Annotated in this window: 114 protein-coding genes, 2 tRNA genes and 1 pseudogene (2 of these 117 running past the window's edge); 63 read left to right on the plus strand and 54 right to left on the minus strand. The window is 67.2% G+C overall.

What is annotated here, in order from left to right; translation table 11 throughout:
* The 3 genes in view from AC4ELS_RS07025 to AC4ELS_RS07035 are tightly spaced (at most 20 nt apart) and all read left to right on the plus strand, a layout consistent with a single transcriptional unit that may run on beyond the window.
* Positions 1 to 148: the final stretch of an LLM class flavin-dependent oxidoreductase gene (locus tag AC4ELS_RS07025; RefSeq protein ID WP_499046525.1), read on the plus strand. 1037 nt of this gene lie to the left of the window's left edge; the window shows 148 of its 1185 coding nt (coding positions 1038-1185); the start codon falls outside the window, past its left edge; its stop codon occupies positions 146 to 148.
* Positions 148 to 1158: a zinc-binding dehydrogenase gene (locus AC4ELS_RS07030; protein WP_499046527.1), complete on the plus strand. Its 1011-nt coding sequence runs from the start codon at positions 148 to 150 to the stop codon at positions 1156 to 1158. Before AC4ELS_RS07025 ends, AC4ELS_RS07030 begins: the two co-directional genes overlap by 1 nt.
* A gap of 20 nt (positions 1159 to 1178) precedes the next feature.
* Entirely contained in the window at positions 1179 to 1904 is a 726-nt protein-coding gene (locus tag AC4ELS_RS07035) for an SIMPL domain-containing protein (protein ID WP_064883956.1), read from the plus strand.
* A gap of 76 nt (positions 1905 to 1980) precedes the next feature.
* Here AC4ELS_RS07035 and AC4ELS_RS07040 read toward each other — a convergent pair whose 3' ends face one another.
* The 5 genes from AC4ELS_RS07040 to dacB are packed head-to-tail and all read right to left on the minus strand — an operon-like array spanning position 1981 to position 8260.
* Positions 1981 to 4206 carry a molybdopterin oxidoreductase family protein gene (locus AC4ELS_RS07040; protein ID WP_499046530.1) on the minus strand — a complete coding sequence of 742 codons (2226 nt, stop codon included), beginning with the start codon at positions 4204 to 4206 and terminating at the stop codon, positions 1981 to 1983.
* A 45-nt stretch (positions 4207 to 4251) separates the two neighbouring features.
* The gene (hpt, locus tag AC4ELS_RS07045; RefSeq protein WP_498887497.1) at positions 4252 to 4830 is read right to left on the minus strand and encodes a hypoxanthine phosphoribosyltransferase; all 579 of its coding nucleotides are present in this window, start codon (positions 4828 to 4830) and stop codon (positions 4252 to 4254) included.
* Positions 4831 to 4875: 45 nt separating this feature from the next.
* Positions 4876 to 5835: a tRNA lysidine(34) synthetase TilS gene (gene tilS, locus AC4ELS_RS07050; protein ID WP_499046533.1), complete on the minus strand. Its 960-nt coding sequence runs from the start codon at positions 5833 to 5835 to the stop codon at positions 4876 to 4878.
* Complete coding sequence (locus AC4ELS_RS07055; protein ID WP_499046536.1) at positions 5814 to 6890, minus strand: Rv3626c family coenzyme F420 biosynthesis-associated protein; 1077 nt, start codon at positions 6888 to 6890, stop codon at positions 5814 to 5816. Before AC4ELS_RS07055 ends, tilS begins: the two co-directional genes overlap by 22 nt.
* A complete protein-coding gene (gene dacB / locus AC4ELS_RS07060) occupies positions 6878 to 8260 on the minus strand; it encodes a D-alanyl-D-alanine carboxypeptidase/D-alanyl-D-alanine endopeptidase (protein WP_064958146.1) in 1383 nt (460 codons plus the stop codon). Before dacB ends, AC4ELS_RS07055 begins: the two co-directional genes overlap by 13 nt.
* 127 nt (positions 8261 to 8387) lie before the next feature.
* On the opposite strand from dacB, the gene AC4ELS_RS07065 reads away from it, so the two are divergent.
* The 5 genes from AC4ELS_RS07065 to AC4ELS_RS07085 all read left to right on the plus strand — a co-directional run bounded on the left by AC4ELS_RS07065 (position 8388) and on the right by AC4ELS_RS07085 (position 11763).
* Positions 8388 to 8876 carry an inorganic diphosphatase gene (locus AC4ELS_RS07065; RefSeq protein WP_064883966.1) on the plus strand — a complete coding sequence of 163 codons (489 nt, stop codon included), beginning with the start codon at positions 8388 to 8390 and terminating at the stop codon, positions 8874 to 8876.
* A gap of 79 nt (positions 8877 to 8955) precedes the next feature.
* The gene (locus tag AC4ELS_RS07070) at positions 8956 to 9501 is read left to right on the plus strand and encodes a 2-oxo-4-hydroxy-4-carboxy-5-ureidoimidazoline decarboxylase (RefSeq protein ID WP_064884072.1); all 546 of its coding nucleotides are present in this window, start codon (positions 8956 to 8958) and stop codon (positions 9499 to 9501) included.
* A 198-nt stretch (positions 9502 to 9699) separates the two neighbouring features.
* The gene (locus tag AC4ELS_RS07075; RefSeq protein ID WP_448445401.1) at positions 9700 to 10839 is read left to right on the plus strand and encodes a serine hydrolase domain-containing protein; all 1140 of its coding nucleotides are present in this window, start codon (positions 9700 to 9702) and stop codon (positions 10837 to 10839) included.
* Between the two features lie 84 nt (positions 10840 to 10923).
* A complete protein-coding gene (locus AC4ELS_RS07080; protein WP_064958147.1) occupies positions 10924 to 11286 on the plus strand; it encodes an STAS domain-containing protein in 363 nt (120 codons plus the stop codon).
* A 33-nt stretch (positions 11287 to 11319) separates the two neighbouring features.
* Positions 11320 to 11763 carry an ATP-binding protein gene (locus AC4ELS_RS07085; RefSeq protein WP_064883969.1) on the plus strand — a complete coding sequence of 148 codons (444 nt, stop codon included), beginning with the start codon at positions 11320 to 11322 and terminating at the stop codon, positions 11761 to 11763.
* Here the strand turns inward: AC4ELS_RS07085 and AC4ELS_RS07090 are convergent.
* The 5 genes from AC4ELS_RS07090 to AC4ELS_RS07110 all read right to left on the minus strand — a co-directional run bounded on the left by AC4ELS_RS07090 (position 11736) and on the right by AC4ELS_RS07110 (position 16531).
* Positions 11736 to 12179, minus strand: a complete 444-nt coding sequence (locus AC4ELS_RS07090; RefSeq protein WP_036442566.1) for a response regulator — start codon at positions 12177 to 12179, stop codon at positions 11736 to 11738. The two genes, AC4ELS_RS07085 and AC4ELS_RS07090, sit on opposite strands and share 28 nt — an antisense overlap.
* Complete coding sequence (locus tag AC4ELS_RS07095) at positions 12176 to 13753, minus strand: sensor histidine kinase (protein ID WP_498887505.1); 1578 nt, start codon at positions 13751 to 13753, stop codon at positions 12176 to 12178. The genes AC4ELS_RS07090 and AC4ELS_RS07095 overlap by 4 nt, the downstream gene beginning before the upstream one ends.
* Positions 13750 to 14961 (minus strand): PP2C family protein-serine/threonine phosphatase, encoded by a 1212-nt coding sequence (locus tag AC4ELS_RS07100; RefSeq protein WP_499046636.1) that lies wholly within the window; start codon positions 14959 to 14961, stop codon positions 13750 to 13752. The genes AC4ELS_RS07095 and AC4ELS_RS07100 overlap by 4 nt, the downstream gene beginning before the upstream one ends.
* 126 nt (positions 14962 to 15087) lie before the next feature.
* A complete protein-coding gene (locus AC4ELS_RS07105) occupies positions 15088 to 15507 on the minus strand; it encodes a hypothetical protein (RefSeq protein WP_448445396.1) in 420 nt (139 codons plus the stop codon).
* A gap of 55 nt (positions 15508 to 15562) precedes the next feature.
* Positions 15563 to 16531: a TerC family protein gene (locus tag AC4ELS_RS07110; RefSeq protein WP_499046539.1), complete on the minus strand. Its 969-nt coding sequence runs from the start codon at positions 16529 to 16531 to the stop codon at positions 15563 to 15565.
* A 227-nt stretch (positions 16532 to 16758) separates the two neighbouring features.
* Here AC4ELS_RS07110 and AC4ELS_RS07115 point away from each other — a divergent pair, with 227 nt between their 5' ends.
* The 6 genes from AC4ELS_RS07115 to AC4ELS_RS07140 are packed head-to-tail and all read left to right on the plus strand — an operon-like array spanning position 16759 to position 25662.
* Positions 16759 to 20703: a Pls/PosA family non-ribosomal peptide synthetase gene (locus AC4ELS_RS07115; RefSeq protein ID WP_499046541.1), complete on the plus strand. Its 3945-nt coding sequence runs from the start codon at positions 16759 to 16761 to the stop codon at positions 20701 to 20703.
* Positions 20700 to 22037 carry a M1 family metallopeptidase gene (locus tag AC4ELS_RS07120; protein WP_064883981.1) on the plus strand — a complete coding sequence of 446 codons (1338 nt, stop codon included), beginning with the start codon at positions 20700 to 20702 and terminating at the stop codon, positions 22035 to 22037. Before AC4ELS_RS07115 ends, AC4ELS_RS07120 begins: the two co-directional genes overlap by 4 nt.
* On the plus strand, positions 22034 to 23311 hold the full coding sequence (locus tag AC4ELS_RS07125; protein WP_448445392.1) for a lipopolysaccharide biosynthesis protein: 1278 nt from the start codon (positions 22034 to 22036) through the stop codon (positions 23309 to 23311). Before AC4ELS_RS07120 ends, AC4ELS_RS07125 begins: the two co-directional genes overlap by 4 nt.
* Before the next feature lie 29 nt (positions 23312 to 23340).
* A complete protein-coding gene (ppgS, locus tag AC4ELS_RS07130) occupies positions 23341 to 24039 on the plus strand; it encodes a polyprenyl-phospho-N-acetylgalactosaminyl synthase PpgS (protein ID WP_448445649.1) in 699 nt (232 codons plus the stop codon).
* Positions 24036 to 24386 carry a DUF2304 domain-containing protein gene (locus AC4ELS_RS07135; protein ID WP_064958155.1) on the plus strand — a complete coding sequence of 117 codons (351 nt, stop codon included), beginning with the start codon at positions 24036 to 24038 and terminating at the stop codon, positions 24384 to 24386. Before ppgS ends, AC4ELS_RS07135 begins: the two co-directional genes overlap by 4 nt.
* Positions 24379 to 25662 (plus strand): tetratricopeptide repeat-containing protein, encoded by a 1284-nt coding sequence (locus AC4ELS_RS07140; RefSeq protein WP_499046544.1) that lies wholly within the window; start codon positions 24379 to 24381, stop codon positions 25660 to 25662. The genes AC4ELS_RS07135 and AC4ELS_RS07140 overlap by 8 nt, the downstream gene beginning before the upstream one ends.
* On the opposite strand, the gene AC4ELS_RS07145 is transcribed toward AC4ELS_RS07140, so the two are convergent.
* From AC4ELS_RS07145 to AC4ELS_RS07155, 3 genes are read right to left on the minus strand one after another with little or no spacing between them, the layout of a single operon-like run.
* Positions 25615 to 26241 (minus strand): TetR/AcrR family transcriptional regulator, encoded by a 627-nt coding sequence (locus AC4ELS_RS07145; RefSeq protein ID WP_448445387.1) that lies wholly within the window; start codon positions 26239 to 26241, stop codon positions 25615 to 25617. The genes AC4ELS_RS07140 and AC4ELS_RS07145 overlap by 48 nt on opposite strands.
* A 2-nt stretch (positions 26242 to 26243) precedes the next feature.
* Entirely contained in the window at positions 26244 to 28025 is a 1782-nt protein-coding gene (locus tag AC4ELS_RS07150) for an N-acyl-D-amino-acid deacylase family protein (RefSeq protein ID WP_448445385.1), read from the minus strand.
* Positions 28026 to 28064: 39 nt separating this feature from the next.
* Positions 28065 to 29006, minus strand: a complete 942-nt coding sequence (locus AC4ELS_RS07155) for a GDP-mannose 4,6-dehydratase (protein ID WP_064883989.1) — start codon at positions 29004 to 29006, stop codon at positions 28065 to 28067.
* Positions 29007 to 29062: 56 nt separating this feature from the next.
* On the opposite strand from AC4ELS_RS07155, the gene AC4ELS_RS07160 reads away from it, so the two are divergent.
* From AC4ELS_RS07160 to AC4ELS_RS07175, 4 genes are all read left to right on the plus strand, one after another.
* Complete coding sequence (locus tag AC4ELS_RS07160) at positions 29063 to 30820, plus strand: hypothetical protein (RefSeq protein WP_499046547.1); 1758 nt, start codon at positions 29063 to 29065, stop codon at positions 30818 to 30820.
* Between the two features lie 225 nt (positions 30821 to 31045).
* Positions 31046 to 31525, plus strand: a complete 480-nt coding sequence (locus tag AC4ELS_RS07165; RefSeq protein ID WP_463806215.1) for a hypothetical protein — start codon at positions 31046 to 31048, stop codon at positions 31523 to 31525.
* 84 nt (positions 31526 to 31609) lie between these two features.
* Complete coding sequence (locus AC4ELS_RS07170; protein WP_082963397.1) at positions 31610 to 32071, plus strand: hypothetical protein; 462 nt, start codon at positions 31610 to 31612, stop codon at positions 32069 to 32071.
* Between the two features lie 27 nt (positions 32072 to 32098).
* Complete coding sequence (locus tag AC4ELS_RS07175) at positions 32099 to 32464, plus strand: carboxymuconolactone decarboxylase family protein (protein ID WP_064958159.1); 366 nt, start codon at positions 32099 to 32101, stop codon at positions 32462 to 32464.
* On the opposite strand, the gene AC4ELS_RS07180 is transcribed toward AC4ELS_RS07175, so the two are convergent.
* A complete protein-coding gene (locus tag AC4ELS_RS07180) occupies positions 32461 to 32991 on the minus strand; it encodes a hypothetical protein (protein WP_448445377.1) in 531 nt (176 codons plus the stop codon). The two genes, AC4ELS_RS07175 and AC4ELS_RS07180, sit on opposite strands and share 4 nt — an antisense overlap.
* Positions 32992 to 33000: 9 nt before the next feature.
* Complete coding sequence (locus tag AC4ELS_RS07185) at positions 33001 to 33648, minus strand: winged helix-turn-helix transcriptional regulator (protein WP_448445375.1); 648 nt, start codon at positions 33646 to 33648, stop codon at positions 33001 to 33003.
* Positions 33649 to 33703: 55 nt separating this feature from the next.
* Between AC4ELS_RS07185 and AC4ELS_RS07190 the strand changes: the two genes are divergently transcribed.
* Positions 33704 to 34123: a DUF1761 domain-containing protein gene (locus AC4ELS_RS07190; RefSeq protein ID WP_448445373.1), complete on the plus strand. Its 420-nt coding sequence runs from the start codon at positions 33704 to 33706 to the stop codon at positions 34121 to 34123.
* Positions 34124 to 34131: 8 nt separating this feature from the next.
* On the opposite strand, the gene AC4ELS_RS07195 is transcribed toward AC4ELS_RS07190, so the two are convergent.
* From AC4ELS_RS07195 to AC4ELS_RS07205, 3 genes are all read right to left on the minus strand, one after another.
* On the minus strand, positions 34132 to 35397 hold the full coding sequence (locus tag AC4ELS_RS07195) for an ATP-binding protein (protein ID WP_064883998.1): 1266 nt from the start codon (positions 35395 to 35397) through the stop codon (positions 34132 to 34134).
* Positions 35398 to 35589: 192 nt separating this feature from the next.
* Positions 35590 to 35665: transfer RNA gene (locus AC4ELS_RS07200), tRNA-Thr, on the minus strand.
* A gap of 56 nt (positions 35666 to 35721) precedes the next feature.
* On the minus strand, positions 35722 to 36930 hold the full coding sequence (locus AC4ELS_RS07205) for a DNA polymerase III subunit delta' (protein ID WP_064937350.1): 1209 nt from the start codon (positions 36928 to 36930) through the stop codon (positions 35722 to 35724).
* Between the two features lie 103 nt (positions 36931 to 37033).
* Here AC4ELS_RS07205 and AC4ELS_RS07210 point away from each other — a divergent pair, with 103 nt between their 5' ends.
* Entirely contained in the window at positions 37034 to 38638 is a 1605-nt protein-coding gene (locus AC4ELS_RS07210; protein ID WP_498887528.1) for an adenylate/guanylate cyclase domain-containing protein, read from the plus strand.
* A 96-nt stretch (positions 38639 to 38734) separates the two neighbouring features.
* Here the strand turns inward: AC4ELS_RS07210 and topA are convergent, their stop codons facing one another.
* The 3 genes from topA to AC4ELS_RS07225 form a co-directional block, all read right to left on the minus strand.
* The gene (gene topA, locus AC4ELS_RS07215) at positions 38735 to 41587 is read right to left on the minus strand and encodes a type I DNA topoisomerase (protein ID WP_448445366.1); all 2853 of its coding nucleotides are present in this window, start codon (positions 41585 to 41587) and stop codon (positions 38735 to 38737) included.
* A gap of 102 nt (positions 41588 to 41689) precedes the next feature.
* On the minus strand, positions 41690 to 42283 hold the full coding sequence (locus AC4ELS_RS07220) for a hypothetical protein (RefSeq protein WP_448445364.1): 594 nt from the start codon (positions 42281 to 42283) through the stop codon (positions 41690 to 41692).
* Positions 42284 to 42381: 98 nt separating this feature from the next.
* Complete coding sequence (locus AC4ELS_RS07225) at positions 42382 to 42585, minus strand: cold-shock protein (protein ID WP_003882601.1); 204 nt, start codon at positions 42583 to 42585, stop codon at positions 42382 to 42384.
* Between the two features lie 297 nt (positions 42586 to 42882).
* Here AC4ELS_RS07225 and sftH point away from each other — a divergent pair, with 297 nt between their 5' ends.
* Together sftH and AC4ELS_RS07235 are read left to right on the plus strand one after the other, a co-directional pair.
* Complete coding sequence (gene sftH / locus AC4ELS_RS07230) at positions 42883 to 45246, plus strand: DNA 3'-5' helicase SftH (RefSeq protein ID WP_499046554.1); 2364 nt, start codon at positions 42883 to 42885, stop codon at positions 45244 to 45246.
* A 278-nt stretch (positions 45247 to 45524) separates the two neighbouring features.
* Positions 45525 to 46550, plus strand: coding sequence for a PAS domain-containing protein (locus tag AC4ELS_RS07235; RefSeq protein ID WP_064884080.1), 1026 nt, complete (start codon positions 45525 to 45527; stop codon positions 46548 to 46550).
* On the opposite strand, the gene AC4ELS_RS07240 is transcribed toward AC4ELS_RS07235, so the two are convergent.
* From AC4ELS_RS07240 to ssd, 7 genes are read right to left on the minus strand one after another with little or no spacing between them, the layout of a single operon-like run.
* Positions 46547 to 46873, minus strand: coding sequence for an Rv3654c family TadE-like protein (locus AC4ELS_RS07240; RefSeq protein ID WP_499046557.1), 327 nt, complete (start codon positions 46871 to 46873; stop codon positions 46547 to 46549). The genes AC4ELS_RS07235 and AC4ELS_RS07240 overlap by 4 nt on opposite strands.
* 16 nt (positions 46874 to 46889) lie before the next feature.
* The gene (locus AC4ELS_RS07245) at positions 46890 to 47216 is read right to left on the minus strand and encodes a TadE family type IV pilus minor pilin (RefSeq protein WP_499046638.1); all 327 of its coding nucleotides are present in this window, start codon (positions 47214 to 47216) and stop codon (positions 46890 to 46892) included.
* An 8-nt stretch (positions 47217 to 47224) separates the two neighbouring features.
* Complete coding sequence (locus AC4ELS_RS07250; RefSeq protein WP_055118101.1) at positions 47225 to 47428, minus strand: DUF4244 domain-containing protein; 204 nt, start codon at positions 47426 to 47428, stop codon at positions 47225 to 47227.
* A gap of 27 nt (positions 47429 to 47455) precedes the next feature.
* A complete protein-coding gene (locus AC4ELS_RS07255) occupies positions 47456 to 48037 on the minus strand; it encodes a type II secretion system F family protein (RefSeq protein WP_499046559.1) in 582 nt (193 codons plus the stop codon).
* A complete protein-coding gene (locus AC4ELS_RS07260; RefSeq protein WP_499046561.1) occupies positions 48034 to 48816 on the minus strand; it encodes a type II secretion system F family protein in 783 nt (260 codons plus the stop codon). The genes AC4ELS_RS07255 and AC4ELS_RS07260 overlap by 4 nt, the downstream gene beginning before the upstream one ends.
* Positions 48813 to 49973, minus strand: a complete 1161-nt coding sequence (locus AC4ELS_RS07265; RefSeq protein ID WP_499046563.1) for a TadA family conjugal transfer-associated ATPase — start codon at positions 49971 to 49973, stop codon at positions 48813 to 48815. The genes AC4ELS_RS07260 and AC4ELS_RS07265 overlap by 4 nt, the downstream gene beginning before the upstream one ends.
* Positions 49970 to 51049, minus strand: a complete 1080-nt coding sequence (gene ssd, locus AC4ELS_RS07270) for a septum site-determining protein Ssd (RefSeq protein WP_448445351.1) — start codon at positions 51047 to 51049, stop codon at positions 49970 to 49972. The genes AC4ELS_RS07265 and ssd overlap by 4 nt, the downstream gene beginning before the upstream one ends.
* 420 nt (positions 51050 to 51469) lie before the next feature.
* On the opposite strand from ssd, the gene AC4ELS_RS07275 reads away from it, so the two are divergent.
* Entirely contained in the window at positions 51470 to 52327 is an 858-nt protein-coding gene (locus tag AC4ELS_RS07275; protein WP_413784902.1) for an HAD-IB family hydrolase, read from the plus strand.
* Positions 52328 to 52755: 428 nt separating this feature from the next.
* Here the strand turns inward: AC4ELS_RS07275 and AC4ELS_RS07280 are convergent, their stop codons facing one another.
* A complete protein-coding gene (locus tag AC4ELS_RS07280; protein ID WP_064881173.1) occupies positions 52756 to 53496 on the minus strand; it encodes a Fic family protein in 741 nt (246 codons plus the stop codon).
* A gap of 126 nt (positions 53497 to 53622) precedes the next feature.
* On the opposite strand from AC4ELS_RS07280, the gene acs reads away from it, so the two are divergent.
* Positions 53623 to 55584, plus strand: coding sequence for an acetate--CoA ligase (gene acs, locus AC4ELS_RS07285; RefSeq protein WP_498887543.1), 1962 nt, complete (start codon positions 53623 to 53625; stop codon positions 55582 to 55584).
* Between the two features lie 72 nt (positions 55585 to 55656).
* On the opposite strand, the gene AC4ELS_RS07290 is transcribed toward acs, so the two are convergent.
* Entirely contained in the window at positions 55657 to 56292 is a 636-nt protein-coding gene (locus tag AC4ELS_RS07290) for a S1 family peptidase (protein WP_448445645.1), read from the minus strand.
* A 174-nt stretch (positions 56293 to 56466) separates the two neighbouring features.
* Between AC4ELS_RS07290 and AC4ELS_RS07295 the strand changes: the two genes are divergently transcribed.
* Positions 56467 to 56973, plus strand: a complete 507-nt coding sequence (locus tag AC4ELS_RS07295) for a phage holin family protein (RefSeq protein ID WP_064881223.1) — start codon at positions 56467 to 56469, stop codon at positions 56971 to 56973.
* On the plus strand, positions 56973 to 57932 hold the full coding sequence (locus tag AC4ELS_RS07300; RefSeq protein WP_448445347.1) for an alpha/beta fold hydrolase: 960 nt from the start codon (positions 56973 to 56975) through the stop codon (positions 57930 to 57932). The genes AC4ELS_RS07295 and AC4ELS_RS07300 overlap by 1 nt, the downstream gene beginning before the upstream one ends.
* On the opposite strand, the gene marP is transcribed toward AC4ELS_RS07300, so the two are convergent.
* The 4 genes from marP to nth are packed head-to-tail and all read right to left on the minus strand — an operon-like array spanning position 57933 to position 61261.
* Positions 57933 to 59123 (minus strand): acid resistance serine protease MarP, encoded by a 1191-nt coding sequence (gene marP, locus AC4ELS_RS07305; protein WP_064881179.1) that lies wholly within the window; start codon positions 59121 to 59123, stop codon positions 57933 to 57935.
* Positions 59124 to 59134: 11 nt separating this feature from the next.
* Entirely contained in the window at positions 59135 to 59911 is a 777-nt protein-coding gene (locus AC4ELS_RS07310) for an NUDIX hydrolase (RefSeq protein WP_064881181.1), read from the minus strand.
* Positions 59912 to 59922: 11 nt separating this feature from the next.
* Positions 59923 to 60573 (minus strand): TlpA family protein disulfide reductase, encoded by a 651-nt coding sequence (locus AC4ELS_RS07315; protein ID WP_499046566.1) that lies wholly within the window; start codon positions 60571 to 60573, stop codon positions 59923 to 59925.
* 7 nt (positions 60574 to 60580) lie between these two features.
* A complete protein-coding gene (nth, locus tag AC4ELS_RS07320) occupies positions 60581 to 61261 on the minus strand; it encodes an endonuclease III (protein WP_064881186.1) in 681 nt (226 codons plus the stop codon).
* Positions 61262 to 61765: 504 nt separating this feature from the next.
* On the opposite strand from nth, the gene crp reads away from it, so the two are divergent.
* A complete protein-coding gene (crp, locus tag AC4ELS_RS07325; protein WP_003883807.1) occupies positions 61766 to 62440 on the plus strand; it encodes a cAMP-activated global transcriptional regulator CRP in 675 nt (224 codons plus the stop codon).
* A gap of 82 nt (positions 62441 to 62522) precedes the next feature.
* Here crp and AC4ELS_RS07330 read toward each other — a convergent pair whose 3' ends face one another.
* Genes AC4ELS_RS07330 through sp36 form a run of 3 tightly spaced genes read right to left on the minus strand, consistent with a single transcriptional unit; the run spans position 62523 to position 63927 of the window.
* Complete coding sequence (locus AC4ELS_RS07330) at positions 62523 to 63317, minus strand: MBL fold metallo-hydrolase (protein WP_448445340.1); 795 nt, start codon at positions 63315 to 63317, stop codon at positions 62523 to 62525.
* Positions 63314 to 63769, minus strand: coding sequence for a RidA family protein (locus tag AC4ELS_RS07335; protein ID WP_498887550.1), 456 nt, complete (start codon positions 63767 to 63769; stop codon positions 63314 to 63316). Before AC4ELS_RS07335 ends, AC4ELS_RS07330 begins: the two co-directional genes overlap by 4 nt.
* Positions 63766 to 63927 (minus strand): Sp36 family protein, encoded by a 162-nt coding sequence (gene sp36, locus AC4ELS_RS07340; RefSeq protein ID WP_088305483.1) that lies wholly within the window; start codon positions 63925 to 63927, stop codon positions 63766 to 63768. Before sp36 ends, AC4ELS_RS07335 begins: the two co-directional genes overlap by 4 nt.
* Positions 63928 to 63997: 70 nt before the next feature.
* On the opposite strand from sp36, the gene bagA reads away from it, so the two are divergent.
* Entirely contained in the window at positions 63998 to 65029 is a 1032-nt protein-coding gene (gene bagA, locus AC4ELS_RS07345; RefSeq protein ID WP_448445643.1) for an ATPase BagA, read from the plus strand.
* Positions 65029 to 66162, plus strand: coding sequence for an ATPase BagB (bagB, locus tag AC4ELS_RS07350; RefSeq protein WP_448445336.1), 1134 nt, complete (start codon positions 65029 to 65031; stop codon positions 66160 to 66162). Before bagA ends, bagB begins: the two co-directional genes overlap by 1 nt.
* Here bagB and AC4ELS_RS07355 read toward each other — a convergent pair.
* The 5 genes from AC4ELS_RS07355 to AC4ELS_RS07375 all read right to left on the minus strand — a co-directional run bounded on the left by AC4ELS_RS07355 (position 66129) and on the right by AC4ELS_RS07375 (position 71927).
* A complete protein-coding gene (locus tag AC4ELS_RS07355) occupies positions 66129 to 66989 on the minus strand; it encodes a serine hydrolase (protein ID WP_499046568.1) in 861 nt (286 codons plus the stop codon). The genes bagB and AC4ELS_RS07355 overlap by 34 nt on opposite strands.
* On the minus strand, positions 66986 to 68398 hold the full coding sequence (locus AC4ELS_RS07360; RefSeq protein WP_064958179.1) for an amino acid permease: 1413 nt from the start codon (positions 68396 to 68398) through the stop codon (positions 66986 to 66988). The genes AC4ELS_RS07355 and AC4ELS_RS07360 overlap by 4 nt, the downstream gene beginning before the upstream one ends.
* A 13-nt stretch (positions 68399 to 68411) precedes the next feature.
* Entirely contained in the window at positions 68412 to 69779 is a 1368-nt protein-coding gene (locus AC4ELS_RS07365; protein WP_499046571.1) for a type III PLP-dependent enzyme domain-containing protein, read from the minus strand.
* A gap of 122 nt (positions 69780 to 69901) precedes the next feature.
* On the minus strand, positions 69902 to 71503 hold the full coding sequence (locus tag AC4ELS_RS07370) for a PucR family transcriptional regulator (RefSeq protein WP_498887557.1): 1602 nt from the start codon (positions 71501 to 71503) through the stop codon (positions 69902 to 69904).
* A gap of 94 nt (positions 71504 to 71597) precedes the next feature.
* The gene (locus tag AC4ELS_RS07375; RefSeq protein ID WP_019347376.1) at positions 71598 to 71927 is read right to left on the minus strand and encodes a WhiB family transcriptional regulator; all 330 of its coding nucleotides are present in this window, start codon (positions 71925 to 71927) and stop codon (positions 71598 to 71600) included.
* 326 nt (positions 71928 to 72253) lie between these two features.
* Here AC4ELS_RS07375 and ponA2 point away from each other — a divergent pair, with 326 nt between their 5' ends.
* The 4 genes from ponA2 (at position 72254) to AC4ELS_RS07395 (ending at position 77144) form a co-directional block, all read left to right on the plus strand.
* On the plus strand, positions 72254 to 74704 hold the full coding sequence (gene ponA2, locus AC4ELS_RS07380) for a transglycosylase/D,D-transpeptidase PonA2 (RefSeq protein WP_064881206.1): 2451 nt from the start codon (positions 72254 to 72256) through the stop codon (positions 74702 to 74704).
* A 27-nt stretch (positions 74705 to 74731) separates the two neighbouring features.
* The gene (locus AC4ELS_RS07385) at positions 74732 to 75676 is read left to right on the plus strand and encodes a metallophosphoesterase (protein WP_064881207.1); all 945 of its coding nucleotides are present in this window, start codon (positions 74732 to 74734) and stop codon (positions 75674 to 75676) included.
* On the plus strand, positions 75673 to 76779 hold the full coding sequence (gene cds1, locus AC4ELS_RS07390; protein ID WP_463791843.1) for an L-cysteine desulfhydrase Cds1: 1107 nt from the start codon (positions 75673 to 75675) through the stop codon (positions 76777 to 76779). Before AC4ELS_RS07385 ends, cds1 begins: the two co-directional genes overlap by 4 nt.
* A 291-nt stretch (positions 76780 to 77070) precedes the next feature.
* Positions 77071 to 77144 (plus strand) — tRNA-Pro (locus AC4ELS_RS07395).
* Positions 77145 to 77212: 68 nt separating this feature from the next.
* Here the strand turns inward: AC4ELS_RS07395 and AC4ELS_RS07400 are convergent.
* On the minus strand, positions 77213 to 77482 hold the full coding sequence (locus tag AC4ELS_RS07400; protein ID WP_498887561.1) for a hypothetical protein: 270 nt from the start codon (positions 77480 to 77482) through the stop codon (positions 77213 to 77215).
* 103 nt (positions 77483 to 77585) lie between these two features.
* The gene (locus AC4ELS_RS07405; RefSeq protein ID WP_499046573.1) at positions 77586 to 78740 is read right to left on the minus strand and encodes a serine/threonine-protein kinase; all 1155 of its coding nucleotides are present in this window, start codon (positions 78738 to 78740) and stop codon (positions 77586 to 77588) included.
* Between the two features lie 68 nt (positions 78741 to 78808).
* Between AC4ELS_RS07405 and AC4ELS_RS07410 the strand changes: the two genes are divergently transcribed.
* The 3 genes from AC4ELS_RS07410 to AC4ELS_RS07420 are packed head-to-tail and all read left to right on the plus strand — an operon-like array spanning position 78809 to position 80838.
* Entirely contained in the window at positions 78809 to 79303 is a 495-nt protein-coding gene (locus tag AC4ELS_RS07410) for an SRPBCC family protein (RefSeq protein WP_499046575.1), read from the plus strand.
* 36 nt (positions 79304 to 79339) lie between these two features.
* Positions 79340 to 80134 (plus strand): acyl-CoA thioesterase, encoded by a 795-nt coding sequence (locus AC4ELS_RS07415; protein WP_463791846.1) that lies wholly within the window; start codon positions 79340 to 79342, stop codon positions 80132 to 80134.
* Positions 80135 to 80175: 41 nt separating this feature from the next.
* Complete coding sequence (locus tag AC4ELS_RS07420) at positions 80176 to 80838, plus strand: phosphodiesterase (RefSeq protein WP_463791847.1); 663 nt, start codon at positions 80176 to 80178, stop codon at positions 80836 to 80838.
* Between the two features lie 3 nt (positions 80839 to 80841).
* On the opposite strand, the gene AC4ELS_RS07425 is transcribed toward AC4ELS_RS07420, so the two are convergent.
* Genes AC4ELS_RS07425 through AC4ELS_RS07435 form a run of 3 tightly spaced genes read right to left on the minus strand, consistent with a single transcriptional unit; the run spans position 80842 to position 82189 of the window.
* Positions 80842 to 80988 (minus strand): hypothetical protein, encoded by a 147-nt coding sequence (locus AC4ELS_RS07425; protein ID WP_165609148.1) that lies wholly within the window; start codon positions 80986 to 80988, stop codon positions 80842 to 80844.
* 45 nt (positions 80989 to 81033) lie between these two features.
* Complete coding sequence (locus tag AC4ELS_RS07430; protein WP_003883826.1) at positions 81034 to 81498, minus strand: GatB/YqeY domain-containing protein; 465 nt, start codon at positions 81496 to 81498, stop codon at positions 81034 to 81036.
* Between the two features lie 19 nt (positions 81499 to 81517).
* Positions 81518 to 82189 (minus strand): SIMPL domain-containing protein, encoded by a 672-nt coding sequence (locus tag AC4ELS_RS07435; RefSeq protein WP_499046577.1) that lies wholly within the window; start codon positions 82187 to 82189, stop codon positions 81518 to 81520.
* A gap of 39 nt (positions 82190 to 82228) precedes the next feature.
* Here AC4ELS_RS07435 and AC4ELS_RS07440 point away from each other — a divergent pair, with 39 nt between their 5' ends.
* The 5 genes from AC4ELS_RS07440 to AC4ELS_RS07460 are packed head-to-tail and all read left to right on the plus strand — an operon-like array spanning position 82229 to position 87206.
* A complete protein-coding gene (locus AC4ELS_RS07440) occupies positions 82229 to 83200 on the plus strand; it encodes a DUF7847 domain-containing protein (protein ID WP_499046580.1) in 972 nt (323 codons plus the stop codon).
* 1 nt (position 83201) lies between these two features.
* A complete protein-coding gene (locus AC4ELS_RS07445; RefSeq protein WP_463791851.1) occupies positions 83202 to 83789 on the plus strand; it encodes a DUF4129 domain-containing protein in 588 nt (195 codons plus the stop codon).
* Positions 83786 to 84913, plus strand: a complete 1128-nt coding sequence (locus AC4ELS_RS07450) for a DUF4350 domain-containing protein (RefSeq protein WP_499046582.1) — start codon at positions 83786 to 83788, stop codon at positions 84911 to 84913. The genes AC4ELS_RS07445 and AC4ELS_RS07450 overlap by 4 nt, the downstream gene beginning before the upstream one ends.
* On the plus strand, positions 84910 to 85884 hold the full coding sequence (locus AC4ELS_RS07455; protein WP_499046584.1) for an AAA family ATPase: 975 nt from the start codon (positions 84910 to 84912) through the stop codon (positions 85882 to 85884). Before AC4ELS_RS07450 ends, AC4ELS_RS07455 begins: the two co-directional genes overlap by 4 nt.
* Positions 85884 to 87206, plus strand: coding sequence for a DUF58 domain-containing protein (locus AC4ELS_RS07460; RefSeq protein ID WP_499046586.1), 1323 nt, complete (start codon positions 85884 to 85886; stop codon positions 87204 to 87206). Before AC4ELS_RS07455 ends, AC4ELS_RS07460 begins: the two co-directional genes overlap by 1 nt.
* Positions 87207 to 87237: 31 nt before the next feature.
* Here the strand turns inward: AC4ELS_RS07460 and AC4ELS_RS07465 are convergent, their stop codons facing one another.
* Positions 87238 to 88230 (minus strand): stage II sporulation protein M, encoded by a 993-nt coding sequence (locus AC4ELS_RS07465; RefSeq protein WP_499046588.1) that lies wholly within the window; start codon positions 88228 to 88230, stop codon positions 87238 to 87240.
* A gap of 32 nt (positions 88231 to 88262) precedes the next feature.
* Here AC4ELS_RS07465 and AC4ELS_RS07470 point away from each other — a divergent pair, with 32 nt between their 5' ends.
* The 3 genes from AC4ELS_RS07470 to lfrA are packed head-to-tail and all read left to right on the plus strand — an operon-like array spanning position 88263 to position 91347.
* Complete coding sequence (locus AC4ELS_RS07470) at positions 88263 to 89108, plus strand: RDD family protein (protein ID WP_448445304.1); 846 nt, start codon at positions 88263 to 88265, stop codon at positions 89106 to 89108.
* 52 nt (positions 89109 to 89160) lie between these two features.
* Positions 89161 to 89736: a TetR/AcrR family transcriptional regulator gene (locus tag AC4ELS_RS07475; protein ID WP_064888141.1), complete on the plus strand. Its 576-nt coding sequence runs from the start codon at positions 89161 to 89163 to the stop codon at positions 89734 to 89736.
* Between the two features lie 33 nt (positions 89737 to 89769).
* Positions 89770 to 91347 carry an efflux MFS transporter LfrA gene (gene lfrA / locus AC4ELS_RS07480; protein WP_499046591.1) on the plus strand — a complete coding sequence of 526 codons (1578 nt, stop codon included), beginning with the start codon at positions 89770 to 89772 and terminating at the stop codon, positions 91345 to 91347.
* Between the two features lie 75 nt (positions 91348 to 91422).
* Here lfrA and AC4ELS_RS07485 read toward each other — a convergent pair whose 3' ends face one another.
* Positions 91423 to 91902, minus strand: coding sequence for an anthrone oxygenase family protein (locus AC4ELS_RS07485; protein ID WP_499046593.1), 480 nt, complete (start codon positions 91900 to 91902; stop codon positions 91423 to 91425).
* A gap of 98 nt (positions 91903 to 92000) precedes the next feature.
* Between AC4ELS_RS07485 and AC4ELS_RS07490 the strand changes: the two genes are divergently transcribed.
* Entirely contained in the window at positions 92001 to 92759 is a 759-nt protein-coding gene (locus AC4ELS_RS07490) for a methyltransferase domain-containing protein (protein WP_499046594.1), read from the plus strand.
* A 16-nt stretch (positions 92760 to 92775) separates the two neighbouring features.
* Positions 92776 to 93708 carry an AraC family transcriptional regulator gene (locus AC4ELS_RS07495; protein WP_499046595.1) on the plus strand — a complete coding sequence of 311 codons (933 nt, stop codon included), beginning with the start codon at positions 92776 to 92778 and terminating at the stop codon, positions 93706 to 93708.
* On the opposite strand, the gene AC4ELS_RS07500 is transcribed toward AC4ELS_RS07495, so the two are convergent.
* A complete protein-coding gene (locus AC4ELS_RS07500) occupies positions 93674 to 94834 on the minus strand; it encodes a cation:proton antiporter (protein ID WP_499046597.1) in 1161 nt (386 codons plus the stop codon). The two genes, AC4ELS_RS07495 and AC4ELS_RS07500, sit on opposite strands and share 35 nt — an antisense overlap.
* A 9-nt stretch (positions 94835 to 94843) precedes the next feature.
* Positions 94844 to 96154, minus strand: a complete 1311-nt coding sequence (locus tag AC4ELS_RS07505; protein ID WP_499046598.1) for a carotenoid oxygenase family protein — start codon at positions 96152 to 96154, stop codon at positions 94844 to 94846.
* A gap of 58 nt (positions 96155 to 96212) precedes the next feature.
* On the opposite strand from AC4ELS_RS07505, the gene AC4ELS_RS07510 reads away from it, so the two are divergent.
* From AC4ELS_RS07510 to AC4ELS_RS07520, 3 genes are all read left to right on the plus strand, one after another.
* Positions 96213 to 96731 carry a PadR family transcriptional regulator gene (locus AC4ELS_RS07510; protein ID WP_499046599.1) on the plus strand — a complete coding sequence of 173 codons (519 nt, stop codon included), beginning with the start codon at positions 96213 to 96215 and terminating at the stop codon, positions 96729 to 96731.
* A 68-nt stretch (positions 96732 to 96799) separates the two neighbouring features.
* Complete coding sequence (locus AC4ELS_RS07515; RefSeq protein WP_499046601.1) at positions 96800 to 97537, plus strand: PadR family transcriptional regulator; 738 nt, start codon at positions 96800 to 96802, stop codon at positions 97535 to 97537.
* Positions 97538 to 97556: 19 nt separating this feature from the next.
* A complete protein-coding gene (locus AC4ELS_RS07520; protein ID WP_064958213.1) occupies positions 97557 to 98234 on the plus strand; it encodes a hypothetical protein in 678 nt (225 codons plus the stop codon).
* Between the two features lie 4 nt (positions 98235 to 98238).
* On the opposite strand, the gene glpK is transcribed toward AC4ELS_RS07520, so the two are convergent.
* Positions 98239 to 99759, minus strand: a complete 1521-nt coding sequence (gene glpK, locus AC4ELS_RS07525; RefSeq protein ID WP_499046602.1) for a glycerol kinase GlpK — start codon at positions 99757 to 99759, stop codon at positions 98239 to 98241.
* Positions 99760 to 99768: 9 nt separating this feature from the next.
* On the opposite strand from glpK, the gene AC4ELS_RS07530 reads away from it, so the two are divergent.
* Positions 99769 to 100533, plus strand: a complete 765-nt coding sequence (locus tag AC4ELS_RS07530) for a class I SAM-dependent methyltransferase (RefSeq protein ID WP_499046640.1) — start codon at positions 99769 to 99771, stop codon at positions 100531 to 100533.
* Between the two features lie 6 nt (positions 100534 to 100539).
* Here AC4ELS_RS07530 and AC4ELS_RS07535 read toward each other — a convergent pair.
* Positions 100540 to 101529 (minus strand): annotated as a pseudogene (locus AC4ELS_RS07535) (MinD/ParA family ATP-binding protein); the annotation flags it as partial.
* 55 nt (positions 101530 to 101584) lie between these two features.
* Positions 101585 to 103393 (minus strand): type VII secretion AAA-ATPase EccA, encoded by a 1809-nt coding sequence (eccA, locus tag AC4ELS_RS07540; protein WP_064958215.1) that lies wholly within the window; start codon positions 103391 to 103393, stop codon positions 101585 to 101587.
* Positions 103394 to 103462: 69 nt separating this feature from the next.
* On the opposite strand from eccA, the gene AC4ELS_RS07545 reads away from it, so the two are divergent.
* The 13 genes from AC4ELS_RS07545 to AC4ELS_RS07605 form a co-directional block, all read left to right on the plus strand.
* Positions 103463 to 103780, plus strand: a complete 318-nt coding sequence (locus AC4ELS_RS07545) for a hypothetical protein (RefSeq protein ID WP_499046603.1) — start codon at positions 103463 to 103465, stop codon at positions 103778 to 103780.
* Complete coding sequence (locus AC4ELS_RS07550) at positions 103777 to 104130, plus strand: YbaB/EbfC family nucleoid-associated protein (protein ID WP_499046605.1); 354 nt, start codon at positions 103777 to 103779, stop codon at positions 104128 to 104130. Before AC4ELS_RS07545 ends, AC4ELS_RS07550 begins: the two co-directional genes overlap by 4 nt.
* 404 nt (positions 104131 to 104534) lie before the next feature.
* Positions 104535 to 104819 carry a hypothetical protein gene (locus AC4ELS_RS07555; RefSeq protein ID WP_064958218.1) on the plus strand — a complete coding sequence of 95 codons (285 nt, stop codon included), beginning with the start codon at positions 104535 to 104537 and terminating at the stop codon, positions 104817 to 104819.
* A gap of 249 nt (positions 104820 to 105068) precedes the next feature.
* On the plus strand, positions 105069 to 106133 hold the full coding sequence (locus tag AC4ELS_RS07560) for a hypothetical protein (RefSeq protein ID WP_499046607.1): 1065 nt from the start codon (positions 105069 to 105071) through the stop codon (positions 106131 to 106133).
* Between the two features lie 24 nt (positions 106134 to 106157).
* Positions 106158 to 106451, plus strand: a complete 294-nt coding sequence (locus AC4ELS_RS07565) for a PE family protein (RefSeq protein WP_498887590.1) — start codon at positions 106158 to 106160, stop codon at positions 106449 to 106451.
* A gap of 48 nt (positions 106452 to 106499) precedes the next feature.
* Positions 106500 to 107582, plus strand: coding sequence for a PPE domain-containing protein (locus tag AC4ELS_RS07570; protein WP_499046609.1), 1083 nt, complete (start codon positions 106500 to 106502; stop codon positions 107580 to 107582).
* Positions 107579 to 108385 (plus strand): ESX secretion-associated protein EspG, encoded by an 807-nt coding sequence (locus tag AC4ELS_RS07575; protein ID WP_499046610.1) that lies wholly within the window; start codon positions 107579 to 107581, stop codon positions 108383 to 108385. The genes AC4ELS_RS07570 and AC4ELS_RS07575 overlap by 4 nt, the downstream gene beginning before the upstream one ends.
* A gap of 77 nt (positions 108386 to 108462) precedes the next feature.
* The gene (locus tag AC4ELS_RS07580; protein WP_055118232.1) at positions 108463 to 108732 is read left to right on the plus strand and encodes a WXG100 family type VII secretion target; all 270 of its coding nucleotides are present in this window, start codon (positions 108463 to 108465) and stop codon (positions 108730 to 108732) included.
* Between the two features lie 29 nt (positions 108733 to 108761).
* Positions 108762 to 109052 carry a hypothetical protein gene (locus AC4ELS_RS07585; protein WP_064958223.1) on the plus strand — a complete coding sequence of 97 codons (291 nt, stop codon included), beginning with the start codon at positions 108762 to 108764 and terminating at the stop codon, positions 109050 to 109052.
* A 96-nt stretch (positions 109053 to 109148) separates the two neighbouring features.
* Positions 109149 to 109937, plus strand: coding sequence for an ESX secretion-associated protein EspG (locus AC4ELS_RS07590; RefSeq protein ID WP_498887597.1), 789 nt, complete (start codon positions 109149 to 109151; stop codon positions 109935 to 109937).
* 16 nt (positions 109938 to 109953) lie between these two features.
* Positions 109954 to 110940, plus strand: coding sequence for a beta-ketoacyl-[acyl-carrier-protein] synthase family protein (locus tag AC4ELS_RS07595; protein ID WP_499046611.1), 987 nt, complete (start codon positions 109954 to 109956; stop codon positions 110938 to 110940).
* 39 nt (positions 110941 to 110979) lie between these two features.
* Entirely contained in the window at positions 110980 to 111306 is a 327-nt protein-coding gene (locus AC4ELS_RS07600) for a hypothetical protein (protein WP_463791870.1), read from the plus strand.
* Positions 111307 to 111337: 31 nt separating this feature from the next.
* Positions 111338 to 112871, plus strand: partial view of a hypothetical protein gene (locus AC4ELS_RS07605; RefSeq protein WP_499046612.1) — the 5' portion only. It continues 215 nt past the right edge of the window; the window shows 1534 of its 1749 coding nt (coding positions 1-1534); its start codon is at positions 111338 to 111340; the stop codon falls past the right edge of the window.

Below are 112871 nucleotides of genomic sequence, written 5' to 3' on the forward strand. Positions count from 1 at the left end.
CCCGCACTTCAAAGGCCAACTCACGGCGGCACGGGCGTCGCATGACTGGGCCAAGGGCATGCGGGATCAACTGCTGGGCCGCGCCGGGCAGGCGATCGTCAACGCGATCACCGAACACACTTCCGAAAGCAACGAGGAGAAGAACTGATGCGCGCCGCGGTCCTGCGTGACGGGCGGATGATCGTCCGCGACGACGTACCCGATCCGGTGCCCGGCCCGGGGCAGGTACTGGTCGAGGTGAAGGCCTGCGGGATCTGCGGATCCGACCTGCATTTCGCCACCCACGGCGCCGACATGCTGGCTGCGAGCGCCGACCTGGAGGGGATGCCCGACATGGACATCGACCTGGCCGGCGATGTCTACATGGGCCACGAGTTCAGTGCCGAGATCCTCGACGCGGGCCCGGGAGCCGACGCCCCTGCCAGCGGGACGCTGGTGACCTCGGTGCCGGTGCTGATCTCTGCTGCCGGGATCTCACCGATCGTGTACAGCAACACCACCGTCGGCGGCTATGCCGAGAAGATGCTGCTGTCGGCGCCTCTGCTGCTGCCAGTGCCCAACGGTCTGAGCGCCGCGCACGCCGCGCTCACCGAACCGATGGCGGTCGGCCTGCATGCGGTCAACGCGTCACGCATCGAACCGGGCGAGGCGGCACTCGTCGTCGGCTGCGGCCCCGTCGGCATCGCGATCATCGCCGCCTTGAAACTCCGGGGCGTGGAAACCATTGTGGCGTCTGACTTCTCCCCCGGCCGGCGCGAACTCGCCGCCACCATGGGCGCCCACACCACGCTGGATCCGGCCGCGGATTCACCGTTTCATCAGTGCCGGCCCGCAGTGGTGTTCGAGGCGGTCGGCGCCCCCGGAATCATCGACGACGTGCTGCGTCGCGCACCCGCGGGCGTCCGGTTGGTGGTGGCCGGGGTCTGCATGCAGCCCGACACCGTGCACCCCTTCTACGCGATCACCAAACAGATCAACATCCAGTTCGTGTTCGGCTACGACCCGGCCGAGTTCGCGAACTCGCTGCGCGCCATCGCCGAGGGCGAGATCGACGTCGCACCGATGATCACCGGGACCGTCGGCCTCGACGGCGTCGCAACCGCATTCGACGAACTCGCCTCGCCGGAGCGGCACTGCAAAGTCCTGGTGACGCCGTGATGTCCCGGTAGGGTTCGGTCATGCCGATCGCCGGGAATGCGAAATTACGGGTCCTCGGCGTTGCCGCGGCGGGATTGATCGCCGTCAGCGCCAGCGCGTGCGATACGACCTCAGGCCCCGCCGGGGGCGCGCCGGACGGCGCCAGGCAGGTGACCGTCGTCGGATCCGGTCAGGTGCAGGGCGTTCCGGACACCCTGACGGCCGACGTGGCGATGGAGTTCACCGCCCCGGACGTGTCGGGCGCGCTCAACCAGTCCAGCCAACGCCAGCAGGCCGTGATCGACGCGCTGGTCGGATCGGGCATCGACCGCAAGGACATCAGCACCACTCAGGTCAGCGTGCAGCCGCAGTTCACCGACAGCAAGATCTCGGGTTACCAGGCCAGCAATGCGATCAAGGTCAAGATCCGCGACACCGCCAAGGCTTCGCAGACCTTGGCTTTGATCGCCGGCACCGGCGGCGACGCCACCCGCATCAACTCGGTCGACTACTCGATCGAGGACGACTCGGATCTCGTGCGCGACGCCCGCGCCCGGGCATTCGACGACGCCAAGAACCGCGCCGATCAGTACGCCGGGTTGTCCGGAATGCACCTCGGCAAGGTGATCTCGATATCCGAGCAGTCCGGCGGCTCCACCCCGCCCACGCCCACTCCGATGCCGCGCGCGGCGATGGAAGCGGTTCCGCTGGAACCCGGTCAGCAGACGGTGAACTTCTCGGTGACGGTGATCTGGGAGCTGACCTAGTTCCCGCCGAAACGGCATTCCAGCAGCGAAAGTGCGAGTAGGAGCCTGCTGGAATGCCGTTTCGGCGCAAAGGAGCTCAGCCCGCCGGCGCGATGTCGACCGGAATCCCGTTGAGCACCGCAGTGCCCGACAGCGGATCGAGATGGGTGCCGTCGTTGAGCTGATTGACGTTGGCCCCGGGATGACTGGCCGCGAGCCGCTGCCCGGTGCCACTGCGGTCGTGGCCCCAGCCGTGCGGTAGCGAGACCACGCCGCGCCGCATGCCGTCGTCCACCTCGATCGGGGCCAGCAGCTCACCGCCAGGGCCCTTGATCACGGCGATGTCGGTGAGCCCCAGATCGGCCGCGTCGTCGGGGTGGATCTGCAGCGTGCACCGGTTGGAGCCACCCGACAGCGCCGGGAGGTTGTGCATCCAGCTGTTGTTGGACCGCAGGTGGCGTCGGCCGATCAGCAGGAAACCGCCGGCGGAGCGGGCGAGGGCGTCGCGCAGGCGGGCCACGTCGGTGACGATCGGTTCGGGCGCGAGTTCGATCCGCCCACTTGGGGTTCGGAGGATCTCGGAAATCCGCGGTCGCAGCGGCCCCAGGTCGATGCCGTGTGGGTTGGCCTTCAACCGCTCCATGGTGAGCCCGTCGGGCTTGGCGCCGAAGGCGTCGCCGTATGGCCCGATCCGCAGCATCATGTCCAGGCGCCGTTCGTAGCCGGGCCCCTCGTACAGCATGGCGGTGAGCTCGGCGACATCGCGCCCCGCCACGGGCGAATCGGGGTTGGCGACCTCTTTCGCCAGGGTCGTCGCGATCACCTGGGCGTCGACGAGGGCGGGATCACCGTCGGCGCCGATGCCGTAGAGGATGAGGGCGAGCCGAGACAAGATCTCGGGCTCGTCCGGCCGTCCGTCGAGCGGCAGTGCCGGCGATGAGTACCGCACGTTGTTGCGTACCGCGAGATTGTTCAGCGCGACGTCGAAGTGGGCGCTCTGCGACGGCGGAGGCGGCGGCAGGATCACGTCGGCATGGCGCGTGGTCTCGTTGAGGTAGGGGTCGACGCTCAGCATGAAGTCGACGCTGTCGAGGGCCTTGTCGAGGCGGTCGCCGTCCGGCGCGGACAGCACCGGGTTGCCTGCGATGGTGATCATCGCCTTGATCTGGCCCTCGCCCGCGGTGTCGATCTCCTCGGCGAGTGCGGCGGCGGGCAGTTCGGAGAGCGCCTCGGGATAGCCCGAGACCCGACTGGCCCACCGCCCGGTCCGGAAACCGCGGCCCGGTTTCGGTGGCCGCGGCGCGGGGGCGGCGGCCCCGAGCGCGAACATCGCGCCGCCGGGGCGGTCGAGGTTGCCGGTGAGGATGTTGATGACGTCGACGAGCCAGCTGCCGATGGTCCCGAACTCGACCGTCGACGTGCCGATCCGGCCGTAGACGGCCGCGGTCGGCGCCGCCGCGAGTTCCCGGGCCAGATCCCGGATCTCCTCGGCGCCCACACCGCAGGCTGTCTCCACGGCCTCGGGCGAGAACTCGTCGGCCAGCGCGCGGACCTCCTCGATGCCGGTGACGTGCTCGGCGAGTCGACCGAGATCGACGAGATCCTCCTCGAACAGCACGTGCGCGACCGCGAACAGCAGCGCCGCATCGGTGCCGGGCCGCGGGGCGAGATGCCGGTCGGCGAGTTTGGCCGTCTGGGTGCGGGCGGGGTCGATGACGACGAGCTTGCCGCCGCGCTTGCGCAGGGCCCGCAGCTTGCCGGGGAAATCGGCCGCGGTGGCCAGGCTGCCGTTGGACACCATCGGATTCGCGCCGATGATCACGAGGTAGTCCGTGCGGTCGAGATCGGGCACGGTGAACGCGACCGGGCTGCCGAACATCAGACCGAGTGCGACGTGCTTGGGCATCTGATCCAGCGTGCTGGCGCTGAACACCTGCCGGGTGCCGAGGCCCTTGATGATCAGCGGCGCGTACAGGCTGCCGGCGACGGTATGCGCGTTCGGATTGCCCAGGTAAACCCCGACCGAGGTGCCGCCGTGCTCGGCGATCACGGCGCCGAGGCGCTCGGTGATGACGGCGTAGGCCTCGTCCCAGGTGGCCTCGGTCAGGACGCCGTCACGGCGGACCAGCGGGTGAGTCAACCGGTCCGGGTCGTTGTCGAGTTCGCCGAAGCTGGCGCCTTTCGGGCAGATGAATCCCGCGCTGAACACGTCGTCGCGGTCACCGCGGGCACCGGTCACGCGGCCGTCGGAGATCGTGAGCGTGAGGCCACAGGTGGCCTCGCAGAAGGGGCAGATCCGAAGCGCCGTGCAGGTATCAGCCATGCACCGAATTCTGCGCTGCAGCCCGGCCTTTTGTAAGCCTCCGGCTTAGTGCGCTTCGTACACCTTCGGTTCGAGAGTGCCGATGTAGGGCAGGTCGCGGTAGCGCTCGGCGAAGTCCAGACCGTAGCCGACGACGAACTCGTTGGGGATGTCGAAGCCGACGTAGGCGACGTCGAGTTCGGTCTTGACGGCCTCGGGCTTGCGCAGCAGCGTGCACACCCGCAGCGAGCGCGGGTGACGGGTCGCGAGGTTGCGGAGCAACCAGGACAGGGTCAGACCTGAGTCGATGATGTCCTCGACGATCAGCACGTCGCGGTCGTTGATGTCACGGTCGAGATCCTTGAGGATCCGGACGACGCCGGAGGACGAGGTCGACGATCCGTACGAGCTGACCGCCATGAACTCCAGCTGCGTCGGCAGCGGGATGGTCCGGGCCAGATCGGTGACGAACATGACCGCGCCCTTGAGCACCGTGACCAACAGCAGGTCGTCGTTGCCCAAATTGTCGCGGTATTGCTCGGCGATCATCTCGGCGAGTTCGACGGTGCGCGTCCGGATCTGCTCCTCGGACAACAGCACCGATTTGATGTCTCCCGCATACAGCTCGGCAGAGTCGACAGCCACTGCAACAGCGTGCCACGTGAAGGGGCCGCATTCCAACGCGGATCGCTAGACGGGTTCGGTGTGCATCACCAGCACGCCGGCCCGCCGCGCCGCGAACAACCGCTGTTTGCGCAGCCCGGAACCGACGGCCACCCCGCCCTGCCCACGCCAGGCCGCCACCAGTCGGTCCACCGCGCGGATCTGGGTGTCGGTCAGATCACACGCGCCACCGGCCAGCAACCAGGCCCGGATCACCCGGCGCCGGAGCGCGTCGGGCAACGCCGACAACCGGGCCGTGTCCAGACCGCCTGCCTCCGTTCGTGTCGCCGCCAGCGCGTCGCCGGCCAGCGCGTCGAGCGTCTCGGTGTCTTCCCGCAGCGCCGTGGCGGTGCGGGCCAGGGCTTCGGCCACTCCACCGCCGAGCACGTCCTCCAGCAGCGGCAGCGCCTCGTGCCGCAACCGCACCCGGGTGAACCGCCGGTCGGCATTGTGCGGGTCTTGCCACGGGGTGACGCCGAGTTCGTCGCACGCCGTACGGGTCAGTTCCCGCCGCACCCCCAGCAGCGGCCGGTGCCACGGCGGGTCGTGCGGGCGCATGCCGGCGATCGAGCGCGCTCCCGACCCGCGGCCGAGCCCGAGCAGCACCGTCTCGGCCTGATCGTCGAGCGTGTGCCCAAGGAGTACCGGTGCGCTGTCCCGCGCCGTTTCCAGGGCCGCATAGCGCGCCTGACGGGCAGCGGCCTCCGGGCCGCCGACACGGCCGACGTCGACCGAGAGCACCTGCGCCCCAACACAACCCAGTTTCAGCGCCTGTCGGCGGGCGGTGTCGGCGACAGCATCAGATCCGGCTTGCAACCGGTGGTCGACGATCAGCGCAGTGGTGGGCCGCAACTCCGCGGCCACCGCGGTCAGCGCCAGGGAATCCGAGCCTCCGGACAGTGCCACACACCAGCTCGCGCCGTCGATCCGCTCGCCGGCGGCGGCCACCGCCCGCCGCAGTGCGGCTACAGCACCCGATCGATCCATCGCTGCGGTTCGTCGATCTCGTCGGGCAGCGGCAGGGTGTCGGGGTTCGACCAGATCGTGTTGAACCGGGCCATCCCGACCGTCGTGACCACATGGTCGACGAAGGCCTTACCCCGCGTGTACTGGCTGATCTTGGCGTCAAAGCCCAAAAGCGCGCGCACGAGACGCTGCAGCGGCGGCTGCTTACGCTGCCTGCGTTCGTCGAAGCGACGCCGGATCGTCGAGACCGTGGGCACCACCGCCGGGCCGACGGCATCCATCACGTGATCGGCGTGCCCCTCCAGCAGCGTGCCCAGCACCAGCAGCTGATCCAGTGCCCGGCGCTGAGGCTCGGCCTGCACGGCACGCATGAGGCCCAGCACACCGGTCGAATTCGGGTCCGGCGCTTGACCATTGCGCTGGTTCCGGACAAACTCCGCGAGCCGTCCCACCATCTCGGTGACGTCCTCGCCGGCATCCTGGGTCAGCACCGCCAGGGCCTGTGACATGTGGTCGGCCAGCCAAGGGTTGGCGCGGAACTGGACCCGGTGGGTGACCTCGTGCAGGCACACCCACAACCGGAAATCGGCTGGGGTGACCCGTAACTGACGTTCCACCGCGATGACGTTCGGATACACCAGCAACAGCTCGCCGCCGTCGGGGCCGAACGGGTCGTACTGGCCCAGGATGCCCGAGGAGATGAATGCCAGCACCGCACCGGTCTGCGCCCCGGTCACCCGCCCGGTGATGAATCCCGGCTTGTGCTCGTCAGTTTCGTCGCCCGGTTGGATCCCGGTGGTCATCACCCGCATCGAACGGGTGGCCGCCCGGATCCACTCGGGACGGTCCACCACCCGGGCCTCGGGCACCTCCGCGCCCTCGATCAGACCCGTCACCTCGCGCACCGGCAGCTCGGCGGCCTTCGAACTCTCCGAGAGCTGCTCGATCACCTGGTTGCGGGTGTAGTCCGTGGCTGCCGGGGCCGGCCGGGCCAGCTTCGCCCCGACTGTCGCGGCGAAGTCCCAGTCGACCGCGCGGCCCGCGGTCACGGCGACCCGGTCGCTCACGTGCCACATCCGCACGACCGCAGCACGGCAGCCAGCTCGTCGATCGCGGTGCGTCCGGTGGGCCCGGCGTTGTTGGAGATCAGCGCGAACGTCAGCACCCGGCCGTTGTCGTCGGTGACGATGCCGGCCAGCGCGTTGGTCCCGGTCAGCGATCCGGTCTTGGCTCGCAGCCAGCCCGCGGCGTCACGGCCGGAAGCGGTGTCGAGGTAGCGGTTGGACAGCGTGCCGCTGCCCCCGGCGATGGGCAGCAGATCTACCAGCGGCCGCATGGCCGGTTCGGTGTTGCCCGCCGCGAGGTTGACCACCTCGTCGAGGATCCGGGCGGTCAGCCGGTCATCGGTCGACAGGCCGCTGGAATCGACCAGCTTGGCGGCCGACATGTCGATGCCAACGCCTTCGAGTTGGCTCGTCACCGCGTCGACACCACCGTCGAAACTCTGCGGCCGGTGCAGTTGTGCGGCGACCTCGCGGGCGATCGACTCGGCCATCACGTTGTCGGACTCGTTCATCATCTGGCGCAGGCGCTCGATCAGTGGCGCGGACTGCACCGCGGCGATCTGCCTGCCACCCGAGACCTCTGCGGGCAGCACCGTCACCGTCGCGGGGTCCACCCGCAGGGCGGTGGCCAGGGCCCGGCCCGCGTCGAGTGCCGGTGTGGTCGAACGCCTGGATTCCACCGTCGTCGGCTGGATGCGTCCGCCGTCGAGCATCACCGGCTCCATCGGTGCGATGTCACCGCCCTCGATGTCGGCGGGATCCCAGCCCGGTGCCATCGTCGGGCCGCTGTAGTCGCTGGTGTCCACCCGCACCGCGGTGACCGTGATCCCGCTGCCGCGCACCTGCTCGGCGAGGTCGCTGATGCGGGCCGCGCCCTTGTACCAGGTATCGGTGTCGTCCGGCGCCGCCGAGAGCGTGGTGTCCCCGCCGCCCTTGAGCACCACCAGACCGGGTTGCGAGTCGACGGCCAGTACCGTCGTGGCCAACCGGGCGTTGCGGTCCAGAGTGAGCAGCGCTGCGGCTGTGGTCAGCACCTTGTTGACCGACGCCGGCTGCATCGGCACCCCGGAATTCTGCTCCCACAGTTCGGCGCCGGTCTCGGCGTCGGTGATCCGGCCGGTCACCAGACCGAGATCGGGATTGGCCAGAGCCGGGGCCAGCGCGGCGGCCAGGCCGCTCACGGTCGGGCTCGGCGCCGACATGTCCACCGGGACGATCCCCGGGCTCGCAGTCGCAGGCGGAGGTGCAGGTGTGGCCGCCGCGGCATCACTGGAACGGTGCCCAGTGAGCACGGCAGCAAGCGCGACGACACCGGCGACCAGCATCAAGACCACGACGCCAACCGCCACATGGGTGGACTGCCGCCACCGAGTGGGCCGCATATTTCTCCTGCTCTGCCGGTGGTGGGGACGAGCCACCCGTTTAGGCCAGACTATCGCTCGATTAGGGTTGACCCGCGTCGTCGCCCGACGACCCAAGACTGACCGCAGATGCGAAGGAGCCACGACGGTGAAGTTCGACGTCGTCATCGAGATCCCGAAGGGTTCGCGCAACAAGTACGAGGTTGACCACGAGACCGGCCGGGTCAAGCTCGACCGCTACCTCTACACCGCATTCGGCTACCCCGCCGACTACGGGTTCTTCGAAGACACCCTCGGCGAGGACGGCGATCCGCTGGATGCGCTGGTGCTGCTGCCCGAGTCGGTGTTCCCCGGCTGCACCGTCGAGGCCCGCCCGGTCGCGATGTTCAAGATGACCGACGAGGCCGGCGGCGACGACAAGTTGCTGTGTGTGCCTGCCGGAGACCCGCGCTGGGACCACATCCAGGACCTCGGCGACGTGCCGCAGTTCGAACTCGACGCGATCAAGCACTTCTTCGTGCACTACAAGGACCTGGAGCCGGGCAAGTTCGTCAAGACCGCCGACTGGGTGGGCCGCGAAGAGGCCGAGGCCGAGTTGCAGCGTTCGGTCGAGCGGTTCAAGACCGAAGGTCACTGAGCAGCCCACTGATTTAGCCTCGCTGTAACACGGGGTAACCCCCCTGTGCTCTGCGCCGCTCATGCTTGACCAGGTGTTGATGCATCAGGGCCTGGGACTTGAGGCGTACAACGCGTTGCCGACGCGCCGTGCAGTGCACGCCGTGTACGAGTGCTGTTACAGCGTGGTGCTGGCGACCGATCTTGCCGGTGGGCGTCCGTTCGCCGACCATGCCGCACTGTTCCGGCAGGCCGATGCTCTGCTGTTCAGTCTCGGCGAGGATTCCATCGACCGGGTACTGCAGGCCTATCCACACATCGGGCGGCGTCCCCGCAGCCCGAAGTCGGTGTGCGAACAGTGCTCGGTGTGGGACGACGATCCCGCGGTGATGACACAGCTCAACGCCGAGGTCCAGCACTACGCCGAGCGGTTCGGGTTCGGCTTCGTGATGTTCGTCGAAGACGGAGCGGCCCCGGCCGCGACATCGGGCGCCGGCTGCGCGCACCGGGCCATGGCCGCGATCATCGACCGGCTGCACCATGACCGCGACACCGAACGCAAGGTGGTCCGCAACGAGTTGGCCCGCATCAACCGGGCCCGGCTGGAACGCATGCTCGGTCCCGAGGGCGGCTACTACAACTGGTAAACCGGGTCGATTTCACTGCCAGGCCTGCACCGACCGAGGACAGCCATGCCCTGCCCGACGGGGACCAGCGACAGGCATTTCTGGCCGAACACGCCGCCGAGATCACCAATCTGGACCGGTTTCTGGGGTCAGGGCAGCTGGTCACGCCCGTTCGGTGAATCGCGCCCGTGATGGGCTTGGTCCGGCGATGATGTCGCGATGGACGACCTCGTACACGGCCACTGCGATGCCCGCTTCTCTTCGATCCGCGATGCGTTGGCAGACGGGCTGGCCAGTGGAGAGGAGACCGGGGCGGCCATCGCGATCGACATCGACGGTGAACTCGTCGTCGACATGTGGGGCGGGTACGCCGACGCCGCCCGGACCCGCACGTGGGAGTCCGACACCATCGTCAACGTCTTCTCGTCCACCAAGACGGTGACCGCACTGTCCGGGCTCATGCTGATCGACCGTGGGCTGATCACCGCCGACACACCGGTGGCCGAGTACTGGCCGGAATTCGCCGCAAACGGCAAGCAGGACATCGAGTTTCGTCACCTGCTGACCCACAGCTCAGGTTTGGCCGGATGGGACCAGCCGTTCGCGATCGAGGACAGCTATGACTGGGAGAAGTCCACGGCCGCGCTGGCCGCGCAGGCACCGTGGTGGGAGCCGGGCACCGCGTCGGGATACCACGCGCTGACCCACGGCCACCTGATCGGCGAGGTGCTGCGCCGGGTGACCGGTAAGTCGCTCAAAGAGTTCGTCCGTGACGAGATCGCGGCACCGTTGGGCGCCGACTTCCAGATCGGCGCGCGTCCCGAAGACCATCACCGCGTCGCTGACATCATCGCGGCAGACGAACCCCTCGATATTCCGCTCGACCAGATATCGGAGATCGCGCTCAAGACGTTCGCGGGTACGCCGTCACCGGAGATCGCGAACACCGCGGACTGGCGCGCCGCCGACATCGGCGCGGGTAACGGACACGGCAACGCCCGGTCGCTGGCCCGGATCCTGTCGGCGATCTCGCTGGGCGGCACGGTCGAGGGGGTCAAGCTGCTCCGGCCCGAGACGGTCGAGTCGATCTTCGAGCTGCAACTCGAGAGCCCCGACCTGGTGCTGCTCGGCCACCCGCTGCGCTGGGGCCTCGGCTTCGGCCTGCCGCAGACACAGACCGTGCCCTATGTCCCGGACGGCAAGATCTGCTTCTGGGGCGGCTGGGGCGGTTCGTGGGAGACCTGCAATCCCGATCACCGCGCCACGTTCGCCTATGTGATGAACAGGATGGGTGCGGGCGTCGAAGGATCGCCCCGTACCGCGCGCTATCTCACCCTGTTCTACGAGGCCCTGGCATGAAGGTCCGACTACACCGTTAGTATTTGGCGACGCCTCCTTGGATGCCGTCGCCATGGATGCAAGAGATACGTCGGAGGTGACCAGATGACCAGCCAACCGGACCCGGCAGGCTGCTCGGTGGAGGAGAGCCGCGTCGGTGAGGTGACTGTGGTGGCAGTGGCCGGAACTGTCGACATGCTCACCGCACCCAAACTCGAAGAGGCGATCACCTCTGCCGCCAAGAGCTCACCCTCGGCCATCGTTGTCGACATGAGCGCCGTGGAATTCCTGGCATCGGCCGGGATGGGCGTGCTGGTGGCCGCCCGGGAACAGCTGGGCGACACCGCGCGGTTCTCGGTCGTCGCCGACGGACCGGCCACCAGCCGGCCGCTCAAACTGGTCGGAATCGCCGAGGTCGTCGATCTGTATGCGACGCTCGACGAGGCACTGGCCGCATTGAAGACATAACACCGGCCACAACGGGGTAGCCAGCAGGTCGACATGACAGAAGCAGGCCAGTCAGCTCAGTTCACGAAGGATGTCAGGGCCGCACCGGAAGATGCGGCGCTGATACGCCGCGAGTTCTCCAGTTGGCTGAGCACGCATCTCATGCTCGATCCCACCAAGGCCAGCGATGTGGTCCTGGCCGTGAACGAGGCGCTGGCCAACGCCGCGGAATTCGCGTATGTCGATGCCTCGGCGCCCGGGTTGATGCACGTGCGGGCCGATTACGACGGGGACAAGGCGGTACTCACCGTCACCGTCGCCGATGAGGGCGTGTGGCGGATCGCCGAGACAGACCACAAGAACCCGGCCCGCGGTCGCGGTATCCCGTTGATGCGCGCGCTCACAGATCGAGCCGTCATCGACACGAACCACGAAGGCACCGAAGTCCGCCTTCAGTGGGATCAGATCGATCAGAACTGCGGAAGCCGCACCACCTGAACGAAGAACTCGTCGATCTGACGGACCGCACTCATGAACTGGTCCAGGTCGACGGGCTTGGTGACGTAGGCGTTGGCGTGCAGCTTGTAGCTGCGGAGGATGTCCTCCTCGGCTGACGACGTGGTCAGCACCACGATCGGGATGTGGCAGAGTTCGACGTCCGACTTGATCTTCTCCAACAACTGTCTGCCGTCGTACTTCGGCAGGTTCAGGTCGAGCAGGATCAGATCCGGGCGCGGCGCACCTTCGAAGGCGCCGCGCCGATACAGAAAGTCCAGGCCTTCCTCGCCGTCGCGGGCAACGTGCAGGTTGTTCTTGATCTTGTTGTGCTCGAAGGCTTCCCGGGTGATGAGCTCGTCACCGGGATCGTCTTCGACCAACAGGATGTCAATGGCTCGGTTGACGGATGAGGTCACTTGGGACTTCCTTCCAACTGGGCTTCCGGCACGACGTCGGGCACGGTCGTGGGCGTGACGGGCAGGGTGAACATGAACCGGGTTCCGGGCGAGTACGACGTGTCGATCCAGATGGATCCGCCGTGGTGCTCGACGATCTTCTTGCACAACGCGAGCCCGATACCGGTGCCGCTGAAGGCATCACGTCCGTGCAGGCGTTGGAATATGACGAACACCTTGTCCACGAACTCCTCGCCGATGCCGATTCCATTGTCCGAAACACTGAATACCCAGTTCTCGGCCAGTTCACCGGTACCCGGCCGACAGTCGATGACGATCCGGGGCACCACCCCCTCGCAACGGAACTTCACCGCGTTTCCGATCAGGTTCTGCCACAGCATGGTCATGAGTGTGGGATCACCGTCTATCTGCGGTAACGGCTCGTCCGGTCGCTCGATCTCGGCACCCGACTCCCCGACGGAGGTGGCCAGGTTCTTCAGCGCGCTGTCGAGTGCGTCGTCGAGGTTCACCTCGGCATGAGTGGCGTTGAGCCGGCCCACCCGCGAGAACGTCAGCAGATCGTTGATCAGTACCTGCATGCGCTTGGCCCCGTCGACGGCGAAGCCGATGTACTCGGCCCCCCGCTCGTCCAGTTTGTCGCCGTAGCGCTTCTCCAGCAGCTGACAGAACGAGGCAACCTTGCGCAACGGCTCCTGGAGATCATGCGATGCCACGTACGCGAACTGCTCCAGTTCGGCATTGGACCGGCGCAGTTCATCTGCCTGCTGATCGAGGGCATCCTTGGCGGACTGCGACGCGTCGAGTTCTTCGACGACCCGCTGCCGCATGTCCTCGACATCGACGGCGATCGCCCGAATGTCCTTGGGGCCCTGCGGGACGATGCGTTGCGCGAAGTTGCCCTCGGTGATCCGCCGACACGAGGCTGCCAGCGCCGCAAGCGGTCGCGTGACCGCACTGCGCACCAGCACCGTCAACAACACCGCCATGGTGAAGAACGCCGCGATCATCGCTATCACCACGCCGTTGCGCCAGGTCCGGACGTGGTCCAGCTCGTCGACGCTGGCCTGCCTGGCCTGACTGAGGTTGGCGTTCTGCACGTCGAAAAGTTCGCGCAGTCCGTCGAATGCAGCCCTGCCGCGATCTGCGGTGCGGGGGTCGACAACCGCGGGCCGACCCACCTGGACGCCGGCGATGAGCGGCTCTGCATAGTTGGCCCGCCAGGCCGCCGCCGCAGTCTCGATCGAAGCGAGATCGGCCAGCAGGCCGTCGTGGTCGGCCAGGTAACCGCGGATATCCGCTGCCGCAGCCGATTCCGCACCCTGTCCGTCGCCGTAGGGATCGAGGAACCGAGGGTCCGCGGCAATGGCGTATCCACGCACAGCCGTCTCCTGATCCCGCAGCGCCGCCTGCAGTTGATACGCCGCAACCCGGGCGGGCTGAATGTTGTCGATGAGCTCTCGCGACACGGCGTCGGTTCGGGAGACCAGCGCGATGCCTGCGATCGCACCGGTCAGGACGATCACACACATCACCGACACCAGCAGGTTCTGCCAACCTTGCACCGTGAGCTTCATACCGACGAACGCTCCACTCTGATCATCGCGATGTCATCGCTGAGACCGCCGTGCGGCCGCGCGCGGGATTCGACCTCGGCGACCAGTGCACCGACGAAGTCGCGCCCGGGTAGCGCCGCAAGCGAATTGGCCAACTCGAGCAATCCTTCTTCGCCCAGACGGGCGCCGCCGGGGCCAGCGTGTCCCTCGAACAATCCGTCGGTGAGCAGTAGCAGACCGTGCTGTTCTGGCAGTGCCAGTCGGTTGACGGGCCACTCCCTTGCGCCGAGACCCAGCGCCGAACCCGCCTCCGGTTCGATCCACTGCACGGCGTCGGGACCATGCGCGAGCAGGCCGGGGTGACCGGCACGGACCACGTCGTATTCCCCGCTGTCGGGATCGAGCGCCACGCTGAGCAACGTTGCGAAGATCCCCGGACCTGGACGCTCGGTGGTGAGCACGCGGTCCAGTTGACGCATCCGCTCGTTTCCCCGGAGGCCCGCGAATGTCAGTGCACGCCAACCGATGCGCAGCGCCACCCCCAATGCGGCCTCATCCGGTCCATGGCCGGCGACATCGCCCATCATCACGTGCACCGTCCGGTCCGGCGTTTGGACGATGTCGTAGAAATCACCACCCAGCAAGGCGTCGCGACGGCTCGGCAGCGAGTGCGTGACGACCTCGACACCCGGTTCTTCCAACAGCAGTGGCGACGGCAACAGGCCACGCTCCAGGCGCGCGTTCTCCCGTTCCCGCAGTCGGCTCGCGTGCAGGTCCACCGCGGTCAACTCGGCGCGTTTGCGCTCGATGGAGTACACGACGGCCCGCCGCAGCATCTCCGGGTCGACACGGCCTTTCACGAGATAGTCCTGCGCTCCCGAAGCGACCGCCGAGACGCCGAAGTGTTCGTCGTTCAGGCCGGTGAGCACGATGATCGGGATCGCCGGATCAAGCTTGCCCAACCGGTGCAGCGCATCGATGCCGTCCGCGTCGGGAAGGTTCAGGTCGAGCAGCACACAGTCGGGGCGGGACTCGATCAATGACCGCTCCGCAGCCGACATGGACTGCACCCAAGCCAGGTCGATGTCGGCGGTGCCGGCCACGTCGGCGATCTGCTCTTCGACCAACAACGCATCGCCCCGGTCGTCCTCGACCAGCAACAGCGACAATCGCCGCCCTGGAGCGGGACCGGCGAGTGTGGCTGAGGGGTAGGTCTGCTCCGCGCGCATGGGATCACGTCCTTCACTCACTGAGGCCACCCGGTCGCGCTGACCTCTGCTTTAGTGACGACGTTGTTGAGAATACCTAGACGTACGCGTCAATTCCCCGGCAGTCGACCGATTGCGGGCTCGAGATCAGGAGGCTCGCGCCTGCGAGCGCAGCTCCAGCCGGCGCAGCACGTCATCGCCCAGCACCCGCGGATCCTGATCGGACCCGGCCGCGATCAGGGTGACCCCGTCGGCCACCTCGGCCGCCTCGATGTCCGCGATCAGGCCGGCCAGGCCGTCAACTGTCCCGATGTAGCGCACCTGCGCCTCGGGACCGGCCGGCTCGTGCCATCTGTGCGCCGAGCGGTAGGCGGAGCTGAACTCTCCGGCCACCGCGACCGTGACGTCGAGGATCACCGAGACGTCCTCGTCCTCCGACTTGAGACCGGACCGGATCCGGCGCGCCTGCGCCAGGTCGGGCGCGGAGATCCGCGCCGTCGGCGCCCCACCGTCGGTCAGTTCGGTCCACGCCTCGGCATCCGCCACGAATATCCGCACCCCGGCCACGCTAAGTGCAAATAACGCACCTGCACAGAGTTACGTTCAGCCGGAATCCAAGGGACTACCGCGCGTCACGCACCCGAGTCTTGTACAGACTGGCGGCGGTGGTGATGGCCAGCGTCACGATGATCACACCGAGGCTGGCCAGCGTCGGGATCTCCGGGACGTGCACCGGCTCGCCGCCGTTGATGAACGGCAGCTCGTTCTCGTGCAGCGCGTGCAGCACCAGCTTGACGCCGATGAAGGCCAGGATGAACGCCAGTCCCTGCGACAGGTAGACGAGCCGCTTGAGCAGGTCACCGAGCAGGAAGTACAGCTGCCGCAGTCCCATCAGGGCGAACACGTTGGCCGTGAACACCAGGTAGGGCTCCTGGGTGAGGCCGTAGATCGCCGGGATCGAGTCCAGCGCGAACAGCAGATCGGTGGTGCCCAGAGCGACGATCACGAGGAACATCGGCGTCATCAGCCGCTTGCCATTGTCGTGCACCCACAACTTCAAGCCGTCCCACTGGTCCGTGGTACGCAGGTGCTTGCGGGCGAACCGCACCACCCCGTTGTCGCCGTCGTCGTCGTGGTCGGTGTCCCGGACCAGGTTGATCGCGGTGTACACCAGGAACGCGCCGAAGATGTAGAACACCCAGGAGAACTCGTTGATCGCGACCGCGCCGAGCGCGATGAAGATGCCGCGGAAGATCAGCGCCAGGATGATGCCGACCAGCAGGGCCTGCTGCTGGTAGATCCTCGGCACCTTGAAGCTGGCCATGATGATCAAGAAGATGAACAGGTTGTCGACCGACAGGCTGTATTCGGTGAGCCACCCGGCGAAGAACTGCAGCCCGAACTGGTGGCCGTGGAAGTACCAGACCCACACACCGAACGCCACCGCCATGCCGATGTAGATCGACAGGTACGTCGCGGTCTCCCGCGTGGTGGGTTCGTGGGGGCGTCGCCCGATCACGACGACATCGAACAGCAGAACGGCGATCGTCACCGCCAGGGTGATGATCCATTCCAGCTGAGTTACCTGCATCGAGAATCCTCCGGTCGTCAAAACGCCGGAGGTCTCTTCCACCGGCTACCCGCACCGGCCCGCGACACCGATCGATCATTTGACGACCGACGTGATGACGACATCGCAGCGAAGGAATACTCCCCTCCGCCGACCAGTCTGCCTGACGGACCCCACGAATCGAAATCGAACCGGCACGCCGCACCGACCGGCGAGCCGTCTCGACGCGGGCTTAGTAGTTTGTACTCGTGACAGCTGCCGCCAGTGCACACGAGATTCCACCGCAGTACGTGCTATCCCCACTGGCCCCCGAGCCACGCACACTCGTCGACATCCTCAACGACACCGCCAGGCGTTTTCCCGACGCGCCGGCCCTCGATGACGGTTCCGTACAACTCACCTACTCCGAGCTCATCGCCGATGTCGCCGACAGCGTGGCCTGGTTGGCGGCACGCGGTATCGGCCGCGGCGACAAGCTCGGAATCCGGATGCCCTCGGGCAGCTATGCGCTGTATGTGGCAATCCTGTCGGTGCTGGCCTGCGGTGCCGCCTACGTCCCGGTGGACGCCGACGACCCCGACGAACGGGCCGAGCTGGTGTTCGGCGAGGCCAACGTGGTCGGGGTGATCACCGAGGCCGGCCTGGTCCGCGGGCCTGGATCGTCGCGCGGCTGGCGCGCCGCCGAGCCACTCGGGCGCGACGACGCCTGGATCATCTTCACCTCGGGCTCGACCGGTACCCCGAAAGGTGTGGCCGTCACCCACCGCAGCGCCGCCGCATTCGTCGATGCCGAAGCGCGAATGTTCCTGCAGGACAACCCGATTGGCCCTGGCGATCGGGTGTTGGCCGGGCTGTCGGTGGCCTTCGACGCCTCGTGCGAGGAGATGTGGCTGGCCTGGCGGCACGGCGCCTGCCTCGTGCCCGCCCCGCGGTCGTTGGTGCGCAGCGGCATGGATCTGGGCCCGTGGCTGGTGAGCCGCGACATCACCGTGGTGTCCACGGTGCCGACGCTGGCGGCGCTGTGGCCGGCGGAGGCGCTGGAAGCCGTCCGGTTGTTGATCTTCGGTGGCGAGGCCTGCCCACCTGAGCTGGCCGCCCGTTTGGCAGTCGACGGCCGCGAGGTGTGGAACACCTACGGCCCCACCGAGGCGACCGTGGTGGCCTGCGCCGCGCAACTCGACGGCCAGGGACCGGTCAGCATCGGCCTGCCGCTGGCGGGCTGGGACCTGGCGGTGGTGGACAAGGACAGCTTGCCGGTGGCGGTCGGTGAGGTCGGCGAACTCGTGATCGGCGGCGTCGGCCTGGCCCGCTACCTCGATCCGGAGAAGGACGCCGAAAAGTACGCCCCGATGCCGACGCTCGGCTGGAACCGGGCCTACCGCAGTGGCGACCTGGTCCGTCTGGAGAACGACGGCCTGTACTTCCAGGGCCGGGCCGATGACCAGGTGAAGGTCGGCGGCCGCCGCATCGAACTGGGTGAGGTCGACAACGCGCTGGTGCACCTGCCCGGTGTGAGCGGCGGTGCGGCCGCGGTCCGCAAGACCGCCAGCGGCACCCCGTTGCTCGTCGGCTACATCGCCAGTACCGATCCCGACTTCGACCTCGGCGCGGCCCGGGTGGCGCTGTCCGAGTCGCTGCCGGCCGCGCTGGTGCCCCGCCTGGTGCTGCTCGACGAACTCCCGACCCGCACGTCGGGCAAGGTGGACCGCAATGCACTGCCGTGGCCGCCGCCGGGCGGTGCCGATCAGGACGCCCCCGAACTCGACGGCACCATGGGCTGGCTGGCCGGGTTGTGGCGCGACGTTCTCGGTACGGCGGTCGAAGGACCGGAGGCCGACTTCATCGCCCTGGGCGGCGGCTCCCTGTCCGCCGCGCAGTTGGTCGCCGCACTACGCCAGCGCTACCCACTGGTGACCGTCGCCGACCTCTACGACCATCCCCGGCTCGGCTCACTCGCCGGCTATCTCGACGAACTCAAACCCCCGCCGACGATCCAAGCCCGCGAGGTCAAGCCGACCCCGCTGCTGACTCAGGCCGCACAGGTCGCACTGTCGCTGCCGTTGGCCACCCTCACCGGAATGCAGTGGGTGGTCTGGCTGGCACTGCTGAACAACATCGCCGCCATCTCGGGGATCGTGCCGTGGGCGCACCCGCTCAGCTGGTGGTGGGTGCTGGCCGGGTTCCTGCTGTTCGTCACACCACTGGGGCGCATGGGCATCGCGGTGCTGTTCGCCCGGATGCTGCTCGGCGGGCTTGAGCCCGGCACCTACCGCCGCGGCGGCCCGGTCCATCTACGGGTCTGGATCGCCGAGCGACTGGCCGATGCCAGCGGCGCCGAGAACCTGGCCGGGGCACCGTGGATGGTCTACTACGCCCGCGCCCTGGGCAACACCGTCGGCAAGGGCGTCGACATGCACTCGGCGCCGCCGGTCACCGGCATGCTCAAGATCGGTCATCGCGCCTCGGTCGAACCCGAGGTGGACCTCACCGGGCACTGGATCGACGGCGACCTGTTCCACGTCGGGCCCGTGACGATCGGCAACGACGCCACGATCGGCGCCCGCACCACGCTGTTACCCGGGGCCAGCATCGGCAAGAACGCCGATGTCGCGCCCGGCTCGGCAGTGACCGGCAAGGTCAAGAACGGGCAGTTCTGGAAGGGCTCACCCGCGGTGAAATCGGGCAAGGCCCGCCACCCGTGGCCCGATCACCGGCCGGGACGCGCCCCGCTGTGGGTCGGGGTGTACGGGGTGTCCTCGCTGCTGCTGGCCGGCCTGCCGCTGCTGGCCCTGGCCGCGGGCCTCGCGGTGATCGTCTGGGGCATACACGGCACCGCCTCACCGGCCGACGCGCTGCTGCCCGCACTGGCATGGACGCCGGCCGCCGCCGCGGTGGCACTGCTGACCTACGCCGCGCTGACCGTGATCGGGGTGCGCATCCTCTCGGTGCGACTGTCCGAGGGCTACCACCCCGTGCGCAGCCGCGTGGGCTGGCAGCTGTGGACCACCGAACGCCTGATGGACGCCGCCCGCAACTACCTTTTCCCGATCTACGCCAGCCTGCTCACGCCGTGGTGGCTGCGCCTGCTCGGCGCGAAAGTCGGCAAGGACACCGAGATCTCGACCGCCCTGTTCACCCCGAAGTTCACCGAGGTGCAGGACGGCGCGTTCCTCGCCGACGACACCATGGTGGCGTCCTACGAGCTGGGCGGCGGCTGGATCCACGTTGCCAAGGCGACGATCGGCAAGCGCGCCTTCCTCGGCAACTCCGGTATCACGCAGCCGGGCCGCAAGGTGCCCAATGACGGCCTGGTGGCCGTCCTGTCGGCCACTCCGCACAAGGCCAAGGCCGGCTCGTCGTGGCTGGGCAGCCCGCCGGTCCGGTTGCGCCGCAACGCCACCGCCGCCGACGCGCTCCGCACGTTCCACCCGTCTACCCGGCTCAAGATCATGCGCTCGGCAGTGGAGACCTGCCGGTTGATACCCGTGATCGTCACCTTCGCGATCGGCGTCGCGGTGCTGGGGGCGATGCAGGCCGTGACGATCCGGTTCGGTTTCCTGTGGACGGCGCTGACCGGGGGTCTGGTCCTGCTCGCCGCCGGCCTGCTGGCCGGGACCATCGCCGTGATCGCAAAGTGGTTGGTGGTCGGCCGGATTCGCGCGGTCGAGCATCCCTTGTGGTCGTCGTTCGTCTGGCGCAACGAGGTGTCGGACACCTTCGTCGAAACCGTCGCCGCACCGTGGTTCGCCCGGGCCGCCAGCGGCACCCCGGTGATGAACCTGTGGCTGCGCGGACTGGGCGCCTCGATCGGGCGCGGCGTGTGGTGCGAAACCTACTGGCTGCCCGAAGCCGATCTGGTGGCGCTGGGGACGGCGTCGACCGTCAACCGCGGCTGCGTGGTGCAGACCCACCTGTTCCACGATCGCATCATGCGATTGGACAGCGTTGTGCTCGAAAAAGGTTCGACGCTGGGACCGCACTGTGTGGCGTTGCCCGCGGCCCGCCTGGGCGCCGGCGCCACGGTCGGGCCGGGGTCGCTGGTGATGCGGGGCGACGAGGTACCACCGTCGACGCGCTGGCAGGGCAACCCGATCGCACCGTGGAACATGTTCGGTAAGAAACGCGGGGGCGACAAGGCCCCCGACAAAAACGCGGACAAGACTGCGAAGAAGACAGAAGACCCGGCCGCGTGACCCGATCGAAGAAAGCCGCAAAGAAGTTGGTACCCCAACCCGTGATCGACCCGTATCTGCCGCGCAACGGCAACTTCGGGTACCGGGTGTCGCGCTACGAACTCGACCTGGAATACAAGGTCGCGATCAACCGGCTGGCCGGGACCGTCACCATCACCGCGGTGACCTTGGCCGCGGTGCGCAACTTCACCCTCGACCTGTCCGACGCCCTTACGGTGTCGCGGGTCTCGGTGAACGGCCGCCGCCCCGCCCAGTACCGATGTTCGGGTGGGAAGCTGTCGATCACGCTGCCCACGGCACTGCCGGCCGGCGCCGCGATGACCGTCGTCATCCGCTACAACGGAACCCCGCGCCCCATCGAATCCTTCTGGGGTGACGTCGGTTTCGAGGAACTGTCGAACGGCGCCCTGGTGGCCGGCCAACCCAACGGGGCGGCCTCCTGGTTCCCGTGCGACGACCATCCGAGTTCGAAGGCCAGCTACCGGATCCAGATCAGCACCGACAGCCCCTACTACGCCCTGGCCAACGGCGAGTTGATCTCCCGAAAGGCCCGCGCCGGGCACACCGTGTGGACCTACGAGCAGGCCGAACCCACATCGACCTACCTGATCACCCTGCAGATCGGCCAGTACGAGAACCACCGGCTGACCAAGACACCGGTACCGATGCACGCAGTGCTGCCTGCCCGGTTGCGCCGCAATTTCGAGCACGACTTCCAAGACCAGCCGCAGATGATGAAGCTCTTCATCAAGATGTTCGGCCCCTATCCGCTGGCCAGCGGCTACACCGTGGTGGTCACCGAGGACGATCTCGAGATCCCGTTGGAGGCCCAGGGCATCTCGATCTTCGGCGCCAACCACTGCGACGGGCACCGCGGCGCCGAACGGCTGATCGCCCACGAACTGGCCCACCAGTGGTTCGGCAACTCGGTGACGGCGCGACGCTGGCGCGACATCTGGCTGCACGAGGGATTCGCCTGCTACGCGGAGTGGCTGTGGTCCGAACACAGCGGCGGGCATACCGCCGCGGAGTGGGCCGAGCACTATTACGAACGGCTGCGCGACAAGCCCCAGGATCTGCTGCTTTCCGATCCCGGGCCCGAGGACATGTTCGACGACCGGGTCTACAAACGCGGCGCACTGACCCTGCACGCGTTGCGCACCCTGATCGGTGACCGCAATTTCTTTGCGCTACTGAGGGATTGGACAGCCCGCTACCGTCACAGCACGGCGTTCACCGACGATTTCACCGGGCTGGCCGCCGGCTACACCGACGAGCCGCTGCAGCCGCTGTGGCAGGCGTGGCTGTATTCGAAAGAGCTGCCAGACCTGTGACCGATGGCGGCGCCGCCCCAGCAACTGGACCGATAACGCGCAGCAGCGTCGCCCGCGTCGGGCTGGCGACGGCGATCAGCGCACTGTGCGGCTATGCCGTGCTGTATCTGGCCGCCCGCGACCTCGAGCCGGCAGGCTTCTCGATCTTCAGTGTGTTCTGGGGCGCGTTCGGCCTGGTGACCGGCGCCGCCAACGGGCTGTTGCAGGAGGCCACCCGCGAAGTCCGCTCTGCACGTCACCGTGACCTCTCCGGAAGCCCCAGCACCCACCCGATGCGGATCGCGGGGCTGGTCGGCATCGTCGCGGCCATGGTGATCGCGCTCAGCTCACCGCTGTGGAGCTCGCACGTATTCGCCGAGTCCCGGGCGCTGAGTGTGGTGCTGCTCAGCGTCGGACTGGCCGGATTCTGCCTGCACGCCACCCTGCTCGGCATGCTCGCCGGAGTGAACCGCTGGACCGAGTACGGGGCCCTGATGGTCACCGACGCCGGAATCCGGGTGGCTGTCGCGGCCGCCACGTTCGTTCTCGGCTGGGGCCTGGCCGGATTCCTGTGGGCCACCGTGGCCGGCGCGGTGGCCTGGCTGATCATGCTGATCGCGGCACCGGCGGCGCGCCTGGCCGCCGGCCTGCTCACCGCGGGCAGTCCCGCGACGTTCCTGCGCGGGGCGGCCCACTCGATCGCTGCGGCCGGCGCCAGCGCGATCCTGGTGATGGGATTCCCGGTGCTGCTCAAGGCCACCTCCGGTGACCTGGGTGCGGCCGGCGGTGTGGTGATCCTGGCCGTGACGCTGACACGCGCACCGCTGCTGGTTCCGCTCACCGCGATGCAGGGCAACCTGATCGCGCACTTCGTCGACCAACGCGACAAGCGGCTGCGGGCATTGCTGGCCCCCGCCGCCGCCGTGGCCGCGCTGGGTGCCGTGGGTGTGACCGCGGCCGGACTGCTGGGGCCGTGGCTGCTGCGGGTGGGATTCGGCGACGAGTACCGGGCGGGCGGACCCCTGCTGGCCTGGCTGACCGCCGCCGCTGTCGCCATCGCCATGCTCACGCTGACCGGCGCCGCGACGGTCGCAGCCGCCCTGCACCGGGCCTACGCACTGGGCTGGATCATCGCCACTGTCGCGGCCGTGGCGCTGCTGCTGCTGCCAGTCGGGCTGGAGACCCGGACCGTCATCGCACTGCTGTGCGGACCGCTGGTGGGCATCGCGGTTCACCTGGGCGCGCTGGCGCGCGCGACGCTGGCACGAAACGGAGCGGCTCCGGCCGCGACATAAGGCCGGAGTGTAGTTTGGTGCCCATCGACATGCGCTTTCACGACATTTGGATCATCATCCCCGCCTTCAACGAGGCGAGCATCATCGGCGACGTCATCTCGGACGTGCGCTCGGTTTTCCCTAACGTGGTGTGTGTCGACGACGGGAGCCGCGACGGCACGGCCGACCTGGCCGTGCGGGCCGGCGCGCACGTCGTCCCCCATCCGGTGAACCTCGGTCAGGGCGCGGCGATCCAGACCGGCGTCGAATACGCGCGCAGCCGGCCAGGGGCCCGGGTGTTCGCCACGTTCGATGCCGATGGTCAGCACCAGGTCAAGGACGTGGTGCGAATGATCGACCGGCTCGACACCGACGGCGCCGATCTTGTGGTGGGCACCCGGTTCGCCAATCCGGACGCCCATGCGGTGACGCACACCCCGCCGTTGAAGCGGATCATCCTGCGTGCGGCGGCATTCCTGAGCCCACAGAGCCGCGCCTTCGGGCTCACCGACGCGCACAACGGACTGCGGGTGTTCAACAAGCTGGTCGCCGACGAACTCAACCTCACGATGAACGGCATGAGCCACGCCGGCGAGTTCATCTCGCTGGCCTACGAAAGCCGTTGGCGCGTAGTCGAGGAACCGGTCGAGATCCTCTACACCGACTACTCGAAGTCGAAGGGGCAACCACTGCTCAACGGGGTGAACATCGTCTTCGACGGGTTGTTACGCAGGAGGATGTCCCGGTGAACTGGATTCAGGCACTGCTGATCGTCGCGGTGCTGGTGCTGTTGGCGTACCTGCTGGGGTCACGGCGCAGCGCACGGTCCAAGGCGTGGGTGAAGGTCGGTTTCGTGTTGTTCGTGGCAGCCGGCATCTACGCGATCCTGCGCCCCGACGACACCACCGTGGTGGCGAATTGGCTTGGCGTGGACCGCGGTACGGACCTGATGGAGTACATGCTCATCATCGCGTTCGTTTTCGTCACGCTGTCAACGTATTTGCGCATCAAGGATCTCGAGCTGCGCTACGCCCGGCTGGCCCGCGCCGTAGCGCTGCAGAACGTGCGGGTGCCTGCCCCCTCAGAAGATGAGTGACGAGGCATCCGACACCACCGACGACCCAGCGTCGCTGAATGCACTGCTGGCTGTTGCGGCCGAGCGCCAAAGCGAAGGCGATCTGCGCGGGGCACTGCGCAGCGCCATCGAGGTTCACGAAGCCCGGCGCACCACCCTGGGCAACGATCATCCGGACACGCTCGCTGTGGCGTGGCTCGTGGTCAGCTGGCGATACGACCTCGGCGAAGCCGGGGCCGTCGAAGCCATCCGTGACCTGCTCCCGACCATGGAGCGCGTCCTCGGTGCCGAGCACCGCGATACGTTGTGGGCGCGGCACACCCTGGCCGCAATCGACGACGGCGCAACAGATCCGGCCGATCGCCTGCTGCGATGGGTTCACCTGTGCGGTGCCGACACTCGCGCTTTCGGTGCACGCCACCCACTGACGCTGGCCGCGGCATACGGGGCGGCGTTGGCTCGTCGCGATCTCGGCGATCCCTACGGTGCGAGCATGGAGGCGCTGGTAGTGCACCAGCACCGAGTCCGCCTCCTCGGTGAGCACCACCCCGAAACGTTGGCGGCGCGACTGGCGCAAGTGAGCTGGCACGGTGAGGCGATGGGGGTTACCGCGAAGACCCTCACCGACCTCGACGACCTGATCCCGGTGCTGGAGAAAGCGCTCGGTCACGACGATCCCACCACGTTGACCGCCCGGTATACCCGAACGCTGTGGATCCCGGAATCAGCTGACAACACGATGGAGCGCATTTCGGAATGGGAGGTCCTCGCAGAGGATCTCGCCCGCGGACGAGGCGATGCGGATCCATTGACCCTATCGGCTCTGGACAGGCGGGCCGCAGCACGCATGGAGTGGCAAGACCTGCTGGAGGCGACCCGCGATATCGCCTACAGCCTGGAGCTTCAAGAGCAGAGCGACGACCCACACTGCCCCGACGCCGAGAGCAGGGCGGCTGATGCCGCAGACGAGGAAGAGTCCGATCAAGCACACTACTTCGAATGCGTTGTGACGGCGAAAAGGGCGTTGTCGCTGTGCGTCCGGGGCGCCGGTAACGATGCACACCAGACGTTGCTGTGGCGCTACTACCTCGCATGGTGCCTGTGGGCCGGACACGAATTCGCTTCGGCCGGTCAGCGGGCCCGACGGCTGGTCGAGGACAGCACGATCATCGTCGGGGAGGACCATCCATTGACCGAGGCAGCGCGGATCTTGTTGTCCGTCAGTGACACCCAGGCATGGAATGGACTCTCACCGTTCTGGGACGGCAGCGACGCCTCTGAACTGACCGGAAGTTAGCGACTGAGCAAACTCCGCCAACATGGCGATCCGGGCGTCCTCGAGTTCCGGCATCGGCAGCACGCGGCGCACCATCGCGGCGCCGTCGAACGTGTTGATCACGATGGTCAGCAGTACGGCGAAGACATCCTCGGGGATCTGGTCCATGCCGGGCCCGTGCTTGGCGGTTTCGTAGATGTTGTGGATGTACTCGGTAAGCACCGCCTGGAGCGGGCCCCGCAGCTTTTCGTCAGTGCGCGCCGCCATCAGCAGTTCGTGCCACACGGTATTGGTTTCACTGCCGGCGATGTCGCGCAGGATCGCCAGCGCCGCCGGCAGCGCCGGCTGCTCGGCGGCGATATCCGCACCCAGCTTGCTGCCCAACTCCACCTGCCGGCGCGCCACCTCCCGCGCCGTGGCCGCCATGAAGTCGCTCATCGTCGGGAAATGCCGGAACAGCGCGCCGTCGGAAACCTTGGCCCGCTTGGCGATCACCGCCGCCGAGGCCTTGGCGTAACCGACCTCGATGATGGTGTCGATGGCGGCGTCGAGTAGCCGTGCGACGGTCTCCTCACGGCGCTGCTGCTGGGTTCTGGCCATCTCTATACGGGCGTGCGGTCCAGTTGCTCGGCACCGGCCCTCAGGTACCGGCCCGACTTAACCGATTCGCCGTAGCCGTCCCGGAACTGACCGTTGCGGAACACCACAGCACCGTTGACGGCGGTGGCGATGACGGCGTCGTCGCTGCGGTTCACCATGCGGCTCAGCCCGCCGTAGAACGGGACCGGCTCCTCGTGATACGCCTCGACCGTGTCATTGAGGCCGGCCGGGTCGATCACCACGAAGTCGGCCCGGTCGCCTTGGCGCAGAGTTCCGGCCGGGACGCCGAACCAGTCGGCCACCTCGCCGGTCAGCCGGTGGACGGCATGCTCGGTGGTCATGAACGGCCTGCCCGCCAAGTGGGCGTCGCGTACCCGCTTGAGCAGCTTCACCGGGTAGTTGTAGAACGCCATGTTGCGCAGATGCGCACCGGCATCCGAGAAACCCATGTGCACCGACGGTTCCTTGGCCAGCTTGTCCAGGAACTTCGGGCGGTTGTTGGCCACGATGGTCGTCCAGCGAACGTTGCGCTCACCGTTGTCGACCAGGACGTCGAGGAACGCATCGAGCGGGTGGATGCCGCGCTCGTCGGCGATCTGGCCGAAGCTCTTGCCGATCAGCGACCGGTCGGGGCATTCGACGATCGTGGCGTCGTGGAAGTCGCGGTGCCACAAGGTCGGTCCGAGCACACGCCGGTCGAAGGACTTGCGGAACCGGCGGCGGTATTCGGGGTCGGCGAGCAGCTTGTTGCGCTCGAACTGGTCTTTGAGATGCAGCGCGGCCGTTCCGGCGCCGAATTCCTCGAACACCGGCAGATCGATTCCGTCCGAATACAATTCGAACGGCACCGGCAGATGCTGGAACCGCACCTTGGCGCCCAGGATCCGGTTGAGCAGGCGGACGCCGGGCCCCAGCACCCGCACCGCGCCGGGCGAGGACTTGGCGTCGGCGGACACCAGCAGGCTCATCCGCACATCCCGGCGCCGGCCGAACTGGCCGCTGCTCTCCAGGAAGAAGTTCAGTGCCTCATGGACTTTCGCCACATTCGGCGCGCTCTGCAGCATCCGTCCGCGCTTGCGCAGGACCTTGATCAGGCGTCGACGCTCACGCCAGGTCGCGAACGTCGACGGCAATGCGCGGGAGCGGAACCGGTCACCGTCGAGCTTGTCGATTGCCGCGTCCATCCCGGACAGGCCGAGCATGCCCGCCTCGAGGGCCTCGTCGAGCTTGGCCGCCATGGTCTCCAGCTCGGCATCGGTCGGGGTGACACCACGGGTGGTGGCCCGATCCAGCCCGAGCACCGAGGCCCGCAGATCCGAATGTCCCAGCAGCGACGCGATATTCGGGCCCAGCGGCAACTCGTCGATGGCCTTCACATACTCGGCCGGACCTGACCAGGTCTTGTGCTGCTCCAACGCACCCAGCACGAACTGACGCGGAACCGCTTCGACGCGACTGAACAGGTCGGCGGCGTCCTCGGTGTCGGCGTACACCGTCGACAGCGAGCACATGCCGAGCAGCACGGTGGTCACCCCGTGCCGCACCGATTCCCGCAGACCCGGATCGAGCAGCACCTCGGCGTCGTAGTGCGTGTGCACGTCGACGAAGCCGGGCAGCACCCATTTACCGCCGGCGTTGATGACGTCGGGACAATCGGTCTCGTCGAGCGGGGTGGCGGACACCGTGACCACTACCCCGTCGCGAATCCCCAGCGTACGGACCTGCGGCGGGGCGCCGGTGCCGTCGAACCACAAGCCGTTGCGAACGATGACGTCGTAGGACATGACGCAACGCTAAACGAGAAAGTGAGTACTCACAATCTTTTAGCGAGAATTACTCCGGAAGTATTCGACCGTCTTGGGGATACCCGCGGCCAGATCCACCTGCGGCCGCCAGCCCAGCACATCCCTGGCCCGGCTGATGTCGAGCTGGGAACGACGCAGGTCACCGAGCCGCGGCGGGTGCATCTCCGGTTCGTCTGCGGCACCGACGGCCAGCGCGATCGCGGTGTGCATCTCGCGGGTCGAGGTCTCCACGCCCGTACCGACGTTGAACCGTTGACCGCCGCCGTCCGCCCCGGACGCCTTGACGAAGGCGTCGACCACGTCGTCGACATACACGTAATCGCGGGTGTCGGAGCCGTCGCCGAAGATCTTGGTGGGCCGCCCGGCCAGCAGGGCCTGGGCGAAGATCGCCACCACTCCGGCCTCACCGTGCGGGTCCTGACGCGGGCCGTAGACGTTGGCCGGGGCGATGTGTGAGCAGTCCAGGTTGTACAGATTGCGGAACATGTTGAAGTAGACCTCGCCGGCCACCTTGCTCGCCGCGTACGGCGAGGCCGGATTCGTCGGGGTGTCCTCGCTCGTCGGATACGACGGAGGAGTGCCGTACACCGAGCCGCCCGACGACGTATGCACCACCTTGCGCACTCCCGACTGCCGGGCCGCCTCGGCCAACCGCACCACGCCCACCACATTCACCGTGGAATCCAGCTGGGGATCGTCCACCGAACGCTTCACCGAGATCTGGGCGCCCAGGTGGAAGATCACCTCGGGCTGAGTGTCCTTGAACAGGCCCAGCAGATCCGCGTCGACGATGTCGGCTTTGACGAACTCGAAGTTGTCGCTGTTGTCGGCACTGCTCAGGTTCTCTGCCCGCCCCGAGCTCAGGTCGTCGAGCCCGACGACGCTGTGCCCGTCCGCCAGCAGTCGGTCGACCAGCGTCGATCCGATGAAACCTGCCGCTCCTGTCACCAGTGTTCGCACGGGCTCACCATACCGACGGCAGATGTACCCCCGCTGGGTCCGTACAGTCGGCAAGAGTGAACAAGGTCGCCCGCATCGCCGCTGCGCTGATCGCGCTGCATCTGGTGGTCCGGGCGATACTCGCATTCGGGGGCTATTTCTACTGGGACGATCTGATCCTGATCGGCCGGGCCGGGACCCAGAATCTGCTGTCGCCGTCCTTCCTGTTCGACGATCACGACGGCCACGTCATGCCCGCGGCGTTCCTGGTGTCGGGCGCCGTGACCCGGGTCGCGCCGTTCTCCTGGGTGCTGGCTGCCGTGAGCCTGGTCGTGATGCAGCTGCTGGCCTCGCTGGCGTTGCTGCGGGCACTGTGGGTGATCCTGGGCTGGCGGCCGGTAATGCTCATCCCGCTGACCTTTGCGTTGTTCACGCCGCTGGCGTTGCCCGGATTCGCATGGTGGGCGGCGGGGCTGAACACACTTCCCATGCAGGCCGCGCTGGCCTGGGTGGTCGGTGAGGCCGTGCTGCTCGTGCGGACCGGTAATCCCCGCCATGCCGTCACCGGGATTCTGGTGTTCCTCGGCGGACTGCTGTTCTTCGAGAAGGCCGCGGTGATCCCGTTCGTGGCGTTCGCGGTCGTCGCTCTCTTGGGGTACGTCACGGGGACCTTCGGCCTGCGCGACGTGTGGCGACGCGGTCTTCAGCTGTGGGTCGGGTGCCTGGCCCTGACCGTGGCCTGGATCGGGGTGTACCTCGTCGTCGTCGATCAGAAGCGGTGGAGCTTCGATCTGGGGATGACGTGGGACCTGCTGAGCCGCTCATTTACCCACGGCATCGTCCCCGGGATCGTGGGCGGGCCGTGGTCCTGGCAACGCTGGGCACCCGCCTCACCGTGGGCCACCCCGCCCGTCTCGGTGATGGTGCTGGGCTGGGTGGTGCTCGTTGTCGCCCTTGCGGTGGTGTTGGTGCGCAAGACCCGCATCTGGCCGGTATTGGTTGTTGCCCTCGGTTACGCCGTCGCATGCCAGATCCCGATCTATCTGATGCGCTCGTCGCGGTTCACCGCATTGGAGTTGGCGCAGACGCTGCGCTACCTGCCGGACCTCGTGGTGGTGCTGGCGCTGTTGGCGGCCGTGGGATTCTGTGCGCCGAACCGGGAATCCTCTCGTGTGCTTTCGGCGTCACCGGCGCGCACCGCCGTATGTGTCAGTGTCGCCGCGCTTTTCGTGGCGAGCAGCCTGTATTCGACCTTCACTTTCTTGAAGGTGTGGCAAGACAACCCCGTGCCCGCCTATCTGAACAATGCGCGCGCTTCGCTGGCGTCCACCTCATCGGCTGCCCCGCTGCTCGACCAAGAGGTCGATCCGCTGATCCTGCAACGCGTCGCCGCTCCGGAGAACCTGGCCAGCCACATGTTCGCACTCGCCTCGCCGCGGCCCGAGTTCTCCTCGGCGACAACCGATCTGCGGATGTTCGACCGGACCGGGAGACTGTTGCCGGCGAAAGTGACATGGGTACGCACCATTGTCGAGGGCCCCGCACCCAAGTGCGGCTTCCTGGTCCAGCCCGACGAACCCGTCGTCATGCCACTCGACGGGCCCCTGCTGCCGGCCGATTGGACCGCCGAGATCAACTACCTGGCCAACAGCGACGGTTCCCTGACCATGGCCCTGGCCGAAGGACCTGAAGTGAAGGTGCCGGTACGGCCCGGTCTCAACCGGGTGTTCGTCCGACTCCCTGGCGCCGGGCAGTCCATTTCCGTGCAGGCCAACACCGCCGCGCTGTCGGTCTGCATCTCCCCCGGACCCGTGGGATTCCTGGCACCGAAGTAGATCAGCTGCTGAGATACTGACGGTTGACTGTCGGGATTCTGCTGGGGGGACGTTCTGTGAGCAGACTGCAATGACAACGCTGCTCCGCTGGACACTCGTGCCTCGATCAACTCGGCCTCAGAGCGCGCGCATACCTACGAGGTCGCATTTGCGAAAGCCGCAGTGGCCAAACCGATATTGGCCGACCGAGCGGCACGACAGACTGACCTGCTTCGCGCCGCTGCCTTGCACAGTCTGGTTGCCACCGGGGCCCAGTCGGCGAAGAAGGTGGTCGGCACGGTGATCCGCCAACTAGCCATCTCAGCATTGGTCGCCTGCCTGCTCGCTGGTTGTGGGCTTTTCGGCGGCGGCGCGACCCGCCATGACGACCGCTTCGCGCGGCCCGATCATCCGAAGAACTCACCGTCCGGGCAATATGCGGTGGCGGTCGACATGGGACCGAATCAGAACGGTGTCGACACCTGGGTGGCAGTGATCCGGGACAACGCAACGGGCGCCGAAGTGTTCCGCGACTCGTACGCCTACAGCAGCCGCCACGGCGTCGGCATCACCTGGCTGTCCTCCGGCGACCAACTATGGTTGCTCTCCAGCGATGTCGGTACTGCCCACGTCGACCGGAAACCCGACGGGACCTGGATCAAGACCGGCATCTATCCGGAAACAGTCGGCGACATCCCCGAAGAGATCAAAGCTGCCGGTGGCTGAGGCTCGCATGCCCGCACACGAGCGATCCCCAGCTACCTCCATCGGACCCCAGAAGGGATCTGCAGTGTGACGCCACAACGAGTAGTGGCAGCAATCCTCGTATGCCTGACTTTCGTTGTCTCCGCGTGCAACCCGACCGGTGACGCTCCTAGCGGCGACACAACTTCCGACCAGATCCGCCACGATCTCGAACCCCTCACGAAACGCTTCCCGGCGATCGGCCACCCCATCTCGGCCACCTGGATGGGCGGCACCCTCGGTGTCCAACCAGATGGCCGGGCAACGGTTCCCGGGCCATCGGACTACTGGATCGAAGCGATCATCGAACTCGAACCGGCCACGGCAGATGCGCTGCGGTCGAAGTACGTCCCCACCGCAACAGCTGAGGCCCCAGAGCTCACAGAGAAGCTGCAAAAGGATGTGCCAGGCGGCCCCTTCCTCACCGGCCCAGCATTGGATACCGCACTCAGCAACGATGACTGGCGGTCGACCGCCTATCTCCACAGCGGATCGAACACACTCGTGATGCGATCGGTCGACGACTGATTCGGAGCGCGTGCCAAGCTGGCAGGCATGACTGACGTACGCGAACAGGGTCTGCGGGTCCTCCAGGAGATGGTGCCGCATCTGCCGGCAGACGTTGTGGAGCCCGACGGCAGCTTCGGCGACGAGCTGATGGGCATCGGCGTCGACAATGTCTTCGGCCGGTTGTGGAGTCGCGAGGGCCTGAGCCGGCGTGACCGCAGCCTGGTCACCATGGGCATCTTGATCGCCCTGCGGGCCACCGATGAGTTCGAGTCGCACGTCAGGATTGGGCTGCGAAACGGCCTCACCGAGGACGAGATCGCCGAAGTCATCTACCACGCCAGCGGTTATGCGGGATTCCCCGCTGCGAATACCGCCCGCAACGTGGCGCGTGAAGCGCTGGCCAAGGACTAGAAGACCCGGCTGCCCGTCTTCGACAGCTCGAAGCCGTGGTCACCGATCACGCACACCGTGCTCACGTCGGTGACGGCGCACGTCCCGGTGTCGGGGTAGACAAGCTTGCTGCCCGCGGGAAGCAGCTTGTAGTCAGCGGGGTCAACCGTGCGGTCACGCGGCTCTTTGTAGTCCGTGTACTTCTCCATGTTGGCCAGATCCCCGGTGGAGAATTTTGCCGGATCGAGTTGCATGGCCGCGAAAACGCTGACGAAGTTGCTCGTGGTACCGGGCAGCGCACCCCAGCAGGTGGCTTGCTTCATTGGTGGATTGGCACGGCCGGTGTAGGTGATCCGGCAGCGGTATCCGCCCGGGGTGACGAACTGCGCGCCGTTCGTCGTCGGATAGTTGTAATACGTGTTGTAGGGGTGAACATCCACCGCGGTGTAACCACCGAGATCCGGGATCTGCCCCGGATCGGCCCCGGCCACCGGCGATGTCAGTGAAACCGCTGCCAGGAAGGCCGCCCCCACCACGATCCGTGCCATGCGGTGAGCCTATCGGCCCGGCGGGAACACCGAACGCAGCATTTTCACGTCACCCTGGAAAGCTCCGTCGGCGAGGGCCTGGTCCACGGTGATCGCTCCGACCGCAAGTCCTACGACACTGTCGGGCGAGGCGGTGAGGACCGCACCGGGCCGATCGTTCGGGACGAAGGCACTCGGACCGGTCTCATCGATGCGCAAGGTCATCAGAAAGCCGTCGGTCTCGATCCCGAGTTCGACGGCCGGGGTGGCCGTGACGCCGAGAAGTAGGGCAGGCAGGGCGAGGGTGAGCCAGCGAGGCCGGAACTCATCTTCGCCACGCCCCGTCGCCAGCAGCGGAACGCCCCACCTTCCGAGCGCCTCCATCGGCTCGCGGAGCGCCGCACCCCAGGGCGTGAGTCCGTAGACGACCCCGGTGTCGTCGAGGCGTCGTTCGACGATTCCGTTCGTCTCCATGGTGCGAAGCCGCTCCGCCAGGAGATTGGTGGCGATCCCTGCGAGCGAGGCCTTCAACTCGCCGTACCGCATCGCACCGGGAAGCAACTCCCGCACGATCAGCAGCGTCCAGCGGTCACCCACAACATCCAGCGACCGAGCGAGACCGCAGAACTGCCCGTAGGAGCGGGAAACCTTCCCGGTTTGATTGATATTTTCAACCATACTTGATTTTATCAATCACATTGGGAGGATGTCGGACGAGGAGGGGTGATTTCGCATGGCGTTGAGCATCAGTTGGTTGGCAGTAGTCGTGGCCACCGCGGTCGGGATGGCGATCGCGTGGGTCTGGTACAGCGATTGGGGCCTGGTCGGCAGCGCCTGGCGAAAGCTGACCGGGGTGACCAAGGAGGACTCGGAGCGAGTGGGCAAGCGCCCCTTCGTCGTTCTACTGGTGTCGCTACTCGTGACGGCGATCGCGCTCACCGCCGCCTGCTCTATTACCTTCGGGTTCTTCGGCAGTGATTCCCTCTGGCTCGCCCTGGCGGTCGGAGCTGCGGCCTGGCTCGGGCTGTCGCTGTCTACGTTGGCGCAGCACAACGCTTTCGAGTTGAAGCCGGCACGGCTCACCGTGATCAACAGCGCGTATCAACTGGCGTTGTTCATCGGCATGACTCTGGTCATCGGCCTGCTGGCGTAGGCCCCGCCTCACGGCCCTAGCAGCGCCAACGGAATCACCGCCACGCCATCTGGCCGTCGGTACGCGAATTGTCCGGTGTTCACGACGATCCGCTCCACCAACCGGTCACCGATCTGCCCCTTGAGCCAGTTGAGATGGCGTACGTCCTTGTCGTCGACGGTTGGCGCCAGCTTCACTTCGATCGCGATCACTCTCATCCCCGGCCCTTCGACGATCAAATCGATCTCGTGGTCGCCGTTTTGAGTGCGAAGGTGCCCGACCGTTGCTTCGACAGCTTCCGCGTATACCCTAATCGACTGCGCGACAAGAGATTCGAACAGCGCTCCGAGCCACATGCCGGCCGGCCCCGGAGCGGTCATCCCACCGAGCAATGCATCGACGTCGACGCCGAACAACGCTGCCGCAAGTGCTGGGTCTACAAGGTGATGCTTGGGAGTCTTCGTCAGCCGCTTGAGCGGGGTGAAGGACGGAATCCATGGACTGATCGGGTCAAGAATGAACAGTCGTTGCAGGTGTTCACGGTATTGGGCGACGGTCTGCCTGGCAGGCTTATCAGACTCGCCCGGCGTAGCGGAATCGAGGATCACGCTGTAAGCCGCATCCGTCGACGTTGCCGCCCCGTACGCCGCGAGCCAAGCCCGCAACGCAGCAGGTTGACGGACTGCCATCCCGTTCTCGGGAAGTTCGCGCTCAACGATTCGGCTCAAGTATCCGTTGAGCTGCGCACGCCGGACCCGCGGAGGTAGATCCCGAATCCCCGGGAATCCAGAGCGCACAATTTCTTCGGCATAATCGGGCAAGGCAACGTCGGTCTGCCCTTCAACCAGCCTCTGGCGGCCGCCCAGTAGGGAACGAAGCGATACCGCCGTGCTGGTCAGGCCTCGCTCGGAAACGGACATCGGCCGCATGATCACGCTGAGGATGCGGCCCGCACCGGAATGGATCCTGGTGCCTGCCGCTACCTGCGCCGATCCCGTTAACAGAAATCTCCCACCTTCCGGCGACTGATCGACGCCACGGCGGACTCGGTCCCATATCGACGGGAGTAGCTGCCATTCATCGATGAGAATCGGCGGAGTCAGCCGATCGATCAGTCCGAGGTCAGCCGCCAGTGCCGATCGCTGCCCATCGTCATCCAGTTTCAGGGTCGACGTGGCTCGCTGGGCCGCGGTGGCCGTCTTCCCCACTCCCTTGGCGCCCTCCAGTGCGATGGCGGCGGTGTACGGAAACAGATCGTCGAGGAGCTGGTCAACCAACCTCGGTCGATATGCCACGAAGCGAATCTAACAAATCACAGGGTATGCATCTAACAAATCGCAGCAATTCGACCTAACAGATCGCAGCATAGTCAGCGTTCGCGGTGTGGAAAACGCCGACCGGCGACTAGATGAAAAGCCAGGTGAATGTATGCCGTCGGCCTGCCGGAGCAGAAAGGGACGGTCCACCAGAGCCGACTAAAAAAAGCGTGGAGCCACCCAGGGGAATCGAACCCCTGACCTATTCATTACGAGTGAATTGCTCTACCGACTGAGCTAGGGTGGCGCACCCGGGCGAACCGGGCGGCACCACTTTACGGCAGACGCTGCCCAGGACCCAACTCACCCACGTAGCGCCTGCCCGACGGTCGCCACCATGGCGTCGACGGCGAACTTCGGCTTGACGTTGACGGCCAGCGCTTCACGGCATTCCAGCACCGCCTCAATACAGCGCAGCAGCCGGTCGGGTGGCACGTGGGCGGCCATGGCCTCCACCTTCTCGGCCATGTCCGGGTGGTTCGCCGTGACTCCGCCGGCGCCCGACGACACCAGCAGGGCATCGCGGAAGTAGGTGGCCAGGTCGATCAGGGCCCGATCCAGCGCATCGCGGGAGGCGCGGGTCTGCCGTGACTTCTGCCGTCGCTCGAGCTCCTTGAGCGCACCGGCAGTCCCGCGGGTGGTGGCAGCGGTACCTTTTCCGGTCCCACCCGCCCCGAGTGCGGTCTTGAGCTCCTCGGTCTCGGTCTCGTTGCGCCCCGCGGTCAACGCCAGTGCCTCGGACTCGGCGACGGCCACCATCTCCTCGGCCGCCGCGAACGCCCGCGCCGGCGTCGCCGCGTCGCGGGCCAGCCCGAGCGCCCGTTTCCGGCGGTCCCTGGCCTCGGGATCGGTCGCCAGCCGCCGGGCCCGCCCCACATGGCCGCCGCTGACGGATGCCGCCCAGCGTGCGTCGGCCTCGGGCAGCCCGTCACCGGAGATCAGCACGTCGGCGATGGCATCCACCGACGGCGTGGTCAGCGCCACGTGCCGGCACCGGGAACGCAGCGTGATCGCGATGTCCTCGGGGTCCACCGACGGCGCGCAGAGCAGGAACACAGTCGACGCCGGTGGCTCCTCCACCACCTTGAGCAGCGCGTTGGCCGCGCCCTCGGTGAGCCGGTCGGCATCCTCGATCACCACGACCTGCCACCGCCCGGTCCCGGGCCGGCGCGAGGCGATCTGGACGATCTCGCGCATCTCCTTGACCGCAATCGACAGTCCCTCGGGCACGATGCGGCGCACATCGGCGTGGGTCCCGGCCATCGTCGTCGTACAGGCCCGGCATTCACCGCACCCCGGCGTCCCCTCTGACGTGCACTGCAGGGCCGCCGCGAAGCACAGTGCGGCGACCGAACGCCCCGATCCGGGCGGGCCGGTGATCAGCCAGGCATGTGTCATGGTCCCCACGGTGGTGCCACTGTGTGGCGAATCACCTCGGGCCGCCGACGCGGCCGCCACCAGCTCCTGTTCCACCGCATGCTGGCCCACCAGCCGCGAAAAGACCCCGCTCATCGTCCCCAACAGTAGTGGTCAAGCCGACACAACCACGTCACAGCAGGCGCTCAACGTCCCTGGGGCCCGATACGGTGAACGGGTGACCGCGGAGGCAATACCCATGAGGCGAATCAATGCATTCGTCCGATGGGTGGCGCGTACCCCGTGGCCGGTGTTCACGCTGGGCATGCTGCAGGCCGACATCATCGGCGCGCTGTTCGTGCTCGGCTTCCTGCGCTTCGGTCTGCCTCCCGAGGACCGCATCCAGCTCCAGGATCTGCCAGTGCTCAACCTGGCGATCTTCCTGGGGTATCTGTTCGTGTCGTTCACCGTCGGCGCCTACCTGGCCCTGCGGCTGCTGATCCCGGTGATCCGGTGGCAGCGCCGCGACACCCTGCTGACGAAGTCGGACCCCGGCATCACCGAGTTGGCCCGCGTACGGGCGCTGAAGATGCCCTTTTACCGCACCCTGATCAGCGTCACGAACTGGCTGCTGGGCTCGATCGTGTTCATCGTGGCCAGCTGGCCGGTGGCCAGTAAGTCGGCCCCCGTGGTTCTCGTCGCCACCGCACTCGGGGCGACGGCCACGGCGATCATCGGCTACCTGCAGTCCGAGCGGGTGCTGCGGCCGGTTGCGGTGGCCGCGCTGCGCGGCGGGGTTCCGGAGAACTTCCGCGCCCCAGGGGTGATTCTGCGCCAGGTGCTGACCTGGGTGCTGTCGACGGGCGTGCCGGTCCTTGCCATCGTCCTGGCGCTGGTGGCCAGCAAGTTCTCGATCCTGACCGCATCGGCGGACCGGCTGATCACCCCGCTGTTGCTGTTGGCCGTGGCCGCGCTGGTGATCGGGCTGTCCGGCACCGTCCTGGTGGCGATGTCGATCGCCGACCCGCTGCGCCAGCTGCGCTGGGCGTTGGGCGAGGTGCAGCGCGGTAACTACAACGCGCACATGCAGATCTACGACGCCAGCGAGCTGGGCCTGCTGCAGGCCGGGTTCAACGACATGGTGCGCGAGCTGGCCGAGCGGCAACGACTACGTGACCTGTTCGGCCGCTATGTGGGTGAGGACGTCGCCCGACGCGCCCTGGAGCGCGGCACCGAACTCGGCGGCCAGGAACGCGATGTGGCGGTGCTGTTCGTGGACCTGGTGGGTTCGACGCATCTGGCGTCGACGATCCCGGCCGGCGACGTGGTGAACCTGCTCAACGAGTTCTTCCGGGTCATCGTCGACACGGTCAACCGGCACGGCGGATTCGTCAACAAGTTCCAGGGTGACGCGGCCCTGGCCATTTTCGGTGCCCCGATCGAGCATCCCGACGCCTCCGGCGGTGCGCTGGCGGCGTCGCGTGAACTGCACGACGAGCTGCTCAGCGTGCTGGGCACCGACACCGAGTTCGGTATCGGTGTATCGGCCGGCCGCGCGATCGCCGGCCATATCGGCGCTCAGGCCCGGTTCGAGTACACCGTGATCGGCGATCCGGTGAACGAGGCCGCCCGCCTCACCGAGCTCGCCAAGCTGGAGGAGGGCCATGTGCTGGCCTCGGCGATCGCGGTCAGCGGCGCCCTGGACGCCGAGGCACTGAGCTGGGACGTCGGCGAGATCGTCGAACTGCGCGGACGCACCGTGCCCACTCAGCTGGCCCGCCCGATGAACCTGGTCCTGCCACGGGATCTGGAGCGCGAAGCCGAACGCGACGTCACCGACGACGATGTGCGGAGCTCGACCTAGACGCGCCTGACCGCCGAATGGCCAGTTATTGCACGCCTTTTCGCGAAGCACGTGACATGACTGGCCGCTCGGCGCACAACACGGGGCTCGAGCAGGTCAGGCCTTCTTGGCGGCGGCCTTCTTCGCCGGGGCCTTCTTGGCAGCGGTTTTCTTGGCGGCAGCCTTCTTCGCCGGAGCCTTCTTCGCGGCCTTCTTCACCGGACCACGGGCCCGACGATCGGCCAGCAGTTCCGAGGCGCGCTCGTCGGTGATCGAGGCGACGTCGTCGCCCTTGCGCAGGCTGGCATTGGTCTCACCGTCGGTGACGTACGGACCGAACCGCCCGTCCTTGATCACCATCGGCTTGCCCGAGGCCGGGTCGGTGCCAAGCTCACGCAGCGGCGGGGCCGCAGCGGCCTGACGCCCACGGCGTTTCGGCTCGGCGTAGATCTTGAGGGCCTCGTCGAGGGTGATGGTGAACATCTGTTCCTCGGTGGCCAGCGAACGAGAGTCGGTGCCGCGCTTGAGATACGGACCGTAGCGGCCGTTCTGCGCGGTGATCTCCTCGTTGTTCGACGGGTCGACACCAACCACCCGGGGCAGCGACAGCAGCTTGAGCGCGTCGTCCAGCGTCACGGTCTCCAGATCCATTGTGCGCAAGAGAGATCCGGTGCGGGGCTTGGGTCCGGTCGGCTTCTTGCCCTTCTTGGCCGTCGTGCCGGCATCCGGATCCTCGGGGGGTTCCGGGAGGATCTCGGTGACGTAGGGACCGAATCGTCCGTCCTTGGCGACGATCTCGTGCCCGGACACCGGGTCGATACCCAGCACGCGGCCCTCTTGCGGTGTGGCGAAAGCCTTCTCGGCCAACTCGAGGGTCAGCTCGTCGGGCGTCAGCTCATCCTTGAGGTTGGCGCGCTGCGGCTTGAGCTCACCGGGATTGTCCGGGTCGGCGATCATCCGCTCCAGGTACGGCCCGTTGCGGCCCACCCGGACCACCACCGCGCGACCTTCGTCGTCGTCGAAGAGCTTGATGGAGTTGACTTCTCGCGCGTCGATGCCTTCGAGGTTGCCGCCGACGAGGTGCTTGAGGCCACCGGCGCGGGCGATGGATCCCTCGACGCCGTGCTCACCGCCGAAGTAGAAGTTCGACAGCCAGTTGGTGCGTTGTTCCTGGCCGTTGGCGATCTCGTCGAGCTCGTCTTCCATGGCCGCGGTGAAGTCGTAATCCACCAGGCGGCCGAAGTGTTGCTCCAACAGTCCGATGACGGCAAAGGCGACCCACGACGGGACCAGCGCACTGCCCTTTTTGACCACGTAGCCGCGGTCCTGGATGGTCTTGATGATCGAGCTGTACGTCGACGGGCGGCCGATACCGAGTTCTTCTAGGGCCTTGATCAGCGACGCCTCGGTGTAGCGGGCCGGCGGGCTGGTGGTGTGCCCGTCGGCGGTCAGATCGGCGGCGTCGACGCGCTGGCCCTGGGTCAGGTTCGGCAGACGGCTCTCGGCGTCGTCGGCCTCACCGCCGGCCTGCTCGTCGAGGCTCTCGACGTAGGCCTTCAGGAAGCCCGCGAACGTGATGGTGCGGCCGGATGCGTTGAAGACGACCTGATGAACGCCCGCGGTGCCCCCGTCCAATGTCGCCGCCGGGGCGGCTCCGGCGATTCGCAGCGACAGCGTGGTGCCGCGGGCATCAGCCATCTGGGAGGCCACGGTGCGCTGCCAGATCAGCTCGTAGAGCCGGAACTCGTCGGTGTCCAGCTGCGCGTGCAGCTGCCCCGGGGTCTGGAACACGTCACCGGCTGGGCGGATCGCCTCGTGCGCCTCCTGGGCGTTCTTGACCTTGCGGGTGTACTGCCGCGGCGACGGATGCACGTACTCGTCACCGTAGAGCTGCCGCGCCTGATTGCGTGCGGCGTTGATGGCCGACTCCGACAACGTGGTCGAGTCGGTACGCATGTAGGTGATGTAGCCGTTCTCGTACAACCGCTGCGCGATGCTCATGGTCCGCTCCGAGGAGAACCGCAGCTTGCGGGCGGCCTCCTGCTGCAACGTGGAGGTCATGAACGGCGCGTAGGGCTTGCGCGTGTACGGCTTCTGCTCGACGGAGCTGACGGCCAACTGGGCGCCGCGCAGACCGGCGGCCAGGGCCCCGGCGCTCGCTTCGTCGAGCACGAGCACCTCGTCGGGCTTCTTCAACTGGCCCAGCGAGTCGAAATCACGGCCGGCGGCGACGCGGCGGCCGTCGACGGTGTTGAGCTTGGCGGTGAACTTGGGCGGGGTGGCCTCCGGGTCGGAGACCGACGCGTCCAACTCGGCGCTGACGTCCCAGTACCCGGCGCTGCGGAACGCCATGCGCTCCCGCTCACGCTGCACGATGATGCGGGTGGCCACCGACTGCACCCGGCCCGCCGACAGCTTCGGCGCGACCTTCTTCCACAGCACGGGCGACACTTCGTAGCCGTAGAGCCGGTCGAGGATGCGGCGGGTTTCCTGCGCGTCGACCAGCGCGATGTCCAGGTCACGGGGGTTTTCCGCGGCGGCCCGGATCGCGGGTTCGGTGATCTCGTGGAACACCATCCGCCGGACCGGCACCTTGGGCTTCAGCGTCTCCAGGAGGTGCCAGGCGATCGCCTCACCCTCGCGGTCACCGTCCGTTGCGAGGTAGAGCTCGTCGACACCCTTGAGCAGGTCTTTGAGCTCGGTGACAGTGCTCTTCTTCTCGGGGCTGACGATGTAGAGCGGTTCGAAGTTGTCGTCGACGTTGACCCCGAGGCGCGCCCACGGCTCGGATTTGTACTTGGCGGGCACGTCAGCGGCATTGCGCGGCAGGTCACGAATGTGCCCGCGGGAGGATTCGACCACGTAATTGGAGCCCAGGTAGCCGGCGATCTTGCGCGCCTTGGTCGGCGACTCGACAATCACGAGTCGCCGGACATTCCCCTTGCTACCGCTGCCGCTATCGCCAGCCAACGTGCTTACGCTCCACTTCTATAGTTGCCGCGCCACGCCCGGCAACTGACAATTTCGCATTACGCGCGAGCCTACGCAAACCGGCTCTCCGCATGTGCACCATTAAATACGTGGCCATTGCGCCAACGCGGAGGCCTCCCCGGGCGGTTCCCCGACATTCTCCACCAGGCGTGACAGGCGTCGACGCCCACTGATCCGCAGGGCCGGATGGGAGCCTCTGGTCCCGATCAGAGTCGGGGCGATTCCTACCCGCATCATGGCCGCGGCCAGCGGAGCATGGGTATCGGGCGCATGCGGGTCCAGCCCCAGCAGGTAACGGTCGTCGGCCTCGGGTGTGCCCGCCGCCAGCGTCCAGGCCCGCAACTCGCGGGCACCGGGCAGCCATCGGGGCGGCACTGTCTTGACCGCGCCCCTGGTCCATTCCCCGGCGATCAGCATCAACTGCGGATCCAGCGCCGTACGCACCAGCGGGTTGTTCTCGTCGGTCCGGGAGATCTCCGGCACCAGCCCAACCTCGGTGATCATCTCGGCCAGGCCCTTGGCCCGCCACAGCTCGGCGACGACCACCGAGATCCGGGCCGCCTGCCGACCGCCGCTGCTCGCCAGAACGATCTGTCCCGGCCCGGCAAGCACCCCGGTCAGGTCGGCCACCGCAGGCGGCACCGACTCAGCCGAGAAGAAGGACAGCTGGCTCACAAACCGACACTAGGCCAGCGCAGGCCGCAAAAACGAGAACACCCCCGCGGTGTCCGATTTTGGACTCACACGGGGGTGTCTCTTTGGGTTTGTTTGGCTCAGATGGCCCGAACACCCGTGGCCTGCGGCCCCTTGGGGCTCTGGCCAACCTCGAACTCAACCTTCTGGTTCTCCTCCAGGGTGCGGAATCCGCTGCCCTGGATTTCCGTGTAGTGGACAAACACGTCGGCAGAGCCGTCCTCCGGAGCGATGAAGCCGAAGCCCTTTTCCGCGTTGAACCACTTCACAGTTCCCTGTGGCATCTTTTGTTCTTTCCTTCTCTTTCAACCGGGTGCGGTCCACCGACTTCCGGTGCACCGGGCCCGTTCCGACCGCCATCCTTCGTGGAGTCGCCCGGAACTGACCCGACCTACAACCCTCGCAGGAACCGCGATCGCAACGACGATCCTGCGAGTGCGAGTACAAACACAGAAGCTGCGACCGTGATCAGTCAACCATGTTCGGGTCGGCTGCGACAGTCTTGTCGTGCGGCGCGTGGTGAACAATTCGTTTACAAATCCGGGCCGTTGTCGGCGGGGTAGATCGTAGGAGGACGGACAGTGCTGGATCAGGGGGCGGATTTCGGCCGTGAGCTGCTGGCTTGCGCTGTCGACGGCACCCCTTCCGGGGAAGATCCGCTACGCCATGTTGCGGATATACCGGCGCGGCCCGGCAAACCAGATCGATGGCCGCAATGGGCCCATCCGGAGGTCATTCAGGCTTTGCAGGACCGCGGCGTGACCGCACCGTGGTCGCATCAGCTCGCCGCCGCCGAATTGGCCCGCGCCGGCCGACATGTGGTGGTGTCCACGGGAACCGCATCGGGTAAGTCCCTGGCCTACCAATTACCGATCCTCTCGGCGTTGGCCGAGGACCGGCAGACCCGGGTGCTGTACCTGTCCCCGACGAAGGCGCTCGGACACGACCAGCTGCGTACCGCACAGAACCTGACAGAGACCGTCGCCGCTCTGCGGGACGTGGCGCCGGCGCCGTATGACGGTGACAGCGCCACCGAGGTCCGTCGGTTCGCCCGGGAACGGTCGAGATGGATTTTCTCCAATCCGGACATGATCCATCTGTCGCTGCTGCGCAACCATGCCCGATGGGCGGTGTTCCTGCGTCACCTCAAGTACGTCGTAGTCGACGAATGTCATTACTACCGTGGCATTTTCGGTTCCAACGTGGCGATGGTACTGAGGCGCCTGTTGCGATTGTGCGAGAGATATGCGGCCGACGGCGCTGAGCCTTCGGTACCGACGGTGATCTTCGCGAGTGCCACCACGGCGTCACCGGCCGAGACGGCCGCGGAGTTGATCGGGCAGACGGTGGCCGAGGTGACCGAGGACGGCTCACCGCAGGGCGCCCGCACGATCGCGTTGTGGGAACCGGCCCTGCTCGACGATCTCACCGGCGAGAACGGCGCGCCGGTCCGGCGTTCGGCCGGCGCCGAGGCCGCCCGGGTCATGGCCGACCTGATGTCCGAGGGCGCACGCACGTTGACCTTCGTCCGGTCCCGGCGCGGCGCCGAACTCACCGCGCTGGGAACCCGGGCCCGGTTGGAGGACACCGCACCGGAGCTGGCCGATCAGGTGGCGTCCTACCGGGCCGGTTTTCTCGCCGAGGACCGCCGCGAACTGGAGCACGCCCTGACCGACGGCCGGCTGCGTGGGCTGGCCACCACCAACGCACTCGAGCTCGGTATCGACATCGCCGGACTCGACGCTGTGGTGATGGCGGGGTTTCCCGGCACCGTCACCTCGTTCTGGCAGCAGGCCGGGCGGTCCGGCCGGCGCGGACAGGGCGCGCTGATCGTGTTGATCGCCCGCGACGATCCCCTGGACACCTACCTGGTGCACCATCCCGCGGCACTGCTGGACAAGCCGATCGAGCGGGTGGTCATCGACCCGACGAATCCACACGTGCTGGGCCCGCAGTTGCTCTGCGCCGCAGCCGAGCTGCCGCTCACCGCGGCCGAGGTCAGGTTGTGGAACGCCGAGGCGGTGGCCGAAACCCTGGTCGACGACGGACTGCTCCGGAAGCGGCCCAGCGGCTATTTCCCCGCACCCGGGGTGGATCCGCACCCGGCCGTGGACATCCGCGGCTCCAGCGGCGGTCAGATCGCGATCCTGGAGGTCGACACCGGCAGGATACTGGGCAGCACCGGCGCCGGGCAGGCGGCGTCGTCGTTGCATCCCGGCGCCGTGTATCTGCACCAGGGCGAGACCTTTCTGGTCGACTCGTTGTCCTTCGAGGACGGGGTGGCGTTCGTGCATGCCGCCGATCCGGGCTACAGCACGTTCGCCAGGGAACTCACCGACATCGCCGTCACCGGTCCCGGCGAGCGCAGGACGTTCGGCCCGGTCACCGTGGGCCTGGTTCCGGTGTCGGTGACCAACACCGTGGTGGGTTACCTGCGCCGGCGGATCGATGGCGAGGTCATCGATTTCGTGGAACTGGACATGCCGCCGAGCACCCTGGACACCATGGCCGTGATGTGCACCATCACCCCGGAAGCGTTACAGGACAACGGCATCGATCTGCTGGCCATGCCGGGAAGTCTGCATGCCGCCGAACACGCAGCGATCGGTCTGCTGCCCCTGGTGGCCAGCTGCGACCGCGGCGACATCGGCGGAGTCTCGACGGCCGTCGGACCGGTCGACGGTTTGCCGTCGATCTTCGTCTACGACGGCTATCCCGGCGGGGCGGGTTTCGCCGACCGCGGATTCCGCAATCTGAGTACGTGGTGGGGCGCCACTGCCGACGCGATCGAGGCTTGTGAGTGCCCGCAGGGGTGCCCCTCGTGCGTGCAGTCACCGAAATGCGGCAACGGGAACGACCCGCTGGACAAATCGGGCGCGATACAAGTGCTCCGCCTGGTGCTCGGCGCGCTGAGTACGTCCTCAGCGGACCCCCGACCGCGTTGACGACCGACCCCTCGACGGCCGACTACGCGGATCTACTACTGCGTGGCTGCATTCGGCCACGCCGAACACACAGACGGTGCGACGAACGGTCGGACAACGCGATCCGTTCCCAATCCCGGAGGCCGGGCGCAGTGGCAAATTACGTGAACTCACTCATGTTTGCAACCCGACAGACCCGGCTTCGGGTATCTGCGACCGTAATCCGCAGTTTTCTCCTGCGGATCACGTCGTCGTCGCAGGCGTAATACAGCTACCCACACCCCGGTAAAATGCCGCGCATGACCCACGACTGGCTGCTCGTGGAGACACTGGGTAGCGAGCCTGCCGTGGTCGCGCGAGGTCTGCAGACGAAGAACCTTGTCCCGATCAGTGTGTTTCTACGACGAAATCCGCACCTGATGGCAATTCAGAGCGCCATCAGGGAAACCGTCCAGGCCGGCCAGGGCCTCAGCACCATCACACCCAAGAATGACCGCGTAATCCGCACCGAAGTGGTGCGGATGTCCGACGGGCACATCCACGGCGTCCACGTCTGGATCGGGCCGATCGACGTCGACCCGCCCCAGCGGCCGGTTCCCGGCCCGCTGGTCTGGGACCTGACCGCAGGCGTGGCCACCGATACCCCTGAATCGCTGCGTAACAGCGGAATGAACCCCGAAACCGAAGCCACCCACGACCGGACGTTCGCAGACGATCTACCGGCCCGGGACCTCAACGGCAGCGAGGCCAAGGTGCTGGCCATGACCGTCAAGCCCGTGGTCGGCAACACCTTGTGCACCACCTGGGATGTCACCGACCATCGCGGGGAGACCATCACGGTGGGATTCGTGGCCCGGGTGACCCTGGAGCCACGCGACGACGGCGCCGACCGGATGGTCTGCCGGGCCATGAACTGGCGCAGCGAGCGCGACTCCCCGGTGACACCCGTCGACAACCTGGCGCAGCGCATCCTCAACGGACTGGCCTGCCCCGGTGTACACCGGGCCCTGGTCGGCCTCGACGACTGGAAGTTGTTGAAGTGGCTCGACGAGCCCGCACCGTTCTTCGACTGGCGTCACCGCGACGGCGGGCCCGCCCGCATCCACCCGGCCGACGCCCGGCACATGGCCCGGATGACCTCGGATTTCACCGACGGTGTCACCACCGCGGTGCTGCGGATGCGCGCTGAAGACGGCGGCTGGCAGCCGGTGCACATGACGATCAACCGGATCGAACTCGACGACGACACCTTCGCCGGTCTGATCGCGCTGCGGCTACCGACCGACGACGAGGTCGCCGCGGCGGATCTCGACCGGCTCGACTAATCGGCGGTGTCCACCGGTCCGGCGCGAGCGGCTGCGCGGGCTAGACCGACGCCCCATCGGCCGAGGCGCACCGGGACGGACACCTCGAGCACCACGTCGAGGCCGTCGATCCGGCAGGCGCCCAGGTCCGAACGCAGCCGCACCGCGATCTGGGTGGCCCGCGCGCACGCCGCGTCCGGTCCGGACACCACGGCTCCGGCGGCGCCCAAGGCCGCCAGATCCGCTGCGGCCTGGGCCCGGTGCCGGGCCGTGATGGCAGCACCGAGGTAGGCACCACCAGCCGCGAACGCGATCACCATCGCGATCATCGCCGCGGCCAACACCGTGGCCGAACCGCGCTCACCCGATTCCGGGTTCGGGCACCGCGGCCGCCTCGGCGGACACCGTGAACCCCGGCAGTGCCGTCGCGGCGCTGACCCGGGCGACCACCAGACCGCCGTCGCGGGCGAGATGCACCACCGCGCCGGACGGGGCGATACGCCGAGCGGCCGCCGTGGCCGTATCGCCCTCACCCCGGGCCGCCAGGCGGGCGGCTTCGCGCGCTGCGTCGATACACCGGATCTGCATGCCCACCGCACCAAGGCCACCGACACACAACACCAGGACAGCCACCAGAGCTGCGATGGCAAAAGCCGCCTCGACCGTGACCGCACCCCGGTCATCCAGCCGGTCATCTAGACGTTGGTGTTCAGCGCCCGACTGATGATGTTGGTCAGCGCGCTCACGATCGAATCGCCCGTGACCACGGTGTACAGGATCGCCCCGAACGCCGCAGCGGCGATCGTGCCGATCGCGTATTCGACGGTGCTCATCCCTGATTCGTCGAGCATCAGCAGTGCCGCCCTGGCATTCGCCCGCTGAATCATGTTTCCCGCCATGATATTTCCTCCCTCTGCGATGTGTACTCACAACAAACCTGAACCCAGCACGTCACCGGCCAGGCCGGCGACCACAGGAACGACTCCGAGGCACACGAACGCCGGCAGGTAACACAGCCCCAACGGTCCGGCAACCAGTACCGATGCCCGTTCTGCCACCGCGTCGGCCGCGGCAGTGGCATCGTGTCGAGCCTGGGCGGCCAACTCGGCCACCCCGTCGGCCAGAGCACTGCCCGATGCCGCCGAGCGGCGGGCCAGCCGCAACAGGGCCTCTGCGTTCTTGTCTTGCGGCACTGTGTCATTGCCACCGGACCAGGCCGTGGCCGGATCCGCTCCGAGCGCCAGCAGCTCAGCCGCGCGCCGCAACATCGGTGCCAGTGACGGTGGCGCCGACGCGGTGGCGGCTGCGGCCGCGGTCGACACCGCCATCCCGGCGGCCAGACATGCGGAGAACAGGTCGAACGTCGAGGCCGCAGCGAGCGGATCATCGGTGTGCACCCGCCGTGGGCCCGTCTGCGGCCCCGGTGCGGGCGCAACACGGGACCGCACCCGCGCCGGATCCGCACCGACCAGCAGTGCCAGAGCGAGAAGCACTGCTGGCCAACTCATCCCAGTGCCCTTTCGGTGATCCGGTCCGACCACATCAGTCCGGCGCAGGCCAGCAGTACGCCGATCACCAGCAGCCAACCACCTACCCCTGGACCGCACAGGAACACCAAGGGCTGCGCTCCGATCAACTGCCCCAGTGCAATGCCCGCCACCGGCAACCCGGCCAGCACCGCTGCCGTCGCCCGTGGGCCGGCCATCGCCGCTTCGACGTGAGAGGAAAACCGTTCGCGCTCGACGATGTCGCGCTGCGCGGTGCGCATCAGGGTGGCGATCGACAGGCCGTATGCATGAGCCAGTCGCCAGCAGACCGCAAGCCGTTGCCAGTGCATCGGCAACTGCGAAGTTGACGCGACAGCTTCCAGACCGGCCGCGACATCGGCGCCAAGACGGGCCCGGGCGGCGACGGCACCCATGCCCTGACGTACCGCTCCGGACACCTCGCCGGCCGCAGTGCCGAAGGCACTCACCGGATGGACACCGGTACGCAGCTCACCCACCAATACGTCCAAGGCGGCCTGCAGTGACGCCGATTCCTCCAGCTGCCGCCGCCGCGCACGGCGACGCCGCCGGCGTACGACGACCGTCCCCGACACCAGTGCCGTAGCCACCGAGACCGGCAGCGAAACCAGCCAGGCCAGAACAACTCCCAGGACCACCACGACGGGCACCACCCGAACACGCCGGCGAGCAGCCTCCACCCGCCGCAGCGCCGCAGCGCGCCGAGGCATTACCGGCCACAGCAGAAGTGCGGCGGCCAAGGCCAGTGCGCTCGCCGTCACGGCGATACCCGCCGGTCCACCAGAGCATCGAGAATCTCTGCACCGCAGCCCAACCCGGTGTCGGCGTCCCATACCGTCACCACCTCGAGCTCACCTCGGGCCGCACGGCGCAGCACCGCGATCTCGGAGAGCCTGCGCCGCCCGGCGCCGTCGCGCCCGACGTGAAGCAACACCTGCACGGCTGCCGCCAGTTGGCTGACCAGCGCGGCACGGTCGAGGCCGCCGAGCGCACCGAGCGCCTCCAACCGGGCCGGCACTTCCGCGGGGTTGTTGGCGTGCACGGTGCCTGCTCCACCGCCATGTCCGGTGTTGAGTGCGGCCAGGAGGTCCACCACTTCGGCCCCGCGAACCTCACCGACGACGATCCGGTCCGGGCGCATCCGCAACGCCTGCCTGACCAGGTCGCGCACGGTGACCTCACCGACGCCTTCGACGTTGGCGCCCCGAGCCACCAGCCTGACCAGATGTGGGTGCGGCGGGGCGAGTTCGGCGGCGTCCTCGACACAGACGATGCGTTCGTGAGCGGGGACGGTACCGAGCGCGGCGGCCAACAGCGTTGTCTTACCGCAACCGGTGCCCCCGGAGATGAGGAACGCCAACCGGGCCCGGATGACCGAGCGCAGCAGGTCGGCGGCCTGCTGCGGGATCGCCCCGGATTCGGTGAGAGTGTCGAGATTCTGGGTGGCCGGGCGCAACACCCGCAGCGACAGGCAGGTGCCCGCAGCCGCGACCGGAGGCAGCACCGCGTGTAGGCGCACGGTGAACGGACCGATGCCGTTGAGCTGGCCGTCCACCCAGGGCTGCGCTTCATCGAGGCGGCGACCGGCCAGCAGTGCCAACCGTTGTGCCAGCCGTCGGACCGCGCTCTCGTCGGGGAAACAGACTGCGCTGCGGTGCAATCCGTTGCCGTCGTCCACCCACACCGCGTCGGGGGCGGTGACGAGCACATCGGTGGTGGTCGGCGCGCACAGCAACGGTTCCAGAACGCCGGCACCGGTCAGTTCGGTCTCCAGCAGCCGCAGATTGCTGAGTACCTCGGTGTCCCCGAGCAGACCGCCGGACTCCGCCCGGATCGCCGCGGCCACCACGCCGGGGTTGAGCGGAGAGGCTTCGGCCACCAGCCGTTCGCGTACCCGGTCGATCAGCGAGGCGCTCACGCCGACTCCTGCACAGGGTGCCCCGCCAGGACCGACAACACCCGACGCGCGGCTGAACCCAGCGGTGAACGTGGCCGCACCCTCAGTCCGCCGCGCTCCAGCACCTCGGCGATGCCGGCTTGCGGTCGCATCGCCGCCAGCAGCGGCAGGTCCACGATGCGGGCCACCTCGGTCGCCCGCAGCCCGCCCGGTGACGGTCCCCGCACCACCACACCGGCGTTGGGGTTACAGGCCAGCACCCACGGGCGCGCAGCGGTCGCGGCAGTACACGACCGCACGTCGGCCGGTGCCACCAGGACCACCAGATCGGCTGCATTCAAGGCGGTTTCGGCGGCTTCGGTGGCGCGCCGGGGCACGTCACAGACCACCGTGACGCCGCCGCGGCAACCCGCCTCGATGACAGCCGCCACCGGCCCGGCCTCGATATCGGCGCCCGAGCGCCCGCTGGAGAGCACGCTGACCTCGTCCCGCCGCGGCAGCGCGTCGCGAAGCGCCGGATATCCCAGCCGGCCACCCTGCAGGGCCAGGTCCGGCCAGCGGAGGCCGGCCAGATCCTCACTGCCCGCCACCAGGTCGATCCCTCCGCTCCACGGGTCGGCTTCGATCAGCAGCGCAGCCGGCGCCGATTGGGCCAACGCCACCGCGAACACCGATGCCCCGGCACCGCCTCGAGCGCTGACCACCGCCACCGCCGGGCCGCGGCCGCCGGCGTCGCGACAGTCCGCTTCGGACAGAACCGCCACGAGGTCGGCGTCCTGGGCGGGCAGTGTCATCACATGCTGCGCGCCGACGGAGACCGCCGCCTGCCAGTCGTCCGGCTGCGGTTCCACGTGACCGACGAGGATCACCCGGGGGCGGCGCGGTAACCCGCGCGTGGCGCACCGCAGAGCGGCCGCGGCGTCGAGCAGCACGGCGGCGGCCGCCGCCCACGCCTTGCGCCCGGAGGGGTCGTCGACGACGACGAGGCCGACACCGGCGGCAGCCGCCACCCGCGACACGTCCTCACGCAACTGCGGATCGCCGATCAGCGCCAGCACGGTGCCGGACGGGGTGATCGTGATGCTCGGAATGGCCATGTGCCCACCCTGCGGGCAACGACAGGGCCGGCACCATCACCAATTCGCGGATTGTGGATGAACTACGCGCTGTGGATCAATCCCGGGCGGAGAACACGCCGGGCGACACGCTGAAAATACGGTTCCGCAACCACCGGGACAGGGCCGGTAAGGATTCTTCCCCCAGAAAAGGGACGACCCCCGCCAGGGGGGGAGGAGGCGGAGGTCGTCGTGTATCAGCCCCGGGGGGTCGGGCTGATACACCCTCGGCATAAGCCGAGTAATGCTCACTATACACACGGAACTGCCAAAACATGCAAGAGACACCGCTGCGGGCTACCGAGGCGATCCCGGAATCGCCGTCCGAAAGAATGTGTCTTGAACTGCCATTTTGTGTTCCCGTCCGTAATACCTGCCCCAGGTGCCTCTATGCTGACGCTTGTGACCGCATCCGATCGGGCTGCCGGGGAATTGATCGCACAGCAATCCGGGCCGCACAACGGTCGGCCGGTACGTACGGCGGCCTTCTTCGACCTCGACAAGACCGTCATCGCCAAGTCCAGCACACTCGCTTTCAGCAAACCTTTCTTCAATCAAGGCCTGCTGAACCGGCGCACCGTTCTCAAGTCGACATACGCCCAGTTTCTGTTCCTGATGTCGGGTGCCGACCACGACCAGATGGACCGGATGCGCAGCTACATCACCAACATGTGCACCGGTTGGGATGTCGAGCAGGTCAAGTCGATCGTCGGTGAGACGTTGCACGACATCGTCGACCCCCTGGTCTTCGCCGAGGCCGCCGAGCTGATCGCCGACCACAAGCTGTGCGGCCGTGACGTCGTCGTGGTGTCGGCATCGGGTGAGGAGATCGTCGCGCCGATCGCAAGGGCACTGGGCGCCACCCACGCGATGGCCACGCGGATGGTGGTGGAAGAGGGGCGCTACACCGGCGAGATCGCGTTCTACTGCTTCGGCGAGGGGAAGGTCGAGGCGATCCGCGCCCTGGCCGCACGCGAGGGCTATGTCCTCGATCACTGCTACGCCTACTCGGACTCGATCACCGACATCCCGATGCTGGAATCCGTGGGCCACCCCACCGCCGTCAACCCCGACCGGGGACTGCGCAAGGAGGCCGCTTCGCGCGGCTGGCCGGTGCTGACGTTCACCAAGCCGGTGTCGCTGCGGGACCGGCTGCCGGCGCCGTCGACGGCCGCCGTCGCCACCACTGCGGCCGTCGGAATCAGCGCCCTGGCGGCAGGCGCATTGACCTATTCATTGTTGCGCCGCTTCACTTCCTGAGCTACCGAACGTAGTAGCTGAGACGACGGCGTAACGATCAGAACTCGGGTGGCTTTCACCCTTGCTGTGACCGTGGTCACGTAGTACAAAGGAACCACGGAAGCTTGGATGAGGCCAAGGCTTAGCCGGAAGAGAAGGCTAAATCTCCCGAACCGGGCTCCCCAGCACGGGTCCCGGCACCCACGCGGAGCACATGCCGCGGAATAGGCAAAAGTGTTGCGGGCCTGCGTGATTGCGAAGAGCGGACGGCTACGACGGCCCTTTGGGTAGGGCTGCAGCCGAGGCGCATCGCAAGGACGCCGAGGCCACCCACGCAACCCACGTTGGCACGCTTGGTAACCGGTATCCGTGCTAGCGGGCGACGAGCCGAAACATCGTTTCGGACCGTCGCCCGCTTTCGTTTGCTGGAAGCACCCTGAGCGGCCGGCTCAGCCGGCCGCCGACTGGGCAATCTGCAGCGCTTCGCGCGCACCGCCCTTCAGCGCCTCGCTACTGAGCAGCAGCCACGCGGTCAGCCCGTCGGCGGTCCCCGAGGCGAATCCCCGTGCAGCAGCCCGGTACTCCCCCGTCTTCCGCATCCAGTGCACCTCGGGAACGCCGAGCCCGTGCGGATCGAGTCCGCTGGCGATGGTCACCAGGCGCGACACCGCGCGGGCCACGACCCCGTCGGCGCTGCCAAATGGAGCCAAGCTGAGCAGTTCGCCGTGGGCCACCGCGGCCAGCACCGGGGCAGGAACCTTGGAGCCGCCGGACACGATCTCCGTCAGCAGCTCAAGGCGGCGACCTACATCGGGGTCGGTGCGTGGCCGGCCCAGGTGCTCATCGTCGGTGAGGTCGGCCGCGGCCAAGGAGTGCAGCCGGGCCAGGGCCTGCATCGGGGCCCGCTGCCACACCCCGACCAGCGAGGTGGCGCCACCTTCCAGCGCTTCGGCGACGCGGATGGCGCCCGCGGTCACCGGATCGGGTTCGCCGTCGGCGGACAGCTGGAGCGCCCCGCCGTCGAGCACCGCGGAGGCCCGCGCTGCACGCAGGGCGGCCTCGGCTGCCGTCTGCGGCCAGCCGCGCAGATTGAACTTGTGTCGATGCGCCCGGCCCAGGGCCTCACGCGCCTCGTCGCTGGCCGCAGAAACACCGGGCAGGTCGATCAGCGGTGCGAGTGGATCGGTCATACGCGAAACGCTAGCCGACCGCTGAACTCCATCTCGCCGACCGTTGGGCGCATGACGACCACCGCCCGCCCGGCGTCTTGTGACGTCCCAACGCCGGTGCAACGTTTGGTGACTAGGCTCACATGCATGTCAAACGCGCCAACGACGTCGACCGAAGTTCCGTCAGCCTATCCGCCGCCTGCCGATTTCGCGGCCAATGCCAACGCGACGGGCGAGTTGTACGCCGAGGCCGAGAACGACCGGCTGGCCTTCTGGGCCGCGCAGGCCGACCGGCTGAGCTGGCAGACGCCGTTCAGCGAGGTGCTGGACTGGTCGGAGGCTCCGTTCGCGAAGTGGTTCGTCGGCGGCAAGCTCAACGTGGCCTACAACTGCGTCGACCGTCACGTCGAGGCAGGCAACGGCGACCGGGTCGCGATCCACTGGGAAGGCGAGCCCGTCGGCGACGCCCGCGACATCACCTACGCCCAACTCAAGGACGAGGTCAGCAAGGCCGCCAATGCGCTGACCGCACTCGGCCTGACCGCAGGCGACCGGGTCGCCATCTACATGCCGATGGTGCCCGAGGCAATCGTCGCGATGCTGGCGTGCGCGCGCCTGGGCGCCATGCACAGCGTCGTGTTCGCCGGGTTCTCGGCATCGGCACTCAAGGCCCGCGTCGAAGACGCCGAGGCCAAGCTCGTCATCACCACCGACGGCCAGTACCGGCGCGGCAAAGCCGCCTCGCTCAAGGACGCCGTGGACGAAGCCGTCTCGGATCAACCGTCGGTCGAGCACGTCCTGGTGGTCCGCCGCACCGGCATCGACGTGAACTGGACCGAGGGCCGCGACCTGTGGTGGCACGAGACCGTCGAGGCGGCCTCGACCGAGCACACTCCGGAGGCGTTCGACTCCGAGCAGCCGCTGTTCCTGCTGTACACCTCGGGCACCACCGGCAAGCCCAAGGGCATCGTGCACACCTCCGGCGGCTACCTCACGCAGTCGGCGTACACCCACTACAACGTGTTCGACCTCAAGCCCGAGACCGACGTGTACTGGTGCACCGCCGACATCGGCTGGGTGACCGGGCACACCTATATCGTCTACGGCCCGTTGGCCAACGGCGCGACCCAAGTGGTCTACGAGGGCACTCCGACCTCGCCGACCGAGCACCGCCACTTCGAGATCATCGAAAAGTACGGCGTCACAATCTATTACACCGCGCCCACGCTGATCCGCACCTTCATGAAGCTGGGCCGCCAGATCCCCGCCGAGCACAACCTGACCAGCCTGCGGCTGCTGGGTTCGGTGGGCGAGCCGATCAACCCCGAGGCCTGGCGCTGGTACCGGGAAGTCATCGGCGCGGGCAAGACCCCGATCGTCGACACCTGGTGGCAGACCGAGACCGGGGCGATCATGATCTCCCCGCTGCCCGGTGTCACCGCGGCCAAGCCCGGCTCGGCCATGACCCCGCTGCCCGGCATCTCGGCCAAGATCGTCGACGACGCCGGCAACGAGCTGGTCCCCGGCGCCGACGAAGCCGAACATGTCACCGGCTACCTGGTGCTGGACCAGCCGTGGCCGTCAATGCTGCGCGGCATCTGGGGCGACCCGCAGCGATTCAAGGACACCTACTGGTCGCGCTTCGCCGAGCAGGGCTGGTACTTCGCCGGTGACGGCGCCCGCTACGACGCGGACGGCAACATCTGGGTGCTGGGCCGCATCGACGACGTCATGAACATCTCCGGACACCGCATCTCGACCGCCGAGGTGGAGTCGGCACTGGTCGGGCATTCCGGGGTGGCCGAGGCCGCCGTGGTCGGCGCATCCGACGACACGACCGGTCAGGCCATCTGCGCGTTCGTGATCCTCAAGGCCTCCGCACACGGCGGGGCCGACACCATGATCGAGGAACTGCGCGCCCAGGTGGCCACCGAGATCTCGCCGATCGCCAAGCCCCGGGAAATCCACGTGGTGCCCGAGCTGCCCAAGACCCGCAGCGGCAAGATCATGCGCCGGCTGCTGCGCGACGTGGCCGAAGGCCGCGAACTCGGTGACACTTCGACGCTGGTCGACCCCAGCGTGTTCGAGGCGATCCGCGCCGGCAAGTAGGGCACAGCTCGTCGAAAGGCCAGTTATGGCACGCCTTTCCGAAGGTGGCGTGCCGCAACTGGCCACTCGGGATCAAGGAATCGGGACGAAACCCGTCCCCGGTCGGTTCTTGGCGGTGATGTCGGCCAACTGCGTGTTGAACGACATCGTCACCGCCGGCGTGTGCAGCGGCACGAACTTGACCACGCAGGTCGGCAATTCCTCGCTGTAGGCGCCGTGAATCATGCCGACGAGCTTGTTGTCGACGGTGACGGGCGCCCCCGAGTCGCCCGGCTGACCGCACACCTGGTTGACGATGGTGCCTGGGTCCTGCCCGGGCCCCCAGGTCACACCGCACGAATACCCGGTGGTGCGGCCCAGTTTGCAGGCGATCTGGCCGAACGCCGGATCCGGTCCGAGCCCATCGATCTGGAAACCGTTGACGTTGCTGGTCGGGGTGACTTTCGCGGGATCGAATTCGATCACCGCGTAATCGAGCAGGTCGTTACCGGCGACCATTTTGCCCACCACTCCGGCGCTGTCCACCCCCTCAGCCGACACCACTGCACCCGGCCCGCCACAGTGCGCCGAGGTGAAGCCGATGAGCCGGCCTGCGTTGTCGTGCCCGATCGTGGTCAGCGTGCAGAACGCGTCTCCGTTGACGACGATCCCTGAGCCGCCACCCAGTACGACCGGCGGAGCGGCATGAGCCGGGGCCGAGGCCAACATCGCAACAGCGGCGATGAGCGGTGCGCCAATCAGCAACTGCACGCGGTGTCTGCTCGTCAAGTGTCCTCCGATCGACGCGCCCGACCCGCGCAACTCAAGAATGGGATCAGTCTACTAAGACGCGGATGTCGGCCGGGATCGTTAACGGCTTCGTCGCATGGCAACATGAACGCCATGAGCACAGGCGACCGCAGGGACGGCGTTCCGACGACGGTGACCTCGATTCCGCTCGTCGACCCGCATGCCCCCAAGCCGGATCCCTCGATCGGTGACCTCGTCAAGGACGCCACCGCGCAGGTCTCCACCCTGCTGCGCGCCGAGGTGGAGTTGGCCAAGGCCGAGATCACCCGGGACGTGAAGAAGGGCCTGACCGGCAGCGTGTTCTTCATCGCCGCGCTGGTGGTGCTGTTCTACTCGACCTTCTTTTTCTTCTTCTTCCTGGCCGAGTTGCTCGACACCTGGCTGTGGCGCTGGGTGGCCTTCCTGATCGTGTTCGGCCTGATGGTGCTGACCACGGGGGCGCTTGCGCTGTTCGGCTTCCTGAAGGTGCGACGGATCAGAGGTCCGCAGCAGACGATCGAGTCGGTCAAGGAGACCCGCGAGGCTCTCACGCCCGGCCATGACAAGGGCGCACTGCCCGCTGTCCCGGCCAAGCCGGCCACCGACCCGTCAGGCTGGTAATGCCTCCACCTGCTCCGTCGATCGCCAGGATCGAGGGGCCGTGGCGGCACCTGCAGGTGCACGCCAATGGGATTCGCTTCCATGTGGTGGAGGGCGAGAGCTCGCAGCCCGACCGTGTCGTGGAGGGCGAGACCGACCGACCGCTGGTCATCTTCCTGCACGGGTTCGGCTCGTTCTGGTGGTCCTGGCGTCATCAACTCACTGCGCTGACCGGCGCGCGGGTGGTGGCAGTCGATCTGCGTGGCTACGGCGACAGTGACAAACCACCGCGCGGCTACGACGGCTGGACCCTGGCCGGAGATACCGCCGGGCTGGTGCGCGCGTTGGGGCACAAGACCGCGACGCTGGTCGGCCATGCCGATGGCGGTCTGGTCTGCTGGGCGACGGCGGTCTTACATCCGCGTGTGGTCAACGCGATCGCACTCGTCAGCTCACCGCACCCGCTGGCGTTGCGGACGTCCACATTGACCCGGCGCGACCAGGGCCGCGCGCTGTTGCCGTCGATGCTGAGCTACCAGTTGCCGGCCTGGCCCGAGCACACACTGACCCGTCACGACGGTGCGGAGCTGGAGCGCCTGGTCCGCAGCCGGGCCGGCACCAAATGGCAGACCAGCCAAGACTTCTCCCAGACCATGGGCCATCTACGTCAGGCCATCCAGATTCCGGGGGCCGCGCACTGTGCACTGGAGTATCAGCGGTGGGCGGTGCGCAGCCAACTGCGCGGTGAGGGCCGGCGGTTCATGCGCTCGATGAAACGTCCGATCGGCGTGCCGGTGTTGCACATGCGCGGCGACGCCGACCCGTATGTCCTGGCCGACCCGGTGCACCGAACCCAGCAATATGCGCCGCACGGCCGTTATGTATCCATCACGGATGCAGGGCATTTCGGCCACGAGGAACAGCCGGAGTCCGTCAACGCGCAGCTGAGCCGGTTCCTGACCCAGCTGCGCACCAACTGATCAGGAATTGATGCAGGTTCCGGTCGCGACGCGCTGAGTGTTGCCGATCTTGGCCAGCTGATGCTCGACTTCCTTGGCGGTCAGCACGAATCCGGTATCGGCGTCGTCTACGGCCGCACCGAACACCACGCCCAGCACCTTGCCGGACCGGTTGATCATCGGCCCACCTGAATTTCCTTGCCGCACCGTGCCCCTGACCGTGTAGACCTCGCGGGTGACGGTGGTGGTGCGGTAGATGTCGGGCCCGTTGAGCTCGATGATCTCGCGCACGCGAGCCGGTGTGGCCAGGAAGTCGCCGCCACCCGGGTAACCCATCACCACGGCGTCGGTGCCCTTCGGGGCCGGTTGTTCGGCGAACTGCAGCGGCGTGATCGGCAGGTTCGGGACGTCGAGGATGGAGATGTCGGCGTTGGGGTCGTAGGACACCACCCCGGCGTCGTAGGTCTTTCCGTCCGCCTCGATGGTCACGCTGTCCGCACCGGCGACCACATGGGCGTTGGACATGACCCGGTTGGGGGCAACCACGAAACCGCTGCCCTCAAGCACTTTCTGGCAACTCGGAGCGACACCGCGGATCTTGACCACGCTGGGCTGGGAGGTCGTCACCACGGGATCGGTCGCCAGTGCTGCGTCCGGGGCGTCGACGTTGACGATCGGGGTCCGCCCGAACGGTTCGAGCACATCGGGCAGCCCGGAGGTGTCCAGCAGCGCCGACAGCCGGTTCGGCACTGACCGCAGCCAGTCCGGCGCCACCTTGTCGACCTCGGTCAGTACCCGTGAATTCTTCACGGCCGCAGCAAGATTCGGCTGGTCCGAAGAGGTGAGCAGACTGCCCAGCAGCCACGACGCCACCAGAACGGCGACCAGCATCAGGCTCACCCCGACCGCCGAGTCCAACACCCGGAACACCGGGTTTCGGATGGTGCCGCGCACCGCACGCCCCAGCACCACGCCGGCGATCTCACCGATCACCACGAGCGCGAGGATCAGGAAGAGCGTGGCGAACAGCTTGGTGCGGTCACCACTGACATGCGGAATCACGTGCGGCGCCAACAGCACGCCTGCCACCGCACCGAGCACCACGCCGATGAAGGACAGCAGGGAGCCGAGCGCGCCGGAACGCCAGCCAGATATGGCCGCGACGAACCCGATGCCGAGGATGGCGAAATCGAGCCAGACCGAAGGTGTCATCTATATCCACTTCAACATTGGGCTTCACCGTAACCGTTGTCATGCCCGACGAGGGCCATTGCGTCGTCGAGTCCGCGCACGTCGTCGGTGTTCCACGGTTTGGCCCAGCCTGCGACGTCGAGGATCGCCGAGATGACCTGGCCGGTGAAGCCCCACACCAGCATCTCGTTGAGGAGGAACGCCGGGCCGGCGAATCGGCTGGTGTTGGCCTCCCGGTACACCATGAGGCGGTTCTCGGGGTTGGTGAAGGCGCGCACCGGAACCCTTGCGACGACGGCGGTCTCGGATTCGTTGACAACAGCGACGGGCCCCGGGTCGGGCGAGTAGGCCAGCACCGGGACCACGTGGAACCCGGACGGCGGGATGAACATCTTCTCCAGCGTCGCCAGCGGGTACAACCGGTCGGTGTCGATACCGGTCTCTTCCCAGGCCTCGCGAAACGCCGTGCCGACCGGACCTTGGTCGCCGGGATCGGTGGCGCCGCCGGGGAACGCGGCCTGGCCTGCGTGGTGGCGCAGTGTCGAGGCGCGGACCGTGACCAGCAGGTCGGCGTCCTCGGGAAGGTGAGGGGGCGCGCCCTCGGGTGGGCCGGAGAAGAGGACCAGGACTGCGGCGTCGCGCCGGGCGCCGGCCTGGGCGGCCTGATTGTTGGCCTCGACGATGCCCGCCAGCACCTCCGGGGGAACCCGTCGGCGATACGCGTCCGGTACCCGGTCGAGGTTGTCGACCAGCGGTTTGAGCCAGGGCGGGGCGGCATCCGGGAACAGCCCGTCGCGCGTCGATCTCACCCCGGGTGCTCCTATCGGCTAGAGCGGATCTTTTCGTCGACCGCAGCCGCGATCTCGTCGGCACTGACGAACGATCGGGGTAGGGTCCCGGCCACGCTACCGTCCGCACGCAGCACGACCGTCGCAGGCATGACGTTGGGCACCTTGAGCGCAGCCGCGACCAGCCGTCTGCCGTCCTGCAGGGTCGGAAGACGCACTCCGAGCTCGGCCAGACGCACCAGCGCCGCCGTCTCGTTCTCGTCCTGGTGCACCGTCACGACCAGCACGTCGTCGCCGACACGGCGCTGGTACTCGGCCATCGCCGGAAGCTCGTCGGCGCACGGGCCACACCAGTACGCCCAGAGGTTGAGCACCACGGTCCGGCCGGCCAGCGCCTGCGCCACGTCCACGGGCTTCCCGTCGCCGACGCACTCGAGAGTTATCCCACGCAGCGCTTCCGGTCCCGGCCCCTGCCCTGGCCCGGGGCACGGCGGCAACTGCGCACGAGCCCGGGGACCGGCGAGGGCCGCTGGAGTGTCGGCATCGCGATGATCGCGGGAGGTGGACTGTTGCCCCGTCCCGGCCTGCGGTGCGGGCTCGTCGCGCAGTTCCATCCAGAACGCGGTACCCAGCGCCACCAGGAGCACGAGGACCACCACGGTCCAGCGGGCCGATCTGCTCATCGTGCGGTCACAGCCCGGCCAGCGCCAGCAGATGCTCGGTCTCGGGACCTTTGACCAGTGCAGCAGCGGTGGGCGGATCGGTGGGCCCGAGCCCGAACGACGGGCAGTCCTTGGCCAGCACACACACCCCACACGCCGGCTTGCGGGCATGGCAGACCCGGCGGCCGTGGAAGATCACCCGGTGGCTCAGCAGGGTCCATTCCTTGCGTTCGATGAGCTCACCGATCGCGAACTCGACCTTGACCGGATCCTCTTCCTCGGTCCAGCGCCACCGCCGCACCAACCGGCCGAAGTGGGTGTCGACGGTGATGCCGGGGATGTCGAAGGCGTTACCCAGGATGACGTTGGCGGTCTTGCGCCCCACCCCGGGCAGCGTCACGAGGTCCTCGATGTTGTCGGGTACCTCGCCGTCGAACCGGGCCACCAACTCCTGGCCGAGTCGGATCAGCGAGGTGGTCTTGTTCCGGTAGAAGCCGGTAGGCCGGATCAGCTCCTCCATCTCGGTGCGATCGGCCTGGGCATAGTCCAGGGCCGTGCGGTATTTGAGGAACAACGCCGGCGTGGTCAGGTTCACCCGCTTGTCGGTGCTCTGCGCCGACAGGATGGTCGCCACGGCCAGCTCCAGCGGATTGGTGAAGTCCAGCTCGCAGTAGACATGCGGAAATGCCCGCGCCAGTTCACGGTTCATCCGTCGAGCCCTCCGAACCAGGCCCAGGTGGGTTTCGCTGTCCCACTTCTTGGACCGGCGCGTTTTCCCTGTCGGGGCGGCAGCCTCAGTCACGTCAATCAGCGTACTGACCTCGCCGGACATCCTCCTGCGCGGACCGGTGATGATTCGTGACCCCACTGAGACCTACGCCGTGTTAACTACTGCCTTGTGTCGTGGTTGCTGGTGGCGCTCATCCCGGGCTTGCTCATGCTGGCGGCGTTCGGGCTCGAGCGGCTGGAATCAGGGTTGGAACGAAAGCCCGCGTCTGCGGCGCCCGCGCCGCGGGTGAAACCGGTCCTCATCGACGTCGAGAGTGAACGTTTGCCGACGCGGTACTACGAACCGCAGGCCATAAATACCGGGTTTCCTGCGTCTCGACATGTCAATCGTGTGTAGCGTGGGCTAGTCGCGAAACCGCGTACCTCTAGACTGAGCAGGAAATATCAGTAAGAGGACAACACACCCAATAGCTTAAGGGGCAACGTGGACGAGATCCTGGCCAGGGCCGGAATCTTCCAGGGCGTCGAACCGACCGCCGTTTCGGCGCTGACGAAGCAGTTGCAGCCCGTCGACTTTCCGCGCGGGCATACCGTCTTCGCCGAGGGCGAACCCGGCGACCGCCTGTACATCATCATTTCCGGCAAGGTGAAGATCGGCCGCCGTTCACCGGACGGCCGCGAGAACCTGCTGACCATCATGGGCCCGTCGGACATGTTCGGTGAGCTGTCGATCTTCGACCCGGGGCCTCGTACCTCGAGCGCCACCACCATCACCGAGGTGCGCGCGGTGTCGATGGACCGCGACGCGCTGCGTGCGTGGATCGCCGACCGTCCCGAGATCGCCGAGCAGCTGCTGCGGGTGCTCGCGCGTCGTCTGCGCCGCACCAACAACAACCTCGCCGACCTGATCTTCACGGACGTGCCCGGCCGCGTGGCCAAGCAGCTGCTGCAGCTGGCTCAGCGGTTCGGAACCCAGGAGGGTGGGGCGCTGCGCGTCACGCACGACCTCACGCAGGAAGAGATCGCCCAGCTCGTCGGCGCGTCCCGCGAGACCGTCAACAAGGCACTGGCAGATTTCGCCCACCGCGGCTGGATCCGCCTGGAGGGCAAGAGCGTGCTGATCAGCGACAGCGAGAGGTTGGCCCGGCGAGCTCGCTAGCTTTCCTTTTCCGCGAAACGGCATTCCAGCAGCATTTGTTCGAGTAACCAGCTGCCGGAATGCCGTTTCGGCGTTTCCGGGCTCAGGCCCGCAGATAGTCCAGCTGGGCCTGCACGCTCTTCTCGGCGGCGTCCCACAGTTTCTGGTCGACGTCGGTGTAGACGTGCTCGACGACCTGGCGGACCGAGGCGTCCTCGCCGAGTTCCCGTAGTGCCGCCCGGACCTGGTCCAACCGCTCGTCGCGGTGCGCCAGGTACATCGCGGTCACCTCGTGCAGATTCGGCAGATCGGGTCCGTGGCCGGGCAGCACCGTCCGGGCGCCCAGGCCCTGCAGCCGTCGCAGGGATTCCAGGTAGTCACGCAGGCTGCCGTCCTCGGTGTCGATGACGGTGGTGCCGCGGCCCAGCACGGTGTCGGCGGTCAGTACCGCCCCTTGCCCGTTGTCGTCGTCGAGCACGAACGACAATGAGTCGACGGTGTGGCCGGGGGTGGCCATCACCTTGATCCGCAGCCCGGCCGCGTCGATCACCTCACCATCGGTCAGCGGACCGCCGAGGCCTCGCAGGAAGCCACTGCCGACCGAACGGACCGTGGCGCCGGTCAGGTCCACAAGCTTGTCGATGCCGCCGGTGTGGTCCTCGTGCTTGTGACTGATCAACACCAACGCGACGGTGCCCAGTTCGGCGATGCGGGCGATGTGCGCCGCATCGTCGGGTCCGGGGTCGACGATGACGATCTCGTCACTGCCCGGGCCGCGCAGCACCCACGTGTTGGTGCCCTCCAGGGTCATCAGCCCCGGGTTGTCGCACAGCAGCACCGAGGCCGATTCGGTCACCGGCCGTAACAGCCCGTAGGCCGGGTGCTCCGCCGCGGTCACGCGGTTTCGACGATGATCTCGACTTCGACCGGCGCGTTGCGCGGCAGTTCCGACACGCCGACGGCCGAACGCGCATGCGCGCCCGCCTCACCGAAGATCTCGCCGAACAGTTCGGAGGCACCGTTGACGACGCCCGGCTGTCCGCTGAATCCGGCTGCGGATGCGACGAACCCCGTCACCTTGATGATCCGGACGACGGAGTCGATGCCCACCAGCGCGTGCACGGCGGCCAGCGCGTTGAGGCCGCAGACCCGGGCCAGCTCGTTGCCCTGCTCGGGGCTGATCTCCGCGCCGACCTTGCCGGTGACCAGCAGCTCGCCGGCCTGGATCGGCAGCTGACCGGCGGTGTAGACGAGGTTGCCGGTCCGGACCGCGGGGACGTACGCGGCCAGCGGGGCGACGACGTCCGGCAGTTCGATGCCGAGCTCGGCCAGTCGCTGGGAGTTGGTCACTTCGGCCGCTTCAGGTAGGCGACATGCTGCTCGCCCGTCGGGCCGGGCAGCACGGAGACCAGCTCCCAGCCGTCCTGTCCCCACTGATCGAGAATCTGTTTCGTGGCGTGGGTCAACAACGGCACCGTGGCGTATTCCCATTTGGTCGCTTCGCTCACGCCGCCCACCTAGTTCCTTCGCTCATGGCCCGAGCTTATCGGTCGGACACCCAGGCTTGGTTAGCATGCACTGGTGGCAACCACAGAGAGCGGCGCCAAACACGTCGGCTGGCCGTCAAGGCTCACAAAGGCCCGGCTGCATTTCGTTTCCGGCAAGGGCGGTACCGGCAAGTCCACCGTCGCAGCCGCACTGGCGCTGGCCCTGGCGGCCGGCGGCCGCAAGGTGCTGCTGGTGGAGGTCGAGGAGCGCCAGGGCATCGCGCAGTTGTTCGACGTGCCGCCGCTGCCGTACGAGGAAGTCAAGGTGGCCACGGCCGATGGCGGCGGACAGGTCAACGCGCTCGCGATCGACATCGAGGCCGCGTTCCTGGAGTACCTCGACATGTTCTACAACCTCGGCCTGGCCGGCCGGGCCATGCGCCGCATCGGTGCCATCGAATTCGCGACCACGATCGCTCCCGGTCTGCGTGACGTGCTGCTCACCGGCAAGATCAAAGAAATCGTGACGCGCACCCCCAAGGACGCCAAGGGCAAGCGCGGCGTTTACGACGCCGTGGTGGTCGATTCCCCTCCCACCGGCCGCATCCCGCGGTTCCTGGACGTCACCAAGGCGGTCTCCGACCTCGCCAAGGGTGGGCCCGTGCACTCGCAGGCCGACGGTGTGGTCAAGCTGCTGCACTCCGAGCAGACCGCGATCCACCTGGTGACGCTGCTGGAAGCACTGCCCATCCAGGAAACGCTGGAAGCCATCGACGAACTCACCGAGATGGGCCTGCCGATCGGCAGCGTGATCGTCAACCGCAACATCCCGGCCTACCTGCCCACCGAGGATCTGGCCAAGGCCGCCGAGGGTGACATCGACGCCGACGCCGTCCGCGCGGGCCTGGATAAGGCTGGAATCACGTTGGCGGACAACGATTTCGCGGGCCTGCTGACCGAGTCCATCCAGCACGCCACCCGGATCGCGGCACGCGCCGAGAGTGCCGAACTGCTCGATGCCATCGACGTCCCCCGCCTCGAGCTGCCGTCGCTGGCCGATGGTGTCGACCTGGGCAGCCTGTATGAACTCGCCGAAGCACTGGAACAGCAGGGGGTCCGCTAGTGAGTACGAAACCGCCCGCCCTTGACATGCACGCCATCCTGTCCGACACCGCCAACCGCGTCGTAGTGTGTTGCGGCGCAGGCGGAGTCGGCAAGACCACCACCGCGGCTGCGATGGCACTGCGGGCCGCCGAGTACGGCCGCACCGTCGTGGTGCTGACCATCGACCCGGCCAAGCGACTGGCCCAGGCGCTGGGCATCAAGGATCTCGGGAACACCCCGCAGCGGGTTCCACTGGCCCCGGAGGTCACCGGGGAGCTGCACGCGATGATGCTGGACATGCGCCGCACGTTCGACGAGATGGTGGTGCAGTACTCCGGGCCGGACCGTGCCGATTCCATTCTGGAGAACCAGTTCTACCAAACCGTGGCGACCTCGCTGGCCGGCACGCAGGAGTACATGGCCATGGAGAAGCTCGGCCAGCTGCTGGCCGAGGACAAGTGGGATCTGGTGGTGGTGGACACCCCGCCGTCGCGCAACGCCCTGGACTTCCTCGATGCCCCGAAGCGGTTGGGCAGCTTCATGGACAGTCGGCTGTGGCGGATGCTGCTGGCGCCGGGACGCGGGATCGGCCGGCTGGTCACCGGCGCCGTCGGGCTGGCGATGAAGGCCCTGTCCACGGTGCTCGGCTCGCAAATGCTCTCCGATGCAGCAGGTTTCGTGCAGTCACTGGACGCCACCTTCGGCGGGTTCCGCGAGAAGGCCGACCGGACCTATGAATTGCTCAAGCGCCGCGGCACTCAGTTCGTGGTGGTGTCGGCGGCCGAGCCCGACGCACTGCGCGAGGCCTCGTTCTTCGTCGACCGGCTGTCGAACGAACACATGCCGCTGGCGGGGCTGATCCTCAACCGCACCCACCCCACGCTGTGCGATCTGCATGCCGACAAGGCAGAGGAAGCCGCCGACGCGTTGGCGGCCGAGGGTTCGGACCCGCTGGCCGAGGCCGTGCTGCGGATCCACGCCGACCGGGCCCACACCGCCAAGCGTGAGATCCGGCTGCTGTCCCGGTTCACCGGCGCCAACCCGCATGTCGCGATCGTCGGGGTGCCGTCACTGCCGTTCGATGTCTCGGATCTCGACGCGCTGCGCGCGATCGCCGATCAGATCACCGGGGAGGCGGCCGGCGCCGCCTGATCGGCGCCTTCCAGGTAGCGGCGGATCTCGGTCCCCAGCAGTCCCATCGCTTCCAACACCGGATCGCGATGGTCCTCACCCCAGGCCCAATTGGCCAGGACCGCGTAGCCCACCCGGCATCCGCTGTCCGGGTTCCCGACACATCCGATGTCGATCCGCGCGTCGGAGATGGTCCCGGTCTTGTTCCAGAGCTCGAACCCGGCGTCGGGCTCGGTGTGTGCCAGCGGGTCCAGGCCGAATGCCCGCGCCACCATGGACAGATCGGTGTTGACGCCGAGCCAGCGTCGCAACCGCTCGGACACCGCCGGGCTGTGGATGTCACCCCTCTGCAGGCGCGCCACGAACTCGCAGAGTTCCGCGGCATTCCCCGTGGAAAGGGTGAGCGGATCGTCCTGGGATCTGTTCAGCCGCACCCGGTCTCGTAACCCGCTCTCGGTGAACCCGAGGTCGCGGGTTGCGCGTTGCACCTCGTCTAGACCGAGCCGGCGAAGCAGAATGTTGGTGGCCATGTTGTCGCTGACCGCACCGATCAGCAGGCACAGGTCATCGATCCGTTGGTCCTGCTGCCGTAACAGATAGACGATGCCGGAGTCTGCCACCTGGTCCTCAGCGGTGGCGGCGAGGACTTCGCCGGGGTCCAGGGTCACGTCGTCGAACCGGCGCGCCACCTCGGCCAGTAGGAAGACCTTCCCCACACTGGCCGTCTTGAGCACGCGGTCCGGCGTGTGCTCCCACAGGGTCCGGCCGGTGCTCAGGTCGGTGATGCGGGCCGACCAGGTCGCGGCGTCGGCCAGCCAGGACGAGGCTCGGGAGAAGAACGCGCTCATGCCACTTCGGCGACGTCGGCGTCGACGGGTACCCGCCCGAACCGCTTGCGCAGGACGTAGGCCACCACGACCACACCGAGACTCAGGACGCTGGCCAACAGTTGGACGCGCTGATCGACGTCGAACAGCATGGCAACCAGGACCAGTACGAAACACGCGATCACCACGATGGTCAGATACGGGAAGAACCACATCTTCAGCGTCAGCTTGGACGGGTCGTCACGTTCGATGGCCCGGCGCACCCGCAGCTCGGAGATACCGATCATCACGTACATGAAGATGGCGACGACGCCGCACGAGTTCACGAGGAACAGGAACAGCGAGTCGGGGGCGATGTAGGCGAGCACCACGGAGATCCAGCCGATGACCGTGCTGGCCAGCACGGCCCTGGTCGGAACACCGCGGGAGTTGGTGCGCACCAACCACTCTGGTGCGTCACCGTGCGACGCGAGCACCCGCAGCATGCGCGAGGACGTGTAGATCGACGAGTTCAGCACCGAGAGCACCGCGGTGAGGATGACGAAGTTCATGATCACGCCGGCGCCGGGAATCTGCAGTTTGTCCAGGGCGGCCACGTACGGGCTGGACAGCACGGACGCGTCGTTCCACGGCAGGATGCACACGACCAGGAAGATCGACCCGACGTAGAACAGGATGATCCGCCAGATGACCCCGGTGGTGGCCCTGGCCACCGACTTGGCCGGCTCGGCGCTCTCGGCGGCGGCGATGGTGACGATCTCGGCTCCGCCGAACGCAAAGATCACCACCACGACGGCGCCCAGGATCGCCCCGACGCCGTTGGGCGCGAACCCGCCGTGGGACACCAGATTGCTCAGCCCACTGGTGTCGCCCGGCCACACTCCCGATACCCACAGCAGGCCCAGCACGATGAAGGACACGATGGCGGCGACCTTGATACCGGAGAACCAGAACTCGAATTCGCCGAACCAACGCACCGAGATCAGGTTGGTCACGGTCATCACCGCCATCAGCAGCATGGCCATGATCCACAGTGGCAAGCCGACCCAGACTGACAGGATCTTGGCCCCCGCAACGGCTTCCACCGCGATGATGATCACGTAGTAGTACCAGTACAACCAGCCGAGGGTGAAGCCGGCCCACGGGCCGATCCCCATCCTGGCGTAGTCGGCGAAGGCACCCGTCCTCGGCTTTGCGACCACCATCTCGCCCAGCATGCGCAGGGTGCACAGCACCAGAGCGCCGGCCAGAACATAGGACAGGATCGCGGCGGGCCCGGCGGTCTTGATGACTGCGCCGCTACCGACGAACAGCCCCGCACCGATGGCCCCGCCGATCGCGATCATGGTCATGTGCCGCGTTTTCAGCGATCTGGCCAGTCCGGAGCGGGGTTCATCGACGGAGGACAACTGGGGTTCCGATTCGAGCATGTGGCGGTCGCAATCAGTCGCAGGGGCGGATGGGCAGGGGCACGAGCGAGGGTTCGCCGGCCTCGGTCACGATCTGTTCGATCGTCTGGGCGCGCCGGACCAGCGACCAGCGTCGGCCGCCGTCCGGGTCGGTCTCCACCGCGTAGACCGCGGGCCGCGGTAATGCGTTGTAGGAGAAGTGGGTTGAGAAGTAGTAGCCGCCGGTGTCCGGTACGGCCACCAGGTCCCCTTGGTGGACGAGGGGTAGTTCTCGGCCGACGGCCAGCATGTCGCCGGTGAAGCACGCCGGACCTGCGATGTCCTGCAGCTGAGACTGCTCGGCGCGGCGCCGGCCCTGCGCGTCGTACACCTCGATCCGCAACGGCCATTCCCCCGGCCCGAAAATCGTGCGGGTCGCCACCTGCACACCGGCATGGGTGATGGCGATCTGCCTGCCCCCGGTGACCTTCGTGTACTCGACCCTGGCCACGATGGTGCCCGCCTTGGCCGTCAACGCCCGGCCGAACTCGGTGACCAAACCGTATGTGCCATCGAAGAGTTCCGGCACCATGCGCTCCAGGACGGCGCGGTGATCGGCGAAGGTCGGGACGATGTCGTCCGAGCTGAAGTTGACCGGCAACCCGCCACCGATGTCGATGCGGCGAACCTGCTGATGCCCGGTACGCGCCGTGATGTCGGCTGCGAGATCGGTGATCAGCCGGACCCCCTCGGCAGCGTGTTCCAGACTCAGGCCCTGCGAACCGCTGTGCACGTGTAGCTGCGTCAGCCAGGGCCGGGCCGCGAAGGCGGCGATGACAGTTTCGCGATGGTCGGCCAGACCGATTCCGAATTTGGACGTCGACGTCGCGGTGCTCATGGCGCCGATGGCCCCGGCCCCGGTCTGCGGATTCAGTCGCATGCCGATGACCGATCGGTGCCCACCCACCCGGACGACGGACTGGTCCACCCGCGCCAGTTCTTCGAAGTTGTCGATGTTGAACGAGATCCCGAGCGCCAGTGCCTGCTCGATCTCGGTCGCGGTCTTCGCCGGGGAGTCGAACACGATGTGTTCGGCGGGAAAGCCTGCGGCCAGCGCGAGTTGGAGTTCGCCCGGGCTCGCCACCTCGCAGCCGAATCCCGCCTGGGCGAACCGGGTGAGCACCGGACACAGCGTGATCGCCTTGGCCGCGATGGTGTGCAGTGCCGGCATGGATGCCGGATAAGCCTGGCTCAACGACCGCATCAGCTCATCGAGCGTGTCCAGGTCGACGACTCCGCACAGCGGGTGCAGGTCGTCGATGAACGCCTGCCGGGCAACATCGCCGACGACCTGTTCGCGGCGGCGCAGCAGGGTGTCCGGAGTCGGCAGGGTATCCCTGGTTCGCGGGGGTGCATCAATCACAGATAAACCCTATGAATGCGGCGGTTGGTGGTGAGAGCCATACGAGCTGAGGAATTTCGCGCGGATCTTCGTCGGATTCAGAGGAAGTGCCGCGACGCGGGTGGCGGTGTCTCCGAAATGCACTAACCAGATCCCGGTTTCTTGTCGATCTCGACGGGAGAGCGGCCCGCGCGGCGTTCCCACACCAGCAGGCCCAGGGCCGCGCGGAGCCTGGCCGCCGGTGACTGCAGGTCGATATCGGAGACCACGCGGATCCGGTCCAGCCGGTAGCGCAGTGAGTTGGCGTGGATGCCCAATTCGCGGGCGGCTCCGGTCAGATTGCCGGGATGGTCGAGCACCGCGGCGACGGTGTCGATGAATGCCGTGCCGTGGTCGGTGTCGTGCCGGCGCAGGGCTGACAGGGGTTCTGTCATCACGTCGGCCATCGGATCGAGCAGGTCGGCCGCCCGCACCAGGGCCAGTGCGTCGGGCACGTCGGCAGCCGTGAGAACCGGCTGCCTGACCTGCGGCGGGTGTGCGGCTCTGAGCGCGGCAGCGTCGAGAACCTGACGCGCGACGATGGCAGAGTCGCGCAGGTAGGCGATGGCCTCGACGACGGGGCCGACGGCGACCGCGCCCGCGTGGGCAGGCGAAACCCGGGCCAGGTGCCTGGACAGGCTGTCGGCCAGATCCGTCTCGGCGGATTCGTCGTCCAGCACCGGAAGCACGATGAGCAGTTCGTCCCCGACCCGTGCCGTGCGGGCGCCGGCGCGGAGCGCCTGGACATGGAACATCAGGGCGCGCGACGCAGACGTGTCGGCGCCCAGCGCCAGGACAGCGTGTCTGCTGTCTGGCTGCAGCCCGAGCAAGGCCGCCGGGACTCCAGGGTCCACCCCACGCGAGAGCAGGTCGACCAGGGCCGATTCCTGGAGGCGACGTTCGTATTGGTCGCGGTGAACTTCCCGCAACATCATCGCCGCGGCGGTCTGGCGTACCTGCAACAGCAGCTGGCGCAGTTCTTCGCGGTCGGTAGCGTCGTCCAGCGCCGCCCAGATGGTGCCCAGCGTTTCGGTGCCGGATTTCATCGACACCACCATGCGGGCCGGGTCGTCATCCTCGGCGTTGCGCACGACCACGTCATCGGATCGCCAGACCGCGGGCAGGAATCCGGTGGACATGAGCCGTTCGACCCGCCAGGCGGGTACCGCACCGCCCAGGATCGTCTGGTTCCGAATCGGGTCGACATCCGGCCCCACGACGGCATAGGCCAGCACGCGGGAATCCAGATCCTCGATGGTCACCGGGGCGCCGGTCTGGCTGCTGATCCAGCGGGCCAGGGCCTGCAGGTTGTCCACCTGCGGGGCCGGGTTGACGATGCGGCCCGCACCGAGCAGCCGGATCAGGACCCGGAACAGTTCGCTCCAGCCCACCCAGGGCGAACGCCGGAACAACCTCGTGGAGTGGACGGGCAACATCGATACGTCGGTTGCCGCGTCGGGTGGAAGCACAATGGCCGCAGCGGTTCCCACCTCGTCGAGCAACGACCCGAGTGCGAAGCGATCCTCTACGCGGGTGCTGACCAACACGATGGTGCCGGTGTAGTCCGCCGGGGTGCCGGGCTCATGCAGGACGACGTCATTCAACAACGGATCGTCGGCGGGTTCGGCGGTCGGTAGCGGCATCAACATGCCGGCGGCGCCAGAAACCATCGCCGACAACGGAAGAACGCTGGCAGGCTCACTCACTGCCGCTGATTACCATGTGCCACAACCGAATACACTACCGTCGGCTGGACTTTGGCGCGCGCGGGCCAGGTCAGCCCGCGAGAAGACACCGGCGCTAGACCGCGCTGCGGTGGTGCTTGCGCTGGGCTGCGAAGAACTCGGCCCAGGAAATGACTTCGGGATGCTGCTTGAGCAGGGCACGACGCTGACGTTCGGTCATCCCGCCCCAGACGCCGAACTCCACACGGTTGTCGAGTGCATCGGCACCACATTCGAGGATCACCGGGCAGTGGCGGCAGATCACCGCGGCTTTGCGTTGCGCGGCACCGCGGACGAACAGCTCGTCCGGATCGGCTTGACGGCATCGCGCCTGTGAGACCCAGGCGATCCGGGCTTCACCTTCGCCTCGATGGACCAGATTCGTGGCGGGGGCGGAAGCGTTCATCTTGTCTGCGACAGTTCTTGTACCTGACACCAGCGATCCCTTCGTTCCTGTCATCTCCCCAGATGACGGGCGTTGAACCTTCCGGTGTAGAACGCTATTGCGATCTACGCCACATTGCGACAGCCCGTGTTACCTGGATCGCACTGTGTGTCCAAGCTAGGTGGTCAGAGGGTATTTACGCAACAGTTTGTCGCCCACTTTTTTGGGACGGCCGTGCCGTCTGACCCGGTTCGGTGCGCACCGAGGTGTTTCTGCAGGCAAGCGCGATATGTCCGCGGGGCCCGCTCACAGGCAGCGCCGCTCGGCGACCTGGCTACTCTGTACCCATGCCGGAGCCGCCGACACGACCGCCCGCGCAGCCACCCCAAGCGGTCACCATCATCAAACTCGCCTGGTGCGTCCTGCTCGCGAGTGTGCTGGCGGCCACCTTCATGTTCCCGTTGGTGGGTGGATTCGGCCTGATGTCGAACCGGGCTTCCGACGTGGTGGCCAACGGCTCGGCCGCCCTGGTCGACGGCGAGGTTCCGCAGGTCTCGACCATGGTCGACGCCAAGGGCAACACCATCGCGTGGCTGTATTCACAGCGACGCTTCGAGGTGCCGAGCGATCAGATCGCCAACACCATGAAGCTTGCCCTGGTCTCCATCGAGGACAAGCGGTTCGCCGAACACAACGGCGTGGACTGGCAGGGCACGCTGACCGGCCTCACCGGATATATGCGCGGCGACTCCGACACCCGCGGCGGTTCGACCATCGAGCAGCAGTACGTGAAGAACTACCAGCTGCTCGTCATCGCCCAGACCGATGCCGAGCGCCGCGCCGCGATCGAGACCACACCGGCCCGCAAACTGCGTGAGATCCGGATGGCCCTCACGCTGGACAAGACCTTCACCAAGCCCGAGATCCTGACCCGCTATCTGAACCTGGTCTCGTTCGGCAACGGCGCGTTCGGTGTTCAGGACGCTGCACAGACCTATTTCGGCGTCAACGCCTCCGAGCTGAACTGGCAGCAGGCCGCGCTGTTGGCCGGCATGGTGCAGTCCACCAGTGCGCTGAACCCGTACACCAACCCCGACGGCGCCCTGGCCCGACGGAACCTGGTGCTGGACACCATGATCGACAACATCCCGCAGGAGGCCGACGCGCTGCGGGCCGCCAAGCAACAGCCGTTGGGCATCCTGCCGCAGCCCAATGAACTGCCCCGTGGCTGCATCGCAGCCGGTGACCGGGCGTTCTTCTGCGATTACGCGCTGGAGTACCTGGCCCGCGCCGGACTGTCCAAGGAGCAGGTGGCCAAGGGCGGTTACCTGATCAAGACCACGCTGGACCCCGATGTGCAGGGCTCGGTGAAGTCGGCGATCGACAGCATCGCCCGCCCGGACGCACCCGGCATCGCCAGCGTGATGAGCGTGATCAAGCCGGGCAAGGAATCCCACCCGGTGCTGGCGATGGGCAGCAACCGCACCTACGGCCTGAACACCGATGCCGGCGAGACCATGCAGCCGCAGCCGTTCTCGCTCGTCGGCGACGGCGCCGGATCGATCTTCAAGATCTTCACCACGGCCGCGGCCATGGACATGGGGATGGGCATCAACACCCAACTGGCGGTGCCCGGTTTCTTCCAGGCCAAGGGGCTGGGCAGCAGTGACACCCCGGGTTGCCCGAAGGAAACCTGGTGCGTGAAGAACGCCGGCGGCTACCGAGGTTCGATGAGCGTCACCGATGCGCTGGCCACCTCCCCGAACACCGCGTTCGCCAAGCTGATCTCGCAGATCGGCGTGCAACGGTCGGTCGACATGGCCGTCAAGCTGGGGCTGCGGTCCTACGCGCTGCCCGGCACCGCCCGCGACTACGACCCCGACAGCAACGAAAGCCTGGCCGACTTCGTCAAGCGCCAGAACATCGGCTCGTTCACCCTGGGGCCCATCGAGGTCAACGCACTCGAATTGTCGAATGTCGCGGCCACGCTGGCCTCCGGCGGCACCTGGTGCCCGCCCAATCCGATCGGCCAGGTGCTCGATCGCCACGGCCAGGAGGTGTCGGTGACGACCGAGACCTGCGATCAGGCGGTGCCCGAGGGGCTGGCCAACACCCTGGCCAACGCGATGAGCAAGGACGACCAGGCCGGCGGCACCGCCTCCGGGTCTGCCGGTTCGGTCGGCTGGGACCTGCCGATGTCGGGCAAGACCGGCACCACCGAGGCGCACCGGTCGTCGGGCTTCCTGGGCTTCACCAATCAGTACGCCGCGGCCAACTACATCTACGACGATTCCACCAGCCCCGGCGAGCTGTGCTCGTTCCCGCTGCGCCAGTGCGGCGACGGCAACCTGTTCGGCGGTAACGAACCGGCCCGTACCTGGTTCACGGCGCTGAAGCCGATCGCCAACAACTTCGGCCCGGTCGCCCTGCCGCCGACAGATCCGCGTTACGTCGACGGCGGCCCCGGCTCGGTGGTCCCGACCGTGACCGGACTGGATGAGACGGCCGCGCGCCAGCGGCTCAAGGAATCCGGATTCCAGGTGGCCGATGGCTCCGCCTCGGTCAACAGCAGCTCGCGCGCCGGCACCGTCGTCGGTACCGCGCCCAGCGGCCAGACGATTCCGGGCTCGATCATCACGATCCAGGTCAGTAACGGGATCCCGCCGGCCCCACCGCCGCCCGAGTTCCCGTTCCCGCTGCCGGGCGGCCCGCCGCCCGAGATCGGCCAGACGGTCGTCGAGATCCCGGGGTTGCCTCCGATCACCGTCCCGGTGCTCGGCCCTCCACCGCCCCCGTGACCATCGGTTCGCAGTAGGCTTGCCTGCATGTCAGTGAAGAAGGCAGCTGCCGTCACCGCCGGTTCGCTGGTTGCCGGGATCGGCTACGCAACCCTCATCGAGCGCAATGCGTTCGTGCTGCGGGAAGCGACCATGCCGGTACTGGCCCCTGGCTCGTCACCCCTTCGGGTGCTGCACCTGTCCGATCTGCACATGCGTCCCAACCAGCGCCGTAAGCAGGCCTGGCTGCGTGATCTGGCACGCCTCGAGCCCGATCTGGTGGTCAACACCGGCGACAACCTGGCCCATCCGAAGGCCGTGCCCGCCGTCGTGCAGTCCCTGAGCGATCTGCTGTCGGCGCCCGGCCTGTTCGTGTTCGGCAGCAACGACTATTTCGCGCCGCGTCTGAAGAACCCGCTGAACTACCTCACCAACCCGGATCATCGGACGCACGGTGAACCGCTGCCGTGGCAGGACCTGCGGGCAGCGTTCACCGAACGTGGCTGGCTCGACATGACCCACATCCGTCGGGACGTCGAGGTGGCCGGGCAGCACATCGCGGTGGCCGGCGTCGATGATCCGCACCTCAAGCGCGACCGCTACGACACCATCGCCGGCCGAGCCAACGGCGCGGCGAATCTGACTTTGGGGCTCACGCACTCCCCCGAACCGCGGGTGTTGGACCGCTTCGCCGCCGACGGCTATCAACTGGTGCTTGCCGGGCACACCCACGGCGGGCAGCTGTGCCTGCCGTTCTACGGAGCCATCGTGACCAACTGCGAACTGGACCGGTCGCGAGCCAAGGGCGCCTCGAAGTGGGGTTCCCACATGCAGCTGCACGTGTCCGCGGGTATCGGCACGTCGCCGTTCGCGCCGGCGCGGTTCTGCTGCCGCCCCGAGGCCACCCTGCTGACGCTCGTCGCAGCGCCGACCGGCGGCGGCCACGTCGGGATCAGGGCCGGGCAATCCAGCCCGGCCGTCTCGGCCCGGTGAGCCAACCGGGCTGCACCGCGTCGCGTCCCCGGCCACGCCGGTGGGTCGACAATGCGGTGCGGCTGATCGAGGCCGATTCCAAGCGCAGCGCCGACACCCATCTGCTGCGTTATCCGCTGCCGGCGACCTGGAGCAGTGGTGTCGACGCGCAGTTGTATCTCAAGGACGAGTCCACCCACATCACCGGCAGCCTCAAGCACCGGCTGGCTCGGTCCCTGTTCCTCTACGGGTTGTGCAACGGCTGGATCGGTGAGGGCACCACGATCATCGAGGCGTCCTCGGGGTCGACAGCGGTGTCGGAGGCCTACTTCGCCGCACTGCTGGGGTTGCCGTTCATCGCGGTGATGCCCGCCTCGACCAGTGGCTCCAAGATCGCGCTCATCGAAGCCCAAGGCGGCCGTTGCCATTTCGTCGCGGAGTCATCGCAGGTGTATGCCGAGGCGCAGCGGTTGGCCGAGGAGACCGGCGGGCACTACCTGGACCAGTTCACCAACGCCGAACGGGCCACCGACTGGCGCGGCAACAACAACATCGCCGAGTCGATCTACGAGCAGATGCGTCTGGAACCGCATCCGGTTCCGGAGTGGATCGTGGTGGGGGCCGGCACCGGTGGCACCAGTGCGACCATCGGCCGCTACATCCGCTACCGCAGGCATGCCACGCAGTTGTGTGTCGTCGACCCGGAGAATTCCGCGTTCTTCCCCGGCTACGCGCAGGGCCGCGACGACGTCGTCACGGGCGCCTCGTCACGCATCGAGGGCATCGGCAGGCCGCGAGTCGAGCCGTCGTTCCTGCCGGGTGTGGTGGATCGGATGATCACCGTCCCCGACTGCGGGTCGGTGGCCGCGGCGCATCACGCCAGCCGGGTCCTTGGCCGCCGCGTCGGCCCGTCGACCGGAACCAACCTGTGGGGGGCGTTCCAGCTGCTGGCGGAGATGATCGCGCACGGCCGCAGCGGGTCGGTGGTGACCCTGCTGGCCGACAGCGGTGACCGCTACGCGGATACCTACTTCGATGCCGACTGGCTCAGCGCCCAGGGCCTGGACCTGTCGGATTCGGCGGAGGTGCTGTCGGAGTTCGAGCGCTCGGGCAGCTGGTCCTGATCCGTCTCGGCCGTCAGGAACAGCCAAAACGCTGCCAGCGCGAAGAACCCCAGGTAAATGGTGGCGCCCAGGACGGTCATGAGTACTCCAGTCGGTTCGGATGTCGTCAGTGGGTAGAACACCACCGACACCCTCATTGCTTCCCGTCGCCGATCTTCGTCACTTCCCGTGGTCGGTTTCCACACCAGGGTTGTGATCTGCGCCGGCGCACCGCCCAGCGGCAGAAACCGGCGCAGAGGTGGCCGTTTGGCGTCCGAGGTACCCGGTGCGATACGCTGTCGGAGCTTCACACGGGGTGTGGCGCAGCTTGGTAGCGCGCTTCGTTCGGGACGAAGAGGTCGTGGGTTCGAATCCCGCCACCCCGACTCGTGTGTTCAAGGCCCAGACCAGAGAGATCCGGTCTGGGCCTTTGTCTTTCCGGTCGAAAGCTTGCCTATCCCGGTAGTCCCTGTTCTTCCGGCGGCAGCGGAGCCGGTCCCTTGATTCCCGGAGTGGCCATGGGGACCTCGGGTGCCTGCGCCGGGTTGGACGGCGTGATGGTTACCCCGGTCTGCATCGGAGATGCCGGCTCGGACCCGAGAAGCGAGACGGGATGACTCTGCAGGCCTCCGACGACCCCCAACGCACTCAGTGCAACAACCGCGCATCCACCAACCGCGGTGGAGAGTTTGATGCCGAATTTATTCATATCGAACCAATCCATTGAAAACATAGAGTTTCTATGCAATGGAAACCGTTGCGACCCCGGCATCTATTCCCAATCTCGGGCCGGTCCCCGGACGGATCGCCAGGCGGGTCAGGCGCCGTCACTCATGCGGATGGCCTTTCTTGCCGTGGCCCTTGCCGTTGCCGTTCCCATTGCCATTGCCATCGCCATCGCCCTGGTCTTGACCGTGGCCGTTCCAGTTGCCCCAATCGCCCTCGTCAGGCGGGAGCGTAGGCCGGAAGGTCGGGATGCTCGTCGCGGCAGGCACCGTCGGCTCGACAGTGGTGGTCACCGGCGTCACGGCCGGCGCGCGCTGCGGCGGCGGATCGGCGATCAGCAGGATGGCCCCGAGGACGCCGGCCGCCGCCACGGCCAGTCCGGCGAGCACCATCCGAACGCGCGACCGGCGGGCCGGTAGCGGGGAAGGCAGCATCAGGGTCGCAGGAGGAGCCGTCGGCGCGGCGTGCAATGCCGCCCGCATCTCGGCGGCGTCGGCGAAGCGATAGGCCGGGTCCCGCGCCATCGCGCGCTCCAGCACGTGGACCAGAGCGGGGTCGACGTCGGGGCGCAGCATGCCGATCGGCATCGGGGCTTCGTCGACGACTGCGCGCATGGTGGCGATCGGGTGGTCCCGAGTGAAGGGCCGCCGTCCGGTCAGCGCCTCGTAGCCGAGGACACCGACGGCGTACAGATCATCCGACACCGTCGCCGGGTGGCCCGTAATCCGTTGTGCGCTGAGGTAATCCGGTGTGCCGAACACGGTCCCGACGTGGGTGTGGGCGGTTCCGGCGGTCTTGGCGATACCGAAGTCGGCAAGCTTGGCGGTCCCCGAACTGGTGATCAGGACGTTGCCAGGTTTGATGTCGCGGTGCAGGATGCCCGCGCCGTGGGCAGCGGTCAGCGCACCCAGCAGGTCGGTCAGCACCCAACGCACCCGGTCAGCGGACAGCGGTCCGGCCGCGATCTCCTCGGCAAGGGTCGGCCCAGGCAGCCTTTCCATCACGATGAACGGCGTCCCGTGGTCGTCACCGCAGTCGTGGACCGCGACGATGTTGGGGTGGTTGAGCGCGGCAGCGGCGCGCGCTTCGTCCTCGAACCGCCGACGTGTCGCTTCGTCGGAGGCCAGGGCCGGGTAGAGCAGTTTGATCGCGACCGGACGCGACAGCCGGGTGTCCCAGCCATCGCGCACCTCGGCCATGCCGCCTCGGCCGAGCACGCCACGTAGCTCGTAGCGGCCGGCGAGCGCCGCCGTCATAGATCTCCCCTCCGCCGTGCGCTTGGCTCCAAGTATCCCGGAGTGCCGTTCTACGGCATGCTGGCACCATGCCCCGGTTCAGGCTGGAACCCGCCGACGCCGCCTTCTTCAGCACGGCGCCGCACACCTTCACCTATCAGAAGCGGTTCGCCGCGCCGCCAGAAAAGGTCTGGGAGTCGCTGGTCTCCGATGAGTCCCTGGCCGCCTGGGGACCGTCGGTCAACAAGGTCGAGTGGCTGTCGCCGCGGCCGTTCGGCGTCGGCACCTCCCGCGAGGTGACGCTGGCACCCGGGGTCGCTCGGGTGCACGAGACGTTCTTCCGGTGGGAGGAGGGCCGGCGGTACTCGTTCACCGTCGACCACGCCAACATTCCGTCGCTGCGCCGGTTCGCCGAGGACTACCTGGTAGAGCCCGCGGGCGACGGAGAGACGCAGTTCACCTGGATTGTGGCGATCGAGCCGAAGCCGTTGTTCGCGATCCCGTTCAAGGGGTTGGCGCCGGTGGTCAAAGCGGCGTTCGGGCGCCTGGCCTCTGACGGCCAGCGCTATTTCGCCCGAGTGTGACCAAGGTCCCAACCAAGCAGTTGATAGCGTCGGCCGATGGCCGCGCTGAGCTGGATCGCCGAACTGTTGCAGTTCGATCGCGATGGTGATGACTTCTGCATTCGGGAACCGCGCAGAGGGGCGACCGAGCGGCTGTTCGGCGGGCTGATCGCCGCCCAATCGTTGAGCGTGGCGGGGGCCACGGTCGATGGCGGCCAGCTTCCGCAATCGCTGCACACCTACTTCGTCCGCGGCGGTCGCTACGACGCCGACGTCGAGTTCCACGTCGACCGCACCCGCGACGGACGCGCGTTCGCGACCCGGCACGTCACGGCCAGCCAGGACGGCAAGGTGATCCTGGAGATGCTGGCGTCGTTCCATCAACCCGAGCCCGGTCTGGATTGGTCTCCCGACGCCGTGCCCGCCCTGGAGTTCGACGCGGCCGCCCCAAAGCACGACGTCATGGACTTCGGCGACAAGTTCGACCTACGCACCATGCCCAGCGACACCTCAGAGTTCGCGGTGTCGCCGTTCTGGATCCGCAGCCAGGTCGAGATCGAGGACGATCCGCTGATCCGGGCCTGCACCCTGACCTTCATGTCGGATCTCGGTCCGGTCCCCTCAGCGCTCCCGCCGACGGTCCCGCTGCGGTCCGATCTCGGCTTCGCCGCCAGCCTGGACCACTCGATCTGGTTCCATCGCCCGTTCCTTCCCCGCGGCTGGCACCGATATGAGTTGCAGTCGGCGAACCACAACGATTCCCGTGGTCTGGCCCGCGGCTCGCTGTACGACGCCGCCGGCACACTGATCGCCAGCGTCAGCCAGGAAGCGCTCTGGCGGATTCCGGTCTAGCTGCGACGTTTGTCACCGCCGCAGGGCGGGCAACCGGTGGCATGAAGATCTCCGATGTCGCGTCCTGGCCGGTCGAGCTCGGTGCCGCGATGCGGCACCGACGGCTGTTCCACCCGAACGGTGTGCTGGCGCGAGGCCATCTGGAGCGCACCACACCCGCCGGCCGAGGCCTGCCGCTCTACTCGTGCGATGTGGTCGGGAGGTTGTCGAAAGGGATCGGGACACCGGATTCGGTGCCGGACATCGCCGGCCTGGCGTGGCGGATGCCACCGCAGCTGTCGGGGACACCGTGGGATGTGCTGTTGGCCTCCACACTGGCCGGCAATCGATTTGTCTTGTGGCCGGCCAATTCCTGGGCCGGGATCACGTTCTCGAGTGTGATGCCGCTGCGATTCGAGGGCGCGCTGTGGTGGCTGCGAGCCCGCCTGACCACCGACTTCGATGGCGCCGGGCTTTCGCTCGGCAGCGTGAACCAGCAATTGGAACGCGGTGGGGTCGAGTTCGACATCGAGCAGTCCCCCGCCACCGGCGAATTCGAGCCCGTCGCCCGGCTGTCACTGCGCGAGAAGCTGCCGCACGGTCGTGACGTGTCCTTCGATCCCGCACTGCACGAGGCCGACGGCGTCCGACTGGTGCCCACGTGGCTGGCAGATATCCGGCGCAGCGCCTACCACGGCAGCCGCGTCGGGCGCGATGCCGAATAGCGTTCAGTCGGGCGGCTCCTGACTGGTGCTCTCGGTGGTGTCGACATCCGGGGTGTCTTCCGGAACTTTCTTGGCCCGATCACGCTTGTCGGTCGCTTCACCGCTGTTCTCGCGGTGCTCTTCGTCGTAGATCCCCTTACCGGTTGGCATGAGCTTGAGATACCCGTCGCCGTGGGTTTCAACGCATCGCGAGCGCTACAGCCGGGCCTTGACCGCCGCCGACAACCGCGCCCCGTCGGCCTTGCCCGCGGCAATGGCGGTGGCGGCCTTCATCACCTGGCCCATCTGACGCATGCCGGGCCGTTCCCCGATCTGCTCGGCGACCTGCGCGATGGCGGTGTCGGCGACGTCGGCCAACTCGGCATCGGTCAACGGGGTGGGCAGATACTCGTCGATGATCCTGGCCTCGGCGTGCTCGTTGGCCGCCAATTCGCCACGCCCGTTCTGGGTGTAGACCTCGGCCGCCTCGCCGCGCTTCTTCGATTCGCGGGCCAGCACCGCGATCACCTCGGTGTCGGACAGTTCCCTTGCCTGCTTACCGGAGACCTCTTCGCTCTGGATGGCGGCCAGCACCATTCGCAGGGTGGCGGTGCGCAGTTTGTCCTGCGACTTCATCGCGGCGGTCAGATCCGCACGCAGCTTGTCCTTGAGCTCGGCCATAGCGCCAACCTAGCTGCGATCAGTCGTCGCCCGCCACGAATTTCGCGTCGACCGCGACCGAGACCTCGATATCGGCGGGTGCGAACTCGATTTCGGGCGCCACGCCTCCGCGCACTGCCATGGCACGCATCATCGGCGGGGACGACGAATCGTCGGGCGGCCGGCACACCATCCCGGCGTCGCCGATCGCCACCGGCCGCACCGGCCCGAGTGCCAGGGCATCGGAGTAGCGCTGGGCCCGGGTGACGGCGTCCTGCACCGCCTGGGTGTGGACCTGGGCGACCAGCTCATCGCGATGCTCGGTGGTCAGCGCCCATTCGATCCGCGACAACGAAAAGCCGCCGGTTTCGGTGACATGACCGCCGACCCATCGCGACAACGCGGTGAAATCGCTGAACTTGACCTGGATGTCGACACTTGCGTGGTGCACGAGCGGCAGCTGCTTGCCCTCGTTGTTCCAGGGTCGGTTGGCCCAGGTGCGGACCTGGCCGGTGGACCACCAGGTGACCGGGCCGGCCTCGGGCTTGTGCAGCGGGGTGATCGAGGATTTCACCGTGTCGAGGTCGCGCACCACGCGCTCGTATACCGGTTCGATGGCCGGCCCCTCGTAACCGAGCGTGGCATGGACCGTCGCACGTTCCGGCGGCCGAAACGCGGAAAAAGACCCACGCACGATGATCTCGGTCGGCATGGGTCCACCGTAGTTGCTGACGGGAACTACGGTGAGAGGATGACGAGCGGTCGGCCATATGCGGGGAGTGCCATCCCGCTTCGCCCGTTGAGCCTGACCGACATTTTCAGCGGCTCCCTCGCCTACGTCCGCACCAATCCGAAGGCGACGCTGGGTCTGGCCACCGTGGTCGTTCTCGCGTCGCAGATCGTCACGCTCGCACTGCAGATCGGGCCGCTGTCCGCCCTCGGCGAATTCGACCCCACACTGCAGGGCGAGACCCCGTCATCCGGGACCATCGCGGTGTTCGCGACCGGGGCGTTCGTCGGCATCGTCGTCACGACTCTGGCCTCGCTTCTGCTCAGCGGCATGCTCACGGTGGTGATCGGCCGCTCGGTGTTCGGCGGCACCATCACCATCGGCGAGGCCTGGCGACGGCTGCGCGGACGGTTGCCGGCGCTGATCGGGTTGACCGTGTTGCAGGCCCTGGCCCTGGTGGTGGTCGTCGGGATCGTCGCGGTCGTGATCGTCGGAGCCGGTGCACTGGGCGGCGGGTTGGCCGCGTTCGCCGTCGGTATGCCACTCGTGCTGCTCACGTTGCTCGGTGTGCTCTACGTGTCGACGGTTCTGCTGTTCGCCCCCGCGGCGATCGTGCTGGAGCAGCTTGGCATCGTCGATGCGGTCAAGCGGTCATTCACGTTGGTGAACAAGGACTTCTGGCGTGTGTTCGGCATCTGGGTGCTGGCCACCATCGTGGCCGCGGTGATGGCCTGGGGGGTGGGTGCGCCGTTCAACGTGGCGGGGCAGATCATGACGATGGTCGCCGAGGGCCCCACGGTGCCTGCACTGATCCTCACTGCCGTCGGTGGAGCGATCGGGCAGATCGTCACCGCACCGTTCAGCGCGGGCGTGGTGGTGCTGCTCTACGCCGACCGGCGGTTCCGCGCCGAGGCGTTCGACCTGATGCTGCAGACAGGCGCGGGTGCACCGGTGGAAACTACCGACCAACTATGGCTGCCGCGGTACGTCTGAGGTGACGGGCATCGACATCGACCGTGACGCTGCGCACGACGCCGCGCAGAACGAGCTGACCAAACCGATCTATCCCAGGGCTTCACCGACTGATCAGATCGGCGACTGGATCAACGATCTGCTGTACCGGATCACCGCGGCGGGCTCGACGATCCCCGGTGGCTGGTTCACCATCTCGGTGCTGGCCATCCTGCTCGTGGTGGCCGTCGTGGTGGCGGTGCGGATCGCACGGCGCACCATGCGTACTGCGCGTCGCGCCGACCACGCCCTGTTCGGCAGTCAGGAGCTCAGCGCCGCACAGCACCGTTCGATCGCTGAACAATATGCCGCACAGGGAGATTGGTCGGCCGCGATTCGTCACCGGGTCCGCGCGCTGGCCCGCCACCTTGAGGAAACCGGGGTGCTCGACGCGGTCCCGGGCCGCACCGCGACCGAACTCGCCCGCGACGCCGCGGCGGCACTACCGGGCCTGTCGGCCGGACTGTTCAGCGCGGCAAACACGTTCAACGACGTCACCTACGGCGAGCAACCGGGTACCGAGGCGGCCTACCGGGAGATCGCGGCACTCGACGAGGCCGGGGTGCCGTGAGCGCCGATTCGATCCGACACCGTTTCCGCACGGCACGCTGGGTTCTGCTGGGGTTCGCCGTGATCGTCGCGGTTTCCGTCGTGACGGTGTATCTGACCGCACCGCGCCCCGGTGGCGCGTTGGACCCCGAGTCGACGTCGCCGGAGGGAACGCACGCGTTGGTCAGTCTGCTGCGGGACCACGGTGTCGAGGTGATCACCGCGACCGATGCCGACCAGGTGCAGCAGGCCGCCCGGCCCGGCACCCTGCTGGTGGTGGCGCAGACGATGTATCTGTCCAGCGACAAGACCGTCGACCGGCTCGCCGATACCCCCGGCGACCTCCTGTTGGTCGCGCCGTCCGGACTCGTTCGGGAGAAGCTGGCACCTCAGGTCCGGCTCGGCAAACCGACGGAGTTCGGCGGCCGCGAGCCGGATTGTGAACTGCCCGAGGCGAACCGGGCCGGTGCCGTCCAGCTGGGCACCACCGACACCTACGTCGCCGCCGACAGTTCGCCGCTGACGTCGTGCTACGACGGCGCGCTGGTCCGCTACCACGACGGGACGCGCACCGTCACGGTCGTCGGCGCCGACTCCTTCATGACCAACGCGCGCCTGCTCAAGCAGGGCAACGCGGCACTGGCGATGAATCTGGCCGGTGCCGCACCGCGGGTGATCTGGTATGCACCACAGCATTTCGAGGCCGAGTCGACTGGTGACGGCACGCTGTCGGATCTGATGCCGCCGCAGATCCGGTGGATCGTCCTGCAGCTGTGCCTGGTGGTGGCCCTGCTCGCGGTGGCGCAGGGACGGCGCCTCGGTCCGCTGGTCGCCGAAATTCTGCCCGTGGTGGTCCGCGCGTCGGAGACCGTCGAGGGGCGTGGCCGGTTGTACCGCTCCCGCCGGGCCCGCGACCGGGCCGCCGACGCCTTGCGCGCGGCCGCACTGGGCCGGATGTTGCCCAGGCTCGGCCTGAACTCGTCGGCGGCACCACAGGCGGTGGCCGCCGCTGTCGCCGCGCGGTGCGGCACCGCCTCGAACTCGGTCGGACACATCCTGTTCGGCCCACCGCCTGCGACCGACGCCGAACTCGTCCACCTCGCACACCAACTCGACGACATCGAAAGGCAGGTCGCGCAGTCGTGACTCAGCCCCATCCAGAGAATGCCGGCTCCGATTCGGCCCGTGACGCCCTGCTGGCCCTGCGCAACGAGATCGCCAAGGTGGTGGTCGGACAGGATGCAGTGATCAGCGGGCTGGTGGTAGCGCTGCTGTGTCGCGGGCACGTGCTGCTCGAAGGCGTGCCGGGGGTGGCCAAGACCCTGCTGGTGCGCACCCTGGCGGCGGCCCTGCAGTTGGAGTCCAAGCGCGTGCAGTTCACGCCGGACCTGATGCCCGGCGACGTCACCGGCTCGCTGGTGTACGACGCGCGCACCGCCGAGTTCGAGTTCCGCGCCGGCCCCGTGTTCACCAACCTGCTGCTGGCCGATGAGATCAACCGGACGCCACCGAAAACCCAGGCGGCCCTTCTGGAAGCCATGGAGGAGCGTCAGGTCAGCGTCGACGGCATGCCTCGGCCGCTGCCCGACCCGTTCATCGTGGCAGCCACCCAGAACCCGATCGAGTACGAGGGCACGTATCAGCTACCCGAGGCTCAGTTGGACCGCTTCCTGCTCAAGCTCACCGTGCCGCTGCCGCCGCGGGATCAGGAGATCGCGATCCTGAGCCGGCATGCGCAGGGCTTCGACCCGCGTGACCTGTCAGCCGTCCAGCCGGTGGCCGGCGCGGCCGAGCTTGCCGCCGGGCGCGACGCGGTGCGTCGGGTCCTGGCCGGCGACGAGGTGCTCGGTTACATCGTCGACATCGTCGGGGCCACCCGGCATTCCCCGTCCCTGCAGCTCGGTGTGTCACCGCGCGGCGCGACCGCGCTGCTGGCCACGTCGCGATCCTGGGCCTGGCTGTCCGGCCGGAACTACGTGACTCCCGACGACGTCAAGGCGATGGCCCGTTCGACGCTTCGCCACCGGGTGGCGCTGCGTCCCGAGGCCGAGTTGGAAGGCGCCACCTCTGACGGAGTACTGGACGGCATCCTGGCCGCCGTCCCGGTGCCGCGCTGATGGTTCTCACCGGCCGCGCCGGTCTGGTGGCACTGGTCTGCGTGCTGCCGATCGCGTTGGCCCCTTGGCCGGCAACGGCTTTCGCTACACTGGCGGCGTTGCTGGCGGCAGCGGTGGTCGCAGATGTCGCACTGGCCGGTCGCATCGGCAGCCTGCAGGTCACCCGCAGCGGCGAGTCCACCGCACGGCTGGGCCAGAGCGTCGAGGCCGGGCTCACCGTGCACAACACCGGACGGCGGACGGTCCGCGGCGCCGTCCGCGATGCCTGGCCACCCAGCGCGTCGGCACAACCGCGCACCCACCAGGTGAATATCGTCGCGGGACAAGCAGTTTCCCTGACCACTCGATTGCACCCGGTGCGCCGCGGCGACCAGCGCTGCGAGCTGCTCACGGTGCGGTCGGTCGGGCCACTGGGACTCGCCGGACGCCAACGCTCGCAACGGCTACCCGGACAGGTACGGGTCCTGCCGCCGTTCCTGTCACGCAAGCATCTTCCGTCCCGGCTGGCCAGGCTGCGGCAGTTGGACGGTGCGATCCCCGTGCTGATCCGCGGTCAGGGCACCGAATTCGACTCGCTGCGGGAGTATGTGGTCGGCGACGACGTCCGCTCGATCGACTGGCGCGCCACTGCCCGGCGCGCCGACGTCGTGGTGCGTACCTGGCGTCCGGAGCGCGACCGGCGCGTGGTGATCGTGCTCGACACCGGCCGCACCTCGGCGGGCCGGGTCGGGGTGGACCCGACCGCGCTGGATCCGGGCGGGTGGCCGCGACTGGACTGGTCGATGGACGCCGCACTGCTGCTGGCGGCGCTGGCTGCCCGCGCCGGAGATCACGTCGACTTCCTGGCCATCGACCGGGTGACACGTGCCGGGGTGTGGGGCGCCTCGCGCACCGAACTATTGGCCGCGCTGGTCGCGGCGATGGCGCCCCTGCAGCCCGCGCTGGTGGAATCCGATGCGACGGCGATGGTCTCGGCGGTGTCGCGGCGGGTGCGGGGCCGGGCCCTGGTGGTGCTGCTGACCGATCTCAACGCCTCGGCGCTCGACGAGGGGTTGATGACGGTGCTGCCGCTACTGTCGTCGCGACATCAGGTCCTGCTGGCCGCGGTGTCCGATCCGCGGGTGGACCAGTTGGCGGCGGGTCGGTCCGACGCCGCGCAGGTCTATGACGCGGCGGCCGCCGAACGGGCCCGAAACGACCGCCGGGCCATCGCGTCGCGGCTGCGCGGCCACGGGGTCGACGTGGTCGATGCCCGCCCCGAGGACCTGGCGCCGGCCCTGGCCGACCACTATCTGGCGATGAAGGCTGCGGGCAAGCTCTAGCCCCCCCTGCGCGTCTGCTCGCCGGAAAAGTTCAGCCCGTGGGCAGCACGTCGGGGGCGTCCTCGAGGTCTCCACTCTCGCCCGCCCGGGCGGCCTTGCGGCCGAAATGGAACACGTAGCCGAGGAAGGCGAGTTCGGCGGCCACACCGATGCCGATCCGCATCCAGGTGGGCAACGGCGACGGTGTCACCAATGCCTCGATCAGACCGGATATCAACAGCACGACGGCCAGCCCGATCGCGGCCGCAACAACAGCCCGGCCCTGTTCGGCCAGCACCTGTGCGCGGGGTCGGTCGCCGGGAGCGATCACCGTCCAACCCAGCCGCATCCCCACCGCGGCGGCCAGGAATACCGCGGTCAACTCGAGCAGTCCGTGCGGGGTGATCAGGCCGAGGAAGAGATCTCCCTTGTCTGCGCTGAACATCAGTCCGGCGATCACACCGAGGTTCGCCGCGTTCTGGAACAGCACGTACGGGATGGGCAGGCCGAGCAGGATCGCGAAGGCGATGCACTGTGCCGCCACCCAGGAGTTGTTCACCCACACCTGCAGGGCAAATGACGCGGCGGGATGCTCGCTGTAATACGACGCGAAGTCGTGGTTCACCAATTCGTCGATCTCGCTGGGGGTTCCGATGGCTGCGTGCACATCCGGGTTGCCCGACACCCACAGCGCCAGGGCGACGGTCACGATGAAGAACGCCACCGCCGATCCCAGCCACCAGCGCCAGGCCCGGTAGGCCACCACGGGGAAGGACACGGTCCAGAACCGGACGAACTCGCGCCAGAGCGGAGCGTGCGCACCTGTCACCGCGGCGCGCGCCCGGGCCACCAGCCCAGACAACCGGCCGACCAGAACGGAATCCTGCGAGGCCGAACGCACGATCGACAGGTGCGTCGAGACCCGCTGATAGAGGTCGACGAGCTCGTCCACCTCCGCACCGGTCAACCGTCGGCGTCGTTTTACCAACTGCTCCAACCGGTCCCAGGTGGGGCGATGGGCCACGACGAACGCATCGACATCCACGTGGCAAAGCGTAGTCGGTAGCGTGTGTCGGTATGGTTTGGCAGCCCGCGCCGGTGGTGACCGGGGACGCCGTCGTCCTCGACGTGGCGATCGCCCAGTTGCCGGTGCGCACGCTGGCCGCGTTGATCGACATTCTGGTGATCGCCGTCGGCTATGTGGCAGGTCTGGTGTTGTGGTCGATCACGTTGAGCCAGCTCGACGATGCACTGACGGCGGCCATTCTGATCATCTTCACGGTGCTGACCCTGGTGGGTTATCCGGTGGTGATGGAGACCGCGACCCGCGGCCGGTCGCTGGGCAAGATGGCGTTGGGTCTCCGGGTGGTGGCCGAGGACGGCGGCCCGGAACGCTTCCGGCAGGCCTTGTTCCGCGGGCTGGCGGGCTTCATCGAGATCTGGATGCTCACCGGCGGGCCTGCGGTGATCTGCAGCCTGGTGTCAGCGAAGGGCAAGCGCCTCGGTGACATCTTCGCCGGGACGGTGGTGATCAGTGAGCGCGGGCCCAAGTTGAACCCGCCACCGGTCATGCCGCCGGCGTTGGCCTGGTGGGCCGGCTCGCTGGAACTGTCCGGGCTGGGCCCCGAGCAGGCCGAGCTCGCCAGGCAGTTCGTGTCGCGCTCGGCCCAACTCGACCCGCGGATACGCCAGGAGATGGGCGGGAGGATCTTCGGCGAGGTGACCTCCCGCATCTCACCCCCGCCCCCGCCGGGCGCGCCGGTCGAGTACGTGCTGGCCGCGGTGCTGGCCGAACGGCATCGTCGCGCGTTGGCCAGGCTCATGCCGCAGGCCCCGGCTCCGGCGTTCCCAGCGCGTTATCCCCCGCCGTATCCGAACTACCCTCCACCGCCTCCGACCAGCGGGTTCACGTTGCCCAGCTGAAGTGTGGGACATCACTGTCCCATTTTGGCCCGGTCGTGCTACATTTTGATGCATGACCAGTTCGGCGTCGTCGCACAGCGGGCCGCGGGAGCGCACCCGCAAGGCGATTCTCGATGCCGCCATGACGGTCCTGGCCGACAATCCGTCGGCCTCACTGACCGATATCGCCGCTGCCGCCGACGTCGGCCGCAGCACCGTGCACCGGTACTACCCGGAACGCACCGATCTCCTGCGGGCCCTGGCCCGCCACGTCCACGAGCTCAGCAACGCCGAAATCGACCGCGCGGATCCCACCCACGGTCCGGCGGACGCGGCGCTGCGCCGCGTGGTGGAAAGCCAACTCGACCTGGGCCCCATCGTGATCTTCGTGTACAGCGAGCCGACGATCCTGGCCGATCCCGAGCTGGCCGCCTACCTCGACACCGGGGACGAGGCGATCGTCGAGGTGCTCAACCGCGCCGCTGTCGACAGGCCCGAATATCCCCCAGGATGGGCCCGGCGAGTGTTCTGGGCCCTGCTTGACGCCGGCTACGAAGCCGCCAAGCAGGACGGCACACCCCGCCACCAAATCGTCGACGCCATCATGACCAGCCTGACCGCGGGCACCATTGATCTCCCGCGCGGCTGAGCCCCTCTTCTTGAGTCCTTGGAGCCAAGCCCCATGTCCACCCGCCTCGACGGCTCGCCGTCAAACCCTCGCGACGGCTCGCCGTCAGACCCTCGCGACGGCTCGCCGTCGATGACACCGACGCCCAAACGCGCCTGGCTCGCACTCGCCGTGCTGGCCCTTCCGGTCATCCTGATCGCGGTCGACAACACCGTGCTGGCGTTCGCCCTCCCGGCGATCGCCGAGGATTTCCGGCCCGCCGCATCCACCCAGCTCTGGATCGTCGACGTCTACTCGCTGGTGCTGGCCGCACTTCTGGTCGCCATGGGCAGCCTCGGCGACCGGTTGGGCCGGCGTCGAATGCTGCTCATCGGCGCCACCGGTTTCGCGGTGGTGTCGGTCGCGGCCGCCTTCGCACCGAGCGCGCAGTACCTGGTGCTGGCCCGCGCCGTGCTGGGCGTGTTCGGTGCCATGCTGATGCCCTCGACCCTGTCGTTGATCCGCAACATCTTCACCGAGGCCTCCGCGCGCCGGCTGGCCATCGCGATCTGGGCCTCGTGCTTCACCGCAGGATCGACCCTCGGGCCGATCGTCGGCGGCGCGCTGTTGCAGCATTTCCATTGGGGGTCGGTCTTTTTGGTGGCCGTCCCGATCCTGCTGCCGCTGCTCGTCCTGGGTCCCAAGCTGATACCGGAATCCCGTGACCCGAATCCGGGCCCGCTGGATCTGACCAGCGTGGCCCTGTCCTTCACCGCCATGTTGCCCATCGTGTGGGCGATCAAGACCGCTGCCCACGACGGGCTGTCGTTGCTGGTCGGGCTGGCCTTCGTGATGGGCATCGCCTCGGGCGTGCTGTTTGTCCTTCGGCAGAAGCGCAGCGCCACCCCGATGCTCGACATCGGGCTGTTCTCCTACGCACCGTTCAGCTCGTCGATCCTGGCGAACTTCCTGTCCATCGTGGGCTTGATCGGCTTCATCTTCTTCATCTCGCAGCACCTGCAGCTGGTGCTCGGCCTGTCTCCGCTGGCGGCCGGCCTGGTGACCCTGCCGGGCGCGGTGGTGTCGATGGTCGCCGGGATCAGCGTGGTCAAGCTGGCGAAACGCTTTGCGCCGCAGACCCTGATGGTCGCCGGACTGGTACTGGTCGCCGCCGGGTTCATCATGATCCTGCTGTTCCGCCACGACCTGTCGGTGGTCGCGGTGATCGTGTCGTTCATCGTGCTCGAGCTCGGCGTCGGCGTCTCCCAGACGGTGTCGAACGACACCATCGTCGCCTCGGTACCGGCCGCCAAAGCCGGTGCGGCGTCGGCTGTCTCGGAGACCGCCTACGAGCTGGGCGCAGTGATCGGCACCGCCACACTCGGCACGATCTTCACGGCGTTCTACCGCAACAACATTGCCCTGCCGGCCGGCTTGAGCCCGACACAGGCGGCCGACGCCGGTGAGAGCATCGGCGGCGCCACCTCCGTGGCCGCCGACCTGCCGGCGAACACGGCGGCGCAACTGCTCGACTCCGCCCGCACCGCGTTCGATTCCGGGATCGCACCGACAGCGGTCATCGCGGCGATACTCGCGCTGGCCGCGGCCGGGATCGTCGCCTACGCGTTCCGCAAGCCGGCTCAGCCGATTTGACGCCCAGTGGCCAGTTATGACACATGATCCGCGAAAACGCTTGTGCCAACTGGCCACTCGGCCGCACACCGGGCCTCAGCGGTAACGCAGCCCGATCACCAGCAGGACCGCACCGATGAACCCGGAGGCGGCACGCACGTGGTTCCACGCGGTCCAGGTGGTCAGGTAGGCCTGCCATTCGGCCGCTGCGTCGGTGAGATCGACCTGATCGATGTGGTTGTTGAGCGGCACGTTGAACAGCATCGTGACGAGGACCCCGAGGACTCCGACGATCGCGCCGGCCAGCAGGAACCAACTGCCCGGCCGGCCGATCTGCGTCAGTGCGACCACGCCGAGGGCCAACGAGAGCAGCGCAGAGCCGAGCAGGAACAGCAGGAACGGCGCGTTGGTGTTGGCCGCTGAGTTCATCCCGCGCATCGCGGTGATCGCGGCGACGGGACCGGTCCGGTCGAGGCCGCGCATCACAAATGTCGAGAAGGCGTAGAAGATTCCACCGCTCGCGGCACTGCCTAGGGCGGCGGCTGCGGTGAGGACGGCGACGGGGCTGATGGTCATGGCTTCAGTCAACGGCGCCGACCCGAGACGTTCCATGGTCGAGACTCCCGATTCCATACGTGATCGTCTCGCCGGTCGGCACTGCGACGATGGAGACCATGACCCGCGAATTCGACGAGCTGATCACCGAGGCCGACGCGGCATCGGTGGACGGCTGGGACTTCTCATGGCTGGACGGGCGGGCCACCGAAGCCCGACCGTCTTGGGGGTTTCAACGCCTGATGAGCGAACGGCTGGCCGCGGCATCGTCGGCGCTCGACATCCAGACCGGCGGTGGCGAAGTGCTCGCCGGGGCGACGGTGTTCCCGCCGACCATGGCAGCCACCGAGTCCTGGCCGCCCAACCTCGACCGGGCGACCCGGCTGCTGGGACCCCGTGGGGTTGTCGTGGTCGCCGATCCCGATGAGCCGCCGTTGCCGTTCGCCGACGCGGCGTTCGAACTGGTTCTCAGCCGGCACCCGGCCTCCGTGTGGTGGGACGAAATCGCACGCGTGCTGTGTCCCGGCGGCACCTACTTCGCTCAACATGTCGGACCGGCAAGCGTTTTCGAGCTCACCGAGTTCTTCCTCGGCCCGCAGCCACAGGCCCGGCTGGCCCGAGATCCCGACATCGAGTGTGCCGCGGCGCAGAGGGCCGGCCTCGACATCGTCGGCCTGCATGCCGAGCGACTGCGGATGGAGTTCTTCGACGTCGGCGCGGTCGTGTATTTCCTGCGCAAGGTCATCTGGATCGTGCCCGGCTTCACCGTCGCGGCCTATCGCGACGAACTCGCCGCACTGCACCGGCAGATCGCGACCGACGGATCCTTCGTCGCGCACTCATCCCGGCATCTCATCGAAGCGCGCAAGCCGGGATGAGCGTTACCCTACCGAGGTGGACGCCCTGGTCGGACTGCTCGACGGCGTGCGCGCGCGGGGCGCATTCGTGTTGCGGCTCCGCATGGAGCCGCCTTGGTCACTCGCCATCCGCGACGAAGCGCCGCTGGCCCTGATCTGTCAGACGCGCGGCGAGGCCGTCATCGTCGGCGAGCACAGCGGCATCTTCCGGCTCGGGCCGGGCGACGTGGCGGTGACCCGCGGCACCGAGAACTACGTCTTCGCCGACGATCCGGCTACGCGGCCGAGCGTCATCATCAGCCCCGGACAGCAGTGCACCACGCTGTCGGGCGAGGATCTGCATTTCGAGATGTCGCTCGGGCTGCGCAGCTGGGGCAACAGCGCCGACGGGGGCGCGGAGTCGATCGTCTGCGCCTACGAGGGTCGCAGCGAGGTCAGTGCCCGCCTGCTCGACACGCTGCCTGCTGTGCTGGTGCTGCACGCCGAAGAGTGGGACACCCCGCTGATCGATCTGCTGTCGGTCGAGGCCGGCCGCGACGGGTCCGGGCAGGAGGCCTATCTGGATCGGTTGCTCGACCTCCTGCTGATCGCGGTCCTGCGTACCTGGTTCGACCGGGACGACAAGGCACCACCGTGGTGGCAGGCCGAACGGGACCCGGTCGTCGGGCCTGCCCTCAAGCTGATCTACAACAATCCGGCCCACCCCTGGACGGTCTCCAATCTGGCTACGGCAGTGGGGTGTTCGCGCGCGGTCTTTGCGCGCCGGTTCACCGATCAGGTCGGTGAACCGCCGATCGCGTTCCTCACCGGTTGGCGCCTGGCGCTGGCGGCCGACCTGCTGCGCGGCAGCGAGGCCACGATCGCTGCCGTCGCCCGGCAGGTCGGCTACTCCACGCCGTTCGCGTTGAGCAGCGCGTTCAAACGGTCCTACGGGGTCAGCCCGAATGAACATCGGGTGCAGGCTGGTTGACCCGCGCCGCGAGCACCCCGGCGACCGAGGTGGTCGCGATGGTGACCAGCGCGCCGAGCATCAGCGCAGCGGGCTCACCTGGCGCCATCAGGTGCTGCTCGGTGCCCAGCGTCGCGGCGGCAACCGGCACGCCGAGCTGGGCGGCGGAGAACACGGCCAGCGTCACAGGCTGGCCCAGCAACCGTCCTGCACTGTGGGCGAGCACCGCACCGATCCCCAAAGTCACTCCGAGCACGATGAATTCGGGCTTGTCGGCGAGTTCGCGGACTTGCAGCGAGGCGCCGAGCCAGATGAAGAACAACGGGCCGAAGAACCCGTCGGTGATACCGAACAACTGCCTGGCCAGCCGCCGCGGCTCACCGATAGCCGACACCACCAGGCCGAGGGCGAACCCGGCCAGCATGATCGAGACGTGGGTGGCGACGGCCAGCGCTGACAGTCCGAACAGCATCACCAGGCTCAGTCGCAGCTCAAGCGCGAACTTGTGATCCTCGGAGTAGCGGTGCAGGCGTTTGCGTAGCCCCCGGGCATTCGCGGCACGTAACCCGACGAACAACACCGCCGCGCAGCCGGCAATGGCCAGCGCACCGAGAGCCGCTCGCGGCGCCCGCTGGATGTCGATCACCAAGGGCAGCAACACGATCGATGCCGCATCGGCAATGGCGATCTGGGCGGTCACCGACAGCACGTTCGGCCCCTGTAGGCGCAGGCCGTCGATCACCGGCAGCGCGAGTGCAGCCGACGAGGACGCCATCACCACGGCGTAGAGCGCGGCGTGGCCCGTCTCGAACAGGTGCGCGATCACCACTCCGAGCACGGCGGCCACCGCCCCCACCAACACCGCCCGAACCAGAGCCTTGGGAAGCGCGGTGCGCAGCGTGGTGTCGCGCACCGGCACGTGGGTGCCCACGACGAACATCACCAACGCGAAACCGATGTCGGCCAGCAGGGTGAAGGTGGGATCGGTGTGATCGACGACGCCGAATCCACTTCTGCCCAGGACGATCCCGACGATCAGCTCACCGATGACCACCGGGATGCGTAACCGCGGGACGGCGGCCAGTGCCGGTCCCGTCAGGCCGATGACCGCGACCAGTGCCAGCGTGTCGAACCCGAACCCGGCCATCCGCACACATTAGGCGCTGACCCAGTTCCCGTGGAAGCCGTAGGGAACCCGCTGCGGCAGTTTGATGGTCGCGACGGGGCCCCCGGTGAAGTCGGACGCATCCAGGATCACGAGATCGCTGCCGTCCCACTCCGGGTTGTAGACGTAGCCCAGGTACCAACCGTTGCTCTCGTCGGCGGGACCCGCGCCGGGGACGAACACGGCTTCCCCCGGTCCGCCGGATCCGAGTTCGTGGCGCGCCCCGGCGCCGGTGGACAGGTCATAGCGGATCCAGGCGTTACCCGCGACCGACACCGAGTACCGGGCGGGCAGACCCGCCAACCGATCATCGATGCGGGGGAACTCCACTCCGAGGTCATCGAGTTGACGCTCGCGGACGGTCCCGGATGCCAGGTCGATCCGCCACTCCCACAACACGCCCTCGACGTCGAAACCACCGTTGCTGCGCCACAGTTCGGGGTAGCGAACTGCCTGCAGCACAATAGAATTACCGTCATCGTGCGCATTTGCAACGTGGAACACGTAGCACGAGTCGATGTCGAACCACCGGATCGGCGCGTCGGGATCGTCCCGGCGCAGCACACCGAATCGGGCGCCGTAGTCATCGCTCCAGCGGTAGGGCATGTCACCTTCGCCCTTGACCGCGATGTCGAGGTCGAACACGACGGGCAGGTCCATGAAGATGACATGGCGTGCGGTCATCGCGAAGTCGTGCATCATGGTGTGCGCCTTGACATCCACCGGGCGGTTGACGGTCAGTTCACCGTTGGCGTCCGCGCGGTGATAGGTGACATAGGGCTCGAAGATGCTGCCGTATCCGAAGAAGTGCAGCTCGCCGGTCGTCGGGCAGATCTTGGGGTGCGCGGTCATCGAGTCGACCAGTTTCCCGCCGAAGTCGTAGGCGCCCAAGGTTTCCAAGTCGTTGGTGATCTCGTAGGGCAGCGAGGATTCCACCAGCGCCAGTGTCTTGCCTGCGTGGTTCACGACGTGGGTGTTGGCGACGGCGGAGCGCAGGTTGCGCGTGCCGTCGGCGTTGTACAGCGGGAAGTCCTTGACGAAACTGTCGGTGCGGACCCAGCGGTTGCGGTACCACTTGGCTGCGCCGCCCTCGATGCGGACGCCGTGGATCATCCCGTCGCCGGTGAACCAGTGCTCGGTCGCCTGGCGTGGGTTCGGGCCGTTGCGCAGGTACCAGCCGTCGAGTTCGGCTGGGATGGCGCCGTCGACCGGCAGGTCGTATTCGGTGAGTTCGTCGGCGACGGGTGCGTAGTTGCCGCGCCGGAAGAAGTCGGTTTCGCCGATGGGCAGGGCTGAAGTCATGCACTCAACGGTGGCATTCCATTACTGACATGTCAATAGTGGACGGTAGACTGCCGGCATGAGTCTGCGCATGGCGGCACTTGGCTTGTTGGCACAGCACCCCGGCAGCGGGTACGACCTGCTCAGACGGTTCGAGAAATCGATGGCGAACGTCTGGCCGGCCACCCAGAGCCAGCTCTACGGCGAGCTCAACAAGCTGGCCGTGGCCGGCCTGATCGAGGTCTCGGCGATCGGGCCGCGCGGCCGCAAGGAGTACCGCATCACCCCTGCCGGTCGCGCCGAACTGGAGCAGTGGATCACCAATCCCGCCGGCGACCCACCCGAGCGCAGCGCCGGGCTGCTACGGGTGTTTCTGCTCGGTGAATTACCCCGCACCCAGGCACTCGAGCATCTCACCGCTCTGGCGGCCCACTCCGAATCCGAGGTGGTGCGACTCAAGGAACTAGAGACATCCATCGTCTGGGCCGATACCGACGAGGGCCGGTACGGGCATGCAGCCCTGGAATACGGCCTGCGTTTCAACGCCATGCAGGCCGAGTGGGCACATTGGCTCAAAAAGACTATCGACAACCGATAGGTTCCGATATATCGTTGACGCATCGGAAGCGCCAACAGCGCTCCTCCACGACGACGAAGGATTTACCAATGACCAACCCATTCAATGCACCAAACGGCGGCTTCGGTTTCGTACCCTTTGGCCGCGAAGAGGCCCGCCTCATGTTTCAGCAGGCCCGCGCCGCACGCCGGGACATGCGCGAGCAGATGCGCGCCCAGTCGCACGCGGCCCGCGAGCAAGCCGCCGACGCCACCTGCCAGACCGGTCTCGGTGGCCCGGGCTTCGGCCACGGACGCGGCTTCGAATTCGGCTTCGACCCGCGCGGAGGTCTCGGCTTCGGATTCGGCAACTTCGGCGGCCCACGGGGCCGGGGCGGGCGCGGCGGACGACGGGGACGACGCGGCGATGTCCGCGCCGCCATCCTGACCCTGCTGGCCGAACGACCCATGCACGGCTACGAGATGACGCAGGAGATCGCCGCCCGCAGCCACAACCTGTGGAAGCCCAGTCCGGGCTCGGTATACCCCACCCTGCAACTGCTGGTCGACGAAGACCTGATCACCCCGGCCGAAACCGAGGGCAGCAAAAAGACTTTCGAGCTGACCGAGGAAGGTCGCCAAGCGGCGGCCGCGATCGAGACCGCGCCCTGGGACCAGATCACCGAAGATGCCGACCCCGCTGCGATGAACCTGCGCGGCGCCCTCGGCCAGCTGATGGCCGCCGTCGGGCAATCGAGCTTCACCGCCACCGAGGACCAGCAACAACGCATCCTCGACATCGTCAACAACGCCCGCCGCGAGGTCTACCAGGTCCTCGGCGAGGAGTAGCGGCCCGTAGGCTGCGGTTGTGAGCAGCCTCTTCACGATCATCGCGCCGGCCGTCGTCGCAGTCCTGACTGCGGCCGGCGCGGTCATCGGACTCCAATTCCGTGACGTCGATGCCTACGAGCGCCGGCGCGGTATCTGGCAGTGGCTTCTGGTCCTGCTCGCCGCCGCCGCGACGATGGGGGCCGTAGGTTCGGCAGCCGGTGTCGATTCCGGGGACCTGCGGGAAGCCATCATCATGGCGGTGGTCGGCGTGGCTGCCGTCATCGTCGCCCATGTGATGTGGCGGCGACGCGTCCCCGATGCCGAGCCCCGCAACATCGCGATCGCGACTGCCGCCGCCACGTGCGCGGTCCTGGTGATCGTGGGCGCGACCGCACTGACCTACACCGGGAACAAGGGTTGCCGGCAGGCCCAGCTCTTGGTGGACTACACGAACGCGAGCTTGGGCGCGCTCACACCCCCGCCCCCCGGCAAGCCAGGTCCGGCAGTGGGCGACTACGAGAATTGGTCGAAACTCATCCGCGAGGCCGCCGATCAGGTGACCGACGGCGAGGTCGGGCCGCACGCCCACAAGATGGCCGAGTTGGCCGGACAGATCACCGACGCCGTCCGCAACAAGGCGAGTGCCGACCACGCGGTTCTCGGCGTGCAGTATTCCGACGAGTTCAAGGCGATCGTCGCCAAGTGCCGACGGTAGCCGGTCAGTCGATCTCGACCCAGTCCAGCGTGCGCGAAACAGCTTTGCGCCAACCGGCGTAACCCCCGTGACGCTGCTCGTCATCCCACTGCGAGCTCCAACGCTGGCCTTCCTGCCAGTTGTCCCGCAGATCGTCGGGGCTCGCCCAGAATCCCACTGCGAGCCCGGCTGCATACGCCGCGCCCAGCGCAGTGGTCTCGGCCACCACGGGCTTGACCACGTCGACGCCCAGCACATCGGCCTGGATCTGCATGCACAGCGCATTGGCGGTGATACCGCCGTCGACCTTCAGAACCTCAAGGTGCACACCAGAATCCGCTTCCATGGCCTCAACCACATCGCGGCTCTGGTAGCAGATCGCCTCCAGGGTGGCCCGCGCCAGGTGAGCATTGGTGTTGAAGCGGGACAGTCCGACGATGACGCCCCGGGCGTCCGAGCGCCAATAGGGTGCGAACAGCCCGGAGAACGCCGGCACGAAGTAGACGCCGCCGTTGTCGGCGACCTGCCGGGCGAGCGCCTCGCTCTGTGCCGCACCGCTGATGATGCCCAGCTGGTCGCGCAGCCACTGCACCGCCGAACCGGTCACGGCGATCGAACCTTCAAGGGCGTAAACGGGTTTCGAGTCACCGAACTGGTAACACACCGTGGTGAGCAGCCCGTTGTCCGAACGAACGATCTTCTCACCCGTGTTGAGCAGCAGGAAATTTCCTGTGCCGTAAGTGTTCTTGGCCTCACCGGGCTCCAGGCACACCTGGCCCACCATGGCGGCCTGCTGATCGCCGAGGATGCCGGTCACCGGCACCTGCCCTGCCAGCGGCCCGTTGTCTCGGGTGCTCCCGAACGAGGCCGGATTGGATGACGGCTTGATCTCGGGCAGCATCTGCCGCGGAATCGAGAAGAACGACAACAACTCGTCGTCCCAGTCCAGAGTTTCCAGGTTCATCAGCATGGTGCGGCTGGCGTTGGTGACATCGGTGACGTGCTCGCCGCCGCGATAGCCTCCGGTGAGGTTCCAGGTCACCCAGCTGTCGGGCGTGCCGAAGATCGCGTCACCGTTCTCCGCATCGCGCCGGACCCCGTCGACGTTGTCCAGGATCCACTGGATCTTGCCGCCCGAGAAGTAGGTCGCGGGCGGCAGCCCGGCCTTGCGCCGGATGACGTCGCCGCGGCCGTCTCGGTCCAACGCGGCGGCGATGCGGTCAGTACGGGTGTCCTGCCAGACGATGGCGTTGTGGTAGGGCCGGCCGGTGTGGCGGTTCCAGACCAGTGTGGTCTCCCGCTGATTGGTGATGCCGAGCGCCGCAAGGTCCGCGGCCACCAGGTTGGTCTTGTTCAGTGCGGTCATGATGGCCGCGGAGGTGCGCTCCCAGATCTCGACCGGGTTGTGTTCCACCCATCCGGCCCTCGGGAGGATCTGCTGGTGCTCGAGCTGATGGCGACCCACCTCGGCGCCGGCGTGATCGAAGATCATGCATCGGGTGCTGGTGGTCCCCTGGTCAATTGCAGCTACGAAGTCCGCGGACATTCGTACATGATGGCCTACATGGCTCCCGACTCCTCAGATATCGACCGGATGCCCAGAGGCGGATTCCGCGCGTCGTGCCTGGACCGGCTGCTGGAAACGGACCGACAGGAGTATCTCGACCGCGACGATGTCGACGACTCGACCAAGAGCCAGGTGATCGCTGCCCTGGACTGGACCGGCCGGTTCTTCAGGAATCACCAGCGCTTCGCCGCGATCGCGCTCGATCTGGTCGCCGACGTAGCCGATCCGCGAATTCTGGAGTTGGGCGCCGGGCACGGTGGAGTGTCGCGGCAACTGCTGGCCGACCATCCTTCCGCGCAGGTCACCGTCACCGACCTCGATCCGGATTCGGTGGCCCGCATTGCCGCGAGCGACCTTGGCAGCCATCCCCGCGCCGAGGTCCGCCAGATGGACGCCACCGAAATCGATGCCGCCGATGACAGTTACGACCTGGCCCTGTTCGCCTTGTCGTTTCACCACCTGCGCCCGTCGCAGGCCGCGCGGGTGTTCGCCGAGGGCACCAGGGTTGCCGAAGCGCTGCTGATCATCGACCTGCCGCGGCCGCCGGCCCCGCTGCACCTGTTACGCCTGGCGACGATGCTGCCCATGGCCGCAGTGCTGCCGTTCGTGCACGACGGGGTCATCAGTTCGCTGCGCAGCTACAGTCCCTCGGCATTGCGCAGCCTGGCCCGCCACGCCGACCCGTCGATCGAGCTCACGCTGCGCGGCGGACTGAACCTGCCGCAGATCGTGATCGCCAGAAACGGCCGGTGATCCCTGTCAGGCGCGCCGCTTGACCTGAGGGGCCACCGAGAAGAGGTCGGCGACGGTGGAAGCCAGTTCCAGGAAGGCCTGCCGGGTGGGCCGGCTGAGGAAACCGAGGTCCACCTCGGCTCCTTCGGCGAGGTGATCGTCGAACGGAATCACGTGCAGAGCCCGCACCCTGGGCAGGAAATGGTTGGACAGTTGACCCATGTCCAGCCCGAGGGCACCGGGGCGCGAGGCGCTGACCACCACGACCGCCTTCGGCACCAGGTGCGAATAGCCGTTGCGCTCAAGCCAATCCAACGTGGCAAGGGCGCTGCGTGCCGAGTCGATGGCAGGCGATGCGACGATCACGATCGCATCCGCCACATCCAGCACTCCCGCCATCGCCGAGTGCACCAGCCCGGTGCCACAGTCGGTCAGGATGATGTTGTAGAAGCGCTGCAACACACTCAGGACACCGCGATAGTCGTGCTCCGAGAACGCCTCTGAGGTGGCCGGGTCCCGCTCGGAGGCCAGGATCTCCAGGCGGCTGGTGCTCTGGGAGGTGTGGCGGCGAATGTCGGAGTACCGCGAGATGCCGTCGTCGATGAGCACGTCGCGCACGGTGGAACCGCATTCGTTGGGTCCACGTTGGGCGAGCGTGCCGAAGTCGGGGTTGGCATCCACCGCGATCACCCGGTCACCGCGGGTGGCGGCAAGTGTCGCCCCCAGACCAACGGTGGTGGTGGTTTTGCCCACTCCGCCCTTCTGGGACAGCAGGGCGATGTTGAACGGGCCGCCGACCACCGGTTGGTTGACCCGGTCCATGAGGGTCTTGTGGGCTGACTCCTGCTCGGAGACACCGGGATTCATGCCAGTGGCCCGGTAGACGGCCTTGCGCCAGCCCGACTTCGGCGTGGGCGCGGCACGGATCAGTCCCAGTTCGCCGTTGCTGGGCACCACCGACGGACGCTGACCATCTGCGGTCCGCGGCTTGATGGACGTGAACGGCGTCGGCTCCGGAGGGCCAACGCTCAACCGCTCGTCGTCGCTGTCGGTCATGGCTACTTCCCTCCGGTCAACTCGATGCCGTCATTCCGAGTACCTGTTTGAGCGCGGCCCGCATGTCCACCGGCTCGATCCGCATCAACTGCGCTTCGTCGAGTTCCGACAGATTGGTGCCGTGAAGTTCACTGAGCCGGTATTCGCGTTCCTCTTCGGCCGCCTCGATGACGTTACGGACGAAGCGGCCGTTGCCGGCCAGATCGATGCCGGGACGCAACTGCCCCGACTGGTCGAGTGCCTCACTCTGACACAGCTCGACACACGCGGTGACGAGTTCTTCGTAAGCGGCGTCCGACAATTCGGAGTCCCTGGTGCGGGCGACGAGCTTACCGATGTCCCCGAGTTCGTGCGGACCGTAGGAGCTGAACCGGATTCGTTTGGTGAATCGCGACGCGAGGCCGTCGTTGGAGGCCAGGAATCGATCGATCTCACCGTCGTAGCCGGCGATGATGACCACCAGGCGGTCGCGGTCGTTCTCCATGCGGGCCAGCAGGGTGTCGACCGCCTCACGGCCGAAGGCGTCGCCGCCGGACAGTCCCGTCTGGATCAACGTGTAGGCCTCGTCGATGAACAGCACGCCGTCCATGGCCGAGTCGATCAACGCGGTGGTTTTGATCGCGGTGCTGCCGAGATGCTGGCCGACGAAATCGTGGCGTTTGGCCTCCACGATGTTGGGCGTGCGCAGCAACCCCAGCCCGCAGTAGGTCTGTGCCACCACCCGGGCGATCGTGGTCTTGCCGGTTCCGGGCGGGCCGGTGAACGCCAGGTGCAGACTGCGCGCGGCCGAACTGAGCCCCTTGTCCCCGCGGACCTTTGCCAGCATCGCCGCCGACTTCAATTTGGCGACTTGAAGTTTGACCTCTGACAAGCCGATCTGCCGATCGAGTTCCTGCTGCGCCGCCTGTAGGTATTCGTTGCCGCGTTCCGACAGATCGTCAGCCAGGAGGTCCTCTGCCGACGGCACGCTGGCCGGATCCCAGCGGTCGGTGCGCGAGTCGACGATCTCCTTCGAGGTGACCACCAACCGGTACTTCGGATCGGCCAACGCCGCGGCGTTCGCCTCGAATCCCGGGTCCTCGCTGTAGATCCGTTCGAAGATCACCCGGGCGTCCTGCTCTTCGCCCATCTCCCGGAGGGTCAGCCCCTTGCAGAACTCCGCGGCCCGCCGCGCTCCCGGAACCGGACCCTCGACGGCCTGGTCGAGCCGGCGGATGCCCTCTCCGAACAGCCCCATCTGCGCACACGCCGATCCGACCATCAGATCCGCGCCGGCGCCGATGTAGTTGTCGGTGAACGATCCCGACCTGCTCAACGCGCTCAGCACATCGGGCCAGCGCTGCGTCGTGAAGTGCAGTACGCCACGGATATACGCGCGGATCTCACTGGTGTCACCGTCGGATGCGGTCGTGGCCTGGTCCAGCTTGTCGAGCACCTGTTCGGCCTCGTCGAAATCTCTGGCGCCGATCATGCTGGCCGCGTAGGCGAGCCACATCTCGGTCTTGGTACTCAACGGGTAGTCGAGGTACAGGCCGGTCTGGAAGCGTCCGCTCAAAGCCCGTTGCGGCAGGCCGAGTCTGCGCTGCTCGCGGAACAACGTGAGTGTGCTGGTTCGGTACAGGTGGTAGACGACCTCGGGGCTGGTGTCACCGGCGGCGGCGCGACCCAGCCACGCGTCGCACATGTCCGGGTCATATTCCGTGGCTCGACGGAACGCGAGCGCCGCATAGGGCAGGTCGCGCTCGGTCTCCAATCCGTCGATGGGAATGCCGAGCGACAGCACTCCGGCATCGAAAACCCGCTGCGCATCGGTGGATCCATTCATCGGAGGTGACACATCTCCTCACTGCAGCCTCAGCCGCGATTCGCCCGCGAGTGTACTAAGTTGAGCAGAATGGCACAGCCGGTGCAGTCACCTGGCGGAACGATTTCGGTGCACACCACCGAACGGGGTCTGCCGGTGTCGCTTCGCCTCGACCCCGTCGAGTTGAAGAAGCCACCCGCACAACTGGCCGACGAGATCATGGCGCTGTGCCGGTTGTCCGCGGCCCGCGCCCAGTTCGAACACAGGCGTGACCTGGCCGAAAAGGGTTACAGCGCATCGGTCATCGAACCCTTGCAGTTGGCGACCGCAGAGGAATTGGCCCGTGCCGAAGACGCCGTGCTGGGCGAGGAGGGCGAACTCCCGCCCACCTGGGGCAGGTCGGTATGACCGGGCTCGCCGACTCCCTCATCGGTCGCATCCGCAAGCAGCGTGATCTGGTACAGGCGATGGATGAGCACTGCCAATCGATTTCGGCGCGGGTCACCAGCCGTGACGGGAACGTCAGCGCCGAGGTCGACGGCATGGGCGCCCTCACCGGACTGTGGCTCGGGCCCGCAGCGCACAAGCTGGGTGCGGACGCACTCGCCAAGCTGATCGTCGAGACCGCCGACGCTGCCGCGCAGGTAGCGACGGCCCGCCAGCAGTATCTGTCTCAGGAGTTCGCGCAGCGCATGCAGGAACTGATCCAGGCTCCACTGACTCGGTGGGACGGCGGCGCTTTCGAGCCGCGCGGCTAGGTTCGCTCATCCGTCATCCGAGCGGGTTTCACGCAGACGATCCGCTATTGCCGTTGATAATTGACGTTCGCTGTAGATATTTGAATGGGTTATCACACAGGGAGTTACCCGCAACCACCGGGAACGCACGCACGGATTGGGCGTCACCGCAAGATGATCCACTCGTGCCACATCGCCCCCGGTCCGGCAAACACCCGGCGACAGCACCTTCCCAGCGTGCACGCAGAAACCACCCACAAATCACCGTGATCAGCAATTTTTGCCATTTCGCTAATTACCAAGACGAACGATCTACACGGATTATTTGCGGAAAATTCAGTTAGCTGCGGAGGGTGGCCGCGGCTATAGTTTATTGGTCTCGTGCCCACACAACCCCCGCTTCCAGCTGGAAAGGTATCAGCACGATGAGCGACATTTTCGCCGCCCAACCCTCGGGGATGGCTACCTTTTCCGCTGCGAACGAGGCGGCCGCATCCGCGATAACCACAGCTGGATCGGCCGACTCAGCGGCGATGCTGATGTCCGCGGCAGCCGCACTCGGCCCGATCGGCGCGGTGTATCTGGCAGCATTTGGCCCAGCTCAAGCCAATAATTTGGCCGGCACACTGCTGGTGGGCGGAGTGCACGCCGCCACCGGGGCCGCCACCGAAGGGGCCCGGTCCGCCGTCCTGTCCAACGACGACGCCTAGGCCTGACGCCATATGCCTACAGTTTTGCCTCCCCAGCCGGTAACCCCCGTTGGACAGTTGGCTCAACGCGTTCCCGGCTACGACGCCACACCGGTAATCGCTGCTCAAGAACAGAATCTGCAAGACTTTCTGAATTTGCCAGTCAGACAAATTCTTGACCGGCTGGGTTTGCCGCCAATTGCGGATCAAAAGCCGGCAGAAGTACCGCCACCCGAAGGCCAACCCGAACAGCAGCCACCCGCGAATCCCATGGATCCGAGTGCCTTGATCAGCCCGGTCACCGATGCTCTCAGCACCCTTGGCACCGGCATGTTCGACGGGGTCGATCCGACGACGATGCTGCCTGCCATCGCCAAGATGTTCCAGTCCACCGGCGGTCCGATGGCGAAGTCGGTCAGTGCGGCGGGCGACGCCTGGCAGGGCGCGTCCGGCACCGCCGCGGCGACCAAGACCACGACCGCCATTTCCGACGGGGCCGCGGTAGGTGCCCAATCCGAGGCCCTGAGTAGCAGTTTGACCGGGGCCGCCGCCGACGTCGGCCAGGCCAGGGTCCGGCTCATCGCCATCATCACCGAGTTCGCCGCGACGATCGCCGCCATCGGTCCCATGATCATCTTCCCGTGGGGGTGGGCCGCCGCAATCGCCGCTGCCAACAAGGCAATTGCCACCACCGCCGAGGTGATGACCGAACTGCAGACCTCACTGGCCACCCAGGCCGCCCAGGTCACCACCGCCGGTGCACCCGTGGGCATCACCGCCGCACCCGAAGGTGCCTCGTCGCTGGCGGGCCTGTCCCAGCTGATGCCGATGGCGATGAAAGGCGCAGAGGCAGGGGTGCAGGCCGGCACCGGCGCGGCGTCGGCAGCCAGTCAGAACGCCGCGAATCCCGCGATCGATCCGATGGACCCGGCGGCCGACGCTGCGGGAGAAGGTGAAGGCGACCCCGCACTCGCGGGCGGTGGAGTAGGCGTCGGCGGTGTCGGCGGCGGGATCGGGGGTGCCGGCATGCCCGGGCCTCGGTCACTACCCATGTCAGCCATGATTCAGGCTGAAACCGCCAGCGCCCCAGCACAATCAGCCGCGCCGAGAGTCGGCGGTGTCGGCTCACCGGGCATGATGGGGGGCGCACCCATGGGGGCGATGGGCGCCGGCCAGGGTGCGAACGCCTCGTCCGGCAACAACCACACCTCGGCGTCCTTCCTGCACACCACCGACCAAGGCAGCGAGATCGTCGGCGATCTCGGCACTGCGGCCCCCCCGGTCCTCGGGGAGGCCGACCCGTATCAGACTCCGGACGTCGAACTCCGGATCTAGTCATCCCAACCAAGGAGAACGGTCATGGCCGACAGCGACGGAATGTCCATCCAGCCCGCAGAGGTGCAGGAGATCAGCCGCCAACTCGACGAACTCGCCAACCGGGTAGGGCGGGTGATGACCGACGAGGCGCCCAACCTCACGGTTACCCCGTCGGGACGTGACGAGGTGTCACAACGAATTGCCCAGACTCTCAACGAGGTCCACTCCTCATTCGGGACCTCCACCGACCAGGGGATGGTCGAGGTCCACGAGGTGGCCGCGACCCTGCGCAGTCATTCGTCCAACATTGCCGCCTCGGAGGACTTCGCCGGCTGACCGTCATACGTACATCTGGTTCTGTTCGGCGAGGGGAGGTTTCTGGGCGTGGGGTTCACCGACGTTGCGTGGGAGTCACGCAGCACCGAGCAGCTGGCGCGTGACCTCACCGAGGGGCCCGGCCCGGCGTCGGTCGGTGGTGCCGGCGCAGCCTGGATCCGAGTCGCCAACGAACTGGCGAATGTCTCAGTCGATTTCGACAAGCTCGTGGCCCGTCTTCGAACTGCGTGGGACAGCCAGGCCTCCAACGCGGCGGCACAACGCCTGGAAGAATTCGGCCAGTGGCTGCAGGCGATCAGCCTCAGCGCGGCAGGCAACGGTCAACGCGCAGAGGAAGCCGCGGTCGCCAACACTGTGGCGGTGCTCGCGATGCCCAGCGTGTCGGAGGCCGTCGAGGCACGGGCCGCCCAGGACATGATGGCCTCGCTGGCCGCGTACAACGGGGCCGTGCTGACCGGGACGTTCGCCGAGTTCGACGCGGCCGCCACCGCCGATGCGGCCAACGCCGCGGCCGTCATGCAGCAGTACGAGGAGGCCGCTGCTCCCCTGGCCCAGCCGTGGGAGCAGCCCCCGCCGCCGCAGGTGTCGAAAGGCAATGCCCTGGCGGCCGAACAGGGCGGTGAAGGTGCGCCCGGCGGAGGGGGCGCCGCGGCAGGCGGTGCTCCTGCGGTGCCGCCCCCGCCGCTGGCGCCGATGGTCGCACCGACCATCAAGTCGAGTAACGACCCCAAGTCGTTGCAGAAGACCGGATTCGCCGGCAGCGGCGGTTCCTCGGGCACCGGGATGAGTGGCGCGCCCTATGCGCCGATGGGCGCGATGGGCCGCAACGACCAGAGCCGCGACTACGAGTCGGCGCAACCCGCGGCGACCCTCGACGGCGCGGGAGAACCCGGCGCCGGGGTGTCGGACGCCGGGCAGTCCTGGCTTCCCACCGCGCAGCAGAACGACGCACCGTTCACGGTGTCGAACGTCAGTTGGGGCCCGGATACCGCGGTGTTCGACGAACTGGCTGCCCCCGAGGTACCGGCGGGCGAGGGCTTCGCCGACGAACCCGAGCGCACCCTCGAGCAGGTGGACAACCGTTGGGTCACTCCCCCGGTGATCGGCGTCGACCGGGGGCTCAGCCTATGACGGCATCGCTTGCCCCAGTCGTCACGGACGACGAACTGCAGGTTCTGGCAGCGAGACTCGGTGTCCAGTCGCTGCCGTTGGTGTTGAATTTGCGATCCCGCCATCCCACCGAAACCGCTCGGGTCGAGGCAGCCGGTCGAGCCACCCGAACCCTGGCCGAGCGCGGCCTGCTGCCGGGCGGGGAGGTACCCACAGACCTCGCCACGGTCGTGCAGTCGTTGCAACGGCCCGACCGTGAGCTCGCGATGCGCCTGGTCACCCCCGATGGGCCGGCTCGCGTCACGGTCGTGCGCCACGGCACCTGGTGCGTCTCGGCCTGCCGGGTCGGTGACGAGATCACCTTGGACCTGATCGACGACGGCGCCAACCTTTCCAGCGCCACCAGCGCCCTGCTGCGTCGCCTGCCGGCGTCCGTCCCGGCCGAGATCAGTCCCGTCGGTGCCCCACTGGCCGAGGTCGCCCAGGCCCTGTCGGACACCCACGACCCCACCGAATTGTCCGACCGGATCCGGGCACTCGGGGCCGACACCCGCACCGCGATGATGCTGGGCTCGGCGCTGGCCGCACGGTTGGCATTCGCCGAGATCGTCTACTACGCGCTCGATGCCGACGTGGACCGGGTCTCACGTTCTGCCGGGGCGGTCGGACTGTTCTACACCAAGCGCGGACGGATCGTCGGCGCCCCGAGCTCCTCACCCAGCGGGCAGCTGTGGACCACCCTCAAGCCGGGGTCGGACCACACGGTCAAGCAGGCCGTCGGCCAGCTTGTCGAGCTGTCCGGCTACAGATGGGGGGACTGCTAGATCCGCTCCGTGTTCAACAGCGAATTCTCAACCACCGTCCGGCGATTCATGCCGGTTCTGACAAAGAGAGGTAAGGCATGACGCTCCATCTGACGCCCGCGGAAGCCCAGAGCAAGATCGAGAACATCGACAAACAGATGATGGATGTCAGGCGGCTGGCTTCCCAGATCCTCGACCAGACCGAGTCGATGACCGCCAGTTCCTGGACGGGCGGCAAGGCGGCGAAGTTCCGCGGCATCATGACGCAGCACCACGAGGACTTCAACTACGTCATCAACAACCTGCAGCACATCGTCGACAAGGGAAAGTCCGACATCAACGCACTCGTCAGCCACGACGCCGACTAGCAGTCGACCAAACGAAAGGGGCTTGATCAATGGATACAGACAGCATCCGGTACCAGTACGGATCCAACTACGCATCCCTGGACGACATTCAGGGCGCGACCAACAACGCGCAGCAGATGCGTGAGGAAGTCAGTCAGGTCTTCACCGCGCTGCAGGGCGTGTATGAGGGCGATGCCGCGGCGACGCTGCACCAGAAGCAGACACAGATCCTGCAGCAGATGGACGCGATCCTCAACGAGATCACCCAGACCCGGTCCGGGGGAAATCAGTCGCAGGAAGACGCGGCGGCGCTCGACAAGCATCTTGCCGGCGGCTTCTGATTCGACAGCTCGTCAGCGGGCTCGGTTGGCGGCACCGCCGCAACCGAGCCCGCTAGCGCGTTCATTTTCCTGTTGCCAGAGAGAAAGGGGCTCAACGTGATCACCGATGAGGCAGCCCCGCTTCGCCACGGCCTCGAACCGTGGTTTATGAGTGGTTTCGAGTTTCGCTGCGTCTGGGAGGCGCTCGGACTCGACCAATTGCCGTCACCGCTGTCCTACCGTCATCGCGGACCCAAGTACATGTCTGAGGTGGCGGCCGATCGCCGTGACGCACTCGCTCGGTTGCGGGAAGGAATGAATCCGAATCGTGTTCGCATACTTGAGGCTTTGCGGTTTCCGGCCTACTTGCTCCAGGGATTTGGCCGTGTCGAGTCGGGGGCGGGGAAGCAGGTCTACCGTCTGTTCGGCGTCATCGGGACGACTGGTTACTGCGCTGTCATCACCCAGGATCCCAGCGAACAGCTGATCTTCGGCGAAGACATCCAGATCATCGGGTGCGTGAACATCGATTTCCCTCAGGTCGTCCTGGAAGCCCTTCCGGCATACCAGCCCGGCACCCGGCCCCGGAAGGAAGAGCTACTCGCAGACGAGACACCCGCGTCCGCACTTCGAGACGCGCAGATCACCGGATCGATTCTGCTCAGCGGATCGCCGGAGTTCACCATGGACTATCAACTGCTCAACGCCGACTACCTGACCGTGATCAACGTCGCCGACGACGGCGCCTACGTGGTGAACGAGACCCCGACGGCATTTCAGATCATCCCGGCCACGGTGCCCAACCTCATGCAGGTGTTCAAGAAGATCGAGAAACGGCAGTCAGAAACATTGGCGGAAAAGCTCTCCGCACAACAATCGGACCGGGATTTCGATGCCTTACCTTGACACCGTTTCCGTCTACGTGCCCGAAGGCACGGACAGTCAGGGTCGCCCGAAACATCTCGCGACCGCAGCATCCGAGATGCAGTCGGTTCACGAAATGGTGGAAGCCGCCGCGCAGCAGATCGACGGCTCCGCACTGTCCGCTGCAGCCGACAGCATGGCGGCCTCATTCCATTGCGGCACCTTGTATCAGGGCGAACACTTCTGGCCGATACAGAACTCCATCCAACAGTCCGTGCTGGGCCGGACATCGGCCGGCTCCGCGACAGAGATCCGCCAGTTCTGTTCCGGCGGCCTGTACGGAGTGATGCTCGCCGATGCGGTGCTACAGGCGGGCTGGGCGGGCAACCACGCGATGGTGACCGGTGGCGACAGCATCTTCTACTTCGACCGGCACGAGTATGCGGCCAGCCCGGCGACCGAAGGTTCGCTGTTGGGTGACAGCGGTTTCTGCGCGCTGCTCAACCGAACCGAAGGGTTCGCCCGAATCATTTCGGCCGCGGCGCGTTCGCACAATCCGTCGGCCGGCATGATGCACGGCCGAGCTGACAGCGCCATCGACGACCCGAAGTTTCCGACCCTGGCGGATTGGATCGACCGGTGGGAGGACTACGACCGGCGCGGTGACGGCACGGTGCGAGACAACGCGATCGCCAGTTTCCGGGTCGCGGTCAGAACAGTGACCGAATGTTACGAACGCGCAGGTGTAACGCCGTACGACATCGACTGGTTCGCACCGTCTTTCATCGAACCGAGCTATGTCACCGACATGCTGGCGAAGCAGACCTTCCTGGAAGTCGTCCCCGGCCTGTACCCTTTCGCCGCCCAATTCGGGCATCTCACGGTCTCGGATTTCGGCGTGAACCTCGCCTACCTGATGAACAACAAGATCACAAAAGTGGGCGATCTGGTGCTGTTGTTCGCCGCCGGAAATTTCGTCAACTGTGCCGCCGTCCTCCTGCGCATCGAGAAGGAGGTGACTCTGCCGTTTAATCTGCTGCCATGACAACACGATTCGCATGATCGGTCATCACGGAGGAGAACCATGACCAGTCCTTGGAGCGGCCTGGACGCCGACACCACGAACGACAAGCTGTACCTGGACCCGGCAGTGATCCCCGAGATCGAACGCGTCTACACACCGTACGACGAAAGCCTGCAGGCCCTCATCAACGATTCCCTCGACGAGACGACGGGATTCTTCGGCAAGGACGGTGGACCGAACACGCTCGCTCCGGTCCTGCAGAAGCTGTTCGACCAGCGCGGCAAGCAGTTGACCCAGTATCTGCAGGAGCAGCAGACACAGGCACATGATTTCGTGAAGACCGCTCGAGATGCGGCAGAGGCCATGCGCACCCACGAGAACGACTAGTCACACGGTGAACGGGACGGCGTAGAAGACCATGAGCGGATTCGGAAACTACCTCGGTGCGACGCTGGGCAATGGCGAGAACGAGAACGGCGGTAAAAGCCGCATTTACGATCTTGCGTGGTTGACCAACTCGAACTACCCGGGGCGTGCCGCGCTGATCGGCGACGATGGCAAGTTCGTCCAGCTGGAGATGGACACATCGGCCAAAGATTCGACTCCCTTTTTGATCAACAGCGACCTGCTCGGCGAGGTTCCCGGGCTGACTTCCGACAACAGCGCCTACCAGGAGATGCAGGACAAGCTTCACGGGGCCAACACGCTGAACTGGGAGTCCTTCACGTTCAGCGAGATGCGTGCGGAGAAGGATTCGCTCAACGTCGGTGCGATCGACAATCTGAAGATCGCGTGGACCGAACACGGAGACACCCTCAAGACAACGTCCGAGGACTTCAAGAAGACCGTCAACAAGGAAATCAAGGGAAACTGGTCGGGCGACAGCGCGGCCGCGGCCGAGGCCGCCTCCGAACAGGTCACCAAGACCTCGATCTACGATTTCACCTCGGCCTCCGACGCGATCGCGGATCGGCTCACCGTTCTGAAGGATTCCTTCACCAGCATTCGCGATCGGTTTCCCGACGACGCCGATGACCAACTCATCGACGACGGCAAGTTCGACAAGGCGGCTCTCGACGCCAAGATCAACGATTTCAATTCCAGATACCACATCGACGGAGGCAATCGCCTGCGCAACAACGACGACGGGTATGTTTCCGCGCCCGATGTCGTCAAAGAGATGGAGAAGATCAACCGCTCGATCACCGACTACACGACGGCGGTCCAGCTCTTTCGCGACAACTACAACCCGACGGTCGTCGCCGTGGCCCAGAATTTTCCCAATCTACCCGCACCACCGAACATGAAGTACGGAGATCCGACCGGCCCGGGCGGCCCGGGCGGCAATCCCAACGGTCCCGGTGGCGGCGGAGGCACCAGCCCGTTCACCCCGGGTGGCGGCGCAGGCACCAGCCCGTTCAAGCCGGGCTTGGGTACCAAGCCGATCGACAAGGACAAGTTCGCGATAGATCCCAAGGATCCGAGGAGCATGACAGGTCCCGAGGATCGAACCGATACCACCGGCGAGAACCCCCTCGACAGCCTGACCGATCCGGTCAAATCGGCGATCGACTCGGCGACCAATGCCGCCAAGGACGCGATGGGCCAGGCGATGGACGCCGCTAAGAACGCCGCCCAACAGAACCCCCTGGGCGACATGCCGAAGGGACCGCCCGAGGGCGTCCTCGGCCTCGGGCCGCAAGGCCTCGGCGGCGCGGGCGCGGGCAAGGGAGCCGGCGGGACCGGCGGTGGAGTTCCGTTGCGCGGCATGCCCAGTGGCCTCCCAACCACTAGCCCCGCGACCACCGCTGCGAAGGTGACCGCCCCGGCCGCCGCGGCGGGTCTGGGTGCAGGCGCCGGCAGCCCCGGAGCGGGCGCGCCGGCCGCCGGGCAGCGCGGCGATCAGAATGGCAAAGGCCACCAGGTCAACAAGGCCCTGCGCCGCAAGAAGA

The sequence above is a fragment of the Mycobacterium shunyiense genome (assembly GCF_058270035.1).

Coding starts and splice junctions, on each gene's coding strand:
- marP (WP_064881179.1), bottom strand. CDS start 59,123: ATGACACCTTCGGTCTGGCTCGATTTCGCCATCCTCGGCATCGGGTTC.
- AC4ELS_RS07420 (WP_463791847.1), top strand. CDS start 80,176: ATGAAGATCTCCGATGTCGCGTCCTGGCCGGTCGAGCTCGGTGCCGCG.
- AC4ELS_RS07500 (WP_499046597.1), bottom strand. CDS start 94,834: ATGGCCGGGTTCGGGTTCGACACGCTGGCACTGGTCGCGGTCATCGGC.
- AC4ELS_RS07035 (WP_064883956.1), top strand. CDS start 1,179: ATGCCGATCGCCGGGAATGCGAAATTACGGGTCCTCGGCGTTGCCGCG.
- AC4ELS_RS07475 (WP_064888141.1), top strand. CDS start 89,161: ATGACCAGTTCGGCGTCGTCGCACAGCGGGCCGCGGGAGCGCACCCGC.
- AC4ELS_RS07150 (WP_448445385.1), bottom strand. CDS start 28,025: ATGTCCTACGACGTCATCGTTCGCAACGGCTTGTGGTTCGACGGCACC.
- AC4ELS_RS07490 (WP_499046594.1), top strand. CDS start 92,001: ATGACCCGCGAATTCGACGAGCTGATCACCGAGGCCGACGCGGCATCG.
- AC4ELS_RS07075 (WP_448445401.1), top strand. CDS start 9,700: ATGGACGACCTCGTACACGGCCACTGCGATGCCCGCTTCTCTTCGATC.
- AC4ELS_RS07400 (WP_498887561.1), bottom strand. CDS start 77,482: ATGGATTGGTTCGATATGAATAAATTCGGCATCAAACTCTCCACCGCG.
- AC4ELS_RS07085 (WP_064883969.1), top strand. CDS start 11,320: ATGACAGAAGCAGGCCAGTCAGCTCAGTTCACGAAGGATGTCAGGGCC.
- AC4ELS_RS07555 (WP_064958218.1), top strand. CDS start 104,535: ATGAGCGACATTTTCGCCGCCCAACCCTCGGGGATGGCTACCTTTTCC.
- AC4ELS_RS07435 (WP_499046577.1), bottom strand. CDS start 82,189: ATGCCGACCGAGATCATCGTGCGTGGGTCTTTTTCCGCGTTTCGGCCG.
- AC4ELS_RS07255 (WP_499046559.1), bottom strand. CDS start 48,037: ATGAGTTGGCCAGCAGTGCTTCTCGCTCTGGCACTGCTGGTCGGTGCG.
- AC4ELS_RS07575 (WP_499046610.1), top strand. CDS start 107,579: ATGACGGCATCGCTTGCCCCAGTCGTCACGGACGACGAACTGCAGGTT.
- AC4ELS_RS07440 (WP_499046580.1), top strand. CDS start 82,229: ATGACGAGCGGTCGGCCATATGCGGGGAGTGCCATCCCGCTTCGCCCG.
- AC4ELS_RS07415 (WP_463791846.1), top strand. CDS start 79,340: ATGGCCGCGCTGAGCTGGATCGCCGAACTGTTGCAGTTCGATCGCGAT.
- AC4ELS_RS07430 (WP_003883826.1), bottom strand. CDS start 81,498: ATGGCCGAGCTCAAGGACAAGCTGCGTGCGGATCTGACCGCCGCGATG.
- AC4ELS_RS07210 (WP_498887528.1), top strand. CDS start 37,034: ATGAGGCGAATCAATGCATTCGTCCGATGGGTGGCGCGTACCCCGTGG.
- AC4ELS_RS07300 (WP_448445347.1), top strand. CDS start 56,973: ATGCCTCCACCTGCTCCGTCGATCGCCAGGATCGAGGGGCCGTGGCGG.
- AC4ELS_RS07095 (WP_498887505.1), bottom strand. CDS start 13,753: ATGAAGCTCACGGTGCAAGGTTGGCAGAACCTGCTGGTGTCGGTGATG.
- AC4ELS_RS07510 (WP_499046599.1), top strand. CDS start 96,213: ATGAGTCTGCGCATGGCGGCACTTGGCTTGTTGGCACAGCACCCCGGC.
- AC4ELS_RS07565 (WP_498887590.1), top strand. CDS start 106,158: ATGGCCGACAGCGACGGAATGTCCATCCAGCCCGCAGAGGTGCAGGAG.
- AC4ELS_RS07145 (WP_448445387.1), bottom strand. CDS start 26,241: ATGGCCAGAACCCAGCAGCAGCGCCGTGAGGAGACCGTCGCACGGCTA.
- dacB (WP_064958146.1), bottom strand. CDS start 8,260: ATGCGGCCCACTCGGTGGCGGCAGTCCACCCATGTGGCGGTTGGCGTC.
- AC4ELS_RS07560 (WP_499046607.1), top strand. CDS start 105,069: ATGGATCCGAGTGCCTTGATCAGCCCGGTCACCGATGCTCTCAGCACC.
- AC4ELS_RS07190 (WP_448445373.1), top strand. CDS start 33,704: ATGGCGTTGAGCATCAGTTGGTTGGCAGTAGTCGTGGCCACCGCGGTC.
- glpK (WP_499046602.1), bottom strand. CDS start 99,759: ATGTCCGCGGACTTCGTAGCTGCAATTGACCAGGGGACCACCAGCACC.
- AC4ELS_RS07100 (WP_499046636.1), bottom strand. CDS start 14,961: ATGCGCGCGGAGCAGACCTACCCCTCAGCCACACTCGCCGGTCCCGCT.
- tilS (WP_499046533.1), bottom strand. CDS start 5,835: ATGGATCGATCGGGTGCTGTAGCCGCACTGCGGCGGGCGGTGGCCGCC.
- AC4ELS_RS07600 (WP_463791870.1), top strand. CDS start 110,980: ATGACCAGTCCTTGGAGCGGCCTGGACGCCGACACCACGAACGACAAG.
- AC4ELS_RS07295 (WP_064881223.1), top strand. CDS start 56,467: ATGAGCACAGGCGACCGCAGGGACGGCGTTCCGACGACGGTGACCTCG.
- AC4ELS_RS07460 (WP_499046586.1), top strand. CDS start 85,884: ATGGTTCTCACCGGCCGCGCCGGTCTGGTGGCACTGGTCTGCGTGCTG.
- AC4ELS_RS07185 (WP_448445375.1), bottom strand. CDS start 33,648: ATGGTTGAAAATATCAATCAAACCGGGAAGGTTTCCCGCTCCTACGGG.
- AC4ELS_RS07205 (WP_064937350.1), bottom strand. CDS start 36,930: ATGAGCGGGGTCTTTTCGCGGCTGGTGGGCCAGCATGCGGTGGAACAG.
- ppgS (WP_448445649.1), top strand. CDS start 23,341: ATGCGCTTTCACGACATTTGGATCATCATCCCCGCCTTCAACGAGGCG.
- AC4ELS_RS07175 (WP_064958159.1), top strand. CDS start 32,099: ATGACTGACGTACGCGAACAGGGTCTGCGGGTCCTCCAGGAGATGGTG.
- AC4ELS_RS07405 (WP_499046573.1), bottom strand. CDS start 78,740: ATGACGGCGGCGCTCGCCGGCCGCTACGAGCTACGTGGCGTGCTCGGC.
- AC4ELS_RS07385 (WP_064881207.1), top strand. CDS start 74,732: ATGTCAGTGAAGAAGGCAGCTGCCGTCACCGCCGGTTCGCTGGTTGCC.
- AC4ELS_RS07485 (WP_499046593.1), bottom strand. CDS start 91,902: ATGACCATCAGCCCCGTCGCCGTCCTCACCGCAGCCGCCGCCCTAGGC.
- AC4ELS_RS07355 (WP_499046568.1), bottom strand. CDS start 66,989: ATGAGCGCGTTCTTCTCCCGAGCCTCGTCCTGGCTGGCCGACGCCGCG.
- AC4ELS_RS07040 (WP_499046530.1), bottom strand. CDS start 4,206: ATGGCTGATACCTGCACGGCGCTTCGGATCTGCCCCTTCTGCGAGGCC.
- AC4ELS_RS07250 (WP_055118101.1), bottom strand. CDS start 47,428: ATGGCGGGAAACATGATTCAGCGGGCGAATGCCAGGGCGGCACTGCTG.
- AC4ELS_RS07545 (WP_499046603.1), top strand. CDS start 103,463: ATGGCACAGCCGGTGCAGTCACCTGGCGGAACGATTTCGGTGCACACC.
- AC4ELS_RS07280 (WP_064881173.1), bottom strand. CDS start 53,496: ATGACCGATCCACTCGCACCGCTGATCGACCTGCCCGGTGTTTCTGCG.
- AC4ELS_RS07470 (WP_448445304.1), top strand. CDS start 88,263: ATGGTTTGGCAGCCCGCGCCGGTGGTGACCGGGGACGCCGTCGTCCTC.
- ssd (WP_448445351.1), bottom strand. CDS start 51,049: ATGGCCATTCCGAGCATCACGATCACCCCGTCCGGCACCGTGCTGGCG.
- nth (WP_064881186.1), bottom strand. CDS start 61,261: ATGAACCGTGAACTGGCGCGGGCATTTCCGCATGTCTACTGCGAGCTG.
- AC4ELS_RS07580 (WP_055118232.1), top strand. CDS start 108,463: ATGACGCTCCATCTGACGCCCGCGGAAGCCCAGAGCAAGATCGAGAAC.
- AC4ELS_RS07055 (WP_499046536.1), bottom strand. CDS start 6,890: ATGTGGCACGTGAGCGACCGGGTCGCCGTGACCGCGGGCCGCGCGGTC.
- acs (WP_498887543.1), top strand. CDS start 53,623: ATGTCAAACGCGCCAACGACGTCGACCGAAGTTCCGTCAGCCTATCCG.
- AC4ELS_RS07180 (WP_448445377.1), bottom strand. CDS start 32,991: ATGGCACGGATCGTGGTGGGGGCGGCCTTCCTGGCAGCGGTTTCACTG.
- AC4ELS_RS07505 (WP_499046598.1), bottom strand. CDS start 96,154: ATGACTTCAGCCCTGCCCATCGGCGAAACCGACTTCTTCCGGCGCGGC.
- AC4ELS_RS07315 (WP_499046566.1), bottom strand. CDS start 60,573: ATGAGCAGATCGGCCCGCTGGACCGTGGTGGTCCTCGTGCTCCTGGTG.
- AC4ELS_RS07515 (WP_499046601.1), top strand. CDS start 96,800: ATGACCAACCCATTCAATGCACCAAACGGCGGCTTCGGTTTCGTACCC.
- AC4ELS_RS07290 (WP_448445645.1), bottom strand. CDS start 56,292: ATGTTGGCCTCGGCCCCGGCTCATGCCGCTCCGCCGGTCGTACTGGGT.
- AC4ELS_RS07410 (WP_499046575.1), top strand. CDS start 78,809: ATGCCCCGGTTCAGGCTGGAACCCGCCGACGCCGCCTTCTTCAGCACG.
- lfrA (WP_499046591.1), top strand. CDS start 89,770: ATGTCCACCCGCCTCGACGGCTCGCCGTCAAACCCTCGCGACGGCTCG.
- AC4ELS_RS07030 (WP_499046527.1), top strand. CDS start 148: ATGCGCGCCGCGGTCCTGCGTGACGGGCGGATGATCGTCCGCGACGAC.
- AC4ELS_RS07360 (WP_064958179.1), bottom strand. CDS start 68,398: ATGCTCGAATCGGAACCCCAGTTGTCCTCCGTCGATGAACCCCGCTCC.
- AC4ELS_RS07110 (WP_499046539.1), bottom strand. CDS start 16,531: ATGCAGGTAACTCAGCTGGAATGGATCATCACCCTGGCGGTGACGATC.
- AC4ELS_RS07235 (WP_064884080.1), top strand. CDS start 45,525: ATGACCCACGACTGGCTGCTCGTGGAGACACTGGGTAGCGAGCCTGCC.
- AC4ELS_RS07225 (WP_003882601.1), bottom strand. CDS start 42,585: ATGCCACAGGGAACTGTGAAGTGGTTCAACGCGGAAAAGGGCTTCGGC.
- eccA (WP_064958215.1), bottom strand. CDS start 103,393: ATGAATGGATCCACCGATGCGCAGCGGGTTTTCGATGCCGGAGTGCTG.
- AC4ELS_RS07530 (WP_499046640.1), top strand. CDS start 99,769: ATGGCCTACATGGCTCCCGACTCCTCAGATATCGACCGGATGCCCAGA.
- AC4ELS_RS07070 (WP_064884072.1), top strand. CDS start 8,956: ATGCATCAGGGCCTGGGACTTGAGGCGTACAACGCGTTGCCGACGCGC.
- AC4ELS_RS07550 (WP_499046605.1), top strand. CDS start 103,777: ATGACCGGGCTCGCCGACTCCCTCATCGGTCGCATCCGCAAGCAGCGT.
- AC4ELS_RS07080 (WP_064958147.1), top strand. CDS start 10,924: ATGACCAGCCAACCGGACCCGGCAGGCTGCTCGGTGGAGGAGAGCCGC.
- AC4ELS_RS07375 (WP_019347376.1), bottom strand. CDS start 71,927: ATGAACGCTTCCGCCCCCGCCACGAATCTGGTCCATCGAGGCGAAGGT.
- ponA2 (WP_064881206.1), top strand. CDS start 72,254: ATGCCGGAGCCGCCGACACGACCGCCCGCGCAGCCACCCCAAGCGGTC.
- AC4ELS_RS07425 (WP_165609148.1), bottom strand. CDS start 80,988: ATGCCAACCGGTAAGGGGATCTACGACGAAGAGCACCGCGAGAACAGC.
- AC4ELS_RS07140 (WP_499046544.1), top strand. CDS start 24,379: ATGAGTGACGAGGCATCCGACACCACCGACGACCCAGCGTCGCTGAAT.
- AC4ELS_RS07585 (WP_064958223.1), top strand. CDS start 108,762: ATGGATACAGACAGCATCCGGTACCAGTACGGATCCAACTACGCATCC.